Consider the following 111,389-nt stretch of genomic DNA (forward strand, 5'->3'; position numbering starts at 1 on the left):
GCGGTGGAGACGCCGGTCAATCTGACTTCGCAGCAAAAAGAACTGCTACGCGAGTTCGAAAAACTATCGGAAGAGAACAACCCGGAAAGCACGAACTTCTTTTCGAAAGTCAGAAGTTTCTGGGACAGCATGAAAGGCTGATCGCTTTTCTAAGAAACCTTACGCCCCGGTGTCGCACAAACACCGGGGCGTTTTAGTTTGTGGCTCGCGTTAACCTTTCATTCACCAGTTCTGGGGCAGGCTGCCCCTATGACTGAACACAGTGACTTCCAATTCGCCGAGATGCCTCAAAGCCTGTTCGATACGGACGAGGCTCCGGCAGTCCCAATCGACATGAAGGCGGGAAAGCTGCCATCATATATCAAGGATCACCGCCAAAGACTGCGCGCGCGCTTCAATGAAGGTGGGGCGCAGGCAATGCCGGAATACGAATTGCTGGAATTGTTGTTGTTCCGATCCATCCCACGTCGCGATGTGAAACCCATCGCTCGTAAGCTGTTAGACACGTTTGGAGATTTCAACCGCGTTATAACTGCCCCTACGGACCGGTTGCGCGCGGTGCCTGGCATCGGGGATTCCGTCATTACTGACCTGAAAATCATCGAGGCCGCGGCGCATCGCATGGCCCGATCAAAGGTGATCCAGCGGCATGTAATATCCAGCTGGGATGCAGTTCTGGACTATTGCCATACGACCATGGCGCATAGGGATACCGAGCAATTCCGCGTCTTATTTCTGGATCGCAAGAACGTCCTGATCGCTGATGAAGAGCAAGCCAAAGGAACCGTCGATCACGTGCCGGTCTATCCGCGTGAGGTGGTGAAACGGGCGTTGGAGCTGAACGCGTCAGCGCTGATCTTGGTACATAATCATCCGTCCGGCGACCCGACCCCGTCTGATAGTGATATTCAGATGACGGCACAAGTGAACGACGCCGCCAAAGCGCTGGCCATTGCGCTGCATGATCATCTGATTATTGGGAAATCAACCGAGTTGAGCTTTCGGTCTGAAGGATATCTTTAGGGTCTAATCCACCCAGATTTCGACACGTCGATTTACGCTGCGACCCCATGCGCTGTCATCGCAGGCCATTGGCATCGCCTCGCCAAAGGCATCGATTTGCATGTCTACGCGGGTGGCGTCGAAAGCCTCGAGCTGGGCCAGGACCTGTTCGAGTACAGCGCGCGCACGGCGCTCGGACAGGTTTTTGTTTTGCACGGCCGCGCCTTGCCCATCGGAAAAGCCGATAAATGACAAACGCTTACCATCAAATCTACCGCTCTCTAACGCGGCAGCAAGCAGGGCCACATTCGACCGCGACGGCGCGTCCAAAAGGGTCGAGCCACCTTCGAAACGGAAGCTGATGGACAGACGCTCGGACCCGGTCAGAGTCTGGATCATCCGTTGCAGCTCGTCCAAGCCAACTTCCTCGCCAGCTGTAGTAATCGCATTTGCCATCCGATCCCCTTGCGCACGAATCGGCTGCCGCGTCAGCGCCTGATCCACAAAACCTGCCCGTCGGGTCACGAACTGGGCGCTATCCGTGCGCAGATAGGATAGAAATTCGCGCCCGACTTGGGGCAGGCGACGTTCTGGCAGGTATAGAAACATCGGCATTGTCAGAGGATAGTCTTCGGACTTGATCGACGCTCGCGAGGCATGGACCGAAAAGCCGCAATTGCCAGAAAGCTCGACCACTTCGCCGCTGCCACGCTGGGTAAATGTGGTCATCGCGATGCCAAAGGGATCGCGCGCAATGGCGTCAGCAAGGGTACGGCTCGTGGGGTGTATCACCACCCGGTCCGACAAGGTTACGCCCTGTGCCGCAATCACATCCTGCATGAAAACCGGACCAAAGCCTTCTTCGACATCCATCATATAGGGCGTGATCGGTGCATCTTCGCCACCCAGATCAGACCAGTTGCGGATCTTCCCGGAATAGATCGCCGCAAGTTGTGTGATCGACAGCTTCGTAACTGGATTTCCGGGCGAAACAATCGGCACTAGCGCGTCCAACGCTGCCACACGACTTTGACGCGCGATGCGCAAATCACCCAGCCCGGCATCGCGCGCAAGACTGCGCTCACGAGTGGTGGCCTGCCGCATCGACAGAACCATATCAGCCTGTTGGCTAAGAAGATCGGCGAAACCTTCCGAACTGGTGGTTAGCTTGATGGTAAAGCGAGCAACCTCTTGCCCGCTGCCACCTTCCAGAAGAGTATAGAGCGTTCCAACCCCTTGAATTTCCTCGCGCTTCAGTGCGTAGCCACTACGAAGCGCGAAGCCTTCGACCAGCGCGGGGAACAGGACCGCACCCATATTATGCGCACCGGAAATCGTCATCTCGGCCACAAAGGGGCCAAGGCTGGGACAGCCCGGCCCTTCGCACCTGACACCTGAACTGTCGACGGTCAGGATGCCAAATTCAGTATCCACGCGATAAAATTCGCCATCGAAGGTCAGAAGATGGCCCGTTAGCTCGATCGACCCATCGCGAGAGGTCAGGGTGACGTCCTGCGCATGGGCTGACGAAATTCCCACCAACAGCATGGCCAGCACCGCAGCACAAAGGCGTGCAAAGACATATGGAAGAACGCGAGTCACAGGGGGACCATAGGTATTTCAGCGCCCAGCGCCAGAGCTTCCCGCCATGAGCGTGGATTTTCCAGCACAGGGCGTGACCAATCCGACAACGTACGGGCTAGCTGGCAGACAGGGACAAGACCGCATCAACGATATCCGGCGCGATCAGTTTCGCCCCGGCCGGGCTGAGGTGATCGTCGTCGAGATATAGGATGTGTTCCGACCCTGCGTTCGTACACCTTTCAGAAGCAACATCGCAAAAGCGTTGGTGAATGGGTGCGAAAGCAGTGCTCTCGGACTGTTCCCCAAGGTCTAAGAACAGGTCCAGCACAGGCCGCGCGCGATCATGATAGGCCGCATAGCCCGTGGTTAGAGTCAGATCGTCACTGTTGTTAAAGTACATACGCTTCGCAATCAGTTCCGGGACGTTCCAGCCGGCTTCAGGAATAGGCGCGACAAGAACCAGATTGAAGCGGTTGCTGAGGTCGTCAAACTTGGCGCGCAACATGTCGATCAGCGGCGTCTGCGAGATGTTGCTCGGGTCGCGTACATCCATCCGGATCCCGTGTTCGACTCCTCCTTCGTCATTGTCGAACCGCGTTCCTTGCACATATGCCGAGAATCTCGCGACCAAAACCACGGTATCTGTTCCGATTTCTTCGGCATGGGCCATGATAGCGTCGACGAATTCAGCGCATTCATGGGTCGAGGGTTTGTGCACGCGTTCCATGCCCGGAAGGGGAATGCAGCCACCATAAGAGCTTACATAGACGTTCTGCCCGGCCGCATTCAGCGCCGCGACCGTTTCACCCCGGATCGCCGCGGCATGGCTATCACCCAGCAGTAAAACCGATCCTGACGGGTTCGGGACCGCGAAGTAACAGTCCTCTTTCGGGATCTGCCAACCTTTCTTTTCGTCAAAGTGACATGAGCGGTCGATCTGGTCTGTGTTTAAGGTCAGAACCGCGCGCGCGGCCGGGGTGAATCGGTCGGGAAGCCCTTGGTTTACATGGCCCCAAGCGCCGATGCCTGCAATCAGGACTAGGCCTGCAACGCTGCTGGCGAAGACTCCAGCACGGCTCTTTAGCTGCGTGTTTGGACCCGCGCGGAACGGTTGTTCAACAAAGCGCCAGCTGAAAGCGGCAAGGACCAAGGACAGCGCGGCCAAAGACAGCATCAGGGCGGTGCTTGGCTCGGTCAAGCTGCGAATGCGAGCGAAAGCAAACATGGGTTGGTGCCATAGATAAGCGCTGTAGCTGATCAAACCGACTGAAACGAAGGGCTTTGTGGACAGAATGGCAGCGACCCGTGTTCCAGATCCAAACAGGATAACCAGCACGACGCCAATCACCGGCAGAAGCGAATACAAACTGGGAAACGGTGTCGTGTCGTCGAACAGGAAAACCGACAGCGCGATCGCCGCAAGGCCCAGCGCGGCGGCGACGTCATTGCCGGGTAAGGCCCGCTTTTGCAGAGCAAACGCACAGATGGAGCCGGTAAGCAGCTCCCACACACGCGCTGGGGCCAGAAAGAAGTTCGCAGCGGGGTAGCTGCGCCACCCCCATTCGGCAAGGCCAAGGCTGATCAGTGCGATCAGCACCAGGGTCCAAACAGCCGCGCGCCGACCCATTTTCCAAAGAAAGAACAGCAGGACAGGGAAGACTACATAGTACTGTTCTTCGATGGCCAAGCTCCACGTGTGAAGCAGCGGTTTCAGGTCTGCACCGGCCTCGAAATACCCGCTTTCCATCCAAAAAAGGAAGTTCGAGGCAAACAGGCTGACCGCCACAAGACTTTGAGAATAATCGCGTAATTGCGCCGGTAACATCCACATGATGGCGAATGGAATGGTGCAAAGCACCACACAGAACAGAGCGGGCAGGATGCGGCGCGCGCGGCGCTCATAGAATTTCAGAAGGCTGAATCGACCGCGAGCGATGTCTTCGATCAGGATCGAGGTAATCAAGTAGCCGCTGATGACAAAAAAGACGTCGACGCCGACAAACCCGCCGTCGAAAAGGCCAATGCCCGCATGAAACAGGATGACCGGCAAAACGGCGACCGCGCGCAAGCCATCAATCTCGGGCCGGTAAATCATAGATCAACAATATCCTGTCAAATGCCGCGTTACGATAGGTCAGCTATCGGCGGTGCTGCAAGAATTTGTTGTGCGTGTCGCGCCGTTTGGGTGCGGCGCGACCTGATCAGGTCAGCCGACCGTGGCAATGTTTGAATTTTTTGCCCGACCCACAGGGGCAGGGGTCGTTGCGCGAAGGATTGCCCCACGTGGTTGGGTCGTTTTCGTCAAAGCCTTCAATGGCGTTGGCATGGGTTTCCGCCTCGTCGGCGGCCTCGGCCAGCGCCTTTTGTTGCTGAAGCATCTGCTGCATCATGGCCTGTTGCTCTTCTTCCGACATGGGCCGGATCTGAGACAGTTTTTGCGTCACATCAGAGCGCAGACCATCCAGAAGGCTTTCAAACAACTGGAACGCTTCGGTCTTGTATTCGTTCAGTGGATCGCGCTGCGCATAACCACGGAAACCAACGACCGAGCGCAAGTGATCCAGCGTCAGCAGGTGCTCGCGCCATTTCGAATCAATGGTCTGCAGGATCAGCTGCTTTTCAATCGAGCGCATGGTCTCGGGTCCGAAATCTGCGGCTTTCTTGGCCATGAACGCATCCGACGCATCATACAGACGTTCGCGGATCAGATCATCATCGACGCCTTCCTCGGCGGCCCATTCGACCACGGGCTCTTCGAAGCCCAGATGTTCAATCACCGCGGCCTGCAACCCGTGGGTATCCCACTGATCAGCATAGGATTTCGGTGGCATGTATTGGTCAACCAGATCGTCGATCACCTGATGGCGCATGTCGCCGGCGATCTCGGACAGATCCTCGGCTTCCATAATTTCCAGACGCTGACCAAAGATCGCTTTCCGCTGATCGTTCATCACGTCATCGAACTTCAAAAGCTGCTTGCGAATGTCAAAGTTGCGGCCCTCGACCTTGGCTTGAGCGCGTTCCAGCGACTTGTTCACCCACGGATGCACGATAGCCTCGCCTTCATCCATACCAAGGGTCGACAGGACTTTCTCTAACCGTTCCGAGCCGAAAATCCGCATCAAATCGTCTTCCAGCGACAGGAAGAAAGCCGAGCGCCCCGGGTCACCCTGACGGCCCGAACGGCCACGCAGCTGGTTGTCGATCCGGCGGCTTTCGTGCCGTTCAGTGGCCAGAACGAACAGACCGCCTGCGTCTTTCACCGCTTGCTCGTCCGCTTCGTGTTCGGCCTCGATCTTGGCACGAATGTCGTCGGGGTTCGCATCCGGGTTCGCGGCGATGGCTTCCATCACCTTGAACTCGACATTGCCGCCCAGCTTAATGTCGGTCCCGCGGCCAGCCATGTTGGTCGCGATGGTGACCGAACCCAACTTGCCGGCATCCGCCACGATCTGCGCTTCACGTTCGTGCTGGCGGGCGTTCAGAACATCGTGCTTGATCCCAGCTTGGGTCAACAGTTGCGACAGCTGCTCGGATTTCTCGATCGAGGTCGTGCCGACCAGAACCGGCTGACCCTTTTCATTTGCCGCGCGGATTTCCTTGACGATCGCCTCGGATTTTTCGCGATCAGTGCGATACACGGCGTCATGTTCGTCAATCCGGGCAATCGGGCGGTTAGTCGGAACTTCGACCACACCAAGGCCATAGATTTCGTCAAATTCATCAGCTTCGGTCAAAGCTGTACCGGTCATGCCGCCCAACGTGTTGTACAGGCGGAAATAGTTCTGGAACGTGACCGATGCCAGTGTGACGTTTTCAGGCTGGGTCTTGCAGCCTTCTTTGGCTTCAATGGCCTGATGCAGACCTTCCGACAGACGGCGACCAGCCATCATGCGGCCGGTGAACTCGTCGATCAGCACGACCTCGCCATCGCGGACGATATAGTCCTTGTCTCGGGTAAAAAGCTTGTGCGCGCGCAGGCCCTGGTTCACGTGGTGAACCATCGTCGTGCTTTCGGGATCGTACAGCGTTTGGTCTTCCGGCAGCAGGCCACGAGCGTGCAGAAGCTCTTCCAGAAACTCGTTGCCTTCCTCGGTGAAGGTGGCGGTCCGGGCTTTTTCGTCGATCGTATAGTGTTCTTCGGTAAGCTCAGGGATCAGCGTATCAACGGTGACATAAAGCTCAGACCGATCTTCGGACGGGCCCGAGATGACCAGTGGCGTACGCGCTTCATCGATCAGGATCGAATCGACCTCGTCTACAATGGCAAAGTTGTGACCGCGTTGGGACATGTCCTTCAGCTCGGACTTCATGTTGTCGCGCAGATAATCAAAGCCAAGCTCGTTGTTGGTCGCATAGGTGACGTCAGAGGCATACGCCTCGCGTTTTTCGTCATCGGCTTGGTGCGGATAAACAACGCCAGTTGTCATGCCCAATGCGCCGTAAACCTTGCTCATCCATTCGGCGTCACGCTTCGCCAGATAGTCGTTTACGGTAACGATATGCACGCCCTTGCCGGTCAGCGCATTCAGATAGGCCGGGAAGGTGGCGACAAGGGTCTTACCCTCGCCGGTTTTCATTTCCGCTATATTGCCCTGGTGCAAGAAGATCCCGCCCATCAGCTGTGTGTCAAACGCCCGCAGACCCAGCGCGCGCTTGGCAGCCTCGCGGCAGTTGGCGAAAGCCTCGGGCAGGACTGCGTCCAGCTTTTCGCCGTCCGCCACACGTTGCTTCAACTCTTCAGTCTTGGCGACGATACCATCATCCGTAAGGGCGGCGAATTCGTCCTCAAGCGCGTTGATCTTTTCGACAATGGGTCGTGTGGCCTTGATCTTGCGATCATTCTGAGTGCCAAAGACTTTGCGCGCGATTTTTCCAAGCATAATTTTGTGCCTCAATGCGGTTTAACGCTGGTTTGACCAGAGGAAACTTGCCCGTCCCGATCTGGCCACCTATCTAAGTGCTCAAGAACCCACGCTCTTAAGCCCTTAGCGATGTAAGCGTCGGGTGTAAAACTGTCAATGTTGCCGGGGTTTCCGGCCTGTTTTGAAGGATATTTTCATGCTTTATCGCCACGCGGCTGCCTTTGGCTTTGCTCTTTCGCTGACTTTGGGTGCTCCGGCCCTTGCGCAGGACACCACAACGGAAGAAGCCCTGCCCAAAGTCGAGGTACAGGCCGACACAGTTCTGGCAACGGTAAACGACGAAAAGATCACCGTGGCCCATGTGATCGCAGCCCGTCAGTCTCTGGCGCAGCAGTTTCAGCAATTGCCTGATGACGTGCTGTTTCCGGGTCTGGTCGAGCAGCTGATCCAGCAGACCGTCTTGGGCCAAGCCGCCGATGAAATCAGCCGTCGCGGCGAAATCATTTTGGAAAACCAACGTCGCGAGATTGCAGCCGCTGAAACTGTCGACGGCATTGTAGCCGAAGCGGTAACTGATGAGGCGTTGCAGGCTGCCTATGACGCAGCTTATGCGGATGCCGAGCCGTCGAAGGAATTCAGCGCCGCGCATATTCTGGTCGAGACCGAAGATGAGGCGCAGGACCTTATCACCAAGCTGGACGGTGGCGCAGATTTTGCTGAACTGGCAAAAGAATTCTCGACCGGACCATCCGGCCCCAATGGCGGTGATCTTGGCTGGTTTGGTCCCGGTATGATGGTGAAACCGTTCGAAGACGCCGTTATGGCGCTTGAAACAGGTGCCGTATCTGCCCCTGTCGAGACTCAGTTCGGCTGGCACGTGGTTAAATTGAACGACACCCGCATGGTCGGCGCACCCGAATTGGACGAAGTCCGCGCCGAACTGACGGCCCAAATCGAAAATGATGCCGTGGATGCTGCCCTGCAAACCCTGCTGGACGGCGCAAACATCGATCGGATGGAACTGGAAGGGATCGACCCTGCCGTCACGCGTGATATTACGCTGTTGGACAACTGATCTTAGGGGACAAATATGGGCAAGACGGCGAAGATCAAAAAGCTGAAAAAAAAGGTGTCCAAGCTGAAGGCCAAACTGGCCGCAGCGAAGGATCACACGCATAAGGTTTCGCCGCTTGCGCCCTCTCGTTTTCCTGATCTGCCTGTGATTGCCGGGGCCAAGTTCTCGGCGGTGAAGGCAGGTGTAAAGTACCAAGATCGGCTGGATGTAATGCTGGCCGAGCTTCAACCGGGCACCACGATTGCAGGTGTGTTCACCAAATCCGCCACGCGATCAGCACCGGTTCTGGATTGTCAGGCCAAGCTGGGCGGTGCGTCGGACAAAGGTGCAGCTATCTTAGTCAACGCTGGCAACTCGAACGCCTTTACTGGGGCAACGGGTGACGGATCGGTTGCCGCCATCACCGAAGCCGTCGCAGGCGCACTTCAAGTCCCGCAGGACCGTGTCTTCACTGCATCCACCGGTGTGATTGGCGAACCGCTGCCCCATGATCGTATCACCGACAAGATTGACGAACTTAAGGGGCTTTTGGTTCCCGACGCGATGCAAGACGCCGCGCAGGCCATCCGCACCACTGACACTTTCCCCAAAGGCGCAAAAGCCGAGGTTCGGATCGGAGACCGAGTGGTGCACATCGCAGGGTTCGCCAAGGGTTCCGGCATGATTGCACCGGATATGGCCACAATGCTGGTTTTCATCTTCACCGATGCGAAGATCGCACAGGACGATCTGCAAGCGATGCTGTCGGACCTGAACGAGGACAGCTTCAACGCGATTACCGTGGACAGTGATACCTCGACCTCGGACACGCTGCTGCTGGCCGCGACCGGAGCATCAGATGTAGCCGTAGATCAGGACAACGCGGCCTTCCGCGCAGCGTTGAATGACGTGATGCTGGACTTGGCACATCAGGTGGTGCGCGATGGCGAAGGGGCCACCAAGTTTGTTGAAGTCCGCGTAACCGGTGCGAAATCGGACACGGATGCAAAGATCCACGCGCTGTCCATCGCTAACTCTCCTTTAGTGAAAACCGCCGTGGCGGGTGAAGATCCCAATTGGGGCCGCGTCGTCATGGCAATCGGAAAATCTGGCGCCTATGCCGACCGCGACAAGCTGTCGATCCGGTTCGGCGATATTTTGGTCGCGGAAGGCGGTTGGGTATCACCCGATTATCAGGAAGAGGCCGGAGCGGACTATATGAAGCAAGATAACCTACTGATAGACGTCGATCTGAGCGTCGGCGATGGTCAGGCCACCGTTTGGACCTGCGATCTGACCCACGCATATATCCAAATCAACGCGGATTATCGCTCGTGAAGACAGTTTTGGTTTCCGCCGTCGCCCTGATCGATCCCGATGGGCGTATCCTGCTGGCGCAACGGCCCGAAGGTAAATCCATGGCCGGTTTGTGGGAGTTTCCGGGCGGCAAGATCGAGCCCGGCGAAACGCCCGAAGCCGCATTAGTCCGTGAACTACACGAAGAACTGGGGATCGAGACATGGAACTCCTGTCTCGCTCCGCTGTCCTTCGCCAGCCACAGCTATGATGATTTCCACCTGCTGATGCCGCTCTTTGCCTGCCGCAAATGGAACGGCACGCCAACGCCGCGCGAGGGGCAGGTGTTGAAATGGGCGCGGGTGAACCAGCTGCGCGACTTTCCAATGCCGCCTGCGGACCTGCCGCTGATCCCGATATTACGCGATCTCTTATAGTTTACCGACGGTTAACACGTAATGTGATACACTGAACGCGTTCAGATTCCTTTATGGGGGTATCTCGTGCTTAGAACCATCATGATCGGTAACTACAGTATGGTGCAGGGCCAGTACGTTAAGACGTTGTCAGATGGCCGGATCGTTGTCCGTGTCGGACATCGCCTTCATAGCGGCGTACCCGTAACAGGCGACATGGCCGCCTAACGGGGACACCATTCTAGATGTATAGAAAAAGGGGACGGAAATCCGTCCCCTTTCCTTTTTTCTCAATCGGTTAGAGCGATCAATCCAGCGTACGCTCGACCTCTTCACGTTCGAAGATCTCGATCACGTCGCTTGGGCGGATGTCGTCATAGTTTTCAAACGCCATACCGCATTCTTGACCGGACAGAACCTCTTTCACTTCGTCTTTGAAGCGCTTCAGAGTTTTCAGCGTGCCTTCGTGGATCACCACGTTGTCGCGCAGCAGGCGTACGCCAGCCGAGCGGCGGGCGACGCCTTCGGTGACCAGACAGCCAGCAACCTTGCCAACGCCCGAAACCTTGAAGACTTCGCGGATTTCTGCGTAGCCGATGAAGTTCTCGCGAACCTCGGCAGACAACAGGCCCGAGGCCGCCGCTTTCACGTCATCCACAAGGTCATAGATGACCGAGTAGTACCGGATCTCGACGCCCTTTTGGTTGGCCGAGTTACGGGCCGAGGCGTTTGCGCGGACGTTGAAGCCGATAACCGGCGCGCCCGAGGCTTCCGCCAGACCCACATCGGTTTCCGTGATCGCGCCCACACCATAGTGCAGCACGCGCACGCGGACTTCGTCGTTGCCGATCTTTTCCATCGCTTGAACGATGGCTTCGGCAGAACCCTGCACGTCAGCTTTGACCAGAATGGGCAGTTCGGCCACATCCTTGTCGGCCTTCGCTTTGGCCATCATCTGTTCCAGAGTGGTCGCAGCACCAGCTGCAGCGCGCTTGTCCTTGGCGGCTTGTTCACGATACTCGGCAATTTCACGCGCCTGAGCTTCGGTTTCCACCACGTTCAGAACGTCGCCTGCTTCGGGTGTGCCGTTCAGGCCCAGAACCTCGACCGGAACCGAAGGGCCAGCTTCTTTCACGCGGTCGCCATGGTCGTTAACCAACGCGCGGACTTTACCCCACTGCTCGCCCACGACGAAAATGTCGCCCTGTTTCAGCGTCCCGTTCTGAACCAGAACGGTCGCAACCGGACCACGGCCCACATCAAGTTGGGCTTCGATCACTGCCCCAGATGCAGCGCGCGTCGGGTTGGCTTTCAGTTCCAGAATTTCCGACTGAAGCGCGATGGCTTCCAGCAGTTCATCCAGACCAGCGCCGGTGATGGCGGACACTTCCACGTCCTGCACGTCACCCGACATTTTCTCGACGATCACTTCATGCTGAAGCAGTTCGGCACGGACCTGATCGGGGTTCGCGGTCGGTTTGTCGCATTTGTTAATCGCAACAATCATCGGAACCTCAGCCGCTTTCGCGTGATTGATGGCTTCGATGGTCTGCGGCATGACGCTGTCATCAGCAGCCACAACCAGAACAACAATGTCCGTCACCTGCGCACCACGGGCCCGCATTGAGGTAAACGCAGCGTGGCCGGGCGTATCCAGGAAGCTCAGCGTCGTACCGCTGTCGGTTTTCACCTGATATGCACCGATATGCTGCGTGATGCCGCCAGCTTCACCAGCCGTTACTTTCGCATCGCGGATCGCATCCAGAAGCGAGGTTTTACCGTGGTCAACGTGGCCCATGATCGTAATGATCGGAGCGCGGTCTTGCAGGTCTTCCTCTTTATCCTCAACCGAGTCGATCACGTCTTCAACATCGGAATCCGATACGCGGACGATCTTGTGGCCAAATTCTTCGATGATCAGTTCAGCGGTGTCAGCGTCGATGGCTTGGTTCTGCGTCACCATCATGCCCATGTTCATGAGCGCTTTGACGACGTCCGCCACACGTTCTGCCATACGGTTGGCCAGTTCCGACACGATAATAGCTTCGGGGACCTGAACGTCGCGGATAACCTTTTCCCGCTCGACCGATTCACCCATGGCTTTCTGACGCGCACGCTCTTGCTTGCGACGCATTGAGGCGACCGAACGCTGACGGCCGTCACCGCCACGCATTGCTTGGTTCACAGTCAGCTTGCCCGAACGACGACCATCATCGCGGCCCTTGCCACGGTTCTGGCGGTCATTCGCGCCACCACGATCGTCTTTCTTGCGCGGAGCCGACGACGGTTTGCCGGTGCCACGCTGTTCAGCAGCCTGTGCAGCTGCCGGATCCGCTGCCGGGGCAGGGGCCGCTTTTGCACGGGTCTTAGCTTCTTCAGCTTCGCGTTTCTTGCGGGCTTCATCCTCAGCCTTGGCTTTCAGCGCTTCTTCGCGCTCGCGCTCGGCGCGTTCCTTGGCTTCGGCTTCTTCGCGACGACGCTTGCGCTCTTCCTCGCGTGCCTTTTCTTCGGCGGCGCGTTTTTCGGCTTCCTCGGCCTCGCGGGCTTTGGCGGCCTGAAGTGCCTTCATGCGGCGTTCCATCTCGGCATCCGAAATCCCGGCGGGACGCTTACGCGGATCACCACCAGCGGGCGCTGCGCTGGAACCACCAGCTGCCGCACCCGGCTTGGGCACGACAACGCGCTTGCGTTTCGTTTCGACCACGACGTTTTTGGTGCGCCCGTGGCTGAAGCTTTGCTTCACCTGGCCGGGGCGGCTTCCGCGCAGGCCAAGGGTCTTTTTGCCGTCATTATCGCTCATCTGGTCTTCGTACCTTTCCGGCGAGCCTTCCCGCCGTCGTTGTCTTGCACAACACGCATCGCTGTCAGTTTCTGGGCTTCCTCTACAACACGAGAGGCCAAACCGCCAGACGCAAGCGCGCCATGTATCACATTTTCACGTCCAAACGCCAAACCCAGCTCGTCGCCGGTCAGACATTCAATAAACCGTCCCTCTTCGCGGGGCGGTCTGAGCTTCGATTTTCCGCGCTCGGACCCGTCCGAGGCTTGGATCAAGACTTTGGCCTTATCTTTCATCAGCCAGTCTTTAACTTTCTCATACCCAGCGACCGCTTGGCCCGCCTTGCGCGCCATCGCAATCAGATGGACCACCCGATCTGCATAGCTACGCTCGAGCAACTCAAGCAGGCCATCGGGCACTGTGACCTGCTTGCGCGCGGCGCGCGAAAACAGGCCTTTCTTTATCGCCGTGGCAATCGCCGCACGGTTGGCAGCGACATAGATCCCACGACCCGGCAGTTTGCCCAACAAGTCAGGCACCACCATGTCATCTGGCCCCACCACAAAGCGGATCAACCCGGCCTTTGGCTGGGTTTCACCAGTTGCGATGCAACGCCGTTCGGGCTCTTCCGGCCGCTTTTTTTGTCCGCCGCGCGTCATGCGTCGCCCTCTGAGGCCCGAGGATCAGGCCTCGGCCCCTTCTTCTGCGGCTTCAGCTTCTTCTTCACCTTCGGCAGCCTCGGCCTCCAGTTCGGTCGGATCGACCCAACCCAAAAGAACACGAGCTGTCATGACCATATCTTGCGCGTCTTCCAGCGAGATGCCGAATTTTTCAAGCGAACCATCGTCCTTGATGCGTTCGCCATCCACAGTGGTCCAGCCGCCAGCCAGTTCCCAGTCTGCACAGGTTGCGAAATCTTCCAGCGACTTCACACCATCTTCGGCCAAAGCCTCGACCATCTGGGCAGTCAAACCTTCAAACGCGATCAGGCTGTCTTCGACACCCATTGCACGGGCGTTTTCCAGCGCCTTGGCTGCCTGAGCTTCCAGATATTCGCGGGCACGGGTCTGCAATTCGTTGGCGGTGCCTTCGTCGACACCGTCGATGACCAGAAGTTCATCCACCTCGACATAGGCGACTTCTTCCAAGTTGGTGAAGCCTTCCGAAACCAATAGCTGGGCAAAGAACTCGTCCAGATCAAGGGTCTCCATGAACAAAGCGGTGCGTTCAGCGAATTCTTTCTGGCGACGTTCGCTTTCTTCGGCCTCGGTCATGATGTCGATATCAAGGTTGGTCAGCTGCGACGCCAGACGGACGTTTTGACCGCGGCGGCCAATGGCCAACGACAGCTGTTCGTCAGGCACAACCACTTCGATTTTGCCAGCTTCTTCGTCCAGAACAACCTTGGACACTTCAGCAGGCTGAAGCGCGTTCACAAGGAAGGTCGGCTGATCTTCGTTCCACGGGATGATATCGATTTTTTCGCCCTGAAGCTCGTTCACAACGGCCTGCACACGCGAACCGCGCATACCAACACAGGCGCCAACCGGGTCGATCGAGCCGTCATAGGAAATCACGGCGATCTTCGCGCGCGAACCGGGGTCACGGGCCACGGCCTTGATCTCGATGATGCCGTCATAAATCTCCGGTACTTCCATCTTGAACAGCTCGGCCATGAATTCCGGCGCGGTGCGCGACAGGAAGATCTGAGGACCACGGGTCTCGCGGCGGACATCTTTGATGTAGCAGCGGATACGGTCGTTCGGACGATAGCTTTCGCGGCCAATCTTTTCGTTGCGACGCAGGATGGCTTCGCCAGCACCCACGTCCACGATAACGTTGCCGTATTCTTCGCGCTTGACCTGACCGTTGATGATGGTGCCGGCGCGGTCTTTGAATTCTTCGTACTGACGATCACGTTCAGCTTCGCGCACCTTCTGCAAGATCACCTGCTTGGCGGACTGGGCAGCAATACGGCCCATTTCAACCGGCGGAACTTCTTCGCTGAACACGTCGCCCACTTCGGGGTTTTCCATGTACTGCTTGGCCTGGTCGACGGTGAATTCAGCCTGATAGTTTTCCAGCTCTTCATCCGCAACAACAGTGCGCACGCGGGTGAAAGTGGCGCGACCGGTCTTGCGGTCGATGGACACGCGGATGTCCATTTCGGCGCCATAGCGCGACTTGGCTGCGCGGGCCAGGCTTTCTTCCATCGCCTCGATGACCAGCGCAGGGTCGATCATCTTTTCGCGGGCGACAGCCTCGGCGGTTTGCAAAAGCTCAAGCTGGTTAGCAGAAGTAATTGCCATTCTCAGTCCTCCTCGGAACCGGTGATTTCTTGAATTTCATCAAATTGGGCTTCGTCGATCTGACCTGCATCCTTGCGCTGACGCAGCGCCTCGCGGATCAGTTCGTCGGTCAGAACCAGCTTGGCATCTGCCAGCCAGTCAAAATCAAGGCCAATCGTGACCTCTTCGCCCTGGTTCTCGATCTCGATCAGAACCTCGTTTCCTTCCACGCCCGCAAGGTTGCCCTTGAAGCGCTTGCGCCCGTCGATCAGTTCAGACGTCTCGATCTTGGCGACATATCCCGACCACATGTCGAAATCCTTCAGACGGGTAAGCGGACGGTCAATACCGGGCGAGCCGACTTCAAGCGCATAGTTTTCTTCGATCGGGTCTTCAACATCCAAGATCGCGCTCAGCGCGGTCGAGATCTGGGCGCAATCGTCAACTTCGATCCCGCCCTCAGGGCGCTCGGCCATAATCTGCAGCGTGGGCGTATTGCCGCCCATCAGCCGCAGACGCACCAATTCGAACCCCATGTCTTCGATCACGGGGCTGACGATCTCGGCCAGTCGACGGTCAATCGCGGATTTTGCAACAAGGTTGCTCACACGTATCTCCAAAACAAAAAAACGGGCCAGCGGGCCCGTCGGATTTTTCCGGTGGAGCTTCGGGGGTGGAGGCCGAAGCGCCGCTGTTGAATTGGGATATAGGGGAAAGCGGGTGAGTCTGCAAGCCTTACACGTCAGGCTTCCGTGCGATTAGGAAAAGCGCCGCAATTTTGCCCTTGGGACGCCAGTCTTCGACAATCTCGAACCCGGCGTCGCGCATCATCTGGCGCAGGTCATTTTCAGTAAACCACGCAAGCTGCGGAAATTTACCCAGTGCCTGACCAATCGGCGCAATGAATTTCAGCCACCAGATCATCCCCACGCAGGTGGTCGAGCTGACGAACAGCCCGCCGGACTTCAATGCGCCGTACATCTTTTCGATTGCCGCTTTCGGATCAGACAAAAGGTGCAGCGCCGAATGCGCCTGGACCATGTCAAACCTGCCGGGCTCCAACGACATTTCGTCGATATCTGCGACCTGAAAACTCAGGTTGTCGGGCGCTTCTTTGGCCTGCGCAATCTCGATCATCCGCTCTGAGATATCGACAGCCAGATACTGTGCCACATACGGGGCGTGCAGGATCGCGGTGCTGCCGGTTCCACAACCGATTTCCAGAACGGACATATCCGGGCGGAAATGATCCCGCGTCAGCTTCAGCTTGTGTTCATAGGGCGCCATATCCGCAATCGGATCCTTGGCGTATTTATCCGCAATCTTGTCCCAGAACTTGGCTTTCTGCATGGGTGCAATCCTTTGCAACGGGGCCAATAAAGTTAAAGCGCCAACGCCTCGCGCTGGGTCGACAGTTTCTCCATCACCGTGACCAGTTCATCCGCGATGCCGCGTTCCGACAGAGCGTGCCCGGCCAGATGGATCATCCGCAGGTCGGAAGCGGGCCAGAGGCGGTGCAGCTCCCACGACATTTTCGGCGGGCATATCATATCGTGACGGCCTTGGACGATGGTGCCGGGGATGTGTGCAATGCGCTTCATGTCGCGCAAGATTTTGCCGTCTTCATCCAGAAATGCACCATGTCGGAAATAGTGGTTCTCGAGCCGCGCAAAGGCGCGGGCGTACTCCGCCGGGCTGTCAATCGTCACACCAATGTTGTGGATCGAGGCCAAGGCGTTTTCCCACCCGGTCCATGCGCGGGCAAAGCGAGCCTCTTCGGCATAGTTTCCGGAAAACAACCGCCGATTATAGGCGCTGATCATGTCATGGCGCTCGGACTCGGGGATCAGGTTTTCGAAACGCTCCCACAGCTCGGGCCAGAACCGCCCAGCGCCGCCGCCATAGAACCAATCAAGCTCGGATTTCGTGGCAAGGAACACGCCGCGCAGAACCAAATGGGCAACACGGGACGGATGCGCCTGCGCATAGATCAGGGACAGCGTCGCCCCCCAGCTTCCGCCGAACACAATCCAGCGTTCAATGCCCAGCATCGCGCGAATCTGTTCGATGTCGCGCACCAGATGCCAAGTTGTGTTGTGATCAATGCTCGCATGAGGCCGCGACCGCCCGCAGCCACGTTGGTCAAACAGAATGATATGGTAAAGCCGCGGGTTAAAGAACCGCCGCATCGCGGGGGAAGACCCACCGCCGGGTCCGCCGTGCAGAACCACAACGGGAATACCATCAGGATTGCCCGATTGTTCCACATAAATCTTGTGGCCGTCGCCCACATCCAGCATATGCCGGTCAAACGGGTCGATCGAGGGATACAACCTTGCGGCTGCGCTGTTTTTTCCTGCGGCCTTATCCATAAGACCTCTATATAATGACCACGACGTGCCCGCCATCAGAAAGAAGGTATCCGATGACTACCGAACACCAGACCACCGTCGATCCCGCCGAAGTCGCCAAATTCGAGGCGATGGCCGCCGAATGGTGGGATCCCACAGGCAAGTTCAAACCGCTTCATATGATGAACCCGGTGCGTCTGGATTATATCACAAACCAGATCGCTGCTGAATTTGGGCGTGATTTGAACGATACGGAGCCCTTCAAAGGTTTGCGCCTGCTGGATATCGGCTGTGGCGGGGGGCTGCTGTCGGAACCGATGGCCCGGCTTGGCGCCACGGTGGTTGGGGCGGACGCGGCCGCAGGCAATATCCCTGTCGCACAGGTCCATGCCGAACAGATGGGGCTGGAGATTGATTACCGCAATTGCACCGCTGAAAGCCTTGCAGACGCCGGCGAGCAGTTCGACGTGGTTCTGAACATGGAAGTGGTCGAACATGTTTCCGACCCGCTGGCATATTTGACAGCCTGCCAACAATTGCTGAAGCCAGGCGGCCTTATGGTGGCCTCGACCATCAATCGCAATCCGAAAAGCTATATGGTCGCGATCATCGGGGCCGAACACGTGATGCGCTGGTTGCCAAAAGGCACGCATGAATGGTCGAAGTTCATTAAACCTGACGAGTTGGCAAATCTGATCGCCAGCGCCGGTCTGAACGTAGTGGACCGTATAGGAATGGTCTTCAACCCGCTGGGTTGGAGCTGGTCGTTGTCATCGCAAGACTTGTCGGTGAACTATGCCATGACCTCGGTGAAGCCTAAGTAAGGGGTGGCCGATAGGCGCTTATTGTCGTCTCGGCCAATTCGAACCCAGCGCGCCGGTATAGCCGTCCAGCGTCACCGTCCGACTGCGCGACAATCACTGGCTGCGCGTTCAAAGCACGACCCTGCGCCCAATCAAGACTTGCACAAAGAAGCGCCGAACATATGCCACGTCGGCGATATGCCTCGTGTGTTTGAACGGACTGATATCGGATCAACCGTTCGTTATGAAAGATGCCCATGTCGCCAGCCAGAGTATCGCCGTCGAATGCGCCAAACCACTGGCCCAGCCCTTTCGAAATCTGACTTTGGCGGGCCGCTGATTTATTCTTCAAAAACGAGTCTATTCCAGCCTCAGGCACATTATCTTTCAGCAAGTCCGCACGCCCAATAGCTTCGCTTTGACGCCAATCAGATGCCGAGTGTAGCGGGCGGATGCTGATCCCTTCTGGTACATCCACACGCTTCAGATCCTGCCGAAGCGCCAACACGTCGGCTTCCTCTATGCGAAGCGTGGTTGGCGCGAAAACGTCCTTCACCGACTGCAAGCTCAGGTTAGGAATATCCCAGCTGATACATATGTGCTTGGCGTCAGGCAGATCCGCGTGAAATTGATCGATCAGGTCACCCGAAGATTTCGGGGGATCATAGAAAACAACGCGATTGCCAAACCAGAAATTGGGTTCCTCGGGGGTGCGTTGAACGAAGCGGTCGTCAAACCTCTGGATCTCGGTCTGGCCATCCTGAACCATCAGGTCCGTTGCAAACTCCAGCGATTTCATTCGACTTCGCTTAGAATCTTACGCATGTCACGCAAGACTGGCAGAACATTGCGGACGTTATCCGCACCAATCTGGCGAACCATGTTCGAAATGATCGGCGTGATCGCCGCCAGCGCTGCATCCCGCGCCGCTTTACCGGCAGGCGAAATTGTGACGAACTTGCGCCGGGCGTCGTCCCAGTCAGGCCGAATATGCACATGACCTGCCCATTCCAGCTTGCTCAGCGTGTTGGTCATTGCACCACGGGTAACGTGAAACGATTTGGCAAGCTGTGCGGGGCTTTTCTCTTCCCCCACGCGGGCCAGATGGTTCAGCACGGAAAAATGGCTTAGCTCCATTCCCTTGGGCAGCGCTTTCGACAGACGGTTACGCGCCAACTGGTCGGCCATGAACATCTCACTGAACAGAGCGACAGACAGGGTTTCAGCAGAGCTTTCGGACATCAGGGGCCTTTGAATACTCGATCATGCGACAAGGATGGAACGCGTTGGCGCGACCTTCCCACGTCTGCAAGGTCAAGATCAACCTTTGTGATGCCCGGTGCGACACCAGCGTCGGCCAAAATTTCGCCCCAAGGGGACACAACCAGCGAATGGCCGTAAGTTGCGCGTTTCGGGCTATGCTGACCGCACATCGCCGGAGCCAGAATAAACACCCCGTTTTCAATCGCGCGGGCACGCAGAAGGCTTTCCCAATGAGCCTCACCCGTGACGGGCGAAAACGCGGCGGGCACCGTGATTATCTGCGCCCCAGACTTGGCCAATGCGCGATAAAGATGCGGAAAACGCATGTCATAGCAGATAGTCATGCCGATCGGGCAGAACTCGGTCTGCGCCACCACGGCGCGGTCTCCGGGACGATAGCCTGCGCTCTCGCGATAGCTTTCAGTCGCATCAATCTGCACATCAAACATGTGGATCTTGTCATAGCGCGCGACAATGTCCCCAATCGGAGAGATCATGAAAGACCGGTTGGCAAAGCGCCCATCGGGATCATCAGTTTTCAGCGCCAGCGATCCAATCAGCAGCCAGATGCCCAGCGCATGCGCCTCGTGCCGCAGGGCGGCAAGTGTGGGGTCATCAGCTTCGTGATGCAGAACAGTTTGCTGATGGCGTCGGCTTGTCGAAATAATGTTCGACACTTCAGGCGTCAGAACAAACTCGGCCCCGTCATTAGCAGCCTGCCGCACCATGTCGCGCAATAGCCCAAGGTTTGCAGCCGGTTCATCCCCGGCCGTAAACTGGATCAGCGCGATGCGCACAGGTCAGCCCTCCAACAGCGGATCAAGCTTTCCACTGCGTTCGAGGTCATACAGGTCGTCGCACCCACCCACATGAATGTCCCCGACAAAGATCTGGGGCACGGTGTGCCGGCCATTCGCACGCGACATCATTTCCTGCTTCTTAGCAGGCTTCATCATCACGTCGATTTCTTCGAATTTGACATTCTTGCTGTTCAGCAGCCGCTTGGCCGCGTGGCAGAAACCACAAAGCGGCGAGGTATAAATCGTGACCGGTTGCATGGGACCCTTCCTTCCTTGCCGTTCCGCCTTTTTGCAGAACTATAGGCAATTAGGCGTCGCGGGTCACGCGCGCAAGGGACAGAACGCGCACAGAACTCGCACCTGCGGTAACAGCTGCGTGTGCAGCGGCGTGAAATGTCGCGCCAGACGTCATGACATCATCTAGCAACAACACATCCCGGCCCTGCAAAATCGCACCATATTTAGGATGCATCGCGATGGCCTGATCCATGTTCGCGAACCGATCTTCTACACCCATCCCGTCATGCACAGCAGTGCGGCGCGGTCGGGTCAGGGCCTGAGGTGCATGCATCAACCCAGTTTCACGCGCCAGCGCCCGCCCCAGCTCGGCCGATTGGTTGTATCGCCGCTTCAACCGTCGGGTCCAATGGATCGGAATCGGCACGATCACCATCTCATCTTGCAGAACGTCATCTGCTGCCCGTGCCAGCCACGGGGCGAAACTGCGTGCAAGCTCGGGCCGGTCGCCGTGCTTCAAGGCAAGGATCATCCGACGCGCATTGTCGCGATAAAGCAGCGCGGATCGCCCCTGTGCCCATGGCCTTTGTCGTGTCATACAGGCATCGCAATGTACGATATTGCCGTCGTCTTCGCCGGGCAGGGGCTCTCCGCACAAGTCACAGGACAGACCAGTGATAAAGGGGGTGTCGCGCCAGCATTCCGCACAAAGCGCAAAATCCTTATCCGTCGACGCATCGCAACTGATGCATTGCGGAGGATAGATCAGATGCAGCGCTGATTGCATTTTCGCCCTTTCCAACTATGGTCCGCCGCCATGAGATTGCCTGACGACACGCCGCCCAAGCTGACCAACCGCGACCAACTGGCCCAAAGCCGCCGCCGCGCGACCGCGGACGGCATGTTCCTGCAAGAACTGGCAGCGGACGAGGTGCAGGATCGCCTGACAGAGGTTAACAGAACGTTTACCAAACCTGCGATTGTCACCGGTTTCCCCGAAGTGTGGGCCAAAAGCTTCCCTGATGCGGTAATCGTGCCCGATGACGACATACTGTCGCTGGAACCGGGCGTGCATGATTTGGTGATCCACGGGTTGTCGCTGCATTGGGCCAACGACCCGGTAGGGCAGATCATCCAAAGCCGCCGCGCTCTGATCAATGACGGCATGTTCATGGGCGTGATGTTCGGCGGGCAAACCCTGTCCGAACTCCGCGCCATTTTGTCCGAGGTCGAAGTCACCCGCACCGGTGGCCTGTCACCCCGTGTCGTCCCGATGGGCGAAATCCGTGACCTCGGCGCGCTGCTTCAGCGTGCAGGTCTTGCGTTGCCCGTCGCGGACAGCGCTTTGCGGCAGGTGACATATACAGATTCCTATGCGCTGATGCGCGATCTGCGCGCGATGGGAGAGCGAAATGCGCTGGAACAGAGACTAACTTCACCTTTGAGCCGTGCTTTCTTTGACGATGTCAAAACTCGCTATGCACAGCACTTTCCAGCGGGCGACAACCGTATAACAGCAAGCTTCGAGATGATCTTTCTGACCGGCTGGGCGCCTGATGAAAGCCAGCAGAAACCCTTGCGCCCCGGATCCGCCGCAGCCCGTTTGGCCGACGCCTTGGGCACGGATGAGACCAAATTGTCCAATTGACCTGAAATTTAATCCCTTTAAGTGATCTGAGACGCGAACAAGGACGTAGCCATGATTATGCAAAAGCCAACAGATCATCCCAAGACCCCCGCCCGCAAAGTCGGCGTTTTGTTTGCCAATCTCGGCACGCCCGACGGATATGACTATTGGTCGATGCGCCGTTATCTGAGCGAGTTTCTATCGGACAAGCGTGTCATCGACTATCCGGCGTGGAAGTGGCAGCCGATCCTTCAGGCCATAATCCTGACAAAACGCCCGAAATCATCGGGCGAAGCGTATAAGTCGATCTGGAATGAAGAGCTGAACGAAAGCCCTTTGATGACGATTACGAAGGCGCAAGTGGGTAAGTTGCGCGCCGCATTGGAAGCTAAATACGGCGCCGAGGTCATGGTCGATTTCTGTATGCGTTATGGTAACCCGTCAACCAAGTCGAAAGTATCCGAAATGGTGGCTGCGGGCTGTGACCGGATCCTCTTCTTCCCACTTTATCCGCAATATGCCGGCGCCACGATGGGCACCGCGAACGACCAATTCTTCCGCGCCCTGATGGACGAGACTTGGCAACCCGCCTCGCGCACGATCGAGCCATATTTCGACGATCCCGCCTATATCGACGCTTTGGCGCAGTCGGTGGAAAGGGGCTATGCCACGATGGATACGAAGCCTGACCTGCTGGTCGTATCCTATCACGGGATGCCGAAACGCTATCTGATGCAAGGCGACCCCTATCACTGCCAGTGTCAGAAAAGCACCCGCCTGTTGAAAGAGCGGTTGGGCTGGGATGACGACGCCATCACCACGACCTTCCAATCGGTCTTTGGCCCGGAAGAATGGCTGAAACCCTACACGGTCGAAGAAGTCGCCCGTCTGGCTGAAAGCGGTAAGAAAAACATCGCGGTTATTGCACCTGCGTTTTCTGCCGACTGCATCGAGACGCTGGAAGAAATTCAGGAAGAGATCCAAGAAGCCTTTGTCGAGGCCGGGGGTGAAAGCTTCACATATATTCCCTGCCTGAATGATGACGACGCGCATATCGAAGCGCTGATCGGCGTGGCCCAGCGCAATCTGGGAGGGTGGCTGGAATAGTCTCTAATCCACCTGCCAACCATGTTCACGCAGGCGCGCCAGAAATGCATCGCCCACATTTTCTTCATCTGCTTTGATCGCGTTTTGGGTCGTAAACCAGTGCAAATAAGCATCAAAGTCAGGTCGCCTGTCCGGGATGGTGCGAAAGGCGTCATCCACGCCCTGAGAATGCACATTCGATGCGATATGGTGGAAGTCCGACCGCCCATACAGAACCGCAGGCTTGTGATGAAAGAACCCAAAAAGCGCAGCCGACGAGTTCTGACTTACGACAAATCGGCACGTTTTTAGGGCGTCGTTCATTTGCCCGGTCACAACTGACAAGCGCGGGTAATCGTCGCAGAGCTTTGCCAGCATGGCATGTTCGTCGTTAGAATGTTCCTCGTTCGGGTGAAGGCCTGCCAGAACGCTTTGCTCTGGGAAACGTACCAGAACATCTTCCAGCATTTGCTGGGGGCTTGCCGCCTGAAAGCTACGATGCAGTAACAAACGCCCCTGAAGCGGAACATAAATCGGGCCGTCGAATGACACCTGATCCAGCGAAGTCTTGAAAAGCCAGCGCCGCCATTTTGCGGCCCAATCGGCCACATGATCCTGATCATGCTCTTCGGTGCGGAACTGTGCACGGGCGACATCGAACTCCCACCGCTCGGCAGTTTTTTCGATGCGCCAAAAGGGAAAAATATAGGCAAGCCTCAAGCTTAGCGCGCGATCATGAAACGGGTCTTGCATGTGAAACAGGGAATAGCCGTTTCGTTGCGCGGATTTCAGGCGTTCTTCGTCACTATCCCTGCGCAATTCGACCCGAAAACCCTGACGTTCCAACGCCTGACTGATCACCGAAACAACGCGAAACTTACCAGCCCGAGCACGTTGAAGCTCTGATCGGTTTAGGTAAATGCGAAGAACTTTTGCGTGGCGCATACGTCAGTGATCAAAGTAATGAATAGCCTGCAACATTACACGTTCTTGGCGCACACTCAAAGCCAGTTCACGCAAGAAATCACCACCGCGCTTGTGCGTTGCCGCGCCCATGTCCATATAGGGTGGAGTGAATTTGGAGGCGATATGGCAGAGAGCGAATTTCCCGGCTGGCATGGCACGACGATTATCGGCGTGCGTAAAGGTGGCAAAGTTGTTGTTGCGGGTGACGGGCAGGTCAGTTTGGGCCAAACCGTAATCAAAGGCACGGCGCGGAAAGTGCGGCGGTTGTCGCCCGGCGGATTTGATGTTGTTGCTGGATTTGCAGGGTCGACTGCGGATGCGTTCACTCTGCTAGAGCGGCTGGAAGCCAAACTGGAAGCCACGCCTGGCCAACTGGCCCGTGCCTCGGTTGAGCTGGCAAAGGACTGGCGCACCGACAAGTATCTGCAAAAGCTCGAAGCAATGCTAATCGTCACAGACGGCAAAGATTTATTCGTGATCACAGGCGCAGGCGACGTGCTGGAGCCTGAACATGACGTGGCTGCAATCGGCTCGGGTGGCAACTTCGCGCTTGCTGCCGCGCGTGGCTTGATGGACAGCGATTTGGACGCAGAAGGCGTGGCCCGCAAAGCCATGGCAATTGCTGCCGATATTTGTGTCTATACCAACGGAAACCTAACGGTTGAGGAGATCAGCCAATGACTGATTTGACCCCGCGCGAGATCGTATCCGAGCTTGACCGCTTTATCATCGGCCAAAGCGACGCCAAGCGTGCCGTTGCGGTGGCGCTGCGCAATCGCTGGCGTCGAAAGCAGCTGGCGGATGACCTGCGTGACGAAGTTTACCCAAAGAATATCCTAATGATCGGACCCACCGGCGTCGGCAAAACCGAGATCAGCCGCCGATTGGCGAAACTTGCCCGCGCGCCATTTCTGAAAGTCGAAGCCACCAAATTCACCGAGGTCGGCTATGTTGGTCGTGACGTCGAGCAGATCGTGCGTGATCTGGTGGATGCTGCCATCATCCAAACCCGCGAGCATATGCGCGAAGACGTGAAGGCGCGCGCGGAAGAAGCTGCCGAAGACCGAGTGATCGAAGCCATCGCAGGCACCGACGCCCGTGATGCCACGCGCGAGATGTTCCGCAAGAAGCTGCGCACCGGCCAGTTGGACGATCACGAGATCGAACTGGAAATCGCTGACACCTCGAACCCGATGCAGATGCTGGATGTACCCGGACAACCGGGGCAGGGCATGGGAATGCTGAACTTGGGTGACATGTTCGGCAAGGCGTTTGGCCAGCGCACTGTGACGAAAAAGATGACCGTTCGTGACAGCTATGACGTGCTGATTTCCGACGAGGCCGACAAGCTGCTAGATGACGAAACAGTCACTAAATCAGCGCTAGAAGCGGTTGAGCAGAATGGCATCGTCTTTCTGGATGAGATCGACAAGGTCTGCGCCCGCACCGAAAACCGGGGGGGCGATGTCAGCCGCGAAGGCGTTCAACGCGATCTGCTGCCGCTGATCGAAGGCACTACGGTTTCGACCAAGCATGGCGCGGTAAAGACGGATCATATCCTGTTCATCGCGTCGGGCGCGTTCCACGTGGCCAAGCCGTCGGACCTGCTGCCAGAACTTCAGGGTCGCCTACCGATCCGTGTCGAGCTCCGCGCCCTGACCGAAGAGGATTTCGTCCGCATCCTGACCGAAACCGATAACGCGCTGACCCGCCAGTACACCGCCCTGATGAGAACTGAAAATGTAACGGTCAGCTTCACCGACAACGGTATTACGGCCTTGGCCAAGATCGCCGCCGAAGTAAACCAAAGCGTTGAAAACATAGGCGCGCGGCGGCTTTATACCGTGTTAGAACGTGTGTTCGAAGAACTCAGCTTTTCGGCTCCGGACCGCGGTGGTGAAGAAGTGGTTGTGGACCAAGCGTTCGTGGACAAGCATCTGGGTGCGCTTATGACCTCGACCGACGTCAGCCGTTACGTGCTTTGATGGGCTAGGCACAGGCGGCCTCCTCGGCTATCCAGTGGATGTGTCGAAGGAGGCTGCTCTGTGAGATTTCTAGTTTTTTCAGTTGTTATGGTTCTGGCCGCCTGCGCCCCGCGTGGCACAATAACCTATCTGCCCGGTGCCGGGCAGGTCGGTACGCTTCAAAAAATCTTTGTCACCTCTACCCGCGATCAAGACGAAACGGGTGCGCCAACGCGAAATCGTGGTGGTGAACTTCTTTTTGGTCAGGTGGGTGTTTCAATTCCAAAGACCCGCGAACCCGGCGAGATCAACTGGCCCGGACGCGCGACACCCGATCCGGCACAACACTTCCTTGTCGACAACTATGAACAGTTTGCGGATCAGCGCTCATTCCAGAACGCCCTGTCGCGCGAAGTGCGTTCGCGGCGCGGAGAGGGGCGTACTGCGGCCGTTTTCGTGCACGGTTTCAACAACCGCTTTTCCGAGGGGCTTTATCGGTTTGCGCAGTTAAATGAAGATTTAGACCTTCCGTTCCTGCCGGTTCATTATTCATGGCCCAGCGCAGGGCACCCATTGGGATATGGGTATGATCGCGACTCGATGCTTTATGCGCGAGATGGGCTTGAGGTCACTTTGCGTGCAGTCTCGAATTCTGGTGTGGACGAGATTCTTCTGGTTGGCCACTCGATGGGTGCGCTTTTGTCGATGGAGGCTTTGCGCCAAATGGCCATTGCGGACGGGCAAAAAGGGCTAAGCAAGATCGGTGGTGTTGTTCTGATCTCGCCCGATATTGATTTGGATTTGTTCCGACAGCAGGCGAAACGCATTGGGAAACTGCCGCAGCCATTTTATATTTTCACATCATCGCGTGATCGAGCTTTGAAGCTGTCAGCCAACCTGACCGGCCAAACAACACGACTTGGCAATAATACAGACGTCAAAGAACTTGCCGAGCTTGATGTTACGCTTGTGGATCTGTCTGCCTTCAGTGATGGACAGGCGGATCACAGTGTCGCTTTTGCCTCGCCTGCGTTTTTGCGTTTGATCAACAGTATTCCGAACCTGTCCACGGCAATCAGTGACAGCCCAACGGTTCAGCCGGGCCTGCTGCCAGGCACGGTTTTGGTTGTTCAGAATGCCACGCGCTTGGTTATTCCGAACAGTGTTCCTTAACGCTGTCTTCGCAAATAGACATAGTACGCGCCCTGTCCGCCGTGCTTCAAATGTGCCTCGGTGATCTGCAAAACATGTTGACGAAGGGGGGCCGTGTTCAACCAATGTGGTACCTGATGGCGCAGAACGCCGTGGCGCACAGGGATAGGACCGCCGTCGTCCTTGTGTTTTCCCTTGCCAGTGATCACCAGAACAAGGCGGCGCTCGGCATCAACAGAGTTCAGAATAAACCGTGTCAGCATCGGATGAGCCTGCGCGATGGTCATACCGTGCAGGTCGATCCGCGCCTCGGGTGACAGGCGACCCTTCTTCATCTTGCCAAATGTCTTACGGTCCATTGCCACGGGATTCGAGGCGATGTGATCCCGCATTGAAGGCGCTAAATCATGCGGGTTTCCCGGCTTCTTCGCATTTTCACCCACGCGGAATCTGGGATGGTTCACCTTAACCGGTTTTGATGGCGGTCGAATGGGTTCAGGCGGAATAGTCTCTGTTTTTCCGGTTGAGGGCTTCAAGGGGCGCAGCCTTATGGTGCTTTCCGCCACCTTCTGCCACAGCGCCTTATCGTCATCGCTTAGCCGCTTGGGTCGCTTCGCCATGTCACTGATCCTCGGGCAGCAGCGCATAAGCGCGTTGGATCGGCAGCAGCACATACATGCGCCCGTCATCTTTGATCTGGCCGGCAAGTTTTCCGGCCTGATCCCCAGTGCCCCAGAAAATATCCGCCCGCTGCGCGCCTTTGACTCGCGATCCCGTGTCCTGCGCGACCATCAAACGACGAAACGGCTCGGCCCCGTCTTTTTCCAACCAAACTGGGGCGCCCAGCGGGGTGTATTTTGGATCGACTGCCAGCGACCGATGCGCGGTGATCGAGCGATTCATCGCCCCAAGCGGGCCTTTGCTTGCCGACACCGCGCCGATCTTGCGAAAGAAAACATAGGATGGGTTCGACATCAGCAGATCATGCCCAGCTTCCGGGTTGCGCCGCACCCAGTTCTTGATCACAGCCTGCGAGACTTGGTGCTCGTTATAAACCCCGCGCCGGACAAGCTCTTTTCCTAATGACTTGAAACTGTGACCGTTGGAACCACCATAGCCCAAACGAATGCTGCCCCCATCCGGCAGACGTATACGGCCCGAGCCTTGAATCTGCAGAAACTGAAGATCAACGGGATCCGAGACCCACGCGATCTCGAGCCCGCGCCCCTTCATAACCTCGCCTTCTTCAATACTACGCCGAGGCAGCCAAGCTTGGCCGTTTACCTCGGGTGGTTTTGCATAAACAGGATAACGATAGACCGGGGTCTCGTACCGCGAACCTTTCAGCTCGGGCTCGTAATAGGCGGTGAACAGGGGGGCGTTTCCGTCTTCGATCAGAAGGGCACGGAAAAAGAGTTCGAAAAATTCTTTGCCGTCGTCTTGGGTCTGTGCCAGCGCACAGATTGAACGCCACTGAGGTTCGTCCAGATCCCGGCATGTATCTAGAAAAACACGCAGCGCGTCTTGATGGTTGTCATCTTCCCAACCATCAAGCTCTTCAAACGGGACAAGGGTTATGCGCGCGTCTTCCAAACCCGCATGGGCAGGCATGGCCAAAAGGGCCAGCGAAGCTGCCAGCCCCCGAAACATCAGCCACCCGTGGCGACAAGTTGCCAGTTCGGGTTGTCAGACCCCATGACACGAGCAAACGTCCAAACATCTTTCTGACGCTTCACTTCGTTGGGGTTGCCCTCGATGATATCGCCACCCTTGTCGCGCACGACCGAGGTTAGCTCGCCCACGAATTTCACGGTGATTTCACCCTCGCGGGTCGCGGTATCAAACACAGCTTCTTCCAGCTTCAGCTCGCGCACACCTACAAAATTGGCTTCAACCGACAGGCCTTGCATTTCCCGGGCCTCAACCACGCTGGCGAAGGTTTCATACACATCGTCCGACAGAAACGGCTTGATTTGGGCCATGTCACCCGCCTCGAACCCCATCAGGATCATTTCATAAGCGCCGCGCGCACCGCCCAGAAACTCGCCAACATTAAAGCTGGGTTCATTGGATTTCATCGCGGCAAGGGCCAAAGCGCTGGGGCTGCCTTCGTCGGCGTGATCCATAATGTCTTGATCTGGGCCTCCTTCGATCACTTCAAGGCTGCTGCGATCCAGCCGCCGATCATCCTGACGTGGGACAACGGGCTTCTCGAACCCTTCTCGCGTGCCAAGCACATCGCGCAGGCGCAAAATCAAAAACAGGGCAATACCGGCCAGAACAAGTAACTGGATCAAGGAAGAGCTCATGGATACCTCTTTTTATGCGCCATATGGAAACGCGTTCATCGAAGTCATATGTAGGTGCAGTACCGGGCCAAGTCCACCGGTCACTCGAAAAGGAGACCTTTTGCCATGTGGCTTTTTGCACTGTTCCTCGCCGTTCCGCTGATCGAGATCGCCTTATTCATCCAAGTGGGCGGCGCAATCGGGCTGTGGCCGACGCTTGCGATCGTCATTTTGACCGCTGTTGTCGGCACTCAGTTGATGCGAGCACAAGGGGCCTTGGCGATGTCACAACTACGGGACAGTTTCGGCAAACTGAATGACCCGACCGAGCCGCTGGCCCATGGCGCAATGATCCTATTCTCGGGCGCGCTTTTGCTGACGCCCGGCTTTTTCACCGATTTCATGGGTTTTGCCCTACTTATCCCCGGCGTTCGCAGCGCCGTATTTAAATGGGCGCGGTCGCGGGTAAAGGTTCAAACATTCTCGATGGGTGGAATGGCAGATCAAGAGGTACGCCGCGGCCCCCGCGCAGATGAAGACGTAATTGACGGGGATTTCAAAGACGTAACGCCCGAAAAGCGCCCCACACATCCCGGCGTCGAAGGCCCATCAGGTTGGACCAAGCATTAGCCCAAAACCCTTAGTTGAGGGTCCTTGTTCAACCTGATAAGCACGTCCCCAACAGATTTTCCCGAAGGAGAAGACCATGGCCGACGAAGCCACACCACAAACTCCCCCGACACCGCCCAAGATGCAGGTTCTGGGCCAGTTTATCCGCGACATGTCGTTTGAAAACATTCTGGCACAAAAAGGCGTTCAGGGCGAAGTTCAGCCCGACATCAACGTCGAAGTTGCGCTGGATGCCAAGAAGCGTCCTGCCGATCATCAGTTTGAAGTGATCACGAAATACACCATCGGTTCGAAAAACAAAGCGAACGGCGAACAGCTGTTCCTGATGGAGCTGGAATACTCGGGCATTTTCCACGTAGAGAACGTGCCGGAAGAGCAGCTGCACCCGTTCCTAATGATCGAATGCCCGCGTATGCTGTTCCCGTTCGTACGTCGCATCGTGTCTGACGTGACCCGCGACGGTGGCTTCCCGCCGCTGAACCTGGATACCGTCGATTTCCTTGCTCTGTATCGCAGCGAGATCGAACGCCGCGCGGCTGCCGAAAAAGCGGATGCTCCGGTAAGCTAAACTGAAGTTGATAAATCGGCTTCAATAAAGAAGTTACTGAAACTTCTTCCAAATCGCACCGTCGCCCAGCTTTTCCACAAAGGCATCATGGGCGGCGGTTTCTTTTTCGCTGATCCGTGACGGCAGCGGTTCAGGGCGCGGACGCGGACGCCAATCGTCATTGGCACCACTGACGCCAGACGAGGTTTGATTGCCCGCCAGCACAAGGTCGGGCTGACGGCCTCCGATCAGCTCCAGATAGACCTCGGCCAGAATTTCACTGTCCAAAAGTGCGCCGTGAAGTGTCCGGGACGAGTTATCAATCGCATAGCGACGACACAGCGCATCCAGCGACGCGGGCGAGCCGGGAAACTTGTTGCGTGCAATAGCCAACGTGTCCACCGCTCGTTCCCACGGGATTTGCGGTAGACCCATCCATTTCAGCTCGGCGTTCAGGAATTTCATATCGAAGCTGGCGTTGTGAATGACCAGCTTGGCATCTCCGATAAAGTCCAGAAACGCTTGCCCGACTTCTTTAAAAACCGGTTTGTCCTTCAAGATCACTTCACCCGGCTCGGCAGGACGCGGGCTGGCAAGAAGGTCGGGACCGATGCCGTGAACACTGAATGCTTCGTCCGGCATGCCACGTTCGGGGTGGATATATTGGTGATAAGTCTGTCCTGTCGGCATGTGGTTCATCAGCTCAAGACACCCGATTTCAACGATCCGGTCTCCGCTTTCGGGATCAAAGCCGGTGGTTTCGGTATCGAGTACAATTTCACGCATCCAACTTCCCTTTCACATGAGCAATAACTTCGTTCACAGCGGCGCGCGCACCATCCAGTGTTTCGGTCGGAATGATCACATCCGCGCGGGCGCGCTTGTCGGCGTCGGGCACTTGTTTGGTTAGAATAGTCTCGAATTGCGCTTCCGTCATGGTGCCGCGTGCAAGCACGCGTTCGCGCTGAATTTCTGCTGGCGCTGAGACGACGACTACCAGATCTACATGCTCGTGCGCACCAATTTCAAACAGAAGCGGCATGTCCAACAGGACAATTGGCGCATCCGTTTCTGTTAGAAACGTGGCGCGGTCTTGCCCAACCAAAGGGTGCACGATTTCCTCGAGCTTTTTCAATGCGTCCGCGTCTTTCGACATCCAGTCTTTCAATGCATCGCGGCTGACCGCACCTTCAATGATCGCATCCGGGCACACCGCTCGGATCGGTTCGACCGCCGCACCGCCTGCGCCATAGATCCGATGCACCGCTGCATCTGCGTTCCAGATCGGAATGCCCGCGTCATTGAACATTTTCGCGGTGGTGGATTTCCCCATACCGATCGAACCAGTCAGCCCGATGATAAACGGCCCGCTCATACGCACAAAACCGCGTGTCGCAAAGCATCATCAACGACAGGACGTGTGCCGAACCAGCGTTCGAAACCGGGAACGGCCTGGTGCAGAAGCATTCCAAGACCATCGACAACATGGCAACCGGCGGCTTCGGCTTGCTGCAGGAACTCGGTTTTCAGCGGGGTATAGACCAGATCATTCACCACTGCGCCGGGTTTCAATCCGTCCAGTGGAACCCGAAACTCGGGTTTCCCCGTCATACCAAGAGACGAGGTATTCACCACCGTCACCGCGTCATCCAGCATATTGCCCGCTTTAACCCAGTCATAAACCACGATCCGCGCGCCGAATTCCGCCCGCAAAGCATCCGCACGGGCGCGGGTTCGGTTGGACAGACGAATTTCAGGAACGCCTAATTCGATCAACGATGCCAAAACGGCTCGCGCCGCACCACCAGCGCCAAAAACGGCGGCCGGTCCGGTTTCGGGGGCCCATTCGGGCACGGATTGGCGCAGGTTTTGCGTAAATCCATAGCCATCGGTGTTGTCCGCGTGAATTTTTCCGTCTTCGCGGAATATCAAGGTATTTGCCGCCCCAATCAATGCTGCGCGGTCGGTAACGATATCAGCCAAACGCAACACGGCTTCTTTATGTGGAATTGTGACGTTCAGACCAACAAACCCAGCCTTTGGCAGCGTCCGAATAATAGTCTCGAGGTCATCACCTTCGACTCGCATCGGGATATAGTGGCCTGCCAACCCCATCGCACGCAGCCAGTGACCATGTAACCGAGGAGACAGCGAATGCTCGATCGGGTTTCCAATGACGCCCGCCAGGGGAATTCGTGTGTCGCTCATATCTTTAGATCTCCTCGTACGATCAGATATGACAGAAGCTCGGTCAGGGGCAAACCCAAGACGTTGAAATAGTCGCCATCCACTTTGGCAAACAGGCGCACGCCCTCTTCCTCTAACTTATAGGCACCAACGGAATGACGTATACTGTCCCAATTGCGATCAACATAGTCATCAATGTAACCATTTGATAATTCTCGCATTTTCATGCGAACCATACCCACATGCCGCCAGATAGGTTTGCCGTCTTCATAAAGAACGGCGGCAGAAAGCAGCCGATGCACTTTGCCGGACATGGCCGACAACTGCGCACGAGCTTGAATTTGGTCTTTGGGCTTGGACAAAACTTCACCCCCAAGCTCGGCCACCTGATCACAACCCAAGACCAGAGACCCCGGGTGTTTTTCGCTGATCTTGCGGGCTTTGAACTCGGCCAGTGCATCGGCCAGATCGCGCGGGGAAGCACCTTCGGCTTCAAGCGAGGCGCGGATCATCTCTTCGTCGATCCGGGCGGGGATGATATCGAAATCGATGTCCGCGTTGCGCAGCAAATCGGCGCGGATCTGCGAAGCGGACGCCAATATAAGAGAAGCGGTCATGTGATAACCCTGTGGAAAAACTCTGTGTAATCCTGTTCTGGAATCAGCAGATAACTCGGCCCTTGCCAGTACAGCTGGATAACTCCCATCTTTACTAAGGCGGTTTTCACAATTCTTCCACTGTTGGTTTTTGTGGATTGCACCCCGTGGACGAATCCTTAGCACGAGAATTCATCCCTGCACTTATCCCCAGATCGTAAACGAGTGTTTCTCTGTAAAACAAAGACGAAATGATTCCATCCAGTTTCCAGGTTGCCATTTGTCCACCTGTGAACAAGACACGGGATAGATCAATAATCCCCGTTATCCACAGGCCTAACAACAACAACATCTTTTCTTCTTCTTTTATTTATTTATGAAGATTGAAACGGATCTTCAGATCAGGGGCTAAGAATGGGTGAATTTCTGTCAGACGCATATTTCTGGACGAAGTCGCTACATATCATTTCCGTGATCGCATGGATGGCTGGTCTGTTCTATCTGCCGCGTCTGTTCGTCTATCATGTCGAAGTCGTGGGATCGGGCAATGAAACAGATGAGCTGTTCCAAACAATGGAGCGCCGGCTGCTGAAAGCGATCATGAACCCAGCCATGATCAGCTCGTGGATCTTTGGTCTGTGCCTAGTATCAACACCGGGCGTAGTGGATTGGTCTCTGATCTGGCCGTGGACCAAGGGGATATCAGTCCTAGCAATGACATGGTTTCACATGTGGCTGGCCGCGCGCCGTAAAGAGTTCATGGCGGGCACGAATACGCTGACTGGCCGTCGGTATCGCATGATGAACGAAGTCCCGACGCTTTTGATGATCGTCATCGTTTTCTCGGTCGTGTTTAAATACTGATTTTGTTGACTCGACGGGCTTCAGCGCTTATCTGACCCATCAAGCAGGCCGTCCGGCCATGTGTTTTTCCCATCTTGACCAAGATCGCGCATCTGCGCCGTCATGATCCATTTCCGAGCATAGATATGTCTGAAAACCGTCTGAACCTATCCGATCTTAAAGCCAAAAGCCCGAAAGAGCTGGTGAACATTGCCGAAGAGCTTGAGATCGAGAACGCCTCGACCATGCGCAAAGGGGACATCATGTTCTCGATCCTGCGCGAGCGGGCAGATGAAGAATGGATCATCGGTGGCGATGGTGTGCTGGAAGTGCTGCAAGACGGCTTTGGCTTCCTGCGGTCGCCCGAGGCAAACTATCTTCCCGGTCCCGATGACATTTATGTCTCGCCCGACATGATCCGCCAGTATTCGCTGCGCACAGGTGACACGGTAGAAGGCGTTATTTCGGCCCCAGGCGAGAACGAGAATTATTTTGCCATCACCAAGGTTGAAAAGATCAACTTCTCGGATCCTGAAGATGCCAAGCACAAGGTTGCATTCGACAACCTGACGCCGCTCTATCCGGATGAGCGCCTGAAGATGGAGATCGAAGATCCCACCATCAAAGACCGCTCGGCCCGTGTGATTGATCTGGTCGCCCCAATCGGGAAGGGTCAGCGTTCGCTGATCGTGGCCCCGCCGCGCACAGGTAAGACGGTGATCCTGCAAAACATCGCTCATTCGATCGAAAAGAACCACCCAGAGTGCTATCTGATCGTTCTTCTGATCGACGAACGCCCGGAAGAAGTGACAGACATGCAGCGGTCCGTGAAAGGCGAGGTTGTGTCCTCGACCTTCGACGAACCTGCGACCCGTCACGTGGCGGTTTCTGAAATGGTGATTGAGAAGGCAAAGCGTTTGGTTGAACACAAACGCGACGTTGTGATCTTGCTGGACTCGATCACGCGTCTGGGCCGCGCGTTCAACACAACCGTTCCGTCCTCGGGTAAGGTACTGACCGGTGGTGTGGATGCCAACGCCTTGCAACGCCCCAAACGTTTCTTTGGTGCCGCACGTAATATCGAAGAGGGCGGTTCGCTGACCATTATTGCAACAGCGTTGATTGAAACTGGTTCGCGTATGGACGAGGTGATCTTCGAGGAATTCAAAGGCACCGGTAACAGCGAAGTTGTTCTGGATCGTAAGATTGCAGACAAACGCGTGTTCCCGGCCATCGACATTTTGAAATCGGGCACACGGAAAGAAGATCTGTTGGTTGATCCAAAAGACCTGCAGAAAACCTATGTCCTGCGCCGCATTCTGAACCCGATGGGTACCACAGACGCGATTGAATTCCTGATTTCGAAGCTGAAACAGACCAAAACGAACTCGGAATTCTTCGACTCGATGAATACGTAATATTTAATTAAAACAATAGGTTAGTCCGATGGACACGATCTATGCTCTTGCCAGTGCCCGTGGGAAAGCGGGTGTTGCGGTGGTCCGGATTTCCGGGCCACATGCGTTTTCGGCTGCGCGTGTTTTGGCCAGCGACCTTCCTGCACCGCGCCGTGCTGGATTGCGCCGTCTGTTAAGCGCGGATGGCACGTTGCTGGACGAGGCTTTGGTTCTGCTGTTCGAGACTGGGTCCAGCTTTACCGGCGAAGACGTTGCTGAGCTTCAGTTACATGGGTCCACGGCCGTCGTCCGTGCTGTGTTGGCAGAATTGTCAAAGCAAGACGGATTACGACCCGCAGAACCCGGTGAGTTCACCCGACGAGCGCTGGAAAACGAATGCCTTGATCTGGCGCAGGTGGAAGGTCTTGCCGATCTTCTGGACGCCGAAACCGAAGCGCAACGCAAACAGGCCGTGGGCGTGCTCTCTGGCACTTTGGGCGATCTGGCAGGGGCATGGCGTACCGACCTGATCCGGGCGGCTGCGTTGCTTGAAGCTACCATTGATTTCGCGGATGAAGACGTACCCGTTGATGTCTCGCCCGAGGTGAACGCTCTGCTAGACAATACGTTAGACAGCCTCGAACGCGAGACAGCGGGCACCCGAATTGCTGAACGTATCCGTGAGGGATTCGAGGTCGCAATTGTCGGTCGTCCCAACGCCGGGAAGTCTACGCTGTTGAACGCTTTGGCGGGACGTGAAGCTGCGATTACCTCGGACATTGCGGGTACTACTCGCGACGTCATCGAGGTGCACATGGAGCTTGCAGGTCTTCCTGTGACGGTATTGGACACGGCCGGAGTTCGAGACACCGAAGATCAGGTTGAAGCCATTGGCGTCGCTCGTGCATTGGAACGTGCGAAGGCGGCAGATCTGCGGGTCTTTCTGTTGGAAGGGGCTGACGACCAACCCGCAATGGATCCCTTTAAGGACGATCTTGTCGTGTACGGCAAAGCCGATCTTGGTGCTTCCGGGGATTTCCTTGTTTCGGGAAAGACGGGGCAGGGCATGGATCAACTGGTGCAAAAGATCTCGTCGGTTTTGGAAAATCGCGTTCAGGGCGCCGGGATTGCCACGCGAGAGCGGCATCGTATCGCGATGGAACGCGCGCTGTTCTCTTTGGAAGATGCGCGAATCGAGGTACAACACGGCCCCGAGCGCGCTGAATTTGCCGCAGAAGAGATCAGAACGGCCATTCGTGCCCTTGATAGTCTTGTCGGTCATGTCGATGTAGAGCATCTGCTGGATGAGATCTTTTCCAGCTTCTGCCTTGGAAAATAGCGTGTGCGTAGAGAAGGAGTGTTTCACGTGAAACATCTGGATTTCGATGTGATTGTTGTTGGTGGTGGGCACGCAGGTGCCGACGCCGCCCATGCTGCCGCGCGTATGGGCGCGAATACCGCGCTGATCACATTGCGCAAAGAAGATTTGGGTGTGATGTCCTGTAACCCCGCCATTGGTGGATTGGGTAAAGGGCATTTGGTGCGCGAGATTGATGCGCTGGATGGGCTGATGGGTCGCGTTGCGGATCAGGCTGGTATCCAGTTTCGCTTGCTTAATCGTCGCAAAGGCCCTGCTGTTCAAGGGCCGCGCGCGCAAGCAGACCGAGCGATATATCGCAGATCCATGTCCGCCGAGATTCTTTCAACCGAAGGCCTGACCTTGGTCGAAGGTGAAACGACGGATCTGATCATGGATGGTAATCGTGTCAGTGGCGTTGTTCTTCAAGACGGATCGCAGCTGCATGCAGGTGCAGTAGTGCTGACTACCGGCACGTTTCTGCGTGGTATCATCCATATCGGAGATAAACAAAGCCAGGGTGGCCGGATGGGGGATCGTCCATCTGTTAAACTGGCAGAACGCATTGATTCCTTTGATCTTCCGCTTGGGCGCTTGAAAACCGGCACGCCTCCACGATTGAACGGAAAGACTATCAATTGGGATATTCTTGCATCGCAGCCAGGCGACGACGATCCAGCGATGTTCTCCTTTATGAATAAGGCGCCGATTGCGCGGCAAATTTCGTGCGGGATCACACACACGAATGTGCAAACGCATGACATCATTCGTGCTAATCTGGATCGCTCGGCGATGTATGGCGGTCACATAGACGGTGTCGGTCCGCGTTATTGCCCCTCGATTGAAGATAAGATCGTGCGTTTTGCGGATAAGGACAGTCATCAGGTGTTCCTTGAGCCCGAGGGGCTAGACGATGACACGGTGTATCCGAACGGGATTAGCACATCGCTGCCTGTTGAGGTTCAGGAAGATTACGTGCGTTCGATTGTTGGGCTTGAGCAGGTCGAGATCCTTCAGCCCGGTTATGCGATCGAATATGATTACGTCGATCCGCGCTCTTTGACTGAAACACTTACTCTGCGCGATGTACCTGGGCTTTATCTTGCAGGGCAGATCAACGGTACGACCGGATACGAAGAAGCTGCCGCGCAGGGTTTGGTCGCCGGTACCAACGCCGCGCTAGCGGTTCAGGGCAGAGATTCGGTGATCTTCTCGCGTTCGAATTCCTATATTGGTGTGATGATCGACGATCTGATTACCCGCGGCGTGACCGAGCCTTATCGCATGTTTACATCGCGTGCAGAGTTTCGCTTGTCATTGCGAGCAGACAATGCAGATCAGCGCCTGACTCCGTTGGGAATCGAGTTGGGGCTGGTAAAAGAAACGCGTAGGCAGGCGTTTGAGGTGAAGCAAGATGCGCTGGCGCGCGCAAAGGAGCAGTTGGTTCAAACAACCTATACACCACAAGATCTTGTGGATATTGATTTGAACGTGCGTAAGGATGGTACACGGCGCACTGCATACGAATTGCTGGCCTTTCCTGATATGACTTTTGAAAAGCTGATCAAGCTCGATCCAGATTTGGCGCGGATTGAAGATGAAATACAGCTTCAGGTCGCACGAGATGCGCTTTACGCGAACTACATTGATCGCCAACAGAAGGACGTCGAAGCGTTGAAGCGGGACGAGGCGCATGAGATTCCGGACGGTTTTGAGTATACTGCGCTAAGTGGCCTTTCGAATGAGCTTGCATCCAAGCTTCAGGCCGCGCGTCCACGTACCTTGGCCCATGCAAGTCGGGTCGAGGGTATGACGCCAGCCGCTCTAACACTGTTGCTGTCAAAGATTCGCCAGTTCGAACGGAAGCGCTCTGCATGAATCACGCTGAATTTCTGCGACATGTAGATGTTTCACGTGAAACATTCGATCGACTCGAGGCGTATGTCGCCTTAATGACAAAGTGGAACGCGGCGATAAATCTGGTCTCACAGAGCACGATTTCGGATATTTGGACGCGCCATATTCTTGATTCGGCCCAGATATATGATCTTGCGTCAGATAACCCCAATATGTGGTGTGATCTGGGCTCAGGCGGAGGCCTTCCGGCTTTGGTCGTAGCGATCATGGCTAAGGGCGCCGGAGCGGATCTTTTGGTGGGATGCATCGAAAGTGACCTGCGTAAGGCGACCTTTCTGCGGACCGTCGCGCGCGAGTTGGACCTGAAGCTCTCTGTCCATTCAGAACGAATCGAGAAGGCTAAGCCACAAGACGCCGATGTTCTTTCAGCACGCGCTTTGGCCCCTCTGAATGTGCTTTGTAGCTTTGCTGAGCGGCATTTAAAACCCGGGGGCGTTGCCATTTTCCCCAAGGGTGAAAACTATCGCCAGGAAATCGATGAAGCTCTTGAAAATTGGTCGTTCCAGCTTGATACATATCCCAGCAAGACCCATCCAAGCGCCGTTATTCTGAAGATTAAGGAAATCTCACGTGTCTGACCCATTCCAAGTACGCGGACCGAAGATTATTGCCATCACCAATCAAAAAGGCGGGGTTGGGAAAACCACGACGACGATCAATCTCGGGGCTGCGCTGGCTGAAGCCGGAAAAAGCGTTCTTCTGATCGATCTGGATCCGCAGGGCAATGCTTCGACCGGGCTGGGAATCTCGGCGGATGACCGTGATATGAGCACCTATGACCTGTTGCTGGAAGAAGCCTCAATACTGGAAGTGGTGAAAGAAACGCAGATCAAGAATCTTCTAATTTCGCCCGCAACGACAGACTTATCGTCAGCAGATATCGAGCTGGTATCAAACGAAAAGCGCAGTCACCTTCTGCGTGATGCACTACGAGATGTAGCGTTGGCTAAGCTTGATCTTGACTATATATTGATCGATTGCCCGCCATCTTTGAATTTGCTGACCGTGAATGCATTGGTCGCGGCGGACAGCGTTTTGATCCCGTTGCAAAGCGAGTTCTTCGCCCTGGAAGGTTTGTCGCAGCTATTGCTAACGGTGCGCGAAGTTCGGCAGGCTGCCAATTCCGACCTTCGGATTGAGGGGGTGGTGCTGACCATGTACGACGTCCGAAATAACCTGTCTCGTCAGGTCGAGGCGGACGCGCGCGAAAATCTGGGTGAACTGGTGTTCCAAACCATGATTCCGCGCAATGTGCGGGTCAGCGAAGCACCCTCTTTCGCGTTGCCAGTGTTGATGTATGATCCGACCTCTAAAGGAAGCCGGGCCTATCGCAACTTGGCGACCGAGCTGATCAAACGATAATCGGAGGCGAGGAATGAGTAAGTCACAGAAAAATCGTGGGTTGGGTCGCGGGCTGTCAGCATTGATGGCGGACGTTGCGATCGAAGAAACGCCGAAAGGTTCGACACCTGAACTGCGCCGCGCCGACATGATGGTTCCGATTGAAAAGATCCAGCCGAACCCGGAACAGCCGCGTCGAACCTTCACGCAAGAGCAGCTGGATGATTTGGCGGCTTCGATCAAGGAAAAGGGCGTTATTCAGCCTCTGATCGTACGTCCGCGCCTTGGCGTCGATGGCGAGTACGAGATTGTTGCAGGCGAGCGTCGCTGGCGCGCATCGCAGATGGCGAAACTGCATCAACTGCCTGTAATTGTTCGAGAATATAGCGATACCGAGGCCCTGGAAGTCGCGATTATCGAGAACATTCAGCGCGCAGACCTGAATGCCATTGAAGAGGCTGCGGGCTATCGCGATCTAATGGATCGGTTTGGCCATACGCAGGAAAAAGTATCGGAAGCGCTGGGTAAAAGTCGCTCGCATATCGCTAACCTACTGCGCCTTTTGAACCTGCCCGATGATGTCCAAAGTTTTGTGCGTGACGGAAAGCTGACCGCCGGCCATGCCCGAACGTTGGTTACCGCCGATAACCCCTCGGCCTTGGCGCGCGAGATTATCAGCAAGGGTCTGTCGGTACGCGCGGCCGAGAAGCTGGCGAAGGGCGCAACGCCTAGCAAGCCTAGGGCGGTCGGACAGAAGACTGAAAAAGACGCAGACACCAAAGCGCTCGAGGCGGATCTGTCTGCTGCGACTGGCATGAAGGTTCAGATTGATCACAAAGCGGGCGGAGAGGCTGGCACTGTCACCATTCGCTATCAAAACTTGGATCAACTGGACGATATTTGCGGGAAACTGTCCAGTTAATCGGGCAAAAGCTCTCTCAAAATACCATTCAGAACGGGGCGGCCATTCTTGGTCGCCCTGAGTGCTTTCTGATCGACGGAAATCAGATCCAATTCGATTAAGTCTTTGATTTTATTCATATCTAGTTGGGTGCTGAACTGGCGCTCCAGACGCCCGAGGTCGATCCCTTCCAAGGTGCGAAGGCCCATCAAAAGGTATTCTGTTACCTGTTCCGAGAGGGGAAGAGGCGCTCTCTCGCGCATGTCAGCGTCCCCCAGTGCGTTTTCCAACCATTTGCTCGGCGAGAGAGGGGTTTCTGTACCCCACCTTTTCTTTCCAATGGACAGCCGACCATGCGCGCCGGGGCCAATCCCGATCCAATCGCCGCTTCGCCAATAGATCAAGTTGTGCCGGCTTTCTTCATCAGCCCGGGCGTGGTTTGAAACTTCATAGGCGGGAAGCCCTGCCTTGGCGGTGGCGTCCTGAGTGTGGAAGAACATATCAACGGCCAGCTCTTCCTCGGGCAGGCCAGAAAGTTTTCCGGCTTCGAAGCGAGCGCCGAAGGCGGTGCCGGGTTCGATGGTTAGCTGATAGAGCGACAGATGATCGGGATCGAAGCTTAGTGCGCGGTCTAGCTCGGCTTGCCAGTCAGACAGGGTTTGATCTTGCCGGGCGTAGATCAGGTCAAAATTCACGCGGTTGAAGTGGGTGCGGGCAATATCGAGCGCGCGCAGGCCTTCGTCGACCGAGTGCATGCGTCCAAGTTTTCGCAGGTCTTCGTCGTTCAGCGCCTGAAACCCCATCGACACGCGGTTGACGCCCGCTTTGCGATAGCCCGCAAAGTTCTGCGCTTCGATGGATGTCGGGTTGGCTTCCAACGTAATTTCAATGTCATTGGCAAAGGTCCACAGGTCCGACGCCTTGTCGATGATCGCGCAGACGGTTGACGGGTCCATGAGGCTGGGTGTTCCGCCGCCGAAATAGATGGAGGATAGGGTGCGCCCGGGCGTTTCAGCCCCATAACGATCCAGCTCTTTCAAATAGGCTGCGGCCCAATCATCTTGGTTGATAGATGCCGACACATGGCTGTTGAAGTCGCAATAGGGGCATTTGGCGGCGCAGAAGGGCCAGTGGACATACAGTCCAAAGCCGCCAATCTGCCAATTCTCAAGCAAAGGCACCCCTCACCAGTTTGGCGAACGCGTCAGCGCGGTGGCTCATCTGGTGCTTCTTATCTGGATCCATTTCGCCGAAGGTGATGTCAAAGCCTTCTGGAATGAAAATCGGGTCATATCCGAACCCTAAATCACCCCGCATCGGCCATGTCAGTGAACCGTTGACCTTGCCTTCGAAAACCTCGTCATGTCCATCAGGCCACGCGAGGCACAGGGTACAGCAGAACCGAGCGGTTCGGGGCAGGGGCGCTTTCTTTTCTTCTAGAAGCGTCCAGGTTTTCTCCATCGCCATGGGAAAATCACGCCCGTTGGGCGTTTCAGCCCAATCTGCGGTGTAAACACCCGGCGCGCCGTCCAACGCGTCGACCATGATGCCGCTGTCGTCTGAAAGCGCGGGCAATCCGCTTTCTTTCGCGGCAAAGTGGGCTTTGATCCGCGCGTTTCCGATAAAGGTATCTTCGGTCTCTTCCGGTTCTTCCAGCCCAAGCGCGCCGGCAGAGGTGACGGCGATGCCAAAAGGCTCTAACAAGGCGGAAATCTCGCGTAATTTGCCTGCATTGTGGGTCGCAACCACCAATTTATCGCCGTCAAACTTGCGCATTATGCCGTCGCCTGAAGCTGCGCTTCAACCAGTTCAGACACGCCTTTGTCGGCCAAATCCATTAGCTGGTTCATCTGATCGCGAGTGAAGGTCGAGCCCTCTGCCGACATCTGCACTTCGATCAGTTTCGGGCCACACATGACGAAATTGCCATCTACGCCCGCTTCGCTGTCTTCTGGATAATCCAGATCAAGAACAGGCTGACCTGCATAAATACCACAAGACACGGCGGCCACCGGATCCATCAGTGGGTCAGTGGTAATATCGCCGGATTTCAGCAGTTTGTTAACCGCCAAACGCAGCGCAACCCAGCCACCAGTGATCGAGGCGCAGCGGGTGCCGCCATCAGCCTGGATGACATCGCAGTCGACGGTGATCTGACGTTCGCCTAAGGCAACCAGATCGATGCCGGCGCGCAGCGAGCGCCCGATCAGGCGTTGAATTTCAACGGTACGACCGCCCTGTTTGCCTGAAGCCGCCTCGCGACGCATCCGCGACCCGGTCGAACGAGGCAGCATTCCGTATTCTGCCGTTACCCAACCCTTGCCGGTGTTGCGCAAAAACGGGGGAACGCGCGCCTCAAGTGACGCAGTGCACAGCACGTGGGTATCGCCCACACGGATCATGCACGATCCTTCAGCGTGTTTTGTTACCCCGGTTTCGATTGAAATCGGGCGCATTTGATCTAAATCTCGACCAGAGGGACGCATGGCTTCTTCCTTTGTTTCCGCTTTGAAAGCGTGATAGCCATGGGTCCAGCAAAAAGGCAAGGCTAAGCTGATGGCAGATGGTCCTGAACTGATGGAAGATATGAACGATCGCTCGCGCGAGGTCTTCCGCTGCATCGTTGAAAGCTATCTGGAAACGGGCGCTCCGGTGGGTTCGCGCAGCTTGACGCGCAGCCTGACGGAAAATGTTAGCGCGGCAACCATTCGCAACGTGATGCAGGATCTTGAGTATATGGGGTTGTTAGACAGCCCGCATATTTCGGCCGGACGTATCCCGACCGAGCTTGGCCTGCGTATGTTTGTGGATGGATTGCTTGAGGTCTCGGATCTGACAACGGACGACCGCCAGAAAATCGACGCCACAGTTGGTGCGGAAAGCAATATCAATTCCATGATGGATCGGGTGGGTGCGGCCTTGTCGGGCATCACCGCTGGCGCAAGCCTTGTCCTGACGCCGAAGCACGAAGCGCCAATCAAACATATTGAGTTCGTGTCTCTTGGCCCTGATCGCGCGCTTGCCGTGTTGGTTTTTGCAGATGGCCATGTTGAAAACCGCGTGTTCGAGCCCCCCGTGGGTCAAACCCCAAGCTCGATGCGTGAAGCGGCGAATTTCCTGAATGCTTTGGCCGAGGGGCGTACGATTTCGGAACTTCAGCGCATTGTCGCGTTAGAAGTCGCCAATCGTCGGCAGGAACTTGATACGCTCGCGCAGGCGCTGATCGAAAGCGGTGCTGCGATTTGGGAAAATGAAGGCCAGCCATATGAACGTTTGATCGTACGCGGGCGATCGAATCTATTGACCGAGGAAGGACCCGAGGTTGATCTGGAGCGCATTCGAACCCTGTTTGACGACCTTGAGCGCAAGCGCGACATCGCCGAATTCCTTGATCTGGCCGATCAGGGCGAGGGTGTACGCATTTTTATTGGCTCCGAGAACAAACTTTTCTCACTTTCGGGTTCCTCTTTGGTGGTTTCCCCTTATATGAACGCTGATCGAAAGATCATTGGTGCTGTGGGCGTGATTGGCCCGACGCGGCTGAACTATGGGCGGATTGTTCCGATTGTGGATTACACCGCGCAATTGATTGGCAAGATGATCTCGGATCGAGGATAAAGGCCGAGGATAGAGGCAAAGAACATGACGGACGCGAAAACCGAACGCGCAGAAGATCTGGAACCCGGCATCGACGAGTTGATGACCGAAGAAGTGACCGTTGAGGACGAAATAAGCCTTGAAGACGAGCTGATCGCCGCACGTGCAGAACGTGACGAGATGAAAGATCGCTTCATGCGCGCGTTGGCGGACGCCGAGAACGCTCGTAAGCGTGGCGAACGTGACCGTCGCGAGGCCGAGAATTATGGTGGCTCCAAGCTGGCCCGCGATATGCTGCCGGTTTACGACAACATGAAGCGTGCGCTTGAGGCATCGACTGAAGCTGGTGAAGCGGACAAGGCTCTGCTGGAAGGTGTTCAACTGACTATGCGCGCACTGTTGGGTATTTTCGACAAACACGGCATTCGCCTGCTGTCGCCAGAAGTCGGCGACGAGTTCGATCCAGAAATTCACGAAGCTATGTTCGAAGCGCCGGTCCCCGGCACCAAAGCTGGCGACATCATTCAGGTGATGGGCGAAGGCTTCATGCTGCATGACCGCCTGTTGCGCCCAGCACAGGTTGGCGTATCATCGACGCCGAAATAACGCTCTAACACAGCGGAAAATGCTTAGAACGCCCTCGGAACCCCGGGGGCGTTTACTTTTCGGTAGCGAGCTCTTTTAACTCATAGAGCAGATTCAGGGCTTCGATTGGCTTCAGGTCGTCCGGATGGATATCCTTCAAAGCTCGATCCAAATCGCTTGGCCCAGAGGATGCGGCCTGAACGGGCTCGGGAATGGCTGAAAACAGCGGAAGATCGTCGATCACGGCTTTCTGGCCAGAACCCTCGCGCTCACCTTTCTCTAGTGCTTCTAGAACCACATTTGCACGGGCGACAACGCTGTCCGGTAACCCTGCCAGCTTTGCAACCTGCACACCGTAAGACCGATCCGCAGCGCCCTTTCGCACCTCGTGCAGGAAAATAACTTCGCCTTCCCATTCCTTCACTGCAATCGTCGCGTTCGCGACGCCATCCAATTTGTCGGAAAGCTGAGTCATCTCGTGATAATGCGTGGCGAACAGCGCGCGGCTTTTGTTTACGTCGTGCAGATGTTCCAATGTGGCCCAGGCGATGGAAAGTCCGTCATATGTCGCCGTTCCTCGACCGATTTCGTCCAGGATGACCAGCGCGCGGTCATCGGCTTGGTTTAGAATGGCAGCGGTCTCGACCATTTCGACCATGAAGGTGGACCGGCCTCGCGCCAGATCATCCGAGGCACCAACTCGGCTGAACAGCTGTGAAACCAGCCCGATATGCGCGGATTTCGCGGGAACGAAGCTGCCAGCTTGCGCCAATAGAGCAATCAGCGCGTTCTGACGCAGGAAGGTCGATTTACCCGCCATGTTCGGGCCGGTCAGAAGCCAGACATCGGCGGCCTTTGCGCCATCAGCAAGGTCGCAATCGTTTGCGACAAACGCTTCGCCCGTCTTGCGCAAAGCGGCTTCAACCACCGGATGACGACCTGCTTCGACATGAAAAACGCGGCTGCCATCAACGATCGGCGCGGACCAATTGTCGGACCGCGCAAGATCAGCAAAGCTGGTGGACACGTCGATTTCTGACAGCGCGCGGGCTGTATCAGATATGGCGCCGACTTGCTCTAAAATGGACGCAGCTAGGCTTGAATAGAGACGCTTTTCAATCTCAAGCGCTCGGTTGCCCGCGTTCAAGATCTTGGTTTCCATATCGCTAAGAGCGACCGTGGTGAAACGTACTGCGTTTGCTGTGGTTTGCCTGTGGATATAGGTTTCTGACAGCGGCGGGTTTAGCATCTTTTCGGCATGGGTCGCCGTGGTTTCGATGAAATAGCCCAGCACATTGTTGTGCTTCACCTTCAGCGCATTGATTCCGGTATGTTCCGCATATTGTGCCTGCATGGCCGCGATCACGCCGCGGCCCTCGTCCCGCAGCTGACGCGCCTCGTCCAAGTCGACGTCATAGCCGGGGGCTATAAAGCCGCCGTCACGCGCCAAAAGCGGGGGCTCGGCGACCAAAGCCTGATCCAGCAGCTCAATCAGATCGTCATGGCCGCGTAGGTTTTGCGATGCTTCAGCCAGTTTCGCGGGCAAATCAGATTGCGATAGGCTGTCGGCCAAGTCACTTGCGGCGGCAAGCCCGTTTCGAATGGCGCCCAGATCACGGGGGCCACCCCGTTCCAGCCCTAGGCGCGACAAGGCGCGGTCGATGTCGGGAACGTTGCGCAGAAACTCGCGCGTGTTTTCGCAAATCTGCCGCTGCTCGACCAGAAAACGGACGGCATCCAACCGCGCGTTAATCTCGGGCAGGGTACGCGAGGGGCTTGAAATGCGCCGTTCCAGCAAACGACCCCCGCCGGCGGTCACTGTGCGATCGATAACGGACAACAGCGAACCTTCGCGCCCGCCAGACAGGCTGTGGGTCAGTTCCAAATTGCGGCGGGTGGCGGCGTCGATTTGCATCGTGCCCTGCGCCAGCTCTTTCACTGGGGGTCGCAGCAGAGGCAGTTTGCCTTTCTGGGTGATGTCCAGATATTCGACAATCGCTCCCATCGCTCCAAGTTCGGCGCGCGAGAAGCTGCCGAAAGCATCAAGCGAGCCGATTTTATAAAGATCCAGCAGACGCTTTTCCGCCCCGGCGCTGTCAAAGGCAGCGCGGCCCAGCTCGGTGGACGACGCGCCAGATTCAGTCACTATTCCGGCGCAATCCTGATAATCTAACTCGGACAGCACGACCTCGCGCGGGGCAAGGCGAGCCAGTTCCGGGCCAAGACGCACGGGCGGGCAGGGCATCACACGGAAAGCGCCGGTCGAGATGTCGACCCATGCCAAAGCGGCTTCGTCGCGCACAACATTATAGGCAGCGAGGTAGTTGTGCCGCCGCGCATCCAACAGGCTTTCTTCTGTCAGTGTGCCGGGTGTGACCAGCCGAACAACATCGCGCTTCACCACGGATTTCGATCCGCGCTTCTTCGCTTCGGCCGGATTTTCCATCTGCTCGCAGACCGCGACGCGGAATCCTTTGCGGATCAGCGTCAGAAGATATCCTTCGGCCGCGTGAACTGGCACGCCGCACATGGGAATGTCTTCGCCCAAATGCTTGCCACGTTTGGTCAGGGCGATGTCCAGCGCTTCAGCTGCGGCGACGGCATCGTCGAAGAAAAGTTCGTAAAAATCGCCCATGCGATAGAATAAAAGGGCGTCTTGATAGCCCTCTTTGATCTCAAGAAACTGCGCCATCATTGGCGTGATCTTGGCTGGTTTATCGCTCACCTGCTGCCCCCCGGCGTTTTGCTTTGCGACAGACTAGGCTGTCGCGCGCCGGGGTGAAAGAGGGGTCAGGTGTTTTTGCGGCGCGAGACCCAATTCCAGCTGCTTTCGCACATCTCGTCCAGACCGCGTGTTGCGCTGAAACCCAAAAGATCGCGGGCCTTGGTGGGGTCGCCATAGACGCTGGCCACATCGCCCGCGCGGCGTGGGGACATTTGATAGGGAAGCTCTTTGCCTGCCGCTTTTTCATAGGCGTGCAGCATATCCATCACCGAGTAACCGGTGCCTGTGCCAAGGTTTACGGTGTGGCCTTCATTGGTTTTCAGCAGCGCATCAACCGATTGCACATGCCCGCGCGCCAGATCCATCACGTGAATATAGTCGCGCACACCAGTTCCGTCGGGTGTGTCATAGTCGTTACCGAAGACCGACAGCTGCTTAAGTTCGCCGGTGGCAACCTTTGCAATGTAGGGCATCAGATTGTTGGGAATGTCGTTTGGATCCTCGCCAATCAAACCCGTTTCATGGGCCCCTGCGGGGTTGAAATAACGTAAAATTCCGAAAGCCCAACGATCATCGGCGGCAGCGACCTGTTCGAGCGATTGTTCACAAACCAGTTTGGTGTAGCCATAGGGATTGTTAAAGCTGCGCGGCGCAGTTTCTGGCACGGGAAGTTGGTCGGGCTGACCGTAAACAGTGGCGGAGGACGAAAAGACCAACCGGAACACGCCTGCTGCTTTCATAACGTTCAGAAGCGTATAAAGGCCCGAGATATTCGTCGTTAGATAGTCCAGCGGTTTCTCGGTGCTTTCACCCACCGCTTTCAGCGCGGCAAAGTGAATGACGGCGTCGAAGGAATGATCTGCGAATAGTTGGGTCAGCAGCGCTGCGTCCAGAACGTCGCCGTCGACATGAACAGCTTTCTCGCCGCTGATCACCTCGAGCCGATCCAACACGCTTCGATCTGCGTTCGAAAAGTTATCAAGGATTACCACCTGATATCCGGCCTTGGTCAGTTCGACGAAAGTGTGCGAACCGATGAACCCAGCGCCGCCGGTCAAAAGGATTTTCTGTGCCACGAGATGCCTCCAAATCTGATGCTCGAGATATAGGATGGATTAGTGCGAAAGGCACGGAGGAATGCTGTTCTGATATGGAATTGCGATTATTGCGCTAACAATGGAACTATATTTCCAAGAATTGCTCAAATTCCCCCGAGAAAAGACAGATTAATAGCCGAATACCGGTTGAGGCCCGGATTTTCCCCCTGTAATGGTTTGACTTCGACATAAGATGACAAAGGCCAGAACCATGCCCAAAGCCAAGATCACCGATGAAGAGGCGCTCGCCTTCCATATTGACCCCACGCCGGGCAAGTTCGAGGTCACGCCGTCGGTCCCAATGACTACCCAGCGCGACCTGTCCTTGGCCTATTCGCCGGGTGTTGCGGTTCCTTGTGAAGCGATCGCCGAGAACCCGCAGACGGCCTATGATTACACCAACAAGGGCAACCTTGTGGCGGTGATTTCCAACGGAACCGCGGTTCTGGGTCTGGGCAATTTGGGTGCGCTGGCGTCGAAACCGGTGATGGAAGGAAAGGCCGTTCTTTTCAAGCGTTTCGCCGACGTGAACTCGATCGATATCGAACTGGACACCGAAGATCCCGAAGCGTTCATCAACGCCGTGAAGCTGATGGGCCCGACCTTTGGCGGCATCAACCTTGAGGACATCAAAGCGCCCGAATGTTTCATCATCGAGCAGCGCCTGAAGGCTGAGATGGATATTCCGGTGTTCCACGACGACCAACACGGCACAGCGGTGATCTGCGCGGCGGGGCTTTTGAACGCGCTGCACCTGTCAGGCAAAAAGATCGAGGATTGCCGCATTGTTCTGAACGGCGCCGGTGCTGCGGGCATCGCCTGTATTGAGCTGATCAAGGCGATGGGTGCGCAGCACGACAACTGCATCGTTTGTGATACGAAAGGCGTGATTTATCAGGGTCGTAAAGACGGTATAAACCAGTGGAAATCGGCCCACGCCGCCAACACTGAGCTTCGCACGTTGGAAGAGGCGATGGACGGCGCAGATGTGTTCCTTGGTGTGTCCGTGAAGGGTGCCGTGACGCAGGATATGGTCGCCTCGATGGCCGACAATCCGGTAATTTTCGCGATGGCAAACCCGGATCCCGAGATCACGCCGGAAGAAGCTCATGAGGTTCGCAATGATGCAATTGTGGCCACAGGGCGTTCGGACTATCCGAACCAGGTTAACAACGTGCTGGGCTTCCCGTACCTGTTCCGCGGTGCGCTGGACATCAATGCGCGTGCCATCAATGACGAGATGAAGATCGCCTGTGCGCAAGCGCTGGCTGAACTGGCTCGCGAAGACGTGCCGGACGAAGTGGCCATGGCTTACGGCAAAAAGCTAAGCTTTGGTCGCGACTATATCATCCCGACGCCCTTTGACCCGCGTCTGATCCACGTGATCCCGCCCGCCGTGGCCAAAGCCGGGATGGACACCGGTGTTGCGCGACGGCCGATCATCGATATGGATGGGTATGAGCAAAGCCTGAAGGCGCGGATGGATCCGACGGCCTCGATCCTGCGCGGCATCACGGCGCGTGCACGTAAAAGCCAGGCAACGATGATCTTTGCCGAGGGCGACAACTCGCAAGTTCTGCGGGCTGCTGTCCAATATCAGCGCAATGGCTATGGTCGTGCGCTGGTGGTGGGGCGCGAAGAGGATGTGAAAGCCAAGCTGACTGCTGACGGGCTGGGCGATGCCGTGCGCGAACTGCGCGTGGTGAACGCTGCAAACACCGAGCATTTGGACAGCTACAAGGACTTCCTGTACGAGCGCCTTCAGCGTCAGGGTTTCGACCTTCACGACATTCACCGTCTGGCCGCGCGCGACCGCCATGTGTTCGCCTCGCTGATGCTGGCGCATGGGCATGGCGATGGTCTGATCACTGGAGCGACCCGGAAATCGGCCTATGTTCTGGACCGGATCAACCACGTGTTTGACGCAACCGCCGCTGATGGGGCTGTCGGCGTGACGGCGGTTTTGCACAAGGGCCGCATCGTTCTAATGGCTGATACGCTGGTGCATGAATGGCCGGAAACCGAGGATCTGGCGAATATCGCTGAACGTGCTGCGGCTGTGGCCCGTGGTCTGGGGCTTGAGCCGCGTGTGGCCTTCGTCAGTTTTTCGACCTTCGGTTATCCGGTTTCGGAGCGCGCTTCGAAACTGCACGAAGCTCCGGCGATTTTGGAAGCGCGTGGCGTGGACTTTGAGTTCGAGGGCGAGATGACCGCAGATGTGGCGTTGAACGCGGACGTGATGGCGCAATACCCGTTCTGCCGACTGTCTGGTCCAGCGAACATTCTGGTGGTGCCTGCTCGCCACTCGGCGTCGATCTCGGTCAAGATGATGCAGGAATTGGCGGGGGCGACTGTGATTGGCCCGATCCTTTCGGGCATTGACCAGCCGATCCAGATTTGTTCAACGAATTCGACTTCGAACGACATTCTGAACATGGCGATGTTGGCGGCGACTCGGATGGGTAAACGCTAATCCAGCTAAACTAGAGACTTAAACGGCCCGATGCAGATGTGTCGGGCCGTTTTGCGTTCTGTGCAGGATCGAACAGGCAAGACGAGCATTACGCAGAATTGTGCGATGGTTTTCCGGTGATACCTTTATCGCAAAAGATAGGAGGCCGTGATGGGTCAGCTTGTGGATGGCGTCTGGCAGGACGTTTGGTACGACACCAAGAAAACCGGAGGGAAATTTAAGCGCGAGGATGCGCGCTTTCGCAATTGGGTAACGGAGGATGGCGCGGCGGGCCCGACGGGTGATGGTGGTTTCAAAGCCGAAGCCGGGCGTTATCACCTTTACGTTTCACTGGCCTGCCCCTGGGCGCACCGCACTTTGATTTTTCGCAAGCTGAAAGGGCTGGAAGATTTGATCGGCGTGACCGCCGTGCATCCCCATATGCTGACAAACGGGTGGGAGTTCGACCCCGCCGATCGCGATCCGCTGTTCGGGCACAGCTTCATGCTTCAGATCTATACGACGGATAAGGCCGATTATTCGGGTCGCGTGACGGTTCCTGTTTTGTGGGATAAGCATCAAGGACGGATCGCCAGCAACGAAAGCTCTGAAATCATCCGTATGTTCAATTCGGCCTTCAACGGGCTGACCGGGAACGCGTTGGATTTCTACCCCGAAGCGCTGCGCGAACAGATTGACGTCATCAACGATGATGTCTATCAGAACATCAATAATGGTGTCTATCGCTGCGGATTTGCCACCACACAGGATGCCTATGAGCAGGCGTTTGACGCGCTATTCGAGGCGCTGGACCGCGTGGAAAACACCCTGTCCGAATGCCGCTATCTGGTTGGCGACCAGCTGACCGAGGCAGACTGGCGTCTGTTCACCACTCTTATCCGGTTCGACGCGGTCTATCACGGGCATTTCAAAACGAACCTTAAACGGATCGAGGATTACCCTAATATCTCGAACTATCTGCGCGAGCTGTATCAGCATCCCGGCGTGGCCGAGACGGTGAACATGCAGCACATTAAATCGCACTACTATTACTCGCACGACACGATCAATCCGACGCGGGTAGTGCCGAAAGGTCCGGCGCTGGATTTTACTCGCCCCCATGATCGCGATCGGTTCTGACGTGGTTTGACTTACGCGCTGGGGCAGCCCTAGGCTTGTCCGATGCGGTATTTTCTGAACCACCTGCGCGGACAACAACCGCTTTGGCAAAGCTTCTGGGTGAATTGCGTCGGCTTGCGTCTGGCGCTTTATGTTTTAGTCCTATTGGCTCTCAACGCCGCACCAATCTCGGTTCTTGTGGCGGTGATGCTGGTAAGTGCTGATGCGCTGTGCCTGCTGTGGCAAAGCGTGGGTTATTTCCGCGCGGCCGAAGAGCGGATGCGCGATACCGGGACGATGCTGCCCATATGGGGCGGCATGATTGCTTTGGTTGTCGCGGTGTTCGTTGTGGTGTCGCAATGGTGGGTATTGGGTCTGGCGACGCGTCCGGGCGAGGATGGCCCCAGCTTTGCCGAGCGAAAAGCGCGAGAACGACAGGCCACGTATCAGATCCTGCGCCAAACCGATGGAACGCTTCTGTTTCAAGGGCAAATCGTGTTGGGCGTAACCAAGGCGCTGGGTCGCGAGTTGGCGCAAGTACCGACCCCCACACGCATCACCTTGCACAGCGAAGGTGGAAATGTTTTCGAAGCACGCGGATTGGCCAAGCTGATCACGACACATGAAATGCAAACCCATGTGGATGGGGTGTGCAGCTCGGCCTGTACGCTTGTATTCATCGCTGGAGCACATCGGCATCTAGGGCCACAGGCGCGTCTGGGATTTCACGGTTACATGCTTGAGGATGCGCAGAGGTTGCCGGGGTTTGACATCGAAGCGGAACAAGAGCGGGACCGGGACTTCATGCTAGGGCAGGGGGTATCAGCTGAATTTACCACACGTGTTTTCAACACTCCGCCAAGCGAGATTTGGTACCCGGATCCCGCGTATTTGCAACGATCCGGCGTCGTGACTCATTCCCCATAAACAGAAAACCCCGCCACAAGGACGGGGTTTTCAGGTGATTTAGAGGCGTATTAGTCGATGATTGCGTTCAGCGTGGCCGAGGGGCGCATCACTTTGGCTTTCAGTTCGACCGAAGGACGGAAATAGCCGCCGATGTCGGCTGCTGGGCCTTGGGCTGCTGCCAGTTCGGCCAGAATGGCATCTTCACCGTCTGCCAGCGCCTTGGCAATAGGAGCGAACTCAGCCGCCAGATCAGCGTCGTCGGATTGAGCGGCCAGAGCGTCGGCCCAGTAGCGAGCGAACCAATAGTGGCTGTCGCGGTTATCTGGCTGACCAACTTTGCGCGAAGGCGAGTTATTGTTGTCCAGAATGCCTTGGGTCGCAGCTTCGGCAGCGGCACCCAGAACACCGGCTTTGGCGTTGCCTTTGACGTCGGCCAGGAAGTTCAGGCTTTCACCCAGCGCGCAGAATTCGCCCATCGAGTCCCAGCGCAGGTGGTTTTCTTCCACCAGCTGCTGAACGTGCTTCGGAGCCGAACCACCAGCGCCGGTTTCAAACAGACCGCCACCCTTCATCAGCTTCACGATCGATAGCATCTTGGCCGATGTTCCCAGTTCCAGGATCGGGAACAGGTCGGTCAGATAGTCACGCAGCACGTTGCCGGTGATGGCGATGCTATCGTTGCCAGCCGTGATGGTTTTCAGCGATTGCGCGGTGGCTTCACGCGGGGCCATGATCTGGAACAGGTCGGCTTTGCCGGCGGCTTCCAAGGCAGGGGTCACGTATTTGATCAGCTCGGCATCGTGGGCGCGGTTTGCGTCCAGCCAGAAGATGGCTTCGGAACCGGTCAGGCGCTGACGGTCCATGGCCAGCTCGATCCAGTTTTCGATCGGAGCTTTCTTCACGGTGCACGAACGCCAGATATCACCGGCCTCGACCTCGTGGCTGTGCAGCGTGTCGCCATTGGCGGTCACGATGCGAATGGTGCCGTCTGCCGGGGCTTCAAACGTGGTCGGGTGCGAGCCGTACTCTTCTGCTTTCTGAGCCATCAAGCCGACGTTTGCGACAGAACCCGCAGTGGTCACGTCCAACGCGCCATTGGCTTTGAAGAAGTTGATGGTTTCGTCATAGACGGTGGCATAGCAGCGGTCAGGGATCACGCAGTTGGTATCGCCCTTTGCGCCAGCTTCGTCCCAGCCTTTACCGCCCGCGCGGATCACGGCGGGCATCGAGGCGTCGATGATCACGTCCGACGGTACGTGTAGGTTGGTGATGCCTTTGTCGCTGTCGACCATGTACATCGACGGACGATCCAAGGCGGCAATCTCTGCTTTGATTTCGTCAGCGTTGTCCATGCTCTCGATCGCAGCCAGAACGTCACCCAAGCCCGAGTTCGGCGAACCGCCGGCAGCAGCAATTGCTTCACCGTGCTTGTCCCAAACTGGACCAAGCCAAGCTTTTACAGCGTGGCCGAAGATGATCGGGTCCGACACTTTCATCATGGTCGCCTTCATGTGAAGCGAGAACATGGTGCCATCTTTTTTGGTGTCTTCGATGGCGTCTGCCAGGAAGGACCCCAAGGCTTTTGCCGACATGAATGTCGCATCCGCGATGGTGCCTTCTTCCAGCGGCCAGCCGTCTTTCAGTACGGTGGTCGCGCCGTCTTTGCCGACGAATTCGATCTTCGCGTCACCTGCCTGAGCGGCTGTGATGGTGGCCGAAACTTCGTTGGCGTAAAAATCGTTGCCGGGCATCGACGACACTTTGGTCTTCGACGACGATTCCCAAGCACCCATCGAATGCGGGTTTTTCTGAGCGAAGTTCTTTACAGCGCGGGCCGAACGACGGTCCGAGTTGCCCTCGCGCAGAACCGGGTTCACAGCCGAACCTTTGATGGCGTCATAGCGGGCACGGATGGCCTTTTCTTCGTCTGTCGACGGATCTTCCGGATAGGACGGGATGTTGTAGCCCTGACCTTGAAGTTCTTCGATGGCAGCAACCAGCTGTGGGACCGAGGCCGAGATGTTCGGCAGCTTGATCACGTTCGCACCGGGGGTTTTTACCAGCTCGCCCAATGCGGCCAGATCATCCGACTGGCGCTGATCGTCAGTCAGGTTTTCCGGGAAGGTTGCGATGATGCGTCCAGCCAACGAAATGTCCGGCGTGCCAACGGTAATTCCCGCAGCGGAAACGAATTTGCGGATGATCGGCAGGAACGAGGCCGAGGCCAGCTCGGGTGCTTCGTCTACAATGGTATACAGAATGTCTGCTTGCGATTTATCGGTCATTTCAGGACACCTCTTTTTTCGCGGAAAACTTCGCCACGGGGCCAATACCCTGAATGGCGAAAGGTGGGATTTCCCCTTTCCCATACACAAGTCTGGCATGAAAAAAAAGGGACTTGGGGGTCAGATGGGCTGATTTTGCTTATGATTGCGCAAGCAAAGTCATGATCTGCTTCTTCAGAAGGTAGTGCGATGCGATCTGCTGCCCGTTCAACACTATCGAAAAGACGCCATATGGATTTGGGACGCGCGCGCGCAAGTCTCGTGCGCTGGTGATTTCTGATACATTGAACGGCAAGCCCGCCTCTGCCGCAGCCTCTTGGGCGTGTTTGGCCGCGTCCTCCAGATAGGGGCACTGAGCTGAATGTAGAACCGTCAGGCCGTTGCCCAGCGCCTTAGCTTTCCGGTCCCAATTTCCTACAAGCCGGGGCATTGCAGCATCCTTGTCGAAACTGCGTGCCAATAGTGAGTAGCCCGGAGGAGCTGTATCCACCTCTTGATACCCAAGCGTCTGAAAGATCTTTGGGTCGATAAGCCAATTACCCGAACTCGTCAACGCGGCGATGCCGCGAAAACCTTGGTCGCGGGCATAGGTCTCGGCCTCGGCAAGCAACGATTTGGCGTGCCCCTTGCCTTTACTCTTTCCGACGACCCACAGGCAGTGAATGATCATGAAGTCGCTTGCCTTTTCGACCCCGCGCCACGCGAAGTCACCGGGCGTAAATTCGATAAACCCGCGCTCTCCATCATCCAGAAGCCGCATCTGTAGGCCTTCGTTAAAGCGGTCTGCCAACCAATCGCGCTTCCGTTTCCAGGCCGAGCTTTTGCGCGCCGACATCTTACAAAAGAAGCCGTGCTTTTCGACGTTGTCATTTGTGATGGTGATCAGGTTTGTCATGCGAGCCTCCATTTTCGAAGGCTCGCATATGCAGTGTCACACGTCTTTGAGGCGCATCAAGCCCTACAGGCGATCCATGATCGCTTCGGCGATCGACATCGTGTTGCCTGTGCCGCCAAGATCCGGCGTGACGCGGTCCTTGGCCTGCACGGTTTCGATCACCGCTTTCTTCAGGCGCTGGGCGTCGTCAGTTTTGCCCACATGTTCCAGCATTAGACCCGCTGCCATCAAGAAGGCGCAGGGGTTGGCTTTTTGCTGGCCTGCAATGTCAGGGGCTGATCCGTGGACGGCTTCGAAAATGGCGGCGTCTTTGCCGATATTGGCGCCCGGGGCCAAACCCAGACCGCCGACCAGACCGGCTGCCAGATCCGACAGAATGTCGCCAAACAGGTTGGTGGTGACGATCACATCGAAGGAATCCGGATACATAACCATCTGCATGGCGCAGGCGTCGACGATGCGTTCGTCGAAATCCACGCGGCCTTCATATTCTTGGGCGATCTTGCGGGCTTCCTCCAAAAACATGCCGGAAAGCAATTTCAGGATGTTGGCCTTGTGCACAATCGAGACCTTTTTGCGCCCGTTTGCCAGAGCATATTCAAACGCAGCGCGGGTAATGCGTTGGGCGCCTTCCTTGGTGTTATACCCAGTCGAGAAGACTTTCCCCTCGGGGTCGCCATTGTGCTCTATATACCCTTCGTCCGAGATGTAATATCCCTCGAGGTTTTCGCGGAAGATCACCATGTCGACGTTGTCAAAGCGCCCATCCAGCTTGATGGTCTTGGTCGGGCGGACATTGGCATAGAGGTTAAAAGCCTGACGCAGTTGCAGGTTGATCGACTTGAAGCCACCACCTACGGGCGTGGTCAGGGGGCCCTTCAGCGCCAGCTTGGTTTTACGAATGCTGTCCAGCGTCGCATCGGGCAGAGGCGTGCCAACAGAATCAAAGGCGGTCATGCCGGCCTGTTGCACGTCCCAATCAAACGGACTGCCCATCTTGTCGAGAATAGCGGTTACGGCTTCAGTGATTTCGGGGCCAATCCCATCGCCGGGGATCAAGGTGGCTTGGATCTTTGTCATGGTCGTCTCCATGCTAATAGGCGTGTTCGTCGCCTGTATAAATGGTATACAATGGAATACAATACTAAAGTCTCATTCGGAAAGGTGAATAAAACTGGGCGCTTCCCCCTTATCCTAGGCGCGACTTGCGCTTGCGGGCAAGCACGCTAACGTAAGCGGGCAAGGAGACGCCCGTGACCATCTTTAATCTTGGATCCATCAATATCGATAACTTTTATCGCGTGCCGCACATGCCCGCACCGGGCGAGACGTTGACGGCACATGATCACAAGGTTGGGTTGGGCGGCAAAGGGGCCAATCAGTCTGTTGCGGCGGCACGTGCTGGCTCCGATGTGGTGCATATCGGAGCCATTGGGCCAGAAGGGCGATGGTGTCTGGACAGTTTGGCGGATGCGGGTGTCGATACCAGCTGTGTCGAGACACTGGCGACCGCTACGGGACACGCGAACATTGTGGTTGATGCTGAGGGTGAGAACCAAATTATTCTATATTCCGGCGCAAATACTGCCCTAACGATCGATCAGATTGATACAGCGCTGGATGAGGCAAAACCCGGAGACACACTGATCCTGCAAAATGAAACGAACCTGACGGTTGAAACCGCGAAGGCTGCACGAACGCGAGGCATGCGCGTGATTTACTCCGCTGCTCCATTCGTGGCAAAGGATGCCAAGCAGATGCTGGCCCACACGGACATGTTGGTTTTGAACGAGGTCGAAGCCGAACAGTTGACCGCCGCGCTGGACGTTTCCATTGCCGATCTGAACTTGCCAGTGGTGCTGATCACGAAAGGGTCGGATGGCGCGGCCTGGTTCGAGAGCGGCGTGGAGGCCGTACAGGTTCCAGCCTTTCGCGTGACCCCTGCCGACACGACCGGCGCGGGGGATTGCTTTATCGGCTATGTCTCCGCTGGGCTGGATCAGGGGCTCTCACCAGCAGATGCCATGCAATTGGGCGCAGCGGCCTCTGCCATCAAAGTCACGCGGTTCGGAACAGCAGATGCCATCCCCACCCGCGCCGAAGTCGACCGTTTTCTGCAAGAATAAAGCCTGATCAGCCCTTCAATAGCTGCCCAAGGCGCATGGCCACGGACACATCGCCTGACACCTTGATCTTGCCCATCATGAAAGCGGTCATCGGGTTCAGATTGCCCGTCATCAACTTTTCCAAGTTGCCCCGGGACATCTTGATCGTGCAATCGGTGTCCGCATCCTCGCGCGACAGTGCTCCGTCCTGTAAAACAATCACGCCATCTTCGCCGCAATCCAGCTTCAGGCTCTCATCGAACGACACCTTGGTCAGGCCGCGTTCGATCTTTTCATAGATGGGCGTCAGGGGCATGATGGTCTTTTCACGAAAAACGCCCCCGCGTGATACGGGGGCGTTTGAAAGCGGTCCACAGTGACGTGGCGCGATTTACTTAACGCGTTTGTTGCGCATCGCGATCAGCTTCAGGCGCAGCGCGTTCAACTGGATGAAGCCGGCGGCGTCGGTCTGGTCATAGGCGCCCATGTCCTCTTCAAACGTCACGTGCTCTTCCGAATACAGCGAGTGATCCGACCAGCGGCCAACAACGCGGGCCAGACCTTTGTACAGCTTCATGCGGACGGTTCCGGTGACGTGATCCTGGCTTGCGTCGATGGCAGCTTGTAGCATTTCACGCTCGGGCGAGAACCAATAGCCGTTGTAGATCAGTTCGGCATATTTCGGCATCAGCTCGTCTTTCAGATGCATCGCACCGCGGTCCATGGTGATGGATTCGATGCCGCGACGGGCGTCCAGAAGGATGGTGCCGCCGGGGGTCTCGTAGATCCCACGCGATTTCATGCCAACATAGCGACCTTCGACCAGATCCAGACGGCCAATGCCGTGCTTGCGACCGTATTCGTTCAGCTCGGTCAGGATGGTCGCGGGCGACATTTTTTCGCCGTTGATGCCAACAGGATCGCCTTTTTCGAACTCGATCTCGATGAACTCGGGCGTGTTGGGCGCATCCTCGGGGTGCACGGTGCGCTGGTAAACGTAGTCCGGTGCATCCTCGGCCGGGTCTTCCAAAACCTTCCCTTCAGACGAAGTGTGCAGCAGGTTCGCATCGACCGAGAACGGAGCCTCGCCACGTTTGTCCTTAGCAATCGGAATCTGGTTCTGCTCGGCGAATTCCAGCAGCTTGGTGCGCGAGCCAAGATCCCATTCGCGCCACGGGGCAATCACGACGATTTCTGGGTTCAGCGCATAAGCGGCCAGTTCAAAGCGCACCTGATCGTTTCCCTTGCCGGTCGCGCCGTGGGAAACCGCATCGGCACCGTGTTGGGCTGCAATTTCGACCAACCGCTTCGAAATCAACGGACGTGCGATCGAGGTGCCCAGCAGGTACAGGCCTTCATATTGCGCATTGGCGCGGAACATTGGGAAGACATAGTCGCGCACAAATTCTTCGCGCAGGTCTTCAATGTGAATGTTCTCGGGCTTAATGCCCAGCATCTCGGCTTTCTTGCGCGCGGGCTCCAGTTCTTCGCCCTGACCAAGGTCAGCGGTGAAGGTGATCACTTCACAGCCATATTCGGTCTGCAGCCATTTCAGAATGATCGAGGTATCAAGGCCGCCGGAATAGGCCAGAACAACTTTCTTCGGCGCGGCTTGCGGCGCGGTGTTGGACGTGATCATCATTTTCCCTTTCACGAGGTATCGCACGGTGAAAAACGGCGATGTTACCGGGCGATTATCCTTTATTTAAAGGCAGGGCAAGCCTTGCGTGGTGTTGGGGCGGCTACTTGTGGTTGAACGGCGGCCCGTTCTGTGATTTTCAAGCCAAAAGCATTGTGAGTAGCGGGTATTATGACCGGAACAGAATTGTTTAAGCACGCATTCGGAATGATCGAGCGTAACTTTGGAACGGCATTGCAGATTTCGGCTGTGTTGTTTGTGGTTTCTCTGATCCTTCAGTTTGTACCCTCGGTTTTGGGTATGACCGATTTCACACTGATGTTCGGCCTAGGAATGGCGTCATATCTGGCCCTTACGTATCTGCCCTCGCTTGTTGCGATGATCCTTGGTGCTTGGGTGGCTGTCGCATGGCACCGTTATGTGCTGCTTGAGGAAAATCCGGGCGGGTGGATCCCGATCTTTCATGGGCGCGAGGTCCAGAACTATGTCCTCTGGATGATCCTTCTGTTCTTGATCTACGCTTTGATGTTGATTCCGATTTTTCTTGTCGGCGGTCTTGCGATTCCGGGAATTGAAAGCGGTAGAAATCCGTCGGCGTTGGGGATCACTCTGTTTGTGGTTCTCTTTCTTGTGACCATCACCGTGGCGGTAATCGTCTTTACGCGCCTATCAACTTGCCTTGTCGCGCGGGCTGTGTCCCAACCTCTAAGCCTTAGCGAGGCTTGGAGTGCCACCCGGGAATCAATTGGGCCTATCGTTATCTGTATGCTGATCATGATGGGTGTCATGATCGCGTTCGGTGCAATCGTCAGCATTCTGGTGTTCGTGATTGGCTCCGTGGGAATGATCGTCGCTATCCCGTTTTACCTACTATTCACTTGGGCCCTGATGTTCTTTCATATCAGCTTGATGACCACGCTTTATGGACACTATGTCGAAGGGCGCGGGCTGGTCGCCTAACGAAATCCGCCTTGCCAACAGGCGATGCTTTGGGTCACACATCCCATATGAGCGATTTTCTGAAACGAGCCCGCGTGGCTGAACAGCAGATGCGGGCGCTTTTCCCCGCGACGCCACTTCAACGTAACGACCACCTGTCCGCCCAGTATGGCGCCGATATTTGGTTGAAGCGTGAAGACCTTACCCCTGTGCGCAGTTATAAAATTCGTGGCGCGTTGAATGCGATGGGCAAGGCGCTGGCGGCCGACCCGGCGCGTGATTTGTTTGTCTGCGCGTCTGCCGGCAATCACGCGCAAGGCGTGGCCTATACCAGTCGCCACTTTGGTGTGCGTGGTGTGATCTTCATGCCGGTCACGACGCCTCAGCAAAAAATCGAGAAAACGCGCATTTTCGGCGGGGATAGTATCGAAATTCGGCTGGTCGGCGACTATTTCGACGACACTCTGAAAGCTGCTCAGGAATATTGCGAGGCCGAAGGTGGTCATTTCCTGTCGCCTTTTGACGATGCGGATGTGATTGAAGGCCAAGCCAGTGTCGCTGCCGAAATCGTATCGCAGCTTGGGCGCGCGCCGGATCTGGTTATCTTGCCTGTGGGGGGCGGCGGCCTTTCGTCTGGAATCACCAAATATCTTGGCGAAACCGCCCCCGAAACCGCTCTGCGCTATGTCGAACCTGCTGGTGGTGCCAGTTTAAGCGCAGCTTTGGAAGAAGGTCAGCCGGTGGCGCTGGACTATGTGGACAACTTTGTCGACGGCGCCGCCGTGGCGCGGATTGGCGCTATGACATTCGAGGTCCTGAAAGATGTCGATCCGGCCCATGTGCTGTCAGCGCCCGAGGATCGAATCTGCCTGACAATTCTGGACATGCTGAACGTCGAAGGTGTGGTTTTGGAACCCGCCGGTGCGCTGTCGATTGATGCCCTGAAAGACCTTACGGACGAAATTCGGGGCAAGACTGTGGTTTGCGTGACCTCTGGCGGGAATTTTGACTTCGAACGCCTGCCGGACGTCAAAGAACGCGCGCAGCGGTTTGCTGGGCTGAAGAAGTATTTCTTGCTGCGCCTGCCACAACGCCCAGGTGCACTGAAGGACTTTCTTCAAATCCTTGGCCCGGACGACAACATTGCTCGGTTCGAATACATGAAGAAAAGCGCACGCAATTTTGGTTCGGTTCTACTGGGTATTGAAACCAACCGACCCGAAAATTTCGAAGCGCTTGAACAGCGACTGGAAGAGCACGGCTTTGGCTTCTCGGACATTACGAATGACGAAACCATCGCCGAGTTCGTGGTCTAGCAGTTCGCCAAAAACTCGGTCTTGGATTGGTCATAGGTGGTGAAAATCGGCTCTAATTTGATCTGGCCACTATACCCTTCTGCCGCAGTTTTTTCGTTCTGCCTACAGATGTCAGACAGATCACGAAATCCAAGGTTCAAGGCTGATCCCTTTAGGAAATGCATGTCTTGTTCGTAAAGCGACGGATCGGGGTTGGTTTTCAGTCGTGCGATCACTTCGTCCACTTCTTCCAAGAAGATCTCGGCCACTTCGCCAAAATCTTCCTCTCCTATTTCTTCTTTCAGTTCGTTCACGCGGCTCCAGTCGATCATGGGCACCTCCTGCTTGTCCGTGGCCAGCCTGCAGTCTTTCGATTAACATATTGTTATGGTGATAAATTTAGAGAAATTCTGGCTTTAAAGACCTGTTAAAGTCAGTGCCCTAAAACTGATCCGGGACGTAGTTTGATTGCAGAGTTTTGGAGCAGTCTTGGGTGTAGCAAAGCCACATATGACCGAAGAGATCGGCTTGGATATCGCACAAGGGGAAGCGGTTCGGCCTGAGTCCATACAGCGGATACTGGTGGTGGATGACAGTCGCGCCCAGCGCAGTCTGATGTCCAGATCCCTAGCAAAACAGGGATATACTGTTGCCGAAGCCGGATCAGGGATCGAAGCGCTTAGAATGTTCGCCGCGCAGGAATTCGACCTGATTCTCAGTGATTGGATTATGCCGGGAATGGATGGGCTGGACCTGTGCAAGGCGATTCGCTCGCAAACGGACCGAGGCTATGTTTATTTCATTTTGCTGACGTCGAAGTCCGAAAAGGATGCCGTTGCGCGTGGGTTGGATGTCGGTGCGGACGACTATTTGGCGAAACCGTTTAACCCCGATGAATTAAGGGCACGTATCGCTGCGGGTGGCCGCATCCTGTCGATGGAACGGGAGCTTCAGGAAACCAATCGGCTTGTGTCTTCGGCCTTGGCGGAATTGAAGACACTTTATGATTCGTTGGATCGGGATCTGGTCGAGGCCCGGAAAATGCAGCAATCCCTTGTGCGTGAATCCTTCCGCGACTGGGGCCGCGCTGAGGTGTCATTGATGCTGAAGCCTTGTGGGCACGTGGGTGGTGATCTGGTCGGCTATTTTGACGCGGGCAAGGATCATATTGCGTTCTATTCGATTGATGTGTCTGGGCACGGTATCGCCTCGGCTTTGCTGACCGCGCGGCTGGCGTCATATCTGTCCGAAGGTTTGCCCACGCACAATATTGCGCTGATCGAGAGGGAAGACGGAAACCATCGCCGTCAACCACCCGAATTGGTCGCAGCACAGCTGAACACGCTTTTGACCAAAGATATGCTGTCCGAACATTACTTCACCATGTTGTTTGGGTATGTAGATATGAGCACAGGTCGGGTCGAGTTCGCCCAATGCGGCCATCCAAACGCAGTGGTTCTGAACCGGTCCGGTCGGGCGCATTTCATTGGGGAAGGTGGCATGCCAATTGGTCTGATATCGGCCGCCGAGTTCGAGCGTCAAAGTCTGAAACTTCAACCCGGCGAGCGGTTGCTGTTCTATTCGGACGGGTTTACCGAATGTGAAGACACAGAAGGAAATCAGATTGAAGAACAGGGGTTTGGTGAGATTCTAGAGAAGAACAGCAGCCTGACAAACGACATGTTGTTCGACGCAATGGTTTGGGATCTGGATAGCTTCGCAGGCGGGCAAGAATTCGGCGATGATTTGTCCTGTGTGATGCTGACCTACAAATCCAGAGCATAGTTTTCCATGAAATGCCGATCCCCCGCGTTGTGCAGGATACCCGCGGCGGTGCGTGCGTCGCTCCAAATCTCTGAGTGATCTGGCTCGATCGGCGCGCGGATGCGCCGAACTGGAGTGGCTAGAAAGATGTGACAGATCTTTTCGGCCCACATGTCGTATTCAGGCATGAAGGTGAACCGGCGATACACGCCCAGCCGCACCGGGTTACGAATTCTCCAACCGGTCTCCTCGATAACTTCACGGTGCAAGGCGGCAATCGGGCTTTCACCAGGGTCTATACCGCCACCCGGTAGTTGGTATTCATCGTAAGAGCCGCCCTGATGGGTGATCAGTACTTCTTGGCCAGATGCTAGGATCGCATAGGCCCCGGGACGCGGGGTATAATGCTGATTTCGCAACTTTGGTGCGCCAAATCTTCGGATCATCCCTTTTCCATTCGGTTGCTGCCACCATATAGACGCGGTATGCCAAGCTGAACGCCGATAGGAAACCCCGATGACTCTTGGATCTCAAATCGCATGGGATGACACCATTCTGCCATTCCAACTGGACAACAGCGACGTCCGTGGTCGCCTTCTGCGCCTCGACGGGGCGCTGGACACGATCCTGTCCCAACACAATTACCCCCCCGCGATTGAAGCGCTGGTGGCCGAAGCCGCTATGCTGACCGCGATGATCGGGCAGACCATCAAGCAAAGCTGGAAGCTGTCGTTGCAAATTCGCGGCGATGGTCCGGCTCGTTTGATTGCCACCGATTACTATGCACCGAAAGTGGCCGGCGAGCCCGCCGAAATTCGCGCCTATGCCAGCTATGATGAAGAGCGTCTGGATCCCACGGGCCCCAGCTTTCCACAGATTGGCAAAGGGATCTTCGCGATCCTGATCCAGCAAAAGGAAGGCCAGCAGCCCTATAAGGGCATGACGCCCCTTGTCGGGAATTCGCTGTCTGACTGCGCGCAGGCCTACTTTGCTCAGTCCGAGCAATTGCCGACTCGCTTCCACTTGACCTTTGGCAAATCGGTCTGGGCCGGTGGGCAGGAAGGCTGGCGGGCTGGTGGCGTGATGCTACAGCACATGCCTAAATCCTCGCCTCATGTGACGGGCGAAGGCGGGTCTGGTGAAGGTGGGCTTCTAGCTCCGGGCGATCTGCTGTCTGATGACGACGCTGAAAACTGGAACCGCGCCAACATATTGCTGGATTCGGTGGAAGAGTTGGAGCTGGTCGGCCCCTCGGTTCAACCGACCGACCTGCTTGTGCGCCTGTTCCACGAAGAAGCGCCGCGCGTCTATGATCCGCAGCCGGTTAAATTCGGCTGCCCTTGTTCCGAAGAACGCGTGCGTGAAAGTCTGTCGATCTATTCGGAGCGAGACATTGGTCACATGATCAATGACGAAGGCCGCGTCACCGCAGATTGTCAGTTCTGCGGCGCACATTACGATCTGGATCCGGCCACGGTTGGCAAGGATGCAAAGGGTGTGGATGGTGACGGCGCCTGAGCAAATCGCGCGCCTTCGGGATGCCCTGTCCCTTCCGGGGGCGGGCAGTTCTGATTTTGACTTGTCGCCCGGCGTAAAGCCGTTGGCCGGGCGGAAACTGCGACCGGCTGGCGTTTTGATGCCCTTTGTCGAAAGCCGAACCGGGCTGGAATTGGTTCTGACCAAAAGGTCCTCGGCGTTGAAGCATCACCCAGGGCAAATCTCGTTTCCGGGTGGGAAACGGGACGAGTCAGACACTGATATTGTCGAAACTGCCCTTCGAGAAGCAGACGAAGAAATTGGTTTAAACCCTGCTAAGGTCGAGGTTCTTGGCCAGCTGCCTGCCCATGAAACCGTCACCGGGTTCACCGTGACCCCAGTTTTGGGCTTGGTGGCGACCGACTTCACGCCGGTGGTCGAGCCCGGTGAGGTCGAAGAAGCCTTCCGTGTGCCGTTTGATCACGTCACGGACCTTGCAAAGTTCAGCAAACAAGGGCGGTTTTGGCAGGGGCAAATGCGCTGGTACGAAACTGTGCCGCTTGGCCCCTACTACATCTGGGGTGCGACTGCGCGAATGCTGCGCGGGCTGGCTGAAAGGTTAGCGCAATGACACGTATTCAGGGCGCGTGGATTAACGACCCCGGCGCACAACGCGTCTGCGCCTTGCTAACGGATGCCGGGTATCAGGTCTTTTTCGTGGGTGGATGTGTTCGGAACGACTTGCTCGGGGTCGGGATATCGGATCTGGATATGTGCACGGATGCGCTGCCGCTTCGCGTGATGGAACTGGCCGAAGAGGCCGGGCTGCGCGTGCTGCCCACCGGTATCGACCACGGCACGGTCACGATTGTGATTGATCACGAACCTTACGAGATCACGACATTCCGCAAAGATGTCCAGACTGATGGCCGCCGCGCAGTTGTGGCGTTTTCGTATCGGATCGAAGATGACGCTAGGCGTCGCGACTTCACCATGAACGCATTGTATGCCGATCCGGCAGGGCAGGTCTTTGACCCATTGGGCGGACTTCCGGATCTGAACGCCCGCCGGGTGCGGTTCATTGATGATGCGGGTGAACGGATCCGCGAAGATTATCTTCGTACCCTGCGCTTCTTTCGTTTCCACGCGTGGTATGGGGACGAAGGCAAAGGGATTGACCCAGATGGCTTGGCCGCCTGCTCCGCAAATTTAGATGGATTAGAGACGCTTTCGAAAGAACGTGTCGGTACAGAGACGTTGAGAATTCTAACTGCACCTGATCCTGCGCCAGCCATGGCGGCGATGGCACAATCTGGAGTTTTGGCGCGGATCTTGCCCGGTGCGGATGCGTCGAAATTGGCTGTTCTAGTGCATCTTGAAGCAGGTCTGGCCCCAGATCCTTTGCGGCGATTGGCGTTGCTAGGAGGGCAAGATGTGGCGAAGGCGCTGCGGTTGTCCAAGAGGGATGCAAAACGGCTGGACGATTTGCGCGACGGGATGGCGTCAACCGCAGGCGCAGGAGAGCTTGCCTATCGTTTAAATGCCGATGATGCCCGCAATATCGCCCTTATACGCGCAGCTTTGTTCGAGACCGCGTTGTCAGATGAATTGGATCAGCAGATCGAAACCGGAGCTGCCGCCAAGTTCCCCATCAAGCCCGCTGACCTGATGCCCGACCACTCCGGCCCAGCGTTAGGCGCGCGCTTGCGAACGCTGGAAGCGCAGTGGATCGCATCTGGCTTTTCTCTGACGCGCGAGGAGCTGCTGAAATGAGTGACGTGACCCACACAATTACCCGGCTGGGCCATCTGGGCGACGGGATCGCAGATGGGCCGATTTTCGCGGCCCGCACCCTGCCCGGCGAGGTTATCCGGGGCGACGTGACGGGTGACCGGATTGAGGCGCCAAAGATCATCACGCCTTCATCCAATCGGGTGAAAGCAGCTTGCGCGCATTACAACAGTTGTGGGGGCTGTGCGTTGATGCATGCCTCGGACGATTTTGTGGCCAGGTGGAAGACCGAGATTGTGCAAAATGCACTGACCTCTCATGGAATAGAGACTGATTTTAGACCCATCCACACCTCTCCAGTACGGTCCAGGCGCCGCGCTGTTTTGTCTGCGAAACGCGGGAAGAAAGCGCCGATTGTTGGGTTTCATGGCCGCCGTTCAGGCACGATTACCGAGATTTCTGACTGTCACCTGATCCATCCCGAGATCCTGCACGCCCTACCCGCGCTAGTCGAGCTGACTTCGATTGGTGGGTCGCGCAAGGGTGAACTGTCGATCAACGCCACAGTCTCGGATGCAGGGCTGGATGTTTCGGTCACCGGGGGTAAGCCGTTGGATCGCGACCTTCAGTCGGAACTTGGACAGGCGGTCCACCGTTTCGGGTTCGCGCGCCTGTCTTGGGATGGCGAGGTGATTGCGATGGAAACGCCACCGAGCCAGGTTTTCGGAGCTGCCGCCATCACACCCCCGCCGGGCGCGTTCCTGCAAGCCACACGCGAAGGCGAAGCTGCCTTGTTGTCTTCTGTTCGTGAGGCGGTTGAGGGTGCGGATCACATTGTTGATCTGTTCGCAGGTTGCGGCACGTTTTCATTGCCTCTGGCGGAGAATGCAGTCGTTCACGCTGTCGAAGGTGTGGACAGCATGTTGAAGGCGCTGGATGCAGGCTGGCGGCACGCCAAAGGCCTGCGCGAAATCACGACCGAGACCCGAGACCTGTTCAGAAACCCTTTATACGCCGAAGATCTTGCACGCTTCGACGCGGCCGTCATCGATCCGCCGCGTGCCGGGGCCGAAGCGCAGATTCAACAGATCGCAGCCTCGGACTTGTCGATCGTGGCTATGGTATCCTGCAACGCGGTCAGTTTCGCGCGGGACGCCAAGATTTTGCTTGATGCGGGGTTCGAGATGGATTGGATACAGGTTGTGGATCAGTTTCGCTGGTCAACACATACTGAACAGGTGGCAAGTTTCCGGCGTCGGTAAGCCGGAATTTGCACCATTTGATCTGTCGGGTTGGATAGGGTTTCAGTTGCCCGGTGAGCGCGTTAACATGTGGCAAACAAAATGTACGGGTGAAAAATGAGAACCGTCGTCGCAATCGCTGCAGTGCTTGCCCTTTTATTTACCGCCTCGTGCGGAGAGAAACGTCACCAATATGATGGCCCCGAGGTCACGCGAATCGTTGTGAACAAGAGTGATCGCAGGATGTACCTTCTGCACGGGACCGAGATCCTGAAATCCTATGACATTGAACTGGGCTTCGCCCCAGATGGCCATAAGCAGTTTGAAGGCGATGGGAAGACGCCCGAGGGACGCTATGTCATTGATCGCCGCAATCCCAAAAGCTCGTTCTATCTGTCCATCGGCATTTCATATCCGAACCGCGCGGATGTGGAATACGCAAGGGCGAATGGCAAAAAGCCGGGGGGCGAGATCTTTATTCATGGCGAGCGTCGGCCCCATGACCGGAAAGGGCCAGATTGGACGGCTGGCTGCATCTCGGTCGATAATGACGAGATGATCGAGATCTTTACGATGGTCCGGTTGGGCACCGTTATAGACATCAACCCCTAATGCAAAAGACCCGCCAGTCAGGCGGGTCTTTCGTTCTTTCCAGCGGCTTGGGTTACGCGCCTACGTCCAATACCCACCAGATCTTGCCGTTGCGTTCCTGATACCAAGCAAAGCCCATATTGCGTGCACGTGGGTCCATCAGGACACGGCGTGTATTGGGATCTGCGACCCACGCGGACAGGGTCTGAAGCTCGCTTTCGAAGGTTTCGGAAAGCATCTGGCCGATATAGCGACCTGAATATCCAACGCGTTGGGCGCGATCCAATGGCGACGACCCGTCCGATCCGAAATGCCACGGGCGGTTTTGTACCGACATATCTTTCGCGTGAGTTTTTGAGGCGGCCGTCAATTGGCTGTTCAGCTGCAGCTGCCCAACACCTGCTGCGGCCCGAAGCTCGTTCACTGAATCCAGCATCCGATACTGGATGGTCGAGGTCTTCGCGGCCGAAATCCGATACACTTTGACGCCATTCCCTGTAGTCGTCGTGCCGGTTGTACAGGCTGCCAATGTGGTTGCTGTGGCCAATGCCAACAAAATCGCGCGCATTTGTATCTCACCAATAAAACGTGTTTCACTATTCCTCTATAGACAGAATTCGTTGAATTCAAACCACAGGCGCGTGATATTGCCTATTTCACAGCTGTTTGAATTGCGACTGATGCCTTCGCGCAATATAGAGACGATGAATAGACGTGAATTTCTTTGGAGTGGCGACATGAGTGACAAGACAGGATTGAAAATCGGACGCCGCGCGTTTCTAAGCGGAGCTGCTGCTGTTGCAGGCGGTGTGGCAACACCTGCTATCGCGCAATTTGACGACTCGACCGAAGTTGAACGCGATCTGACCGAGGTGGTTAAACGCAATATTTCCAGCTTTCGGACGCTGGACTGGCAACCCTATTTCAACAATACGCGCAATGGTGTGATCCTGGTGGATATCAGCTCGCGCTGTTTGCATTATTGGTCGGAGGATCAGTCGACCTATCGTCTCTATCCAACCTCAGTTCCGCTGAGCGAAGACCTGACCCGCCGTGGCCGCACCAGCGTGATCCGCAAGGTGGAAGGCCCGTCTTGGGCGCCAACCCCGGCGATGCGGAAACGCAACCCCGAATGGCCCGCTTTTGTCGGCCCCGGCCCGGACAACCCGCTGGGTACCCATGCGTTGTATCTGGGGTGGAAGTACTATCGTATCCACGGCACCCACGACACGCGTAAGATTGGGCGCCAGTCGTCGAACGGCTGCATTGGCCTTTATAACGAACATATCGCCGAGCTTTTCGCTCTGACAAGGAACGGCGCGCAGGTTCTGTTGATCTGACCGCGGATCGCACCGGAAACAAAAAAGCCCCGCAATTTGCGGGGCTTTTCTTTTGGCACCGTGCCGGGATCAGACGCTTTCGTCGATCCACGACTGAAGGGCAGCCTTGGGTGCTGCGCCAGTTTTGTTCGAGATCACCTGACCGTCTTTGAACATGAACAGCGCCGGAATGCCGCGTACGCCCATCTGAGCGGGCGAATTCGGGTTTTCGTCCACGTTTACTTTCACGATTTTGACCTTGCCTTCATATTCGGCCGACAGCTCTTCCAAAGCTGGTCCGATCTGTTTGCAAGGGCCACACCATTCGGCCCAAAAATCTACAACGACGGGGACATCCGAGTTGCGGACTTCTTCGTCAAAGGTGGCATCGGTGACAGCGACGGTTGCCATTAGCATTCTCCTGAAATTTTGGTTGTTCAGAACCTAGGTAGCCAAGCCTCCAGCGTCAAGGCGACCAAACGCGTCATCGACAAGTTGGTCGCCCAGAGGCATCAGCTCGCGCGTTTGTGTCCATAGGATCGCCGTGCGGACCGGGTGGCCGGGGTAAATCGTGCGCAGCACCCAGCGATAAGCCCCCATCTGGCGTAACAGCCCTTCGGGGGTTTGGTCGGGTCGATCCGGAGTGACACGGTTCGATTTGAAGTCTACCGCCAGCACGTATTCGTCGGTGACAATCAATCGGTCGATATAGCCATGCAGGATCTGGTCGGGCGCGTCAGGAAGGTGCCCGGTGATCGGGGCCTCGGCAATGCTGTGCGCGTCAAACAGGTGGGTCAAGTCTGGGTCGGTCAGAAGGGCTGCAACTTCGTCGGTCAAGCTGCGGATAAGCGTGGGTTCGGCATGATCTGGGCCATTAGACAGCAAATACTCAGCCATCGTTCGCCAGCTTTCAGGCGCGGCGCTAGGCAGGTGTTCCAGCAACAGGTGAATCTGCCGCCCACGTACCAGCGGGTCTTGCGAACCCGCCAGCTCGGCTTCGCCGGGCAAAGCTTTGACCCCACCCAGATCAGACGGTGAAAGCGGCTTCGGCACGTTGATTGGAAGCGACACGTCAGCGCCTAACCAATCAGGCAAGTTCGTCTCTTTTGCGTCGGACGTGGCTGGATCATTTAAACCTGCATCGGGCCAAATGCCCGTGGCAAACCGCTTGCCCGAACCAGTCGGGAAGTCGCAATCAGCCCCGCCTGCCTTCTCCATCGCGGTTTCGCAAATGCGATACAATCCGGTGTCAGCTTTCCCAAGGTCGCCTGCGGCGGACAGTATCAACCATTGCTCGGCACGGGTCATGGCGACATACAGAAGACGCGTGCGTTCTTCGATCTCGGCCTCTTTCAGACTTTCAGATACGTCCTCGATGGCCACGGTCCGGTCCGCCTTTGCTGGGAACCAAAACGGCTGATTTGGCGACAGCTTCCCGATCTGAGGCATGTCCGAGGCATTTCGCTTTGCCAGATCCGGCAACAAAACAATTGGCGCTTCCAGCCCTTTCGAGCCATGGATCGTCATGACCCGCACAAGATGCCCCTTGCTGTCCACCTGTCGCTTGATCGTGATGTCACCGGTCTCGAGCCACGAGATAAAACCCGTCAAGCTAGGGATCTCAAGCCGCTCGTAATTCATCGCCTGATGCAGAAGCGCGTCGATGCCGTCTTCCGCCTCTTGCCCCAGCCGTGCGAGCAGTTTTTTGCGGCCGTCATGGCGGGTTAGGATACGCTCCAACAGCTCGTACGGTCGCAGGAAATCCGAGCGGTCGCGCAGGTCGTGAAGTGTCTCTAACGTTGCGGAATATAGCGCTGGCTGGTCTGACAGCGCGCGCCAAAGGAATGTCTTCTCTCCGCGATAGTGGGCCAGTCGGAACAGGTCATCTTCGCTCCATTCGAACAATGGCGAACGCAATACCGTCGCCAGAGATAGGTCATCCTCGGGCGTCGCAAGGAAGGACAGGAGCGCGGTCAAATCCTTCACCGCAAGCTCGGCCCCGATGCGCAATTGGTCTGCGCCGGCAATGGGTATGTCGCGCGCTTTGCAGGCGCGGATTAGCTCGTGAAACAGTTCGCTGCGAGAGCGTACCAGCACCAGAATATCGCCTGGATCGACCGGGCGCGAACCGCCTTTATCGTCGGGCAGACGCTCTTCGCGGATCATCCGCTGGATTTCATCCGCCAGATGGTCCGCCAACTGAACCTTATGATCACGGGGCGAGGGTCTGTCGACTGGGTCGTTCCAGTCCCGGTCTTCCTCGTGCTTTACGGGTTCGATTGCTGGCCACAGGTCCACGCGTCCGGGCTTGTCTGCAAAGAACGCGCGGTGTTTGAATCCTCCACCCAAGCCAGAAAGCCCGTCCAGAGCCATGTCCACGAAGCCCAGAACGGCAGGCGAAGACCGGAACGAGTACTCCAGCGGCTGAACTGCCAGCGCCCGCCCGACCTGTTGCAAACGGTCCGCGAAACTGTGTTGCATCCTTTGAAACTCGGCTGGTTCTGCGCCTTGGAAGGAATAAATCGACTGTTTCGGGTCGCCGACCACGAAAATCGTTCGCTCGACATCATCGCGTGCGCCGGATCCGGTGGTGAACTCACGCGCAAGGCTGTCGATCACGCGCCACTGCACGGGGCTGGTGTCCTGCGCTTCGTCGACCAAAATGTGGTCGATGCCACCGTCCAGTTTGAACAGGACCCAAGCGGCAACCGAGGGGTCGGTCAACAGCCCTCCAGCTTTCAGGATCAGATCGTCGAAATCCAACCAACCGCGGGCCAGTTTGGCGGCTTCGTACTCTTGTACGAAGACATGCGCAAAACGATAAAGAACCTGCGTGCGACGCGCATTGTGCAAGGCCAATCTTTTGTGTCGTGCGTCTTCGACGCGCACCATCAAGTCGTTCAGTGAATCCATGATGGGCGCACAGATGCCCGATTGTAACGCTTTGGTCGGAACAGTGCCTATTCTAGCGGAAAATGGGGATGATTGCTTCAGAAGAACCTTTTCGGCCCGAACAAGAAGATCCAGATTGGGCGCGCTAAAATCTGCGCCGTTCAGCATTTCAGCATGCTTGTTGTCTGTCGCGCCACCCGTTCTGAGGCTGGCAACGAGGTCTGACAGTAGCTTCAAGTCTTCCGGCAGAAAACACTCGTCCAGCAGGGCATCCAAACTGTCCCCAGCCGCCAGCCCAAACCAGCCGTCAATCTGCGCCTCTTCCTTGCCATCGGCAAACAACATCCGGGCCGAAGTTATACCTGCCGTCAGCCGCATTAGATCTTCGCCCGTGAACAGGTGTGCCAGATCTTGCACCAACGCTTTATGCGGTCCGCCGCTCATTTGTTCCAGAATGGTTGCACGAAGATCGTTGGCCGCCCGGTCGTCCATTTCGGTGAACTGAGGGGAAACGCCAGCTTCGGTCGGGAAGCGCCGCAGAAGCGAGGCGCAATAAGCGTGGATGGTCTGGATTTTCAACCCGCCCGGTGTTTCGATTGCGCGTGCGAATAGCTGCCGGGCCAATGACAAATCTCGCGTGCCCTCAATGCCAAGCTCGGCCAGCGCCTGGGTCAGGCTGTCATCATCCTTCATTGCCCATTCGCCCAAACGCTGGAACAAACGGTTCTGCATCTCGCTGGCCGCGGCCTTGGTATAGGTCAGGCAAAGGATGTTCTGCGGTGACACGCCGCCCAGCAAAAGCCGCGCCACGCGGTCGGTCAGAACGCGCGTTTTCCCCGACCCCGCATTGGCCGACAACCAGGTCGAGGCCGTCGGATCCGCCGCCCGGATCTGGGCAAGGGTTGCGTCGTTGAACTTCATCGCCCAACCTCCGTCACCACTGGTGTGTCGCTGTCGTCCCATTCACCAAAGCGTGCCAGATGGTCATAGTCGCCGGCAAAACGTTGCATATGCATGGCGCGCCGGGATGTGTATCCTTGAGCGTCGTCATAATAGGCACTAATCAAGCCTAGAAGCTCTTGTTTGACGGCGTCGATATCCGCCCCGGTCAGATCTGTCGACACCTCTTTTTGGGGCGTTAGGCCGATGTAGCTGACCATCGAAATCGGCGACGCATCGATATCGTCAAACCCGCCCACGTCAGCAATCACGGCCTCCAGTAGCAACTGTTTATCAAAGTGCTTCTGCTGTTTTTCGTTCGGAGGCGTCCCGGTCTTATAGTCGTAGATCAGAAGTGATCCGTCTTGATGCCGGTCGATCCGATCAGCCTTGGCGACGAGGATGAAATCGGGATCATCAAATCGTGCATTTCCCCACACTTCGTTGGCTAGATTGTTGGACCAATCACGGCGCGATAGCTCTTGTTGGACGAACCACGGCGCAATCCGGTCAATCCGCGCCTTCCACAAGATACGCGTGGCAAGGTTCGGAACCTGTTCAGCCAAGATTTGGTCTGCGATGTCGCGCAGGCGGGTTTGTTCTTGCGCGGGGTCGGGATTATCTGACAACTCGGCAACGTAGCTCTCGAATACATTGTGCAAAACTGTCCCGCGCATCAGGGCGTCTGACCCACGTAGCAGCGGATCCAAGGCACGCAGGTGCAGCACCTTATCTGCGTAAACCGCAAACGGATCGCGGATCAATTTCGTCACGCCCGTCGCCGAAAGCTTGCGTGGGCGCGCAGAAATCGGGGGAGACGGCGAGGGTCGGCTTTCTGGCGGTACAATCTTGGTAGGTTGGTCAATACGCCGCGCAATTTCCAGCCATTTCGCACCCCGCGTACGCATGTTGTTCAGCGCTTGCTCACCTTCGGCCGACATGCCCGCCATCAGGTTGCAGATGCGGTTAAGCCAACGTGACGGGATGGTTTCGCTGTCTTCGTCTTTAACGGATCGGGTCAAGATGACTTCGTTTGTCGCGATGGCTTGCTGGAAATCATGTGCGGATAGGCCGACCCGACGCTCGGGCAGGGGAAGCCCGACTTGCAACCGCATCTGGCGGTTCAGCCAAGGATCCGGACCGGGCAACTCGGGCCAGATGCCATCGTTTAACCCGGCAAGGATCACACGCTCGGCCCCTTGAACGCGGGCCTCGAGTGTGCCCCAGAACATCACCCCGGGATGGGGTGTGTTCGGGTCGCGAACCTCGCCTTTCGACAGGATAGACCGGAACAGATCGCGATAGGCCAGCGGGGAAAGATCGCCACCGTGTTCAGCATTTTCTGCAAGATTAGAGACTATATCCTGACACATCTGCCCGGCGGCGCGGTTCCATAATTCACCTGTATCATCACCAGTTGGTCCCTGTGCAATAGCCTTGGCCAGTTCAAGGTGGTGCGCCAGAAGATCAGACAGAGGCAAATCGCTGGATATCGGCGCGGCTAGACAAAAATCAGCGACCCACTCAGCCCAAATGGCGCGCGCAGGTTCTTCTTCAAATTTCTTTGCCCACTCCAAAAGCGTCTGCCGGTTTGGAACCGAAGGCAATCCGCGCAAGACTTGAAGCTCCAAATCTCGGGTCCAACGCAGATGATCCCCGCGCGTGCCACCGCCAGTGTTGGTTAACGGATGCTTCAAGAGCGCCAACAGCCGATCAGCTGCCGGATCCTCGCACATCATCATTGTGATTTGGCGTAAGAAACGGCCCGGCGCGGACAAGGCCAGTGGGCGTCCGGCGCTGTCGTCTGGTTCGATACTCCACCGATCCAAAGCAGCCGAAACCTGTCGTGTCAGGTTTCGATCCGGCGTGATTAACGCCGTCTTGATCCCATCTTCAATCGAACACCGCAAAAGCGCTGCAATCGCCAGCGCTTCATCGCGGGGGGTTTTGGCCTCGACCAGTGTTAGGTTCTCTGTCGCCTTGGCGACTTTTTCAAAGCTCCGCCCTTCAACTTGCCATTGGTCCGTCACGGGGGCAGGTCGCAGCGCAAGCGAGATCAGTTTGTTTCGCTCGGGCGCAACTGGATCAAGGTCGGACCAGTTTTGCACATCGGTGCGGGTCAGTTCCAACCGATTGAGAAGCGCGGCGAAGCGGTACTGCGGATGATCTTCTGCCGACATGGCATCGTCCAAATCGGCCCATGTTTGATCTGGCAGGTCCGCGTCAAAGCCGGGCAAGATCAACGCGCCTTGAGGAAGGTTGGCAACTGCTTTCATCAACAGCGCCGTCGTCCCCCTTGACCCTGTTGATCCTGCAATCAGGATTGGGTGATCTGGAGGAGATGCCCTCCACCCCTCGATGATCTTTTCGACCACCATTCGCTGCCGTGTTTCGGCATCCGGTGCGTGACCTGCATTGGGATCGAAGAACGGATTGATCAGGGACAGAAACCGCAAACTGCGGGCCCAGTGTTCGGACATATCTTGGACGTCAAGCGTCTCTAACACAGCGGGATTTACGCCTTCGCCGTGCATTTCATCCATTAACTTGGCAACACTGTCGGCAAGGTCAAAAGCGGCGCTTTTGGGGGCGAGATCGGGTTCTCTTTCCAAAAGAGCAAGGATCAGCTGGTGCAATTCAAGCTGACGACGCAAAGGGGCGACCGCGGTGGGGATCGAGCTGTCGAGCGGCAGCTGTGCCAGATCGGTGATCAGCCGCAAGCGCGGAACAAAGCCAGGCTCGTCGTCAAACAGCGCACGCACCCGGTTCAGCATACGGCGAGAGTTCACAAAAAGCTCGACCCGCGCCATATCATGTGGTGGGCGATCTTTCATTTGGGCGCGCAGCCCTTGGACCAGTGCTTTGGGAAAATCGACACCCAGAGGTACCCCAAAAACACGCGCGGCGGAGGAGAGGTCAAACATCAGCGCCCCCAAGCATGTTTTCTGCCAGCATGATGCCATCAGGATGCCCGACGTCGCACCACGTGCCACTATAAGTCAGCCCAAACAGGCGATTGCTTTGTCGGATCACATCCCAAACCACGTTCAGCGAAAACGCCTGATCTTCGATCCGCGCAACTGGCGAAGTTTTGATGATCTGGCAGCCAGTATAAACCAGCCCCGGCCCGCGCGTCAGTTGCCCGTCAGCGTCCATGGTGAAGTCACCTTGACCAAGGTGACCGATGGCGTTTTTTGGCGGGACTAGAAGCATCAAAGCGTCCATGCGATCGGGATCCCATGCGCTCAAAAGCATCTGCATCGGATTTGGGCCGGACCAAACCGCATCGGCGTTAAGCGTGAAAATGGAATCCATATTTCGCAAGGTTAGAGCCTGTTTCAGGCCGCCACCGGTCTCAAGAAGCGTATCTTCATGAGAGAACAAGATGTCTCGTTTCGCAAGGTGGGCGTGGATCTGATCTGCAAGATAATGTGTGTTCACTATCACCTCAGCAATGCCGTTTGTGCCGTCCACAATCTCCAATGCGTGATCCAACAGCGGTTTGCCTGCGACCGGGATCATTGGTTTGGGCTGCGCTTCGGTCAAAGGGCCCATCCGGCTACCGCGCCCGGCAGCAAAAATCATCACTGTGTTGGGCATGGCTGTCTTAGCTTCTCAAGGTGGGCATGGTCGGGTTCAGGAAGGATCGCGTTCAGCTGCGCGCGCAGTTTCGCCAGTGGCGGGTGGTTCAGGTCCTCTTGAAGCAGATTCCAGACGCGCGGAATCAGATCAACGTAACGCGGTTTGCCCATTTGTTGCGACAGTCGGGCGAAAATACCAAGGATGCGCAGGTTTCGATGAACGGCAACCATGTGGTATTCGTCTGCAAACGCCTCGCGATCCAAGCCTCGGCGTTTGGCGAATGCAGCTTTGGCCGATTGCGCAAGATCATCCGACACATCGCGGCGTACATCGCGCAGAAATGACACCAGATCATAGCTGGGCAGAGTGTTCGCGGCGTCCTGAAAATCCAACAACCCGACCCGCAACGTGCCTGTACGATCTGGCAACCAATGCAAGTTTTGTGCGTGGAAGTCCCGCAGTGATGTTCGAAGATTGGTCCTGAATGGCTTCAGTGCGTCTTCGATGGCGGCAACCGCCTCTTCCATAATGTTGGTAGGTTGAGGGGCATAGTGCGAAAAGGCCAAGGCGCTGGCACGCGCCATTTGGGGGATGTCATAGTCAGGAACCTGCGCAGGATTGGCATCCAAAACGGTATGAATGGCATCAATAGCGCTGGAATAGAGACTGGTTTCTTGCGATGCGTCTTGTTCAATTAGGGATGCAAAATCGCCATCACCAAAATCTTCCAGCAATATGAAGCCGCTTTGCAGATCCATGGCATAGATACTTGGCGCGGACAGCCCCAAGGCGGTCAGATACTGCGCAATATCGACAAAGGACTGCATGGACCCGCAAGTTCGCGGCGGTGCATCCATTAAGATTGCTGGGTGCCGACCGAGCGACCGGAAGTATCTACGCGCCGAGGCATCCCCGGTCAGCGGTGTGAATGGTGCGTCAGACCAATCTGTTGTTGCCAAAAACGCGTCGCGGCTTTGTGTACGATTGTCACTCATGAAAGGGCCTCTTTAATAAGGGTTTCCCAACGCCCAGATGGGCCGGAAATCTGCACGCGTCGCAGATCGGGATCATCAGACGCTTCGATTGTAGAAAGCTCGATGGTGAGAGCATTTTGTGGGATCAGATCCCCCAGTCGGTCGGGCCATTCGACAAGGCAGATTGCGGTTTCAAATGCGTCGATCAACCCAAGCTCTTCGACCTCGTCGGGATGGGTCAGGCGGTAAAGGTCGGAATGCCAGATTTCGCAGGTCGTGTCGTCATAGGTCTGGATCAGCGTAAAAGTGGGCGAAGGGACGTCTTCGGCCAGCCCATGCGCGGAAAGGCGAGATTGAATCAGCGCGCGCGCAAAGTGGGTTTTGCCAGATCCGATCCCGCCAGACAGCAAAATGACATCGCCGGCGCTTAGTTGCGCGGCAAGTGCGGCGGCAAAGGCGGTGGTTTGATCTGGGGTCGGAAATTCAAGATCAAGGCGAAAGGGATGCGTCATGGGACGAGTTTTAGTCGCCCTGAGCGCTGGTGCAAGACCGGATGAGTCTAAGGGGTCAAAGACAGGGCCGAGCTTGATGCGGGTTGCAGGTCGCGCTGGGCAGGGCGTACTCGGAACCGAGCCATCGTCGCGCCGCGGACCATAGGCACGAATTGGCAATCAACTTGTCGGCCATCCAAAAGGGCGATCTGATCGCTCCAAGCCTGACGTTCCCCATGAGATGCCACGAATTCTTTCAGCATACGCCAGACAGGCGTGTCGCCAGCGGTGCCGCGCCAAGTGCGAATCGCGTCGCCTAGGTTGATGTCATCCAGAGAGGTCGAGGGGTCATTCCCCCATAGCTTTGTATAGGCAGCGTTCGACATGGACAGCACCCCCCCGGGCGAGAAGATGGCGATGGCGTCTTCGATACAGTCGAGTGCGGATTGGCCCATCTCAAGCTCGCGCCGGAACCGGCGCGTCAGCGAGATTTCCGAGGTGATGTCCTCAAACAGGAACGCCACAGCGCCGTCGGGGTGCGGGCGTCCGGTGACGCGATAGGTCTGGCCCGTGGGAAGGGACCATGTTTCTTCGTACGTGCCATTAACCGCCGCGCTTTCCAAATCCGCCATTTGCTGCCGCCACGAGACATAATCCTTCGGCTCGGGCATCATCCGTTTCTCGCGCAGGTGATCGAGGAAGATAAAGAGCGTAGGTTGGCCGACCAGAAATGACGCACTCATCGCAAGAATGTCCGTCAACGCCGGGTTAAAGAGATTCAGCTGTCTTTTGCGGTCAAAAATGGCCAGCCCGATGGGCGGGTGCGCAAAGGTTTTGGTCAGAGTTGTCACAAACTCGGCCCGCGACTTTTCAGCGTTCACGACGCGATCCACAGGGATGGCGGTCAATAAGGTCTCGGTCCCTAAGGGGGCGTCATACAGTTCGAACCAATGGCGTTTTCCGTCTGCGGGAAGCTGTACGGCAACGCGACGCGGGCTTTCCAGGGTCTTGGCATCCTCAAGCCGTGGGCGATCGAACAGTTTCTGCGGAGGCCAGCTTGCCACCCCATCCGATGCGCCGGGATCGGCGGCTTGGTCCAAATAGGATTTGTTGGCCCAAGTGATTTTTCCATTTGAATCCTCGCGCCACATCATGACCGGAACATGCTGTGCAGTGGCACGCAGCCCCTCAAGCTCATAGCGCATGGCATCAAGGCCCATCTGATCAATGATGGGATCTGTTTGACTGATATCGCCCGTGACCAACTGAACCCGCGCCAGCCCGTCGCGCCATTCGGCCTCGATATGATGCGCACCGTCTGTCGAGGGTATGGACAACTTGCCAAGCTCGGCCAGTTCGCCGACCTGCTGGGTTAGGTTTGGAAAGCGCGCTTCAAGCACATGGGACAGGTGTTGCCAATCTGATCCCGCGCTTAGCTTCGGAAGGGTGTCAAGGATCTGCCGCCCCGCAGGCGTCGTATCAGTCAGGGTCTGATCATTGAACAAAAACACCACGCTGTTCTTCTCGAGCGTTGTTTGCTTGCGCAGTTTTTTGTCCTTTGCCGGATCAAGCAGCGATAAAACGTAGAGCGCCGCAATCGAGATCGTCAGTGCCGTTAGAACCAGCGCCACCGCGTAGAAAGTATTGATCATGTCCACACCTGTCGTTTCGGCGGGCTGCCTCCCGCGCTATCAACAAGTTGAGCTTAGATCATTGTGGTTAATGAAGATTTAATTTTGCTCAAGTCCTTGAATGTAATAGTTTTTTCAGTCCGTATTGTGAGTGAAGTGGATGTTTTGCCCCAATGCGCCGCTGGTGTTTGTCGCTTCCAGCCCATGCGTGCCGCGCGGCCATTCCACTTGTGCAATCGCGCCGGACTTTTCGCGCGGGTGGGGGCGGCCGGTATAGGGCGCCGAGGCGTTCGCGAAATGCAGCGTGGCCCCGGTGCGCTCCAACAGGGTCTTGGCAATGAACAGGCCCAGTCCCATGCCCTTATAGGCCTGACGCTGGCCCCGCTCGGCTTGCGATTTTCGTCGGCGAATGAAGGGGTCTCCGATCCACCCCAGCACCTGCGGCGAATATCCTTTGCCGTCATCCAAAATTCGGATCGTGATGCGATCATCGTCCCAGCACAGCTCGATCCACACCTTGGTCGAGGCGAAGTCCACCGCGTTCTGGATCAGGTTGCGCAGCCCGTGAATAATCTCGGGGCGGCGCATCAGGATGGGCTGGTTGGCGGGGTCGGCCTCGACGCATGCGATCTCGATCTCAAGTGATTTGCCTCGCTCACGGTGGGGTTCGGCAGCTTCTTCAATCAATGCGATCAGCGGGGCGTTTTTGACCAACATGTCGTCCTTGCCCGCGCGCCCCATGGATTGCAGGATGTCCCGGCAGCGGTCGGCCTGTTCGCCGATCAGGCGGGCGTCGTCGCGCAATTCGTCATCGCCGTTCAGTTCCTCGACCAGTTCCGACGACACCAGTTTAATCGTCGCAAGCGGTGTGCCAAGCTCGTGCGCGGCAGCAGCTACCACGCCACCAAGATCCGTCAGGCTCTGTTCGCGTGACAGGGCCATTTGCGTGGCCAGAAGCGCTTCGGACATGGATCGCATTTCAGACGAGATTCGGCGGGTATAGAGACCAATAAACCCGACCGAGATTGTCACCGACACCCAAAGCCCAAAGACAAACAAGCTGGGCATTTGTAGAATGCCTGTTGCTGTCTGAAGCGGGATGTTGATCCAGGTGACAAGACTGGTGGCGGCAATGGCGACGGCGCCGACGATGACGGTCGATCGGGTGGACAAAGCCGTCGCGGCGACCGTGACTGGGGCAAGGATCAACACCATGAACGGATTGTGGATGCCACCCGTCAGAAACATCATCAGGCCCAGCTGAAGCGTGTCGAAAACCAGAATGCTGGTGGCCTGAGATTCGTTCAAACGCGTGTTGCGCGGGAACAGTGCGCTGGACACAAGGTTGGCGATCACTGCAATCCCAATTACCGCAGCCACCAAGCCGAAGGGGATCTGCACCGCAAAAAAATGAACCGCGACTGCAATGGCCGCAATCTGACCGGCAATCGCGGCCCACCGCAAAAGGATCAACGTTCGCAGGCGTACCCAGCTGCGTTGCTGGCTGCCAACAGCGGCGTCAGTGGCCGGGTCTGTCTGTACTTCCACCATTTGTGATCAGCCGGATCCGTTTTTTGGGTTGCGTCAATGTGTTCTCTTGCTAGTCCTGACGAAAGGCAGGATCAATGCCTGCGCGATCAAACCGGAGAATTTCTATGCAACGCTTATATGCTGTGACAGCCGCAACGGCGATTGTGGCGCTTGTTGGCGTGACGTGGTTCGTCACGAGTGGAGAAAAAGACGCCTTTGCCGAATGCCGTGCGGGTGCTGTTGGGACTGGCGTTGCATCCATAGGAGGTCCGTTCGAGTTGACCGACGAGACCGGTGCAGTCGTGACCGAAAAGGATGTGATCACCAAGCCTACGCTGGTGTACTTTGGCTATACGTTCTGCCCCGACGTCTGCCCCTTGGACAACGCTCGCAACGCAGAAGCGATGCGTATTCTGGACGATCAAGGGTACGATGTGCAGGCAGCTTTCATTTCATTCGACCCGGAACGCGACACGCCCGAACATCTGGCAGATTTCACCAGCTATATGCATGAAAACATGATTGGCCTGACCGGTACGCCCGAGCAGGTCAAAGCCGCCAGCCAAGCGTACAAGACCTATTACCGCAAGCAAGAACCAGAAGAGGGGCAGGAAGATTACTATCTGATCGACCACTCGACCTTCACCTATCTGATGTTCCCTGAAAGTGGCTTTGCGGATTTCTTCAAGCGGGAAGAAACGCCCCAGTCGATGGCCCAGCGCGTCGGCTGCTTCATTGATGCGGGTGCGTAACGACCTTTGCAGTGTCAAAATTGACCTTGTGGCCTAAAATATTTAGGTTTCTGGAGGCAGACGCAAAACGGAGGTTGCTGCGATGACGGCTGAGGAACTCAAACCGATTGGCGAGGATCCATCGCTTCTTTTGGTAGACGATGATGAACCGTTCCTGCGTCGCCTAGCCCGCGCAATGGAAAAACGCGGGTTTGCTCCGGAAATGGCGGGGTCCGTGGCTGCTGGCAAGGCTATCGCAACGGCACGTCCGCCTGCCTATGCCGTCGTTGATCTGCGGCTTGACGATGGCAATGGGCTGGATGTGGTCGAAACCATCCGTGACAAACGCCCGGACGCTCGGATTGTAGTTCTGACGGGGTACGGCGCGATTGCCACGGCGGTGGCCGCGGTCAAGCTGGGCGCGGCGGATTACCTGTCGAAACCCGCAGACGCCAATGACATCACTGCTGCTTTGCTGGCCATGCCGGATGAGTTGCCCCCTCCGCCAGAAAACCCCATGTCCGCCGACCGGGTTCGGTGGGAGCATATTCAGCGCGTGTATGAACTCTGCGACCGCAACGTCTCGGAAACCGCGCGCCGTCTGAACATGCACCGCCGCACACTTCAGCGTATTCTGGCTAAACGCAGTCCGAAATGAGGGCGTTTGCTGTTTTGATCGGGCTGGTCCTGCTGTCTGCCTGTGTGCAGCCGGAAGGGCAACCGCGCCAAGAACGTCAAGGGGCCGAGTTTGTTCCCGATGCGCAAGGTCTGGCTGTTCTGCCCGTCAATAAGCGCGTGGATTTCGGACGCTCGCCTAAAGGTGTGATCCCCGCCCTGACCCGAGAGCTTGGTCGACCAGCTGTGCTTCCGTTAATTGGCTGCCCCACTGGTATCACTCAACGCCTGCGCTGGGCGGATCTTGAGCTTTCCTTCACTCCAGAACGGTTTGTTGGCTGGAAGCAAGGTGCCGAACAGCAGGGCCGCGTCTGCGCCTAGGCGATGTCGAAGCGTTTTTGCACCTTGTCGATCTGGGTGCCGTCTGAAAGTTTCATGCCTTTTATAGCAGAATAGTCACTGAACCCCAGACCAGAGTAGTAAGCCAGACCGGGCGTATTGTCCGCACGAATGGTGGCGTCGATAGATGCCACTCCGGCTTGCTTCGCGGCCAGCAATGTGTCGCGCCACAAAACCTGCCCAACCCCTTTGCCTTGCCCGCCAATGCGCACGAAAGTCGCGATGATGGCCCAACCTTTTGGCAACGCCCCTGGCCCGTCATAGCCCGGTTCCGGCCAGCACAGTTTCTGAAAACCGAGCAGATCTTGACCTTCGAACGCCAGAGTTGTGCGGATCAAATGGGAGTTGTTGATATAGGTGTTCCGCATCAGATCGGCGTCGAACGGCGCACGATATGCGGTGGTCGAGCCTTCATCAATAATCGGGTTCAAGAGCGCGCACATGGCGGCGGCGTCGCCGTACTGTGCTGGACGTGTTGTGATCGACATAGTCTCTACTCCACCTAAAAATGCTTTATGATCATCCCAGCTGCTCAAGCAATTCGGTGTGCCGCGCCGTGAATTCCGTGCGCACTTCGGCGGGAGGACGTAGGGCGATATTCAGTCCATTTGTCACGGTTGGATCCGGAACGCCAAAGAATTTCCCGGCTTCCTCGACACTGAACCCTGCAATCTGCGTCGCCTCAAGAAAGGCCGAGATCTTGTCCGCCCGTTTGATCGCCTTTTTCACGGTCGCGGGGATCTTCGCGGGCAGGCCAAAGCGGATGTGGATTGCGGCGGTCAGTCGGTCGTCCAGCTCGCTATATCCCGGGCCAACCGCGGCTTTCACCGGTGAAATCATGTCGCCGATCACATATTCTGGCGCATCGTGCAAAAGCGCGGCCAGTTTCCATTTTGTCGGAGCTTTGGGGTTCATCCGAGAAAAAAGCGCCTCGACCAGCAGCGAATGCTCGGCCACAGAATAAGGAAAATCCCCAAATGTCTGCCCGTTCCAGCGCGCGACAAAGGCAAGCCCGTGGGCAATATCCTCGATTTCGATATCGACGGGGGTCGGGTCCAGCAGATCCAGCCGCCGACCAGAAAGCATTCTTTGCCAAGCGCGGGGTTTGCGGGTCATTTTACCTCGAAGTCATCATTTGAGAAACGCATCAGATAGGGACGAATGCGGTAGTAGTCCTTTGCTTGACGCAGGAAAAGGAGGGGCCATTTCCAGGCGCCTTTGTCGTGGACATGGCGTGCTGGAAATGTCGAAAGGCGTTCAGGGTAATGTGTCTGGATAAAGCGGCGATATGCGTTTGCATCAACCGCGGCATGATAACCCGAAGCGTCATTCCAGGGCTTACGTTTCCCAATGAAGTGCACAAAGCACGGATCCACGAAGTGTCGGAAAGAGACATATTGGTGACCGGCGGGCCAGTTCCAGACAGGGCCAAGTTCAAGCCAATTATCGTACAATGCCAGATTCAGCGCGCTTTGGTCGTTCTGAACGCTCAGTTTGGGATCGTTGCGTTGGGCAAATTCCATTGCCCGCTCGCAAATCTTCTGGTCGTTATAGGCTTTGACGTCGATCAGCATGACGCCAGAGTTGAAATAGCGTGCTGGCTTTAGGCCTGCGACTTTGAACTCGGTCATGTGGCGGTTCATTTTGCGATGCTGATAGGCATCCAATATCGCCGCAACTGGGTGCCCGTTTAGATCAAGTTCAAACAATTTATGCAAATCACCGCGTTGATACCTGATATCCGCATCAAGATAGAGCAAACGGTCATAGTCGTTCTGAAGCATCCCGGGCACAAGAATGCGTTGAAAGGCTGCGATGCTGAGATGCCGGTTGGCGCTTAACCCAGTTAATCGGTCCTGCATACTAAACGGGATAATCCTTAGATCATGCATCTGAATCAGTGGATGACTCGGGGCGTTTCCTTCGTGAACAATACAGATGTCGAACTTTCGTTCGGGAATTGCCTGCGAGATTTCAGATGCCAGAAATAAAGCGTATGGAAAGTAGTTTTCATCGCAGGTGATGAAGACAGCATTCCGATGTACCGCGGAAATTCGAGGTGTTGAGGCGTCTGACAAGGTGAACCCTTCGGATTGGGGTATGTGTTGCTTGCTTGATAATTGAATGATAGGCCTCCGGCAAACGTGAATTGCCGGAGTTTAATATGACCAAAGATTATATCGTAAAAGACATTGCTCTGGCCGAGTTTGGCCGCAAAGAGCTGAACATCGCAGAAACCGAAATGCCAGGCCTGATGGCTTTGCGAGACGAATATGGCGACAGCAAGCCCTTGTCGGGTTCGCGGATCGTTGGCTCGCTGCACATGACCATTCAGACCGCTGTTCTGATCGAAACGCTGGTTGCTTTGGGTGCGGATGTGCGTTGGGCGTCCTGCAACATCTTCTCGACCCAAGACCACGCTGCGGCTGCAATTGCGCAGGCTGGCGTTCCAGTCTTCGCCATCAAAGGTCAGTCGTTGGAAGAACACTGGGACTATCTGGACTTGTCGTTCCAGTTCCCAGAAGGCCCGAACCTGATCCTGGACGATGGCGGCGACGCTACGCTTTACATCCTACTGGGCGCCCGCGCCGAAGCAGGTGAAGATTTGGGCGTTCCCGGATCCGAGGAAGAAGAAGTCATCCACGCGCAGATTAAGAAGCGTATGGCCGCCAGCCCGGGTTGGTTCACCAAGATGCGCGATCAGATCAAAGGTGTCTCGGAAGAGACCACCACCGGCGTGCACCGCCTGTATGATCTGGTGAAGAACGGCCAGCTGCCCTTCCCGGCAATCAACGTGAATGACTCGGTCACCAAGTCGAAGTTCGATAACAAATACGGCTGTAAGGAATCGCTGGTCGACGGCATCCGCCGCGCCACTGACACGATGATGGCCGGCAAGGTTGCTGTGGTTTGTGGCTATGGTGATGTCGGCAAAGGCTCGGCCGCGTCGCTGCGCGGTGCAGGTGCCCGCGTTAAAGTGACCGAAATCGACCCGATTTGCGCGTTGCAAGCCGCTATGGACGGGTTCGAGGTTGTGACGCTGGAAGATGCCGTCGCAGACGCCGATATCTTCATCACAACCACCGGCAACAAAGACGTCATCCGCATCGAGCATATGCGCGCGATGAAGGACATGGCAATTGTTGGCAACATCGGCCACTTCGACAACGAAATTCAGGTGGCAAACCTGAAGAACCACAAATGGACCAACATCAAGGACCAAGTGGATATGATCGAGATGCCTTCGGGCAACCGCATCATCCTTCTGTCGGAAGGACGTCTGCTGAACCTCGGCAACGCCACCGGCCACCCGTCCTTCGTGATGTCGGCCTCGTTCACCAACCAGGTTCTGGCTCAGATCGAGCTTTGGACCAAAGGGGATGAGTACAACAACGAAGTCTACATCCTGCCCAAGCATCTTGACGAAAAAGTCGCCCGTCTGCATCTGGACCGGATCGGCGTGAAACTGTCGAACCTTGCCAAAGAGCAAGCAGATTACATCGGCGTATCGGTCGATGGTCCGTTCAAGCCGGAGCATTACCGCTATTAATCGTCCGGCAATGGAAGAAGAAGACACCAAAAAGCGCCGCCCGTTTGTCTTGCGGGCGGCGCTTTTTCTTTTGTCCTCGGTGTTGTCCAACTCATTTCTGGCGCTTGTTGCGATGTGGGTATTGCTGCGCCCGGACAGTGTGCTGCCAGACCATTGGAACCCTACGCGCCCTTTGTCGATCACCGCGCCGTTAACGCCTGTGACCCGCTGGCAGTTGCAGATGGCAACGCGAGACGAGGCGACGTGCAGGGCCGTGTTGGCGCAGGCGGGGGTTTCGTTCTCGACGTTGGAGCCTCTTATCTCGGGCGAGCATTGCGGAATTGCGCAGCGAGGCAGCCTGTCATCTTTGGTGGGCGCGCGGGTTCCCCCCATCGAGACGCGCTGCGATACGGCTTTGCGCCTGGCCATGTGGGAGCATCATGACGTCCAGCCCGCAGCACGTCAGCATCTGGGGTCGGATGTGGCGCAGCTTTTGCATATTGGTAGCTACAATTGTCGTAAGATGCGCACATCACGCGGGGCGGAAAGCGCGTGGAGCAGCCACGCGACGGCGCGCGCGTTCGATATTACCGGGGTGCGTCTGGCGGATGGGCGCAGGCTGACATTGCTGCGAGATTGGAAAGGCACTGGCGCTGAGGCTGCATTCATGCATGACATTTGGCGCGGGTCTTGTCGTTGGTTCCGGCTGGTATTGGGGCCAGAGTATAACCGGCTACACGCGGATCATTTTCATCTACAATCCACCGGTTGGGGTTTCTGCAGGTAAAGAAAAAGGGACGCTAAATCCGAAGTTTTCGGCCACATGATCGATGTCTTTATTGCCACGTCCCGGCATGTTGATCAGGATCGATTTGTCCGGGTTCTTCAGAGCTTCATGCATGGCAATGGCAACGGCGTTTTCGCCCGCGCCAGCCTCTGCCAGCAGTTTATTCTTATGTATAATCTTGGCCTGTTGACCGTCACCCATGTAGTGCTTCAGGTCCTAGCGCTTGGTATAGATCTGAGCGCTGCCTGCATTGGTCAGGCATATTATTCAAATATGGAACGGGGGTCGGATTTGAGATCTGGTCATAGGCCTCGCGGATCTCATTGAAATGCGGCCCCGCGTGAACGAGGCCGCAATCACTTGGTCTACTCAGCTAAGATTAGCTGGGGATGCGCAGGTTCTGACCGGGATAGATCTTATCGGGGTCAGACAGCATTGGTTTGTTGGCTTCGAAGATTTTGGTGTAATGTGCGCCGTTGCCCATTGTCTTCTCGGCAATCGCCCAAAGCGTGTCGCCTTTTTCGACGGTGTGGAACGTCGGTTCGTTCTCGAGATCGGCTTCAACCTCGGCCACGCCTTCGACATTGCCAACCGCCAGAATGACCTTCTCGCGGTCTTCAGCGCTAAGGTTCTCGCCGCCTTTGACGGTGACTTTTTCACCCTCGACCTGAATGTCCAGACCCGATGTGTCGATGCCCAAATCGGCAACTTCTTGATTCAGAGTGTCTGCAGATGCGGCTTCATCACCGCCAAAAAGCGATTTACCCGCACCTTTTACGAAGCTCCAAAGACCCATTGTTCTCTCCTTGAGTAATCTGTGTCGCGGTCATCCTGCGTTAGATAGGCGGAAAAACCTAGGGGGAATGCTACGGCAAACTTTTCCTTTGTGGAAACCATGTTTCCGCCTAAAGTTTCGATGACGTAATTGAACCACCATAAAATTGGGAGACAGAAATGGGAAAGCGTGACGATCTGATCGCGAAATATGCGGACGATCTTAAGAACAAGTGTGGCATGTCGCCGGATATGGATCTTCTGACCAAAGTGACCATCGGTTGCGGCCCGGCGATCTATAACGCCGATGCGTCCACTGTTGCTGCCGGTCAGGAAAGCGAACTTGAGACCGTCAAAAACAATTTCCTGATTAAGAAGCTGGGCCTGGCAGATGGTCCGCAGTTGATGGATGCCATCAACTCGGCGATCGACACCTATGGCCGCAGCGAGCGCAATAAATATCGCGCCGTGGTTTATTACATGCTGGTAAAGCAGTTCGGAAAAGAGTCTGTCTACGGCTAATTTGCCGGACAGGTTTGATCCTTCAAAGCGCGGCCATCCGGTCGCGCTTTTCGCATGTTAAGGGAATGTTAAGCGTAACCCGTTGCAATTGAATGGTATTTTAGAGGCAATTCGATTGCTAGGGGGCAGGGCATAGGCTAGTTTCATCTACGAAGACCAGGACGGTCGGACCTTATATATTCAGAGACACGTGTGGTGCTGAGGGAGCACGTGGGGTGAAGAAGGGGTCCGAGACGTCGGGCCCCTTCTTGTTTTCACATCACGCCCAGAACTAACCCGATGACGGCACAACCGCCCACGGCATAGCCTCCATCCAACCAGATCAGCGATTTCGAGCGGTCGCTGAACATGATATTGTTGATCATCCACGGGGCAACCACGAACAGACCAAGGCCAAGCCCGGTGATCAGACCTTTGCCGATCCCATCAATACCCGCCATCGAAAAGATGTGCCGCATCATTCCGGCAACAACGATAGCGCTTAGAAATGCGACGACATAGGGTTTTGGATCAGACGAGTTAAGCGGTTTGCCATCCGCGTCGGTTTGAATGCCTGTCGCGGCAACCCATTGTTTTGCAAGGGTCATGTACCATACCGCGCCGAAGGCATAGCCGGCGATTGCGGCAAGAATGACTTCCAACATAAGATATCCTCCTGTTCGACTGTTTTATGCGACCAGTCCGGCAGGGGGTTTGTCAAGCGTCGCCCGCAAGCTCCAGCACGATATTCCATTCCGCGTCAGTCACGGGTTGGACGGACAGGCGGGTGTTGTTCACCAAAACCATATCGGCCAGACGCGGATCGTCTTTACACATGGCCAGTGTCACTGGCTTTGGCAGCGCGCGCACCGCTTTGATGTCTACGCAATCCCAGCGTTCATCGTCGGTGGTGCTGTCTTGGTGGCTTTCGGCGATAACTTCGACGATGCCGACGATCTCTTTTTCCTTCTGCGAGTGGTAGAAGAAGCCAAGATCGCCAATTTTCATGGCGCGCATCTGGTTGCGCGCCTGATAGTTGCGAACGCCGTCCCATTCCTCGCCCGCGTCACCCTTGGCGACCTGCTGGTCCCAGCTCCAGGTCGAGACTTCAGATTTGAACAGCCAATACGCCATCAGCCGACCACCCGGTTCCACTGCTCGATCCGCACATCGGAAAACAGACCGGCTTTGGCATAGGGGTCATTGTCCGCCCATGCCTGCGCGGCGGCCATATCGACGACGTCCAGCACCACAAGCGATCCGCACATCATGCCATCCGCATCCAAGAACGGACCTGCCTGTGCAACAACACCGGTGTCCTTGATATAGGCCAGATGCGCATCTCGGTTGGCTTTTCGGGTTTCGATGGCACCGGGTTTGTCAGTGCAAATCAACGCTACGAGCATTTATTCTTCCTTTAAGGGTCGGGACAAAAGGCTTTCAACAGCCTGTCCGATCGTTAGTTGATTGTCCAGCACGGCCACAACCATCTGGGCAATGGGCATCTCAATTCCGGCGTTTAGCGCAAGGTTAGAGACTGCTTTTGCCGTCGCGCGCCCTTCAACTGTGGTGCCTTCGGGCAGGGGATCGCCGCGTCCAAGCGACAGACCGAAGCTGTAGTTGCGGGATTTTTCGGACGAGCAAGTCAGAGTCAGATCCCCAAAGCCCGACAGCCCCGCCAGTGTTTCCGGCTGCGCGCCTTGCAGGGCGGCATAGCGCTGCATTTCGGCATAACCGCGGGTCATTAACGCAGCGCGCGCACTTTCGCCCAACCCGGCGCCGATGGCGATTCCGCAGGCAATGGCGACGACGTTCTTTAGCGCGCCACCGATCTCGACTCCGGTCAGGTCGGCTGTGCGGTAAATGCGGATATTCTTGGTGGACAAGGCGGCTTGCAGGCTTTCACCGTCCTTGCAGGCCAAGGTCAGCGCGGTGGGCAAACCGGCGGCGATGTCGACCGCGAAGCTGGGGCCGGATAGGATCGCAGGAATGGCATTGGGGCAGGTGCTTTGAATGATCTCAGCCGGACCGAGCCCTGTTTTCAGGTCGATCCCCTTGCAGCAGGCAACAAGCGTCTTGCCTTGAAACAGCGCGGCATTTTCCTGCAAGAAACTGGCCAATTTCTGCATGGGAACGGCGAGCAAGATGATCTCGGACGCTTGGGTGTCTTCGATTTGCTCCAACACAGTCAGGCTGTCGGGAAAAGCGAAACCAGGTAGGCGGCGGGTGTTTTCACGCGCGGTCGCCATATCGCCCGGATCGCGCGCCCACAGTCCTACGGCGCGGCCATCTTGCGCAAGCGAGATCGCCAAGGCTGTGCCGAATGCGCCTGCGCCCAGAACAGAAATGCTCATGCCTTCGCCCCCTTTTTCCCCGATCCCAACATTGCGGGGGCTTGCCCGTCAAGCGGCCATCGGGGGCGGGCTTGCAAGGACATGTCGTCTTGATGACCCGCGCGGAACCGTTCCATCCCGGCCCAAGCGATCATCGCCGCGTTGTCGGTGCAAAGCGCAAGAGGGGGGGCAAGGAACGTAGTGTCGTGTTTCGCGCAAACAGTCTCTAATTCACCGCGAATGGCCATATTTGCCGCAACACCGCCTGCCACGGCCAAGGCGGGCTGGCTGGGGTCGAGGGACAAGTATTCCTTCAGCGCACGGCGAGATTTTTCGGCCAGAACATCGCGCACGGCGGCTTGGAAGCCTGCACACAGATCGGCACGGTCCCGCACGCGAAGCCCGCCATGTTCAACCACCAGCCGGTCACGTTCGCGCAGCAGGGCAGTTTTCAGGCCAGAGAAGCTCATGTCACAGCCGGGGCGATCCAGCAGAGGGCGTGGGAATTTAAAACGTTTGGGGTCGCCGTTCTTGGCCTCGGCCTCGACCGAGGGGCCGCCGGGCTGAGGAAGTCCAAGTAGTTTGGCAGTTTTGTCGAAGGCTTCGCCCGGAGCATCGTCGATGGTGCCGCCAAGACGAGTGAAATCCTCGGGACCCTTGGCAATCAAAAACTGACAATGCCCACCCGAAACAAGAAGCATCAGGTACGGAAAAGCAGCTTGATCCGTCAGGCGTGGGGTCAGAGCGTGGCCTGCAAGATGGTTCACACCGATCAGGGGTTTGCCCGATCCGATCGACAGACCTTTGGCACACATGACGCCTGCCAGCACGCCTCCGATCAGGCCGGGACCAGCAGTAACAGCAATGGCGTCGATATCAGAAAGCGCCATATCGGCTTGAATTAGAGCCTGTTCCACGCAGCCATCCAGCTTTTCCGTGTGCGCCCGCGCGGCGATCTCGGGCACGACACCTCCGAAATCCGCGTGCAGCTCGGTCTGGCCTGCGACCACCGATGACAGCACTTCGGGCGCTTCGCCGGGCACGTGACGCACCACCGCGGCGGCGGTGTCATCGCACGAGCTTTCCAGCCCAAGAACTGTAAGAGTTTGATCTGAATTGGTCATCGGTCAAGCGATCTGTTGCGGGGATTGGTCGGCTCGGGGTAACACCAAGACAGTTCGCAGACAATCCCGGCAGCGTTTATGTCCAAAACCCCGATCCTTATCTTGACGCGCCCGCTGCCCGCGGCACGACGGGTATTGGAAAACGTTGAAGAGACGTTTGGGCAGCCGGTTCCGCATGTGTTTTCTCCGATTATTCAGATCGAAGCGTTCAGCGCTTGGCCAACCTTGCCTTGCGGGGTTGAGGCGATCCTGACCTCGGAACATGCGGTGCGGGGTGATTTGAAAGGCATCATTGCTCATTGCGTTGGGGCGCGGACGGCAGAGGCCGCGAAGGCGCGTGGGGCCAAGGTTCTGACCACCGCGATGAATGCCGAAGAGCTTTTGAGCGCGCTTAAGGCCCGGAACGCGGATTATATCCACCTGTGTGGGTCTCACAAAGCTGTCGATATCACGTCTCATTTGATTGCATTGGGGCATTCGTGTCGCGATCATCAGGTTTACGCACAAGTTACAAAGCCGCTTTCGGAACGCGCCCGTGTTGTGTTGGAAGGGGAAGACCCTGCTGTGCTTCCCCTTTTTTCGCCCCGCTCGGCACGTTTGGTTGGGGAAGGCATTGTGAAACCGGGGGCGCAGCTCCACGTTATTGGCATGAGCGACGCAATTGCGAATGCGTGGTATGACACAACCGGTACACCTGCCATGGTCGTCGAAGCCCCCACGGGGGACGCGATGGTGAGAGGGATTGTCGCAGCGTTGCGCAGTCACACCGCTTGAGCCACGTTAAGGCAGGCGGTAGGCTGTTCTACGCAGCTGCAGCATTTGAGAGTGAGATTCGAGAGGTTCGTGACATTGGCCAAGTCCCCGAAAACAGCCAAGGCAAAGACGGAAGCGGTGGAAGACGCCGTGGTCGTCGAAGAAACCAAGCTGGACGAGGAACAGGGAAACACCCCCGAAGATCCGACCGAAGGTGACGCCGTGACGGAACCCATGCAGGGGGATGAAGAAGCGAGCGAAGATACCGATGGCGCGTCTGCAGAAGAGAGCTTCGCAGATGAAAGTGAGATCACGGAAAGCGCTGACGAGGGCCCAGAAGGCGAGGCGTTGGAAGAGGACGAGATAGAGCCTTGGGCTGATCCAGAACCTGCCGCAGAACAGAAAAGCGGTTCAAGCTTTGTGCCGCTTGTGTTGGGTGGTGCCGCCGCTGCAGTGATTGGTTTTGGCGCCGCGCGTTTCCCCGATCAATGGCCGTTCGCGCAGCCTTCTGAAGATCCGATGATCGCAGAAATGGCTGCACTTCAGGACCGTATCGCTGGTCTGGAAAGCAACAACGCCGACCAGGGAAGCCGCATTGAGGCATTGGCCGCCGATGATGCGGTTGATCAATTGCGGGGTGAGACAACTGGCACATTGGACGAGCTGCGCACGCAATTGGACGGCATGACCACCCAATTGACCGAGCTTGAGAACCGTATTCATACGGTTGAAAAGCTGCCTCAGGGATCAGGCATGGAAGCCGCTGCCGCTGCTGCCGCCGCTTACGAACGCGAATTGCAGCAGATGCGCCAGATGTTGGATGCCGAGCTTGCGCGGATCACCAGCCAGAAAGAGGACGCCCAGACGTTAGAGGTTTCGGCCGCCGAAACCGCTCGTGCCGCCGCCGCTCGCGCCGCTATGTCGCGCGTACACGCTGCGCTTGAGACCGGCCAACCCTTTGGGGATGCGCTCTTTGATTTGACCGAGAATGCTGGCTTTGATGCGCCGGAGGCTCTGTCCTCGATTGCCGCAGATGGTGTCGCCACCCAGCAAGCGCTTCAAGCCAGCTTCCCAGAAGCCGCACGCGCATCGCTTGATGCGGCCATTCGGGCTGCCGTAGAGGGCGGCACGATGGATCGGGTGTCAGCGTTCTTCCGCACGCAACTGGGAACACGGTCTTTGGAACCGAAAGAGGGCGACGACCCCGACGCCATCCTGTCACGGGCCGAGGCGGCGCTGAAAGCGGGTCAGCTGGACACTGCTTTGGCCGAACTGGCCGCCATGCCCGAAGCCGGACAGCCCGCGTTGGCCCCATGGATTGCCAGCGCTAACGCGCGCCGCGATGCCTTGGCCGCCGCGACCGAACTGTCCCAGCAATTGAACACGAATTAAGGATACGCCGATGCTTTGGTCTTTGATTAAGATTGTCCTTTTCATCGCAGCGATTGCGCTTTTGACGCTGGGTGCCGGAATTCTCATGGAAACGGATGGCGGTGTGCGCATTGCCGTGGGTGGAACCGAGTTCAACATGGAGCCGCTGCAGGCCGTGATCGCTGGGGTGCTTCTGGTGATTGCCATCTGGCTGGCGCTGATCGTGTTCGGCTTGATCGTCGCGTTTGTACGCTTTGTGAATGGCGACGAAACTGCGATTTCGCGCTATTTCGACCGCTCGCGCGAGCGCAAGGGGTACGAGGCTTTGGCTGAGGGTATGATGGCAATTGCATCCGGTGAAAGCTCGACCGCGATGTCGAAAGCTGCCCGGGCCGAGAAATATCTGCGCCGCCCTGAACTGACCAACCTTCTGACCGCTCAGGCGGCTGAGATGTCAGGCGACAAACGCAAGGCTGCTCAGGTCTATAAGCGGCTGTTGAAGGATGAACGCACGCAGTTTGTCGGCGTGCGCGGGATCATGAAGCAGAAGCTTGAAGAGGGTGACACCGAAACCGCGATGAAGCTGGCCGAAAAGGCCTTTGCGTTGAAACCGCGTCATACCGAAACGCAGGATGTGCTGCTGGGCCTTCAGGCGCAAAACAACGACTGGGCTGGTGCACGCAAAACGTTGGGGGCCAAGCTGAAGTATGGCACCCTTCCGCGTGATGTACACAAGCGTCGCGACGCGGTTCTGGCTTTGTCCGAGGCCAAAGGCGTGATGAAAGACGGTAACCCTGTCGAAGCCCGTATCGCCGCGATCGAGGCGAACCGCTTGTCGCCGGATCTGGTCCCCGCCGCCGTCATGGCCGCCCGCGGTTATCTTGAGAATGGCAAACCCAAGAATGCAGCGCGCGTGTTGTCCAAAGCATGGGCGGCGCAGCCTCACCCAGATTTGGCCGCTGCCTTTGCAGATATCGCCCCGGATGAGTCACCTGCAGAACGGATCAAACGGTTCCGCGCCCTGACCAAGTATCAGGACGGCAACCCGGAAACCCGGATGCTGGTTGCTGAGCTGAATATCGCAGCCGAGGATTACCCCGCAGCGCGTAAAGCACTGGGCGATTTGCCAGACACGCTGCCAACCCAGCGTGCGCTGACTCTTCTGGCGGCGATCGAACGGGGCGAGGGTGCCTCGGATCACGATGTGCGTTCAGTGTTGGCGCGGGCCGTAACGGCACCGCGAGGGCCGCAATGGGTTTGCGAAAGCTGCAACCATGTGCATGCCGCCTGGCTGCCGGTCTGTAACAACTGCGACGGGTTTGACACTTTGGCGTGGAAACCTGCACCCGAGGCCGAAGGTGCGGTTCCAACCGGGGCCGAGATGCTGCCTTTGGTGGTCGGCGACGCACCTGCGCCCGAGGTCGAGGATATTGAAGAGGTCGCCGAAGAAGCCACTGTTCTGGATGGCGAAGTCGTTAAGGAAGCCGACGATAAGCCGGCCGCATAAAGCTCAAATCAGGCGGCGAAATAATCTTGCCGCCTGATGTATTCCAAACCCGCGTCTAACACATTGGACATCCCACGGATCACCGCAGCCTTTTCACTTGCGCAAAGATCATGTCGGGTCTAAAAACCCCAACGCTGCGGGGTGCATGACGCCCGGCAATATGTGGGCCGCTGTAGCTCAGCTGGTAGAGCACGTCATTCGTAATGATGGGGTCGTAGGTTCAAGTCCTATCAGCGGCACCACTTCCTCAGATCAATGTTGGATCAGGAAATGTCCGGTCGTGAATGGCTGGTCGACGGTTTCGCACGCTGACCTTACTTTGATTTATCGCCCGATTTTTGCGACAGGAAATAGGTGAGCGCCCCAATGACAAGGGCAATCGCCACGCCATATCCAAGCAGATCGCGTTCACCATCCCAGCTGACCACTTGACCCAGAAACAGCACGCCAAGAACGACAATGACCACCGCAATCAGTTTGTTTTTCAGGTCGTCAAGGTTGTTGATCGTCAGCCAGTTTGGAAGCTTTAGGTTTGTGCTGATGAAGAGCTCGTAAAGACCAATCGCGACGATGTAGAACACTGTTCCCAGAAGAAACAGGTCGATGATCTCGATAAACTCAAGCGTCAGCGCCTTGGCAACCTTGCGTGACAACTCGCCCGCTTGGATGGTGCCCAAGATCAATTGAAAGGTGGCCATCAGCCCGTAGACAAGCAACGTGGTCGCCGCCAGAAGTGCGCCGATCACAGCGAAGATGACCAGAAAGCGGCTTGCGCCAAGAAGTTTGCTCATTGTCTGCTCCGTTTGGCTCTGTGTGCGCAGGACCCGGCCAGACGTCAAGCAAAGACTCATGTGAATGCAGGTTTGGTTGCTACAGGGTTATGCCGATGTGTCGGCCCGTCAGTTTACCCGAATAACCTCACCCGCGCGCAGACTTCTTTCCGCATTGCCAACGCGGATCCAGATTTTATCCCCGCGGATGCGCGAGACACGCAGGTTGCTGAGCTTCGTGCCGTTGGTCACTTTTACAATCTGGCCGTTCTCAAGCGCCAGCAAGGCCCATGAGGCGGATCGTGTTTGGAAAACGCCCACAACAGAAACGCGTTTGCTGCCTGCCACAGACACTTCGCTGATGGCGGCAGCTTTAGTTGCTGCTGGTTTGGGTTCGACTTCTTTTGGCTTCTCGGCGACGACCGGGCGCTGGGCCGGACGGGGAAGAGGTTTAAGCGTGTAAATCGGCGTATCTGTCGCACTTTCCGGTGGAGCAGATGGTTCTTGAATAGGCGCGATTTGGGCCGTTTCAGTTGGTCCTTGGGGCGACACAACTATTGGCAGTTCAACACCCTTTTGTTCGGGAAGAGGATCCATCAAAACGCTTGGAAACAAGGTCTCGGCGGTTGTTGGGCCATGCGAGGCCAGACGGTGCGCTGTCGGATCGTTCTGGATCGTTGGGCGGGCTGTCTTGAACAGCGCCGGAGCACCAGAGGCGTCGTCAAACTGCAACGCAGGCAGCAGTTCTGATGTGACGCGGGCCCGTTGATCAGAAAGAGGAACCGAGACATCGTGCAGTGCAGGCGTCGAAAGCTCGAGATCGCCGAGCGATGCAAGAATCTCGGGTGTGGCGACTGAGCGGACGTTTTGCCAATCTGTGCTGCGCGAGATTGGGGTGAAGCTGAAAGCCAGATTTGGCGCAGATGCCACAATGCCCGGGGCCGACAACCCATCTGAAACCGCAAGCACCTGTGCGGGTTCAACAAGGTTAACATACTCGACCTTGGGTGTTGCGGGTGACGTATCCAATTCAGGTTCGGTGGATGAGATTTCCGGAGCTGCGGCTGCGGTCACAGGTTTGGCTGTTATGGTCGCGACCTCGGCTGGGTTTTGGGCCGGGTCAGGTTGCTGGAAGGTCGTCTTGGGGGCTGACGATTCAGGCATCAACAGATTTGAAGCAGCCACGGCAACCGTCAAAAACAGGCATGCCGCCCCGCCAAACACGAAGGCAGTTGAAATCGGAAAATGCCGCTCTTGATACGTACCCATTCGTATAACCCACAAATCATCAACAACTACAATCAGAACTCGCCCGCCCCAAATTGAACGAGAGATTGCACCGAACGAAATTTCACCACAAAATCTCTAAGATGAAATTAAGTCAGAATTTCAGGCAGAATGCGTCGAAACTGCGGGAAAATCAATGATATGGCGGCAATTTCCTTGCAAGGGCTCAGAAGCACTCGCCCAATAGGGGATCTGAGTGCTTGTGTTTTTGCGGTGTTTCCGTATGTCTGAGGGACGATAGTTTAAAGTACAAACTTATAACGAAGATAGGGTATCTTGGGGATGAACTACCTGCCAAAAATGGGCCTTGCGGGCGCCGCTGTGACGCTGATGCTAAGCGGCTGCGTTAGCAACGAGGCGTCCAATAGCCAGACAGAGCCTGCTGCCAAGGCCATGTCGACCACACCAATGCTAACTGGGTCAGTGCGGTATCTTGCCGTTGAAGACGCACAAGATCTGATTGATGCACGTGCGGGCGACTATGATCAGCTGACACGTGAAGCCCGCCAGAACGGCGCCATTGGCGGCGCGTTGCGTGGGGCCTTGCTTGGCCTGATCATCGATGCGGATCCTGCGCTGATCGCAGGCGGTGCCGTGATTGGCGGTATGATCGGTGCGGAAAGCGGTACTCAGGTGGCATCGAACCTGATCCTAGAGCACAAGAACTATTTGATCCGCCGCTGGTCGCTGGAACAAGTTTTGGCGTCAGTTCGGACTGACAGCAAGAACACCCGCTTCGACTTGATCTTGTCCAACAAGATGATGGATGCGGCTAAGGATGCTCCGGCACAGACGGTTGACGCTGACACTGTGGCGCAGTTGGGCGAGTTCAAGAATCACGCCGTTTCGCGTGCGCTGGCGCTGAAAGAGATCCTGCCGATCTATGACGATCAGCCCGATGCGCAGAAACAGTTGGAGCAAGAACTGCGGACCCAGCTTGCCATGATTTCCGAGTTTAACGAGAACCTGCTTCAGTTGGAGGCGCTGACATGACCTTTGCACGTAGTCTAAACGTAGTCTTGGTTGGAGCAGTTCTGACCACAGTAGCGGCCTGTACTCCTCCTACGAAGTTACTGGACGATCCTTGTTCGGCGGCCGAACGCCCCGCGACGCTTGAGAACCTGCTTGAGAACAGCTTTGCCAACGCATACGAGGCCTGTTTGGCAGAAGTGCGTGACGAAGCCGTACAGGAGTTGGAGAACTGATGCGCAGCAAGATCATCCTGATCGGGTTTTGTGCGTTCCTTTCCGCCTGTAGCGCGCAACAGCTACCCTATGAAACAAGTGGGGACTGCACCGAAGGCACGTGCGAGGTATCGCGCGTGGACGTATCGGATCGCCACTGGCTGTATCAATGGTACTATTTCTTGGCGTTCCCGTTCATCCGCGGAACCTGACACAGCTCCAGTTTCAAAGCTTACCGCAGGCAGAGCAAAGGCTCTGCCTGTTTGCGTTTGCGGGCTACAAATGCCCTGAACTTTGCCCCGATGATGTCCCAGAAACAAACAAAGCCTCAGGCGTTTCCGCCTAAGGCTTTGGTTTAAGTGGTGAGCCGTGAAGGATTCGAACCTTCGACCCACTGATTAAAAGTCAGTTGCTCTACCAACTGAGCTAACGGCCCACTCTGTGAGCGCGGTGACTAAAGGGACGGGCGGGCGGGGTCAACCCCATTTTCGAATGAATCTGCACGATCTCTGGCAAAAGTTTTGCCAAGGGCTTATATCGCGGCACATGGCGGATACGCAGACACATATGAATGGCCTTGAGTTCATGAAATGGCATGGGGCGGGCAATGACTTCGTGATGATTGATTCACGGGGGCGCGATGCTGTGGTGACTCGTGATCTGGCCGCTGGTTTGGGCGATCGCAATCGCGGCGTTGGCTTTGATCAGCTGGCCGAGATTCGCAGCTCGGACGTGGCGGATATTGATCTGGATTTCTGGAATTCAGATGGCATTCGGGCCGGGGCGTGTGGAAACGCGACCCGTTGTGTGGCGCGTTATATGATGGAGCAGACCGGCAAGGATGCCCTGACCATCCGTACCTCGCGCGGTGTGCTGGAAGCGCGTGCCGAGGGGGATCTGATTTCTGTGAATATGGGCCAGCCTCAGTTGACGTGGCAGACGGTGCCTTTGTCGCAAGACGTGGATCTGCAGCACCTGCCGCTGGACGGTGATCCCGTCGCCGTTGGTATGGGCAATCCGCATTGCGTGTTCTTTGTCGAGGATGCCGATGCTGTTGACGTCGCTGGCATCGGGCCGGGATTTGAAACCGATCCGCTGTTCCCAGAGGCCACGAATGTAGAATTTGCCGAGATCCGCGCACGGGATGAGATTCGCATGCGCGTCTGGGAGCGTGGCACCGGCATTACACTGGCTTGCGGTTCGGGCGCTTGCGCCACCGCGGTTGCTGCCCATCAGCGCGGTCTGACCGACAAGCGCGTGCGGATGGAGCTGGATGGCGGCTGGCTGACCCTGGATTGGCGCGAGGATGGCGTCTGGATGACCGGCCCCACCGCTTTTGTGTATAGCGGACAGCTGACGCAAGCCTTTCTGAAGGGGCTGTAAGATGGGCGCGAAACCCCCTGTATTTGCGACGCTTGGCTGTCGCCTGAACGCCTATGAGACCGAGGCGATGAAACGCCTGGCAGACGAGGCGGGCGTCGAAGGCGCCGTGGTGGTAAATACCTGCGCAGTAACCGCCGAGGCCGTGCGAAAAGCTCGTCAGGAAATCCGCAAGTTGCGTCGAGAAAACCCAGACGCGAAGGTGATCGTTACCGGCTGTGCCGCCCAGACAGAACCCGAGACGTTCTCTAATATGGACGAGGTCGACGCGGTTATTGGCAACCACGAAAAAATGTCGCCCGAGACATGGGCGGGCCTTGCACCTGACCTGATCGGAGACACCGAGCGTGTGCAGGTCAACGACATCATGTCGGTGACTGAAACCGCCAGCCACCTGATTGATGGGTTTGGAACGCGGTCCCGCGCCTATGTGCAGGTTCAAAACGGCTGCGATCATCGCTGTACGTTCTGCATTATTCCTTATGGCCGTGGAAACTCGCGGTCTGTCCCGGCAGGTGTTGTGGTCGATCAGATCAAGCGTCTTGTGGATCGTGGCTTCAACGAGGTCGTGCTGACCGGCGTGGATCTGACCAGCTGGGGTGCTGACCTGCCCGGAGAGCCTCGTTTGGGCGATCTGGTGATGCGCATCCTGCGACTGGTCCCGGATCTGCCGCGCCTGCGCATCAGTTCGATCGATTCGATTGAAGCGGATGAGAATCTGATGCTGGCCATCGCGTCCGAGCCACGTTTGATGCCGCATCTGCACCTCAGCCTTCAGCACGGTGACGACCTGATTCTGAAGCGGATGAAGCGCCGCCATCTGCGCGACGATGCGATTGCTTTCTGTGAAGAGGCCCGCAAGCTGCGCCCCGGCATCACCTTCGGGGCTGACATTATTGCAGGCTTCCCGACCGAGACCGAAGCGCATTTCGAAAACAGCTTGAAGCTGGTCGAGGACTGCGACCTGACATGGCTGCACGTCTTCCCGTATTCAAAGCGCGAAGGGACGCCGGCGGCGAAAATCCCCAACACAGTGGATAGCAACGTGATCAAAGCGCGCGCGGCGCGTCTGAGAGCGGCCGGGGATGCTCAGGTGCAAAGGCATTTGCAGGCGCAAGTTGGGCAAGAGCATCAGATCTTGATGGAAAATCCGACGATGGGTCGTACCACCCAATTTGCCGAAGTGGTTTTCAGCACCCCACGGGAAGAAGGCGCTTTGGTCACGGCCACGCCAACACGGATCGTAGACAAACAGCTGGTTGTCTGATCACCTGTCCTCAGCACTGCCAGAGGACCCACCATGCACCCCAATCCTGTCTTTCGTCGCAGTCAGCGCGACCAGAACATCGTTTTCGCCCAGACCCGTGCCTTTGGTACACTCTGTGTTGCGGGCGATGCACCGCTTCTGTCGCATATCCCGTTTCTGCTGTCCGATGATGGTACACTGGCCGAGTTTCATCTGGTCCGCTCGAATCCCATCGCGCGGATGGGCGAGTTGAACGCAGCAATCGCCGTCACTGGCCCCGATGGCTATGTCTCGCCCGATTGGTATGGGGCCGCAGATCAGGTGCCCACATGGAACTATGTCGCCGTGCATCTACGCGGGCGGTTGGTGCCGTTGGAACAGGACGCGCTGCATGACATTCTGGTGCGTCAGGCTGCTGCCTATGAGGCTCGGATCGAGGGGAAAGCCCCGTGGACCTTTGATAAGATGACGCCTGAAGCGATCACCAAGATGGAGCGGATGATTGTCCCTATGAAGCTTGAGGTTGAGACGATCGACGGTACATGGAAGCTGGGTCAAAACAAGGACGTTCCGGTGCGCAAAGCAGCGGCGGCGCAGATGCACACAGGCTTTGGGCAAGAGCTTGCCGAAATCGCCAAGCTGATGGGTGATCCGCCTGCGTAAGTGGACATAAGCGCCCGGCATCCCTACATTTCTATGTAAGGAGGATCCTATGGCTTTACCGCTTGCCCCAATTGCAGTTGTTGCACTGCGCTATGGCGCCGTTGCTCTAACCACCTATGCCATCGCCCGTTCGGTTGAACGTGGGCGGCGGGATCAACGTGTGGAAGATGCCTTGGACGAGGCCCCCGAAGGGCTGACCGCGCGGCGCGAGAAATCCGACGAGCACGAGCAGGTGAACGCCACCGCAAGGATGCGTCGCGTGATCCGTTTGGGCGAGAATGGACCGGGGATCGAGATCGACGCCGTTGGGCTCTCGCGCATTCGATTCCGGAAGGTATAAGACATGCAGCTGATCTCGGCCGATCCGTCGCCCTTTGCGCGCAAGGTGCGGGTTTTGATCCATGAAACGGGTCAACAGGATGATGTTGAGCGAATAGACGTCGTGTCGTCACCCACCGCGCCGCACCCGACGGTTACGGCCGCAAACCCCTTGTCTAAAATTCCCGCGCTGATCCGCCCAGATGGGCCTACGCTCTATGACAGCCGAGTTATTACCCGCTTTCTGGATGCGCGGGCTGGTGGAAAACTTTATCCCGACGCAAGAATTTGGGAGGTCCTGACACTGGAAGCCACCGCCGATGCGATTATGGATGCTGGCGTACTGATGGTCTATGAGAACCGCTGCCGCCCCGAAGATATGCAATTCGGTGGTTGGTTAGACGCCCAATGGGGCAAGATTGAAGGCGCGTTGGATGCGCTGAACTCCCGCTGGATGAGCCACCTGTCCGGCCCGCTGGACATGGGCCAGATCGCCGTCGGCTGCGCGCTGGGCTATCTGGACTTCCGCCACGACGCCCGCGGCTGGCGCAAGGGCCGCGACGCGCTGGACGACTGGTTCGCGGTGTTCTGCGAGCGGGAGAGTATGAAGGCAACGAAGCCGGTTTGAGCTAGATGTGCTGAGGGGCACGCACCCTGATCTACCCCTAAACGACTCACGCGTCGGATCGTCGCGCGTCGTTTGATTTAAGTCAGGGGCGCGAAAGTAAACTTGCGCTAATTTATCCCTAACAAACCAGATGTTCGCGCCAACAGTGCAGTTGCAGCATGTTTTCAGGGTCCCATATCCTTGAAAACCACCCCCTGCGTCCCAATGACTTCTGGACTGGGCGCGTTTCCTTAGCTAAACAGCCGCGAAACGGACCGCTTGCAAGGGCGGTCTTAAGTCGTGTCGGTTGCCATATTGCAACCTAGCTAGGGAGATGCGCTCGTGTCACACGCCGACGACCACGAAGGGACCCGCCGGGATTTCCTTTATTATGCGACCGGTGGCGCCGCAGCCGTAACGGCTGGTGCTGCTGTATGGCCGCTCGTCAACCAAATGAACCCCTCTGCCGATGTTCGGGCGCTTAGCTCGATCCGCGTTGATATTGCTGACGTTGCCGTTGGCAGCCAGATCACCGTGAAGTGGCTGGGCAAGCCGGTGTTCATTCGCCGCCGTACTGCGGAAGAAATTGAACAAGCACGTGCGGATAACACCGCTGACAACTTGATCGACGGGTTCGCTCGCAACGACAACCGCTCGGCGGATCTGTCGGCTGACGACCAGAACCGTGCGATGGACGAAGCTGGCGAGTGGTTGGTCATGATGGGTGTGTGTACCCACCTTGGCTGTGTGCCCCTGGGCGACGGCGCTGGCGAGTTCGGCGGCTGGTACTGCCCCTGCCACGGTTCGCACTATGACACCTCGGGCCGTATCCGCAAAGGTCCGGCACCTGAAAACCTGCCCGTTCCCGTCGCCGAGTTCGTCGACGAAACGACGATCAAACTGGGATAAGGGAGGCTTACATGTCTGGAATTCCTCACGATCACTACGAGCCGAAAACCGGCTTTGAAAAGTGGCTGGACGAGCGTCTGCCCATCGTTGGCCTTGCCTATGGCACGCTGATGATCCCCACCCCGAAAAACCTGAACTGGTGGTGGATCTGGGGCATCGTTCTGGCGTTCTGCCTGGTGCTGCAAATCGTCACCGGCATCATTCTGGTGATGCACTATACCCCGCATGTTGATCTGGCCTTTGCCTCGATCGAACACATCATGCGTGACGTGAACGGCGGTCATATGATCCGCTATATCCACATGAACGGTGCATCGCTGTTCTTCTTGGCTGTTTACATCCACATCTTCCGCGGTCTGTTCTATGGCTCGTACAAGGCGCCCCGCGAAGTCACATGGATTGTCGGCATGATCATCTATCTTCTGATGATGGCCACCGGCTTTATGGGCTACGTTCTGCCTTGGGGTCAGATGTCCTTCTGGGGGGCTACGGTTATCACCGGTCTGTTCGGTGCGATCCCGTTCATCGGCGAGCCGTTGCAGACCTTCCTGCTGGGCGGACCTGCTGTGGATAACGCCACGCTGAACCGCTTCTTCTCGTTGCACTATTTGCTGCCCTTCGTGATTGCCGCGCTTGTCGCCGTTCACATCTGGGCCTTCCACACTACGGGCAACAACAACCCGACCGGTGTTGAAGTGCGCCGTGGTTCGAAAGAAGAAGCCAAGAAAGACACCCTGCCTTTCTGGCCCTACTTCGTGATCAAAGATCTGTTCGCGCTGGGTCTGGTTCTGATCGGCTTCTTTGCCATCGTTGGCTTCATGCCGAACTATCTGGGTCACCCCGACAACTATATCGAGGCAAACGCCCTGGCGACGCCCGCACACATCGTTCCGGAATGGTACTTCCTGCCCTTCTACGCGATCCTGCGTGCTTTCACCGCAGACGTTTGGGTTGTGCAGCTGGTCAGCTTCGTGACCGGTGGTATCATCGACGCCAAGTTCTTCGGCGTGCTGGCCATGTTCGGCGCTATCCTTGTGATGGCACTGGCACCTTGGCTGGACACCTCGTCGGTGCGCTCGGGTCAGTATCGCCCGGCCTTCAAATGGTGGTATCGCCTGCTTCTGATCGACTTCGTCGTTCTGATGTGGGTTGGTGCTCAGTCGACTGACGAACCTTACGCCACGATCTCGCTGATCGCGTCGACCTATTGGTTCGCCTACTTCCTTGTCATCCTGCCGCTTCTGGGTCTGTTTGAAAAACCGGCCACACCTCCGGCAACGATCGAGGAAGATTTCAAAGCCCACTATCCCGGCGCAGCCGAGTGAGAGGATCGAAAACAATGATCAAACAACTCACAGCATCCGCAATCATCGCTCTGGGTCTGGCCGCTGGTCCGGCTCAGGCGGCTGGAGACGGCGGTCACGTTCACGATACGGCCTTCTCGTTCGAGGGACCGTTCGGAAAATTCGACAAAGAACAGCTGCGTCGTGGCCTGAAAGTGTACACAGAGGTCTGCTCGGCCTGTCACGGTCTGCGCTACGTACCGCTGCGTACCCTGTCGGACAAAGGTGGCCCCGAGTACACCGAGGACGAAGTGCGCGCCTATGCGGCCGAGAACTTCACCATCTACGATCCGGAACTTGACGACGACCGCGCACGTACGCCGGCTGACTTCTTCCCGACCGTATCGGGTGAAGGCATGGGTCCTGACCTGTCCTTGATGGCGAAAGCCCGCGCGGGTTTCCACGGCCCCTACGGCACCGGCATCAACCAGCTGGTTAAAGGCATGGGTGGCGCTGAGTACATCACAGCTTTCCTGACCGGCTTTAACGGCAAGGAACAGGAAGTCGCTGGCCAGTACCTGAACGGAAACGACGTGTTCCCGGGCGGCTGGACCTCGATGCCTCCGCAGCTGGAAGATGGCTCGGTCGACTATGACGACGGCCACAACAACTCGGCCCACCACTTGGCCGAAGACGTTGCAGCCTTCCTGATGTGGACAGCTGAACCCAAGATGATGGCCCGCAAACAAGCTGGCTTTATCTCGGTCCTGATGCTGGTCCTGCTGACCTCGCTTCTGTACCTGACGAACAAGAAGCTTTGGGCTCCGCACAAGGGCAAGAAATTCGACGCATAAGCGTAGGGTTTTGAGGAAATAGAGAAGGGCGCCGCAAGGCGCCCTTTTTTGTTTGTTGTCGAGGGTGTTGCACATTCCTAGGATGCACTGAAAAACAAACGGCAATTGATTGCATTTCGATATGTTTACAATTTTTAAGAACGCACTTCTCGTGGCTCTTCTTTTTTTGGCCACTCCGGCTTTTGCCAGCGATATTCAACTGGATTGGGAAGCCACAGAACTTGGGTTTTTCGAGGAAGTGAATGATGATGGGATCGTCCTCGATGGGATTGCGGTTTATGTCCCATCCAGCCGTGTTGCGACGAAAGATGACTTTCGACATGTGCTGCCGAGCTTTTGCGAGTCTCATCTAAGTTAGTTCATCGGTACCGCGAAGGAGATGAGTGATATCGATAGTTTTGATCTGCTTAAGTTCCAAATGGATTACTACGGTCCGAAACTAGGAGAGGCGGAGACTTATCTTGCTGTTTCGGTAACTTTTGGTCTTGAGGAAGGTAAGTGCCTTCTTCCCGAAGAGGAATAGATATTAAATCTGCCTGTCGGGTTTATCCCCCCAAATACTCCCGCATCACTTCCGGCGGATTTTCAAACATCTCCTCCGTCGCAACCGGCGCATGGGCCACCCCATCGGCCACCAGCACCACCTGATTGCAGAGCACGCGGGCATCCTGTGGGTCGTGGCTGACCATCAGAAGGGTTGCGCCGGTCTCGTCCAGCAGCGTGCGGACCAGCTCCAGCATTTCCGTTTTCAGCGCGGGACCGAGCGCGCCGAAGGGTTCATCCAGCAGCAGCACCGGGCGGTCGCGTAGAAGCACGCGGGCCAGCGCCACGCGGGCGATTTGACCGCCGGACAGCTGCGCGGGTTTGCGGTCTCCCATCCCGTCCAGACCAACGCGGGTCAGGGCGTTTGCGACTCGGGTGTGGTCATCTTCTGACAACCGCAGGTTCGGACGCAGGCCAAGGCCTACGTTTTGCGTGACGGTCAGGTGCGGGAACAGGTTGTTGTCCTGAAACACCATGCTGATCGGACGCGCTGCGGGGTCTTTGGGCATGGGGTTGCCGTTCCACAGGATCCGCCCCGCATCCAGCGGTTGGAACCCGGCGATGGCCGCCAGCAGCGTCGACTTCCCCGCGCCGGATGGACCAAGCACCGCGACGCGTGCGCCTTGGGGGATCGTTAGGTCGCCAGCAAGGCGAAAGCCGCCCATCTCGATGCGCAGTTGGTCAACGGTCAGCATTCACGCGACCTCCTTTATCAAACAGCCAGAACAGGCCCAGCGAGAGGGTCAGCAGCAGCAGCGCGGCGGCGGCGGCGTCTTCCATCTTATACGCGGCCATAAGACGGAACAGCTGCAAGGGCAGGGTGGCGTTGTCGCCGTCTGCAAACAGTGCAATGACGCCAAGGTCGCCCATCGACAGAGCGGCGGCCAGTCCCAACGCGAATCCCATCGGGCGGCGCAGGCGGGGCAGCCACAGGTGGCGCAGGCGGGTCCAGCCGGTCATGCCCAGCCCGTCTGCCAGCGGGCCGAAGTCGCGTTCCACAGCGGCCAAGGCGGGCACCAGCGCACGCAGGGTGAAAGGCAGGCTGAGGGCAGCGTTCACCACGGCGGTGATGGGCAGCGCAAGGTCCGATGGCTTCACAAAGGGGAAGGTGATGATGAACAGCCCCGTGCCGATCACAAGGGGCGAGGCGGCGATGGTTAGGTAGCCCAATGCCTCGACCACGCGTGAGTTGTGGCGCACGGCGAGGGCGGCGATGGGAAGAGATAGCGCTAGCGTCAAAGCAGCCGAGACGAGAGCGACGATGACGGAGCGGAGGGCCGCGCCGAAAACGACTTGGGGCAGGTGAAAAAGCCGCGGCAGACCATCCAGAACGACCATCGCAAGGGGAAGAAGCAGGAAGGCGGCGGCAAGCGTGATCGCGGCGATGTCTTGCGCCAAAAGAGCGGGACGGTCGTCCCAGCGAGTAACCGCGCGATCCAGCCCTGCGCCCATGTCGGATGGCATGGCGACGCGCAGGGCGATCAGGGCCAGTGCCGCGCCCAAAGCGAACTGCACCAGCGCCAGCAGCGACGCGCGGGTAAGGTCGAAGTCGAAGCGGAAGGCCTCGTAGATTGCGAGCTCTACCGTGGTGGCTTTCGGTCCACCGCCAAGGGCCAGTGCGACGGCGAAGGACGTCAGGCAGATTAGGAAGATGACCAAGAACGCACCCGGCACGACCTCGCGCAGCATGGGGCGTTCCAGCGTGCGGGCGATGTCGGAGGGGCCCATGCCGAGGGAGGCTGCGAGGCGAAAGCGCTCGGACGGGATCGCCAGCCAGCCTTGCAGGATCAGGCGGGTGGCCAGCGGAAGGTTGAAGAACACGTGGGCGAGGATGACGCCGTGATAGCCATAGACGGATATTGGTTCGATCCCGAACAGGCCCAAAACTTGGCTGATTAACCCAGTGCGTCCAAAGACGGCGATTAAACCCAGAATGGCGACGATTACGGGCAGGATAAAGGGGGCACCTAGAAGGGTGATCAGCACGGATCTGCCCAGAAAATTGCGCCGCGCCAAAGCGCGGGCGACTGGGATCGCCAGCAGGATGCTGATCAAAGCCGACGCAGCGGCCTGCCATAGTGTGAACCGAATTGCAGCCCAATCGGCTGGGCCAAGCCTGCCCGCGCCCTCGGCCCGCATCGCAACAGCGATAAGCATACCAAGGGTCAGGCAAACCACCACCCCAAGCGACAAGGCGCCAAGGATGGTGGTAGAGCTTATTTGGACGCGGCGGCGAGCCATTCATCCAGAGCCGGCTTGCGGATCGCCTCGGCCTCTTCTTCCGAGTAGACAAGCGCCTTGGCGGGCACGGGCAGGTTGGCGAAGCCCTCGGGCAGCTTGTCAGCGGCCAGTTTTGACGGGAAGGACCAGTTCGAGGTCGCAATGCCCGACTGGAACTCTTCGCTTAGCACGTAGGCCATGAAGGCGTCGGCCAGTTCGGGCTTGTCGGTGTTCGCGATCTTACCCACCAAGTCAACATACAGATAGTGGCCTTCGTCGAAGATGGCTGCTGACTTTGTCAGGTCTTCTTCGGCGATGATGTGATATGCTGGCGAGGTGACATAGGACAGCACCATGTCGG

Annotated in this window: 114 protein-coding genes and 2 tRNA genes (2 of these 116 cut by a window edge); 57 read left to right on the forward strand and 59 right to left on the reverse strand. The window is 56.8% G+C overall.

Annotated features, from left to right (window positions below; all coding sequences use genetic code 11):
- Both dnaJ and radC read left to right on the forward strand, forming a co-directional pair.
- Nucleotides 1-141: the end of a molecular chaperone DnaJ gene (dnaJ, locus tag ACXAH3_RS07860; RefSeq protein ID WP_474861520.1), read on the forward strand. It extends 1,002 nt beyond the left edge of the window; the window shows 141 of its 1,143 coding nt (coding positions 1,003-1,143); its start codon lies beyond the left edge, outside the window; its stop codon occupies nt 139-141.
- A gap of 108 nt (nt 142-249) precedes the next feature.
- Nucleotides 250-1,023 carry a RadC family protein gene (gene radC / locus ACXAH3_RS07865; RefSeq protein ID WP_474861521.1) on the forward strand — a complete coding sequence of 258 codons (774 nt, stop codon included), beginning with the start codon at nt 250-252 and terminating at the stop codon, nt 1,021-1,023.
- A 3-nt stretch (nt 1,024-1,026) separates the two neighbouring features.
- On the opposite strand, the gene ACXAH3_RS07870 is transcribed toward radC, so the two are convergent.
- The 3 genes from ACXAH3_RS07870 to secA all read right to left on the reverse strand — a co-directional run bounded on the left by ACXAH3_RS07870 (nt 1,027) and on the right by secA (nt 7,469).
- On the reverse strand, nt 1,027-2,604 hold the full coding sequence (locus tag ACXAH3_RS07870; protein ID WP_474861522.1) for a phosphate ABC transporter substrate-binding/OmpA family protein: 1,578 nt from the start codon (nt 2,602-2,604) through the stop codon (nt 1,027-1,029).
- A 97-nt stretch (nt 2,605-2,701) separates the two neighbouring features.
- Complete coding sequence (locus ACXAH3_RS07875; RefSeq protein WP_474861523.1) at nt 2,702-4,681, reverse strand: acyltransferase family protein; 1,980 nt, start codon at nt 4,679-4,681, stop codon at nt 2,702-2,704.
- Between the two features lie 106 nt (nt 4,682-4,787).
- The gene (gene secA / locus ACXAH3_RS07880) at nt 4,788-7,469 is read right to left on the reverse strand and encodes a preprotein translocase subunit SecA (protein ID WP_474861524.1); all 2,682 of its coding nucleotides are present in this window, start codon (nt 7,467-7,469) and stop codon (nt 4,788-4,790) included.
- Between the two features lie 178 nt (nt 7,470-7,647).
- Between secA and ACXAH3_RS07885 the strand changes: the two genes are divergently transcribed.
- The 3 genes from ACXAH3_RS07885 to mutT are packed head-to-tail and all read left to right on the forward strand — an operon-like array spanning nt 7,648 to nt 10,238.
- The gene (locus tag ACXAH3_RS07885) at nt 7,648-8,526 is read left to right on the forward strand and encodes a peptidylprolyl isomerase (RefSeq protein WP_474861525.1); all 879 of its coding nucleotides are present in this window, start codon (nt 7,648-7,650) and stop codon (nt 8,524-8,526) included.
- A gap of 15 nt (nt 8,527-8,541) precedes the next feature.
- On the forward strand, nt 8,542-9,843 hold the full coding sequence (argJ, locus tag ACXAH3_RS07890) for a bifunctional glutamate N-acetyltransferase/amino-acid acetyltransferase ArgJ (protein ID WP_474861526.1): 1,302 nt from the start codon (nt 8,542-8,544) through the stop codon (nt 9,841-9,843).
- Nucleotides 9,840-10,238 (forward strand): 8-oxo-dGTP diphosphatase MutT, encoded by a 399-nt coding sequence (gene mutT / locus ACXAH3_RS07895; RefSeq protein ID WP_474861527.1) that lies wholly within the window; start codon nt 9,840-9,842, stop codon nt 10,236-10,238. The genes argJ and mutT overlap by 4 nt, the downstream gene beginning before the upstream one ends.
- 286 nt (nt 10,239-10,524) lie before the next feature.
- Here mutT and infB read toward each other — a convergent pair whose 3' ends face one another.
- The 6 genes from infB to pip all read right to left on the reverse strand — a co-directional run bounded on the left by infB (nt 10,525) and on the right by pip (nt 17,656).
- Nucleotides 10,525-13,017, reverse strand: a complete 2,493-nt coding sequence (gene infB / locus ACXAH3_RS07900; RefSeq protein WP_474861528.1) for a translation initiation factor IF-2 — start codon at nt 13,015-13,017, stop codon at nt 10,525-10,527.
- Nucleotides 13,014-13,655: an RNA-binding protein gene (locus ACXAH3_RS07905; protein WP_474861529.1), complete on the reverse strand. Its 642-nt coding sequence runs from the start codon at nt 13,653-13,655 to the stop codon at nt 13,014-13,016. Before ACXAH3_RS07905 ends, infB begins: the two co-directional genes overlap by 4 nt.
- 24 nt (nt 13,656-13,679) lie before the next feature.
- Nucleotides 13,680-15,305, reverse strand: a complete 1,626-nt coding sequence (gene nusA, locus ACXAH3_RS07910; protein ID WP_474861530.1) for a transcription termination factor NusA — start codon at nt 15,303-15,305, stop codon at nt 13,680-13,682.
- Between the two features lie 2 nt (nt 15,306-15,307).
- A complete protein-coding gene (gene rimP / locus ACXAH3_RS07915; RefSeq protein WP_474861531.1) occupies nt 15,308-15,892 on the reverse strand; it encodes a ribosome maturation factor RimP in 585 nt (194 codons plus the stop codon).
- Nucleotides 15,893-16,019: 127 nt separating this feature from the next.
- The gene (locus ACXAH3_RS07920) at nt 16,020-16,634 is read right to left on the reverse strand and encodes a class I SAM-dependent methyltransferase (RefSeq protein WP_474861532.1); all 615 of its coding nucleotides are present in this window, start codon (nt 16,632-16,634) and stop codon (nt 16,020-16,022) included.
- A gap of 32 nt (nt 16,635-16,666) precedes the next feature.
- Nucleotides 16,667-17,656, reverse strand: a complete 990-nt coding sequence (pip, locus tag ACXAH3_RS07925) for a prolyl aminopeptidase (protein ID WP_474861533.1) — start codon at nt 17,654-17,656, stop codon at nt 16,667-16,669.
- 53 nt (nt 17,657-17,709) lie between these two features.
- On the opposite strand from pip, the gene ubiG reads away from it, so the two are divergent.
- The gene (ubiG, locus tag ACXAH3_RS07930; RefSeq protein WP_474861534.1) at nt 17,710-18,459 is read left to right on the forward strand and encodes a bifunctional 2-polyprenyl-6-hydroxyphenol methylase/3-demethylubiquinol 3-O-methyltransferase UbiG; all 750 of its coding nucleotides are present in this window, start codon (nt 17,710-17,712) and stop codon (nt 18,457-18,459) included.
- Here ubiG and ACXAH3_RS07935 read toward each other — a convergent pair.
- The 5 genes from ACXAH3_RS07935 to ACXAH3_RS07955 are packed head-to-tail and all read right to left on the reverse strand — an operon-like array spanning nt 18,452 to nt 21,525.
- A complete protein-coding gene (locus ACXAH3_RS07935) occupies nt 18,452-19,237 on the reverse strand; it encodes a GNAT family N-acetyltransferase (RefSeq protein ID WP_474861535.1) in 786 nt (261 codons plus the stop codon). The genes ubiG and ACXAH3_RS07935 overlap by 8 nt on opposite strands.
- Nucleotides 19,234-19,680: a MarR family winged helix-turn-helix transcriptional regulator gene (locus ACXAH3_RS07940; RefSeq protein ID WP_474861536.1), complete on the reverse strand. Its 447-nt coding sequence runs from the start codon at nt 19,678-19,680 to the stop codon at nt 19,234-19,236. The genes ACXAH3_RS07935 and ACXAH3_RS07940 overlap by 4 nt, the downstream gene beginning before the upstream one ends.
- Nucleotides 19,680-20,498, reverse strand: coding sequence for a carbon-nitrogen hydrolase family protein (locus tag ACXAH3_RS07945; RefSeq protein WP_474861537.1), 819 nt, complete (start codon nt 20,496-20,498; stop codon nt 19,680-19,682). Before ACXAH3_RS07945 ends, ACXAH3_RS07940 begins: the two co-directional genes overlap by 1 nt.
- A 3-nt stretch (nt 20,499-20,501) precedes the next feature.
- Nucleotides 20,502-20,759, reverse strand: a complete 258-nt coding sequence (gene grxC, locus ACXAH3_RS07950) for a glutaredoxin 3 (RefSeq protein ID WP_474861538.1) — start codon at nt 20,757-20,759, stop codon at nt 20,502-20,504.
- A gap of 49 nt (nt 20,760-20,808) precedes the next feature.
- Nucleotides 20,809-21,525 (reverse strand): double zinc ribbon domain-containing protein, encoded by a 717-nt coding sequence (locus tag ACXAH3_RS07955; RefSeq protein ID WP_474861539.1) that lies wholly within the window; start codon nt 21,523-21,525, stop codon nt 20,809-20,811.
- A gap of 30 nt (nt 21,526-21,555) precedes the next feature.
- On the opposite strand from ACXAH3_RS07955, the gene ACXAH3_RS07960 reads away from it, so the two are divergent.
- Both ACXAH3_RS07960 and hemH read left to right on the forward strand, forming a co-directional pair.
- Nucleotides 21,556-22,386 carry a methyltransferase domain-containing protein gene (locus tag ACXAH3_RS07960; protein ID WP_474861540.1) on the forward strand — a complete coding sequence of 277 codons (831 nt, stop codon included), beginning with the start codon at nt 21,556-21,558 and terminating at the stop codon, nt 22,384-22,386.
- Between the two features lie 51 nt (nt 22,387-22,437).
- Complete coding sequence (gene hemH, locus ACXAH3_RS07965; protein ID WP_474861541.1) at nt 22,438-23,472, forward strand: ferrochelatase; 1,035 nt, start codon at nt 22,438-22,440, stop codon at nt 23,470-23,472.
- Nucleotides 23,473-23,475: 3 nt separating this feature from the next.
- Here hemH and ACXAH3_RS07970 read toward each other — a convergent pair whose 3' ends face one another.
- Nucleotides 23,476-24,396, reverse strand: coding sequence for a hypothetical protein (locus tag ACXAH3_RS07970; protein ID WP_474861542.1), 921 nt, complete (start codon nt 24,394-24,396; stop codon nt 23,476-23,478).
- 144 nt (nt 24,397-24,540) lie between these two features.
- On the opposite strand from ACXAH3_RS07970, the gene hslV reads away from it, so the two are divergent.
- Genes hslV through ACXAH3_RS07985 form a run of 3 tightly spaced genes read left to right on the forward strand, consistent with a single transcriptional unit; the run spans nt 24,541 to nt 27,554 of the window.
- Nucleotides 24,541-25,098, forward strand: coding sequence for an ATP-dependent protease subunit HslV (hslV, locus tag ACXAH3_RS07975; protein WP_474861543.1), 558 nt, complete (start codon nt 24,541-24,543; stop codon nt 25,096-25,098).
- Nucleotides 25,095-26,402 carry an ATP-dependent protease ATPase subunit HslU gene (gene hslU, locus ACXAH3_RS07980; protein WP_474861544.1) on the forward strand — a complete coding sequence of 436 codons (1,308 nt, stop codon included), beginning with the start codon at nt 25,095-25,097 and terminating at the stop codon, nt 26,400-26,402. Before hslV ends, hslU begins: the two co-directional genes overlap by 4 nt.
- Nucleotides 26,403-26,462: 60 nt before the next feature.
- Nucleotides 26,463-27,554 carry an alpha/beta hydrolase gene (locus tag ACXAH3_RS07985; protein WP_474861545.1) on the forward strand — a complete coding sequence of 364 codons (1,092 nt, stop codon included), beginning with the start codon at nt 26,463-26,465 and terminating at the stop codon, nt 27,552-27,554.
- On the opposite strand, the gene ACXAH3_RS07990 is transcribed toward ACXAH3_RS07985, so the two are convergent.
- The 3 genes from ACXAH3_RS07990 to ACXAH3_RS08000 are packed head-to-tail and all read right to left on the reverse strand — an operon-like array spanning nt 27,551 to nt 29,842.
- Nucleotides 27,551-28,153 (reverse strand): Smr/MutS family protein, encoded by a 603-nt coding sequence (locus ACXAH3_RS07990; RefSeq protein WP_474861546.1) that lies wholly within the window; start codon nt 28,151-28,153, stop codon nt 27,551-27,553. The genes ACXAH3_RS07985 and ACXAH3_RS07990 overlap by 4 nt on opposite strands.
- A gap of 1 nt (nt 28,154) precedes the next feature.
- Nucleotides 28,155-29,183: a murein transglycosylase A gene (gene mltA / locus ACXAH3_RS07995; RefSeq protein WP_474861547.1), complete on the reverse strand. Its 1,029-nt coding sequence runs from the start codon at nt 29,181-29,183 to the stop codon at nt 28,155-28,157.
- Nucleotides 29,183-29,842, reverse strand: coding sequence for a Tim44/TimA family putative adaptor protein (locus ACXAH3_RS08000; protein ID WP_474861548.1), 660 nt, complete (start codon nt 29,840-29,842; stop codon nt 29,183-29,185). The genes mltA and ACXAH3_RS08000 overlap by 1 nt, the downstream gene beginning before the upstream one ends.
- 105 nt (nt 29,843-29,947) lie before the next feature.
- On the opposite strand from ACXAH3_RS08000, the gene ACXAH3_RS08005 reads away from it, so the two are divergent.
- Both ACXAH3_RS08005 and secB read left to right on the forward strand, forming a co-directional pair.
- Complete coding sequence (locus tag ACXAH3_RS08005; RefSeq protein ID WP_474861549.1) at nt 29,948-30,451, forward strand: FxsA family protein; 504 nt, start codon at nt 29,948-29,950, stop codon at nt 30,449-30,451.
- Nucleotides 30,452-30,527: 76 nt separating this feature from the next.
- The gene (secB, locus tag ACXAH3_RS08010) at nt 30,528-31,019 is read left to right on the forward strand and encodes a protein-export chaperone SecB (protein ID WP_474861550.1); all 492 of its coding nucleotides are present in this window, start codon (nt 30,528-30,530) and stop codon (nt 31,017-31,019) included.
- A 33-nt stretch (nt 31,020-31,052) separates the two neighbouring features.
- Here secB and dnaQ read toward each other — a convergent pair whose 3' ends face one another.
- Genes dnaQ through ACXAH3_RS08030 form a run of 4 tightly spaced genes read right to left on the reverse strand, consistent with a single transcriptional unit; the run spans nt 31,053 to nt 33,802 of the window.
- Nucleotides 31,053-31,784 carry a DNA polymerase III subunit epsilon gene (dnaQ, locus tag ACXAH3_RS08015; protein WP_474861551.1) on the reverse strand — a complete coding sequence of 244 codons (732 nt, stop codon included), beginning with the start codon at nt 31,782-31,784 and terminating at the stop codon, nt 31,053-31,055.
- Nucleotides 31,777-32,373: a dephospho-CoA kinase gene (gene coaE, locus ACXAH3_RS08020; protein WP_474861552.1), complete on the reverse strand. Its 597-nt coding sequence runs from the start codon at nt 32,371-32,373 to the stop codon at nt 31,777-31,779. The genes dnaQ and coaE overlap by 8 nt, the downstream gene beginning before the upstream one ends.
- Nucleotides 32,370-33,206 carry a shikimate dehydrogenase gene (locus ACXAH3_RS08025; RefSeq protein WP_474861553.1) on the reverse strand — a complete coding sequence of 279 codons (837 nt, stop codon included), beginning with the start codon at nt 33,204-33,206 and terminating at the stop codon, nt 32,370-32,372. Before ACXAH3_RS08025 ends, coaE begins: the two co-directional genes overlap by 4 nt.
- Nucleotides 33,203-33,802 carry a Maf family protein gene (locus ACXAH3_RS08030; RefSeq protein ID WP_474861554.1) on the reverse strand — a complete coding sequence of 200 codons (600 nt, stop codon included), beginning with the start codon at nt 33,800-33,802 and terminating at the stop codon, nt 33,203-33,205. The genes ACXAH3_RS08025 and ACXAH3_RS08030 overlap by 4 nt, the downstream gene beginning before the upstream one ends.
- A 393-nt stretch (nt 33,803-34,195) precedes the next feature.
- Here ACXAH3_RS08030 and ACXAH3_RS08035 point away from each other — a divergent pair, with 393 nt between their 5' ends.
- From ACXAH3_RS08035 to ACXAH3_RS08065, 7 genes are all read left to right on the forward strand, one after another.
- Entirely contained in the window at nt 34,196-34,645 is a 450-nt protein-coding gene (locus ACXAH3_RS08035; protein WP_474861555.1) for a CopD family protein, read from the forward strand.
- 125 nt (nt 34,646-34,770) lie between these two features.
- A complete protein-coding gene (gene rho / locus ACXAH3_RS08040; RefSeq protein ID WP_474861556.1) occupies nt 34,771-36,042 on the forward strand; it encodes a transcription termination factor Rho in 1,272 nt (423 codons plus the stop codon).
- Nucleotides 36,043-36,070: 28 nt separating this feature from the next.
- The gene (mnmE, locus tag ACXAH3_RS08045; protein WP_474861557.1) at nt 36,071-37,360 is read left to right on the forward strand and encodes a tRNA uridine-5-carboxymethylaminomethyl(34) synthesis GTPase MnmE; all 1,290 of its coding nucleotides are present in this window, start codon (nt 36,071-36,073) and stop codon (nt 37,358-37,360) included.
- 18 nt (nt 37,361-37,378) lie between these two features.
- Nucleotides 37,379-39,256: a tRNA uridine-5-carboxymethylaminomethyl(34) synthesis enzyme MnmG gene (mnmG, locus tag ACXAH3_RS08050; RefSeq protein WP_474861558.1), complete on the forward strand. Its 1,878-nt coding sequence runs from the start codon at nt 37,379-37,381 to the stop codon at nt 39,254-39,256.
- Nucleotides 39,253-39,873: a 16S rRNA (guanine(527)-N(7))-methyltransferase RsmG gene (gene rsmG / locus ACXAH3_RS08055; protein ID WP_474861559.1), complete on the forward strand. Its 621-nt coding sequence runs from the start codon at nt 39,253-39,255 to the stop codon at nt 39,871-39,873. The genes mnmG and rsmG overlap by 4 nt, the downstream gene beginning before the upstream one ends.
- Complete coding sequence (locus ACXAH3_RS08060) at nt 39,866-40,657, forward strand: ParA family protein (protein ID WP_474861560.1); 792 nt, start codon at nt 39,866-39,868, stop codon at nt 40,655-40,657. The genes rsmG and ACXAH3_RS08060 overlap by 8 nt, the downstream gene beginning before the upstream one ends.
- 13 nt (nt 40,658-40,670) lie before the next feature.
- Nucleotides 40,671-41,558 carry a ParB/RepB/Spo0J family partition protein gene (locus ACXAH3_RS08065; protein ID WP_474861561.1) on the forward strand — a complete coding sequence of 296 codons (888 nt, stop codon included), beginning with the start codon at nt 40,671-40,673 and terminating at the stop codon, nt 41,556-41,558.
- On the opposite strand, the gene hemW is transcribed toward ACXAH3_RS08065, so the two are convergent.
- The 3 genes from hemW to rph are packed head-to-tail and all read right to left on the reverse strand — an operon-like array spanning nt 41,555 to nt 44,023.
- Entirely contained in the window at nt 41,555-42,712 is a 1,158-nt protein-coding gene (gene hemW, locus ACXAH3_RS08070) for a radical SAM family heme chaperone HemW (RefSeq protein WP_474861562.1), read from the reverse strand. The genes ACXAH3_RS08065 and hemW overlap by 4 nt on opposite strands.
- The gene (rdgB, locus tag ACXAH3_RS08075; RefSeq protein WP_474861563.1) at nt 42,705-43,313 is read right to left on the reverse strand and encodes an RdgB/HAM1 family non-canonical purine NTP pyrophosphatase; all 609 of its coding nucleotides are present in this window, start codon (nt 43,311-43,313) and stop codon (nt 42,705-42,707) included. The genes hemW and rdgB overlap by 8 nt, the downstream gene beginning before the upstream one ends.
- Nucleotides 43,313-44,023 carry a ribonuclease PH gene (gene rph / locus ACXAH3_RS08080; protein ID WP_474861564.1) on the reverse strand — a complete coding sequence of 237 codons (711 nt, stop codon included), beginning with the start codon at nt 44,021-44,023 and terminating at the stop codon, nt 43,313-43,315. The genes rdgB and rph overlap by 1 nt, the downstream gene beginning before the upstream one ends.
- A 70-nt stretch (nt 44,024-44,093) precedes the next feature.
- On the opposite strand from rph, the gene hrcA reads away from it, so the two are divergent.
- Together hrcA and ACXAH3_RS08090 are read left to right on the forward strand one after the other, a co-directional pair.
- Nucleotides 44,094-45,155, forward strand: coding sequence for a heat-inducible transcriptional repressor HrcA (gene hrcA, locus ACXAH3_RS08085; protein WP_474861565.1), 1,062 nt, complete (start codon nt 44,094-44,096; stop codon nt 45,153-45,155).
- A gap of 81 nt (nt 45,156-45,236) precedes the next feature.
- The gene (locus ACXAH3_RS08090; protein ID WP_474861812.1) at nt 45,237-45,740 is read left to right on the forward strand and encodes a nucleotide exchange factor GrpE; all 504 of its coding nucleotides are present in this window, start codon (nt 45,237-45,239) and stop codon (nt 45,738-45,740) included.
- A 52-nt stretch (nt 45,741-45,792) separates the two neighbouring features.
- Here ACXAH3_RS08090 and mutS read toward each other — a convergent pair whose 3' ends face one another.
- Nucleotides 45,793-48,414: a DNA mismatch repair protein MutS gene (mutS, locus tag ACXAH3_RS08095; RefSeq protein ID WP_474861813.1), complete on the reverse strand. Its 2,622-nt coding sequence runs from the start codon at nt 48,412-48,414 to the stop codon at nt 45,793-45,795.
- Nucleotides 48,415-48,509: 95 nt separating this feature from the next.
- Nucleotides 48,510-49,520, reverse strand: coding sequence for a UDP-glucose 4-epimerase GalE (gene galE, locus ACXAH3_RS08100; RefSeq protein WP_474861566.1), 1,011 nt, complete (start codon nt 49,518-49,520; stop codon nt 48,510-48,512).
- Between the two features lie 232 nt (nt 49,521-49,752).
- On the opposite strand from galE, the gene ACXAH3_RS08105 reads away from it, so the two are divergent.
- The 3 genes from ACXAH3_RS08105 (at nt 49,753) to ACXAH3_RS08115 (ending at nt 54,039) form a co-directional block, all read left to right on the forward strand.
- On the forward strand, nt 49,753-52,014 hold the full coding sequence (locus ACXAH3_RS08105) for an NADP-dependent malic enzyme (protein ID WP_474861567.1): 2,262 nt from the start codon (nt 49,753-49,755) through the stop codon (nt 52,012-52,014).
- Between the two features lie 150 nt (nt 52,015-52,164).
- Complete coding sequence (locus ACXAH3_RS08110) at nt 52,165-53,133, forward strand: glutathione S-transferase family protein (protein ID WP_474861568.1); 969 nt, start codon at nt 52,165-52,167, stop codon at nt 53,131-53,133.
- A gap of 42 nt (nt 53,134-53,175) precedes the next feature.
- The gene (locus tag ACXAH3_RS08115) at nt 53,176-54,039 is read left to right on the forward strand and encodes a COG3904 family protein (protein WP_474861569.1); all 864 of its coding nucleotides are present in this window, start codon (nt 53,176-53,178) and stop codon (nt 54,037-54,039) included.
- A 50-nt stretch (nt 54,040-54,089) separates the two neighbouring features.
- On the opposite strand, the gene ACXAH3_RS08120 is transcribed toward ACXAH3_RS08115, so the two are convergent.
- The 3 genes from ACXAH3_RS08120 to ACXAH3_RS08130 form a co-directional block, all read right to left on the reverse strand.
- Nucleotides 54,090-56,306 (reverse strand): NADP-dependent isocitrate dehydrogenase, encoded by a 2,217-nt coding sequence (locus ACXAH3_RS08120; protein WP_474861570.1) that lies wholly within the window; start codon nt 56,304-56,306, stop codon nt 54,090-54,092.
- A gap of 139 nt (nt 56,307-56,445) precedes the next feature.
- Nucleotides 56,446-57,201 (reverse strand): GNAT family N-acetyltransferase, encoded by a 756-nt coding sequence (locus ACXAH3_RS08125; RefSeq protein ID WP_474861571.1) that lies wholly within the window; start codon nt 57,199-57,201, stop codon nt 56,446-56,448.
- 63 nt (nt 57,202-57,264) lie between these two features.
- Nucleotides 57,265-58,281: an isocitrate/isopropylmalate dehydrogenase family protein gene (locus ACXAH3_RS08130; RefSeq protein ID WP_474861572.1), complete on the reverse strand. Its 1,017-nt coding sequence runs from the start codon at nt 58,279-58,281 to the stop codon at nt 57,265-57,267.
- A 173-nt stretch (nt 58,282-58,454) separates the two neighbouring features.
- Between ACXAH3_RS08130 and ACXAH3_RS08135 the strand changes: the two genes are divergently transcribed.
- Complete coding sequence (locus ACXAH3_RS08135) at nt 58,455-59,327, forward strand: ribokinase (protein ID WP_474861573.1); 873 nt, start codon at nt 58,455-58,457, stop codon at nt 59,325-59,327.
- A gap of 7 nt (nt 59,328-59,334) precedes the next feature.
- Here ACXAH3_RS08135 and ACXAH3_RS08140 read toward each other — a convergent pair whose 3' ends face one another.
- Both ACXAH3_RS08140 and ACXAH3_RS08145 read right to left on the reverse strand, forming a co-directional pair.
- Nucleotides 59,335-59,622 (reverse strand): SCP2 sterol-binding domain-containing protein, encoded by a 288-nt coding sequence (locus ACXAH3_RS08140; protein WP_474861574.1) that lies wholly within the window; start codon nt 59,620-59,622, stop codon nt 59,335-59,337.
- Nucleotides 59,623-59,697: 75 nt separating this feature from the next.
- On the reverse strand, nt 59,698-60,945 hold the full coding sequence (locus ACXAH3_RS08145) for an argininosuccinate synthase (RefSeq protein WP_474861575.1): 1,248 nt from the start codon (nt 60,943-60,945) through the stop codon (nt 59,698-59,700).
- Between the two features lie 171 nt (nt 60,946-61,116).
- Here ACXAH3_RS08145 and ACXAH3_RS08150 point away from each other — a divergent pair, with 171 nt between their 5' ends.
- Nucleotides 61,117-61,905, forward strand: coding sequence for a hypothetical protein (locus ACXAH3_RS08150; RefSeq protein ID WP_474861576.1), 789 nt, complete (start codon nt 61,117-61,119; stop codon nt 61,903-61,905).
- 47 nt (nt 61,906-61,952) lie between these two features.
- On the forward strand, nt 61,953-63,200 hold the full coding sequence (ilvA, locus tag ACXAH3_RS08155) for a threonine ammonia-lyase IlvA (RefSeq protein WP_474861577.1): 1,248 nt from the start codon (nt 61,953-61,955) through the stop codon (nt 63,198-63,200).
- Here ilvA and ACXAH3_RS08160 read toward each other — a convergent pair.
- A complete protein-coding gene (locus ACXAH3_RS08160; RefSeq protein ID WP_474861578.1) occupies nt 63,197-63,511 on the reverse strand; it encodes an Hpt domain-containing protein in 315 nt (104 codons plus the stop codon). The genes ilvA and ACXAH3_RS08160 overlap by 4 nt on opposite strands.
- A 178-nt stretch (nt 63,512-63,689) precedes the next feature.
- On the opposite strand from ACXAH3_RS08160, the gene ACXAH3_RS08165 reads away from it, so the two are divergent.
- Complete coding sequence (locus ACXAH3_RS08165) at nt 63,690-64,964, forward strand: PP2C family protein-serine/threonine phosphatase (protein WP_474861579.1); 1,275 nt, start codon at nt 63,690-63,692, stop codon at nt 64,962-64,964.
- Here ACXAH3_RS08165 and ACXAH3_RS08170 read toward each other — a convergent pair.
- Nucleotides 64,946-65,389, reverse strand: coding sequence for an NUDIX hydrolase (locus ACXAH3_RS08170; RefSeq protein WP_474861580.1), 444 nt, complete (start codon nt 65,387-65,389; stop codon nt 64,946-64,948). The two genes, ACXAH3_RS08165 and ACXAH3_RS08170, sit on opposite strands and share 19 nt — an antisense overlap.
- Nucleotides 65,390-65,459: 70 nt before the next feature.
- Between ACXAH3_RS08170 and hslO the strand changes: the two genes are divergently transcribed.
- From hslO to ACXAH3_RS08195, 5 genes are all read left to right on the forward strand, one after another.
- Entirely contained in the window at nt 65,460-66,461 is a 1,002-nt protein-coding gene (gene hslO / locus ACXAH3_RS08175; RefSeq protein WP_474861581.1) for an Hsp33 family molecular chaperone HslO, read from the forward strand.
- On the forward strand, nt 66,445-67,050 hold the full coding sequence (locus ACXAH3_RS08180) for a CoA pyrophosphatase (protein ID WP_474861582.1): 606 nt from the start codon (nt 66,445-66,447) through the stop codon (nt 67,048-67,050). Before hslO ends, ACXAH3_RS08180 begins: the two co-directional genes overlap by 17 nt.
- A complete protein-coding gene (locus ACXAH3_RS08185) occupies nt 67,047-68,192 on the forward strand; it encodes a CCA tRNA nucleotidyltransferase (protein WP_474861583.1) in 1,146 nt (381 codons plus the stop codon). The genes ACXAH3_RS08180 and ACXAH3_RS08185 overlap by 4 nt, the downstream gene beginning before the upstream one ends.
- Nucleotides 68,189-69,412 carry a class I SAM-dependent RNA methyltransferase gene (locus tag ACXAH3_RS08190; protein WP_474861584.1) on the forward strand — a complete coding sequence of 408 codons (1,224 nt, stop codon included), beginning with the start codon at nt 68,189-68,191 and terminating at the stop codon, nt 69,410-69,412. The genes ACXAH3_RS08185 and ACXAH3_RS08190 overlap by 4 nt, the downstream gene beginning before the upstream one ends.
- Nucleotides 69,413-69,508: 96 nt before the next feature.
- The gene (locus tag ACXAH3_RS08195; RefSeq protein ID WP_474861585.1) at nt 69,509-70,003 is read left to right on the forward strand and encodes a L,D-transpeptidase family protein; all 495 of its coding nucleotides are present in this window, start codon (nt 69,509-69,511) and stop codon (nt 70,001-70,003) included.
- A 52-nt stretch (nt 70,004-70,055) separates the two neighbouring features.
- Here ACXAH3_RS08195 and dalA read toward each other — a convergent pair whose 3' ends face one another.
- A complete protein-coding gene (gene dalA, locus ACXAH3_RS08200) occupies nt 70,056-70,550 on the reverse strand; it encodes a divisome-associated lipoprotein DalA (protein WP_474861586.1) in 495 nt (164 codons plus the stop codon).
- A 169-nt stretch (nt 70,551-70,719) separates the two neighbouring features.
- Between dalA and ACXAH3_RS08205 the strand changes: the two genes are divergently transcribed.
- The gene (locus ACXAH3_RS08205; protein ID WP_474861587.1) at nt 70,720-71,322 is read left to right on the forward strand and encodes a L,D-transpeptidase; all 603 of its coding nucleotides are present in this window, start codon (nt 70,720-70,722) and stop codon (nt 71,320-71,322) included.
- Between the two features lie 69 nt (nt 71,323-71,391).
- Here ACXAH3_RS08205 and trxA read toward each other — a convergent pair whose 3' ends face one another.
- The 8 genes from trxA to regB all read right to left on the reverse strand — a co-directional run bounded on the left by trxA (nt 71,392) and on the right by regB (nt 83,361).
- The gene (trxA, locus tag ACXAH3_RS08210) at nt 71,392-71,712 is read right to left on the reverse strand and encodes a thioredoxin (RefSeq protein ID WP_474861588.1); all 321 of its coding nucleotides are present in this window, start codon (nt 71,710-71,712) and stop codon (nt 71,392-71,394) included.
- 33 nt (nt 71,713-71,745) lie between these two features.
- Nucleotides 71,746-75,114, reverse strand: a complete 3,369-nt coding sequence (gene addA, locus ACXAH3_RS08215; RefSeq protein WP_474861589.1) for a double-strand break repair helicase AddA — start codon at nt 75,112-75,114, stop codon at nt 71,746-71,748.
- Entirely contained in the window at nt 75,111-78,056 is a 2,946-nt protein-coding gene (gene addB, locus ACXAH3_RS08220; protein ID WP_474861590.1) for a double-strand break repair protein AddB, read from the reverse strand. The genes addA and addB overlap by 4 nt, the downstream gene beginning before the upstream one ends.
- The gene (locus tag ACXAH3_RS08225) at nt 78,049-78,732 is read right to left on the reverse strand and encodes a nucleotidyltransferase family protein (RefSeq protein WP_474861591.1); all 684 of its coding nucleotides are present in this window, start codon (nt 78,730-78,732) and stop codon (nt 78,049-78,051) included. Before ACXAH3_RS08225 ends, addB begins: the two co-directional genes overlap by 8 nt.
- Nucleotides 78,717-79,709: an aminoglycoside phosphotransferase family protein gene (locus ACXAH3_RS08230; protein WP_474861592.1), complete on the reverse strand. Its 993-nt coding sequence runs from the start codon at nt 79,707-79,709 to the stop codon at nt 78,717-78,719. The genes ACXAH3_RS08225 and ACXAH3_RS08230 overlap by 16 nt, the downstream gene beginning before the upstream one ends.
- A complete protein-coding gene (gene tsaE / locus ACXAH3_RS08235; protein WP_474861593.1) occupies nt 79,706-80,200 on the reverse strand; it encodes a tRNA (adenosine(37)-N6)-threonylcarbamoyltransferase complex ATPase subunit type 1 TsaE in 495 nt (164 codons plus the stop codon). Before tsaE ends, ACXAH3_RS08230 begins: the two co-directional genes overlap by 4 nt.
- 47 nt (nt 80,201-80,247) lie before the next feature.
- The gene (locus ACXAH3_RS08240; RefSeq protein WP_474861594.1) at nt 80,248-81,831 is read right to left on the reverse strand and encodes a PAS-domain containing protein; all 1,584 of its coding nucleotides are present in this window, start codon (nt 81,829-81,831) and stop codon (nt 80,248-80,250) included.
- 114 nt (nt 81,832-81,945) lie between these two features.
- Nucleotides 81,946-83,361, reverse strand: coding sequence for a sensor histidine kinase RegB (gene regB / locus ACXAH3_RS08245; RefSeq protein ID WP_474861595.1), 1,416 nt, complete (start codon nt 83,359-83,361; stop codon nt 81,946-81,948).
- 104 nt (nt 83,362-83,465) lie between these two features.
- Here regB and ACXAH3_RS08250 point away from each other — a divergent pair, with 104 nt between their 5' ends.
- The 3 genes from ACXAH3_RS08250 (at nt 83,466) to ACXAH3_RS08260 (ending at nt 85,067) form a co-directional block, all read left to right on the forward strand.
- A complete protein-coding gene (locus ACXAH3_RS08250; RefSeq protein ID WP_474861596.1) occupies nt 83,466-84,092 on the forward strand; it encodes an SCO family protein in 627 nt (208 codons plus the stop codon).
- 82 nt (nt 84,093-84,174) lie between these two features.
- A complete protein-coding gene (locus ACXAH3_RS08255; RefSeq protein WP_474861597.1) occupies nt 84,175-84,729 on the forward strand; it encodes an ActR/PrrA/RegA family redox response regulator transcription factor in 555 nt (184 codons plus the stop codon).
- Nucleotides 84,726-85,067 carry a hypothetical protein gene (locus tag ACXAH3_RS08260; RefSeq protein WP_474861598.1) on the forward strand — a complete coding sequence of 114 codons (342 nt, stop codon included), beginning with the start codon at nt 84,726-84,728 and terminating at the stop codon, nt 85,065-85,067. Before ACXAH3_RS08255 ends, ACXAH3_RS08260 begins: the two co-directional genes overlap by 4 nt.
- On the opposite strand, the gene ACXAH3_RS08265 is transcribed toward ACXAH3_RS08260, so the two are convergent.
- Genes ACXAH3_RS08265 through ACXAH3_RS08275 form a run of 3 tightly spaced genes read right to left on the reverse strand, consistent with a single transcriptional unit; the run spans nt 85,064 to nt 87,163 of the window.
- Entirely contained in the window at nt 85,064-85,573 is a 510-nt protein-coding gene (locus ACXAH3_RS08265; RefSeq protein WP_474861599.1) for an N-acetyltransferase family protein, read from the reverse strand. The two genes, ACXAH3_RS08260 and ACXAH3_RS08265, sit on opposite strands and share 4 nt — an antisense overlap.
- A gap of 31 nt (nt 85,574-85,604) precedes the next feature.
- A complete protein-coding gene (locus ACXAH3_RS08270; RefSeq protein ID WP_474861600.1) occupies nt 85,605-86,201 on the reverse strand; it encodes an HD domain-containing protein in 597 nt (198 codons plus the stop codon).
- On the reverse strand, nt 86,198-87,163 hold the full coding sequence (locus tag ACXAH3_RS08275) for a glycosyltransferase family 8 protein (protein WP_474861601.1): 966 nt from the start codon (nt 87,161-87,163) through the stop codon (nt 86,198-86,200). The genes ACXAH3_RS08270 and ACXAH3_RS08275 overlap by 4 nt, the downstream gene beginning before the upstream one ends.
- Before the next feature lie 86 nt (nt 87,164-87,249).
- Here ACXAH3_RS08275 and ahcY point away from each other — a divergent pair, with 86 nt between their 5' ends.
- Together ahcY and ACXAH3_RS08285 are read left to right on the forward strand one after the other, a co-directional pair.
- Nucleotides 87,250-88,635: an adenosylhomocysteinase gene (gene ahcY, locus ACXAH3_RS08280; RefSeq protein WP_474861602.1), complete on the forward strand. Its 1,386-nt coding sequence runs from the start codon at nt 87,250-87,252 to the stop codon at nt 88,633-88,635.
- A gap of 10 nt (nt 88,636-88,645) precedes the next feature.
- On the forward strand, nt 88,646-89,401 hold the full coding sequence (locus tag ACXAH3_RS08285; RefSeq protein WP_474861603.1) for an extensin-like domain-containing protein: 756 nt from the start codon (nt 88,646-88,648) through the stop codon (nt 89,399-89,401).
- On the opposite strand, the gene ACXAH3_RS08290 is transcribed toward ACXAH3_RS08285, so the two are convergent.
- The gene (locus ACXAH3_RS08290) at nt 89,369-89,602 is read right to left on the reverse strand and encodes a hypothetical protein (RefSeq protein WP_474861604.1); all 234 of its coding nucleotides are present in this window, start codon (nt 89,600-89,602) and stop codon (nt 89,369-89,371) included. The genes ACXAH3_RS08285 and ACXAH3_RS08290 overlap by 33 nt on opposite strands.
- A gap of 178 nt (nt 89,603-89,780) precedes the next feature.
- Nucleotides 89,781-90,197 (reverse strand): peptidoglycan-binding protein LysM, encoded by a 417-nt coding sequence (gene lysM / locus ACXAH3_RS08295; protein WP_474861605.1) that lies wholly within the window; start codon nt 90,195-90,197, stop codon nt 89,781-89,783.
- Nucleotides 90,198-90,355: 158 nt separating this feature from the next.
- Between lysM and ACXAH3_RS08300 the strand changes: the two genes are divergently transcribed.
- Nucleotides 90,356-90,697: a DUF2853 family protein gene (locus ACXAH3_RS08300; protein WP_474861606.1), complete on the forward strand. Its 342-nt coding sequence runs from the start codon at nt 90,356-90,358 to the stop codon at nt 90,695-90,697.
- A gap of 254 nt (nt 90,698-90,951) precedes the next feature.
- Here ACXAH3_RS08300 and ACXAH3_RS08305 read toward each other — a convergent pair whose 3' ends face one another.
- The 5 genes from ACXAH3_RS08305 to tsaD are packed head-to-tail and all read right to left on the reverse strand — an operon-like array spanning nt 90,952 to nt 94,133.
- On the reverse strand, nt 90,952-91,341 hold the full coding sequence (locus ACXAH3_RS08305) for a DUF1761 domain-containing protein (protein WP_474861607.1): 390 nt from the start codon (nt 91,339-91,341) through the stop codon (nt 90,952-90,954).
- 52 nt (nt 91,342-91,393) lie between these two features.
- The gene (locus ACXAH3_RS08310) at nt 91,394-91,810 is read right to left on the reverse strand and encodes an EVE domain-containing protein (protein WP_474861608.1); all 417 of its coding nucleotides are present in this window, start codon (nt 91,808-91,810) and stop codon (nt 91,394-91,396) included.
- Nucleotides 91,810-92,082: a YciI family protein gene (locus ACXAH3_RS08315; protein ID WP_474861609.1), complete on the reverse strand. Its 273-nt coding sequence runs from the start codon at nt 92,080-92,082 to the stop codon at nt 91,810-91,812. The genes ACXAH3_RS08310 and ACXAH3_RS08315 overlap by 1 nt, the downstream gene beginning before the upstream one ends.
- A complete protein-coding gene (locus ACXAH3_RS08320) occupies nt 92,083-93,030 on the reverse strand; it encodes an NAD(P)H-dependent glycerol-3-phosphate dehydrogenase (RefSeq protein WP_474861610.1) in 948 nt (315 codons plus the stop codon).
- The gene (gene tsaD / locus ACXAH3_RS08325) at nt 93,027-94,133 is read right to left on the reverse strand and encodes a tRNA (adenosine(37)-N6)-threonylcarbamoyltransferase complex transferase subunit TsaD (RefSeq protein WP_474861611.1); all 1,107 of its coding nucleotides are present in this window, start codon (nt 94,131-94,133) and stop codon (nt 93,027-93,029) included. Before tsaD ends, ACXAH3_RS08320 begins: the two co-directional genes overlap by 4 nt.
- Before the next feature lie 78 nt (nt 94,134-94,211).
- Here tsaD and ACXAH3_RS08330 point away from each other — a divergent pair, with 78 nt between their 5' ends.
- The 4 genes from ACXAH3_RS08330 to ACXAH3_RS08345 all read left to right on the forward strand — a co-directional run bounded on the left by ACXAH3_RS08330 (nt 94,212) and on the right by ACXAH3_RS08345 (nt 98,006).
- Nucleotides 94,212-94,907 (forward strand): uroporphyrinogen-III synthase, encoded by a 696-nt coding sequence (locus tag ACXAH3_RS08330; RefSeq protein WP_474861612.1) that lies wholly within the window; start codon nt 94,212-94,214, stop codon nt 94,905-94,907.
- Between the two features lie 69 nt (nt 94,908-94,976).
- Nucleotides 94,977-96,278, forward strand: coding sequence for a COG4223 family protein (locus ACXAH3_RS08335; protein ID WP_474861613.1), 1,302 nt, complete (start codon nt 94,977-94,979; stop codon nt 96,276-96,278).
- 10 nt (nt 96,279-96,288) lie between these two features.
- Nucleotides 96,289-97,764, forward strand: coding sequence for a heme biosynthesis HemY N-terminal domain-containing protein (locus ACXAH3_RS08340; RefSeq protein ID WP_474861614.1), 1,476 nt, complete (start codon nt 96,289-96,291; stop codon nt 97,762-97,764).
- A 166-nt stretch (nt 97,765-97,930) separates the two neighbouring features.
- Nucleotides 97,931-98,006: transfer RNA gene (locus ACXAH3_RS08345), tRNA-Thr, on the forward strand.
- Between the two features lie 72 nt (nt 98,007-98,078).
- Here ACXAH3_RS08345 and ACXAH3_RS08350 read toward each other — a convergent pair.
- Nucleotides 98,079-98,555 carry a YqhA family protein gene (locus ACXAH3_RS08350; RefSeq protein ID WP_474861615.1) on the reverse strand — a complete coding sequence of 159 codons (477 nt, stop codon included), beginning with the start codon at nt 98,553-98,555 and terminating at the stop codon, nt 98,079-98,081.
- A 108-nt stretch (nt 98,556-98,663) separates the two neighbouring features.
- Nucleotides 98,664-99,803 carry a hypothetical protein gene (locus ACXAH3_RS08355; RefSeq protein ID WP_474861616.1) on the reverse strand — a complete coding sequence of 380 codons (1,140 nt, stop codon included), beginning with the start codon at nt 99,801-99,803 and terminating at the stop codon, nt 98,664-98,666.
- A gap of 300 nt (nt 99,804-100,103) precedes the next feature.
- Here ACXAH3_RS08355 and ACXAH3_RS08360 point away from each other — a divergent pair, with 300 nt between their 5' ends.
- From ACXAH3_RS08360 to ACXAH3_RS08370, 3 genes are read left to right on the forward strand one after another with little or no spacing between them, the layout of a single operon-like run.
- Nucleotides 100,104-100,814 carry a glycine zipper 2TM domain-containing protein gene (locus ACXAH3_RS08360; RefSeq protein ID WP_474861617.1) on the forward strand — a complete coding sequence of 237 codons (711 nt, stop codon included), beginning with the start codon at nt 100,104-100,106 and terminating at the stop codon, nt 100,812-100,814.
- Entirely contained in the window at nt 100,811-101,026 is a 216-nt protein-coding gene (locus ACXAH3_RS08365; protein ID WP_474861618.1) for a hypothetical protein, read from the forward strand. The genes ACXAH3_RS08360 and ACXAH3_RS08365 overlap by 4 nt, the downstream gene beginning before the upstream one ends.
- The gene (locus tag ACXAH3_RS08370; RefSeq protein WP_474861619.1) at nt 101,026-101,217 is read left to right on the forward strand and encodes a hypothetical protein; all 192 of its coding nucleotides are present in this window, start codon (nt 101,026-101,028) and stop codon (nt 101,215-101,217) included. Before ACXAH3_RS08365 ends, ACXAH3_RS08370 begins: the two co-directional genes overlap by 1 nt.
- Nucleotides 101,218-101,365: 148 nt before the next feature.
- On the opposite strand, the gene ACXAH3_RS08375 is transcribed toward ACXAH3_RS08370, so the two are convergent.
- A tRNA-Lys gene (locus ACXAH3_RS08375) sits at nt 101,366-101,441 on the reverse strand.
- A 110-nt stretch (nt 101,442-101,551) separates the two neighbouring features.
- Here ACXAH3_RS08375 and dapF point away from each other — a divergent pair.
- The 9 genes from dapF (at nt 101,552) to ACXAH3_RS08420 (ending at nt 108,788) form a co-directional block, all read left to right on the forward strand.
- Nucleotides 101,552-102,388 (forward strand): diaminopimelate epimerase, encoded by an 837-nt coding sequence (dapF, locus tag ACXAH3_RS08380; RefSeq protein WP_474861620.1) that lies wholly within the window; start codon nt 101,552-101,554, stop codon nt 102,386-102,388.
- A 1-nt stretch (nt 102,389) separates the two neighbouring features.
- On the forward strand, nt 102,390-103,652 hold the full coding sequence (gene mtaB / locus ACXAH3_RS08385; RefSeq protein ID WP_474861621.1) for a tRNA (N(6)-L-threonylcarbamoyladenosine(37)-C(2))-methylthiotransferase MtaB: 1,263 nt from the start codon (nt 102,390-102,392) through the stop codon (nt 103,650-103,652).
- Nucleotides 103,653-103,685: 33 nt separating this feature from the next.
- The gene (locus tag ACXAH3_RS08390) at nt 103,686-104,294 is read left to right on the forward strand and encodes an FMN-binding negative transcriptional regulator (protein ID WP_474861622.1); all 609 of its coding nucleotides are present in this window, start codon (nt 103,686-103,688) and stop codon (nt 104,292-104,294) included.
- Between the two features lie 49 nt (nt 104,295-104,343).
- Nucleotides 104,344-104,634, forward strand: coding sequence for a hypothetical protein (locus ACXAH3_RS08395; protein WP_474861623.1), 291 nt, complete (start codon nt 104,344-104,346; stop codon nt 104,632-104,634).
- A 3-nt stretch (nt 104,635-104,637) separates the two neighbouring features.
- Nucleotides 104,638-105,240 (forward strand): glutathione S-transferase, encoded by a 603-nt coding sequence (locus ACXAH3_RS08400; protein WP_474861624.1) that lies wholly within the window; start codon nt 104,638-104,640, stop codon nt 105,238-105,240.
- A gap of 321 nt (nt 105,241-105,561) precedes the next feature.
- A complete protein-coding gene (gene petA, locus ACXAH3_RS08405) occupies nt 105,562-106,128 on the forward strand; it encodes a ubiquinol-cytochrome c reductase iron-sulfur subunit (RefSeq protein ID WP_474861625.1) in 567 nt (188 codons plus the stop codon).
- 11 nt (nt 106,129-106,139) lie between these two features.
- The gene (gene petB, locus ACXAH3_RS08410) at nt 106,140-107,453 is read left to right on the forward strand and encodes a cytochrome b (RefSeq protein ID WP_474861626.1); all 1,314 of its coding nucleotides are present in this window, start codon (nt 106,140-106,142) and stop codon (nt 107,451-107,453) included.
- A 14-nt stretch (nt 107,454-107,467) separates the two neighbouring features.
- Nucleotides 107,468-108,265, forward strand: a complete 798-nt coding sequence (locus ACXAH3_RS08415; RefSeq protein WP_474861627.1) for a cytochrome c1 — start codon at nt 107,468-107,470, stop codon at nt 108,263-108,265.
- A 379-nt stretch (nt 108,266-108,644) separates the two neighbouring features.
- Nucleotides 108,645-108,788 carry a hypothetical protein gene (locus ACXAH3_RS08420; protein WP_474861628.1) on the forward strand — a complete coding sequence of 48 codons (144 nt, stop codon included), beginning with the start codon at nt 108,645-108,647 and terminating at the stop codon, nt 108,786-108,788.
- Nucleotides 108,789-108,810: 22 nt separating this feature from the next.
- Here the strand turns inward: ACXAH3_RS08420 and ACXAH3_RS08425 are convergent, their stop codons facing one another.
- The 3 genes in view from ACXAH3_RS08425 to ACXAH3_RS08435 are tightly spaced (each overlapping or abutting the next) and all read right to left on the reverse strand, a layout consistent with a single transcriptional unit that may run on beyond the window.
- Nucleotides 108,811-109,503, reverse strand: coding sequence for a thiamine ABC transporter ATP-binding protein (locus ACXAH3_RS08425; RefSeq protein WP_474861629.1), 693 nt, complete (start codon nt 109,501-109,503; stop codon nt 108,811-108,813).
- Complete coding sequence (locus ACXAH3_RS08430; RefSeq protein WP_474861630.1) at nt 109,490-111,049, reverse strand: thiamine/thiamine pyrophosphate ABC transporter permease ThiP; 1,560 nt, start codon at nt 111,047-111,049, stop codon at nt 109,490-109,492. Before ACXAH3_RS08430 ends, ACXAH3_RS08425 begins: the two co-directional genes overlap by 14 nt.
- Nucleotides 111,025-111,389, reverse strand: the 3' end of a protein-coding gene (locus ACXAH3_RS08435) for a thiamine ABC transporter substrate-binding protein (RefSeq protein ID WP_474861631.1). Its footprint extends 625 nt past the window's final position; 365 of the gene's 990 nt are visible here — the last part of the coding sequence; its start codon lies beyond the right edge, outside the window; its stop codon occupies nt 111,025-111,027. The genes ACXAH3_RS08430 and ACXAH3_RS08435 overlap by 25 nt, the downstream gene beginning before the upstream one ends.

This window comes from Aliiroseovarius sp. ABM4_368 (genome assembly GCF_056161205.1).

Bases quoted from the DNA above. Each gene is read 5' to 3' on its own strand.
- rsmG (WP_474861559.1), top strand. From the start codon at position 39,253: ATGAATCACGCTGAATTTCTGCGACATGTAGATGTTTCACGTGAAACA.
- ACXAH3_RS07875 (WP_474861523.1), bottom strand. From the start codon at position 4,681: ATGATTTACCGGCCCGAGATTGATGGCTTGCGCGCGGTCGCCGTTTTG.
- ACXAH3_RS07960 (WP_474861540.1), top strand. From the start codon at position 21,556: ATGAGATTGCCTGACGACACGCCGCCCAAGCTGACCAACCGCGACCAA.
- dalA (WP_474861586.1), bottom strand. From the start codon at position 70,550: ATGCGCGCGATTTTGTTGGCATTGGCCACAGCAACCACATTGGCAGCC.
- ACXAH3_RS08370 (WP_474861619.1), top strand. From the start codon at position 101,026: ATGCGCAGCAAGATCATCCTGATCGGGTTTTGTGCGTTCCTTTCCGCC.
- ACXAH3_RS08420 (WP_474861628.1), top strand. From the start codon at position 108,645: ATGAGTGATATCGATAGTTTTGATCTGCTTAAGTTCCAAATGGATTAC.
- ACXAH3_RS08355 (WP_474861616.1), bottom strand. From the start codon at position 99,803: ATGGGTACGTATCAAGAGCGGCATTTTCCGATTTCAACTGCCTTCGTG.
- ACXAH3_RS08415 (WP_474861627.1), top strand. From the start codon at position 107,468: ATGATCAAACAACTCACAGCATCCGCAATCATCGCTCTGGGTCTGGCC.
- secB (WP_474861550.1), top strand. From the start codon at position 30,528: ATGGCCGACGAAGCCACACCACAAACTCCCCCGACACCGCCCAAGATG.
- ACXAH3_RS08170 (WP_474861580.1), bottom strand. From the start codon at position 65,389: ATGATCCGAAGATTTGGCGCACCAAAGTTGCGAAATCAGCATTATACC.
- ACXAH3_RS08030 (WP_474861554.1), bottom strand. From the start codon at position 33,802: ATGACCGCTTCTCTTATATTGGCGTCCGCTTCGCAGATCCGCGCCGAT.
- ACXAH3_RS08290 (WP_474861604.1), bottom strand. From the start codon at position 89,602: ATGGGTGACGGTCAACAGGCCAAGATTATACATAAGAATAAACTGCTG.
- ACXAH3_RS08065 (WP_474861561.1), top strand. From the start codon at position 40,671: ATGAGTAAGTCACAGAAAAATCGTGGGTTGGGTCGCGGGCTGTCAGCA.
- ACXAH3_RS08255 (WP_474861597.1), top strand. From the start codon at position 84,175: ATGACGGCTGAGGAACTCAAACCGATTGGCGAGGATCCATCGCTTCTT.
- trxA (WP_474861588.1), bottom strand. From the start codon at position 71,712: ATGGCAACCGTCGCTGTCACCGATGCCACCTTTGACGAAGAAGTCCGC.
- coaE (WP_474861552.1), bottom strand. From the start codon at position 32,373: ATGAGCGGGCCGTTTATCATCGGGCTGACTGGTTCGATCGGTATGGGG.
- ACXAH3_RS08195 (WP_474861585.1), top strand. From the start codon at position 69,509: ATGAGAACCGTCGTCGCAATCGCTGCAGTGCTTGCCCTTTTATTTACC.
- secA (WP_474861524.1), bottom strand. From the start codon at position 7,469: ATGCTTGGAAAAATCGCGCGCAAAGTCTTTGGCACTCAGAATGATCGC.
- ahcY (WP_474861602.1), top strand. From the start codon at position 87,250: ATGACCAAAGATTATATCGTAAAAGACATTGCTCTGGCCGAGTTTGGC.
- ACXAH3_RS08090 (WP_474861812.1), top strand. From the start codon at position 45,237: ATGACCGAAGAAGTGACCGTTGAGGACGAAATAAGCCTTGAAGACGAG.
- ACXAH3_RS08320 (WP_474861610.1), bottom strand. From the start codon at position 93,030: ATGAGCATTTCTGTTCTGGGCGCAGGCGCATTCGGCACAGCCTTGGCG.
- hrcA (WP_474861565.1), top strand. From the start codon at position 44,094: ATGGCAGATGGTCCTGAACTGATGGAAGATATGAACGATCGCTCGCGC.
- tsaE (WP_474861593.1), bottom strand. From the start codon at position 80,200: ATGACGCATCCCTTTCGCCTTGATCTTGAATTTCCGACCCCAGATCAA.
- ilvA (WP_474861577.1), top strand. From the start codon at position 61,953: ATGAGCGATTTTCTGAAACGAGCCCGCGTGGCTGAACAGCAGATGCGG.
- ubiG (WP_474861534.1), top strand. From the start codon at position 17,710: ATGACTACCGAACACCAGACCACCGTCGATCCCGCCGAAGTCGCCAAA.
- ACXAH3_RS07920 (WP_474861532.1), bottom strand. From the start codon at position 16,634: ATGCAGAAAGCCAAGTTCTGGGACAAGATTGCGGATAAATACGCCAAG.
- ACXAH3_RS08145 (WP_474861575.1), bottom strand. From the start codon at position 60,945: ATGATCACGTCCAACACCGCGCCGCAAGCCGCGCCGAAGAAAGTTGTT.
- grxC (WP_474861538.1), bottom strand. From the start codon at position 20,759: ATGCAACCGGTCACGATTTATACCTCGCCGCTTTGTGGTTTCTGCCAC.
- dapF (WP_474861620.1), top strand. From the start codon at position 101,552: ATGGCGGATACGCAGACACATATGAATGGCCTTGAGTTCATGAAATGG.
- ACXAH3_RS08330 (WP_474861612.1), top strand. From the start codon at position 94,212: ATGTCCAAAACCCCGATCCTTATCTTGACGCGCCCGCTGCCCGCGGCA.
- ACXAH3_RS08340 (WP_474861614.1), top strand. From the start codon at position 96,289: ATGCTTTGGTCTTTGATTAAGATTGTCCTTTTCATCGCAGCGATTGCG.
- mutS (WP_474861813.1), bottom strand. From the start codon at position 48,414: ATGATGGCGCAGTTTCTTGAGATCAAAGAGGGCTATCAAGACGCCCTT.
- hslO (WP_474861581.1), top strand. From the start codon at position 65,460: ATGACTCTTGGATCTCAAATCGCATGGGATGACACCATTCTGCCATTC.
- ACXAH3_RS08035 (WP_474861555.1), top strand. From the start codon at position 34,196: ATGGGTGAATTTCTGTCAGACGCATATTTCTGGACGAAGTCGCTACAT.
- ACXAH3_RS08120 (WP_474861570.1), bottom strand. From the start codon at position 56,306: ATGACCGATAAATCGCAAGCAGACATTCTGTATACCATTGTAGACGAA.
- pip (WP_474861533.1), bottom strand. From the start codon at position 17,656: ATGGATAAGGCCGCAGGAAAAAACAGCGCAGCCGCAAGGTTGTATCCC.
- argJ (WP_474861526.1), top strand. From the start codon at position 8,542: ATGGGCAAGACGGCGAAGATCAAAAAGCTGAAAAAAAAGGTGTCCAAG.
- ACXAH3_RS08115 (WP_474861569.1), top strand. From the start codon at position 53,176: ATGCGGTATTTTCTGAACCACCTGCGCGGACAACAACCGCTTTGGCAA.
- ACXAH3_RS07885 (WP_474861525.1), top strand. From the start codon at position 7,648: ATGCTTTATCGCCACGCGGCTGCCTTTGGCTTTGCTCTTTCGCTGACT.
- ACXAH3_RS08150 (WP_474861576.1), top strand. From the start codon at position 61,117: ATGACCGGAACAGAATTGTTTAAGCACGCATTCGGAATGATCGAGCGT.
- ACXAH3_RS07970 (WP_474861542.1), bottom strand. From the start codon at position 24,396: ATGCGCCACGCAAAAGTTCTTCGCATTTACCTAAACCGATCAGAGCTT.
- ACXAH3_RS07905 (WP_474861529.1), bottom strand. From the start codon at position 13,655: ATGACGCGCGGCGGACAAAAAAAGCGGCCGGAAGAGCCCGAACGGCGT.
- ACXAH3_RS08230 (WP_474861592.1), bottom strand. From the start codon at position 79,709: ATGAGTGACAATCGTACACAAAGCCGCGACGCGTTTTTGGCAACAACA.
- ACXAH3_RS08260 (WP_474861598.1), top strand. From the start codon at position 84,726: ATGAGGGCGTTTGCTGTTTTGATCGGGCTGGTCCTGCTGTCTGCCTGT.
- lysM (WP_474861605.1), bottom strand. From the start codon at position 90,197: ATGGGTCTTTGGAGCTTCGTAAAAGGTGCGGGTAAATCGCTTTTTGGC.
- dnaQ (WP_474861551.1), bottom strand. From the start codon at position 31,784: ATGCGTGAAATTGTACTCGATACCGAAACCACCGGCTTTGATCCCGAA.
- ACXAH3_RS08125 (WP_474861571.1), bottom strand. From the start codon at position 57,201: ATGACAAACCTGATCACCATCACAAATGACAACGTCGAAAAGCACGGC.
- ACXAH3_RS08190 (WP_474861584.1), top strand. From the start codon at position 68,189: ATGAGTGACGTGACCCACACAATTACCCGGCTGGGCCATCTGGGCGAC.
- ACXAH3_RS08205 (WP_474861587.1), top strand. From the start codon at position 70,720: ATGAGTGACAAGACAGGATTGAAAATCGGACGCCGCGCGTTTCTAAGC.
- rdgB (WP_474861563.1), bottom strand. From the start codon at position 43,313: ATGCGCAAGTTTGACGGCGATAAATTGGTGGTTGCGACCCACAATGCA.
- ACXAH3_RS08390 (WP_474861622.1), top strand. From the start codon at position 103,686: ATGCACCCCAATCCTGTCTTTCGTCGCAGTCAGCGCGACCAGAACATC.
- ACXAH3_RS08285 (WP_474861603.1), top strand. From the start codon at position 88,646: ATGGAAGAAGAAGACACCAAAAAGCGCCGCCCGTTTGTCTTGCGGGCG.
- hslV (WP_474861543.1), top strand. From the start codon at position 24,541: ATGGCAGAGAGCGAATTTCCCGGCTGGCATGGCACGACGATTATCGGC.
- ACXAH3_RS08300 (WP_474861606.1), top strand. From the start codon at position 90,356: ATGGGAAAGCGTGACGATCTGATCGCGAAATATGCGGACGATCTTAAG.
- mnmE (WP_474861557.1), top strand. From the start codon at position 36,071: ATGGACACGATCTATGCTCTTGCCAGTGCCCGTGGGAAAGCGGGTGTT.
- ACXAH3_RS08140 (WP_474861574.1), bottom strand. From the start codon at position 59,622: ATGCCCCTGACGCCCATCTATGAAAAGATCGAACGCGGCCTGACCAAG.
- ACXAH3_RS08240 (WP_474861594.1), bottom strand. From the start codon at position 81,831: ATGATCAATACTTTCTACGCGGTGGCGCTGGTTCTAACGGCACTGACG.
- ACXAH3_RS08025 (WP_474861553.1), bottom strand. From the start codon at position 33,206: ATGAGCGACACACGAATTCCCCTGGCGGGCGTCATTGGAAACCCGATC.
- ACXAH3_RS08160 (WP_474861578.1), bottom strand. From the start codon at position 63,511: ATGATCGACTGGAGCCGCGTGAACGAACTGAAAGAAGAAATAGGAGAG.
- rph (WP_474861564.1), bottom strand. From the start codon at position 44,023: ATGCGTCCCTCTGGTCGAGATTTAGATCAAATGCGCCCGATTTCAATC.
- ACXAH3_RS08000 (WP_474861548.1), bottom strand. From the start codon at position 29,842: ATGAGCTCTTCCTTGATCCAGTTACTTGTTCTGGCCGGTATTGCCCTG.
- radC (WP_474861521.1), top strand. From the start codon at position 250: ATGACTGAACACAGTGACTTCCAATTCGCCGAGATGCCTCAAAGCCTG.
- ACXAH3_RS08270 (WP_474861600.1), bottom strand. From the start codon at position 86,201: ATGACCCGCAAACCCCGCGCTTGGCAAAGAATGCTTTCTGGTCGGCGG.
- hemH (WP_474861541.1), top strand. From the start codon at position 22,438: ATGATTATGCAAAAGCCAACAGATCATCCCAAGACCCCCGCCCGCAAA.
- hslU (WP_474861544.1), top strand. From the start codon at position 25,095: ATGACTGATTTGACCCCGCGCGAGATCGTATCCGAGCTTGACCGCTTT.
- ACXAH3_RS08225 (WP_474861591.1), bottom strand. From the start codon at position 78,732: ATGCCCAACACAGTGATGATTTTTGCTGCCGGGCGCGGTAGCCGGATG.
- ACXAH3_RS08250 (WP_474861596.1), top strand. From the start codon at position 83,466: ATGCAACGCTTATATGCTGTGACAGCCGCAACGGCGATTGTGGCGCTT.
- ACXAH3_RS08105 (WP_474861567.1), top strand. From the start codon at position 49,753: ATGCCCAAAGCCAAGATCACCGATGAAGAGGCGCTCGCCTTCCATATT.
- ACXAH3_RS08110 (WP_474861568.1), top strand. From the start codon at position 52,165: ATGGGTCAGCTTGTGGATGGCGTCTGGCAGGACGTTTGGTACGACACC.
- ACXAH3_RS08005 (WP_474861549.1), top strand. From the start codon at position 29,948: ATGTGGCTTTTTGCACTGTTCCTCGCCGTTCCGCTGATCGAGATCGCC.
- ACXAH3_RS07940 (WP_474861536.1), bottom strand. From the start codon at position 19,680: ATGTCCGAAAGCTCTGCTGAAACCCTGTCTGTCGCTCTGTTCAGTGAG.
- ACXAH3_RS08310 (WP_474861608.1), bottom strand. From the start codon at position 91,810: ATGGCGTATTGGCTGTTCAAATCTGAAGTCTCGACCTGGAGCTGGGAC.
- ACXAH3_RS08265 (WP_474861599.1), bottom strand. From the start codon at position 85,573: ATGTCGATCACAACACGTCCAGCACAGTACGGCGACGCCGCCGCCATG.
- ACXAH3_RS08350 (WP_474861615.1), bottom strand. From the start codon at position 98,555: ATGAGCAAACTTCTTGGCGCAAGCCGCTTTCTGGTCATCTTCGCTGTG.
- infB (WP_474861528.1), bottom strand. From the start codon at position 13,017: ATGAGCGATAATGACGGCAAAAAGACCCTTGGCCTGCGCGGAAGCCGC.
- ACXAH3_RS08315 (WP_474861609.1), bottom strand. From the start codon at position 92,082: ATGCTCGTAGCGTTGATTTGCACTGACAAACCCGGTGCCATCGAAACC.
- ACXAH3_RS07955 (WP_474861539.1), bottom strand. From the start codon at position 21,525: ATGCAATCAGCGCTGCATCTGATCTATCCTCCGCAATGCATCAGTTGC.
- addA (WP_474861589.1), bottom strand. From the start codon at position 75,114: ATGAAGTTCAACGACGCAACCCTTGCCCAGATCCGGGCGGCGGATCCG.
- petB (WP_474861626.1), top strand. From the start codon at position 106,140: ATGTCTGGAATTCCTCACGATCACTACGAGCCGAAAACCGGCTTTGAA.
- ACXAH3_RS08400 (WP_474861624.1), top strand. From the start codon at position 104,638: ATGCAGCTGATCTCGGCCGATCCGTCGCCCTTTGCGCGCAAGGTGCGG.
- regB (WP_474861595.1), bottom strand. From the start codon at position 83,361: ATGGTGGAAGTACAGACAGACCCGGCCACTGACGCCGCTGTTGGCAGC.
- ACXAH3_RS08365 (WP_474861618.1), top strand. From the start codon at position 100,811: ATGACCTTTGCACGTAGTCTAAACGTAGTCTTGGTTGGAGCAGTTCTG.
- ACXAH3_RS08185 (WP_474861583.1), top strand. From the start codon at position 67,047: ATGACACGTATTCAGGGCGCGTGGATTAACGACCCCGGCGCACAACGC.
- ACXAH3_RS07990 (WP_474861546.1), bottom strand. From the start codon at position 28,153: ATGGCGAAGCGACCCAAGCGGCTAAGCGATGACGATAAGGCGCTGTGG.
- ACXAH3_RS08360 (WP_474861617.1), top strand. From the start codon at position 100,104: ATGAACTACCTGCCAAAAATGGGCCTTGCGGGCGCCGCTGTGACGCTG.
- ACXAH3_RS08395 (WP_474861623.1), top strand. From the start codon at position 104,344: ATGGCTTTACCGCTTGCCCCAATTGCAGTTGTTGCACTGCGCTATGGC.
- ACXAH3_RS08165 (WP_474861579.1), top strand. From the start codon at position 63,690: ATGACCGAAGAGATCGGCTTGGATATCGCACAAGGGGAAGCGGTTCGG.
- ACXAH3_RS07935 (WP_474861535.1), bottom strand. From the start codon at position 19,237: ATGAAATCGCTGGAGTTTGCAACGGACCTGATGGTTCAGGATGGCCAG.
- ACXAH3_RS08425 (WP_474861629.1), bottom strand. From the start codon at position 109,503: ATGCTGACCGTTGACCAACTGCGCATCGAGATGGGCGGCTTTCGCCTT.
- mltA (WP_474861547.1), bottom strand. From the start codon at position 29,183: ATGTTTCGGGGGCTGGCAGCTTCGCTGGCCCTTTTGGCCATGCCTGCC.
- mtaB (WP_474861621.1), top strand. From the start codon at position 102,390: ATGGGCGCGAAACCCCCTGTATTTGCGACGCTTGGCTGTCGCCTGAAC.
- ACXAH3_RS08130 (WP_474861572.1), bottom strand. From the start codon at position 58,281: ATGACAAAGATCCAAGCCACCTTGATCCCCGGCGATGGGATTGGCCCC.
- ACXAH3_RS08430 (WP_474861630.1), bottom strand. From the start codon at position 111,049: ATGGCTCGCCGCCGCGTCCAAATAAGCTCTACCACCATCCTTGGCGCC.
- ACXAH3_RS08180 (WP_474861582.1), top strand. From the start codon at position 66,445: ATGGTGACGGCGCCTGAGCAAATCGCGCGCCTTCGGGATGCCCTGTCC.
- tsaD (WP_474861611.1), bottom strand. From the start codon at position 94,133: ATGACCAATTCAGATCAAACTCTTACAGTTCTTGGGCTGGAAAGCTCG.
- rho (WP_474861556.1), top strand. From the start codon at position 34,771: ATGTCTGAAAACCGTCTGAACCTATCCGATCTTAAAGCCAAAAGCCCG.
- ACXAH3_RS08305 (WP_474861607.1), bottom strand. From the start codon at position 91,341: ATGTTGGAAGTCATTCTTGCCGCAATCGCCGGCTATGCCTTCGGCGCG.
- nusA (WP_474861530.1), bottom strand. From the start codon at position 15,305: ATGGCAATTACTTCTGCTAACCAGCTTGAGCTTTTGCAAACCGCCGAG.
- addB (WP_474861590.1), bottom strand. From the start codon at position 78,056: ATGTTTGACCTCTCCTCCGCCGCGCGTGTTTTTGGGGTACCTCTGGGT.